100 protein-coding genes, 1 tRNA gene, 1 other RNA gene and 3 pseudogenes (1 of these 105 running past the window's edge) are annotated in these 115,343 nt (G+C 63.1%); 61 read left to right on the top strand and 44 right to left on the bottom strand.

Annotated elements, in window-relative coordinates; genetic code table 11:
* The 3 genes from JQ629_RS01960 to JQ629_RS01950 all read right to left on the bottom strand — a co-directional run.
* Positions 1 to 1,076: the 5' portion of a thiamine pyrophosphate-binding protein gene (locus JQ629_RS01960; protein WP_212410792.1), read on the bottom strand. 589 nt of this gene lie to the left of the window's left edge; only the first 1,076 of its 1,665 coding nucleotides appear in the window; its start codon is at positions 1,074 to 1,076; its stop codon lies off the left edge, out of view.
* Between the two features lie 114 nt (positions 1,077 to 1,190).
* Entirely contained in the window at positions 1,191 to 1,706 is a 516-nt protein-coding gene (locus JQ629_RS01955) for a GFA family protein (protein WP_249134762.1), read from the bottom strand.
* A 102-nt stretch (positions 1,707 to 1,808) separates the two neighbouring features.
* A complete protein-coding gene (locus tag JQ629_RS01950; protein ID WP_212410790.1) occupies positions 1,809 to 2,936 on the bottom strand; it encodes an alkene reductase in 1,128 nt (375 codons plus the stop codon).
* Positions 2,937 to 3,073: 137 nt separating this feature from the next.
* On the opposite strand from JQ629_RS01950, the gene JQ629_RS01945 reads away from it, so the two are divergent.
* Positions 3,074 to 3,451 (top strand): winged helix-turn-helix domain-containing protein, encoded by a 378-nt coding sequence (locus tag JQ629_RS01945; RefSeq protein ID WP_212262959.1) that lies wholly within the window; start codon positions 3,074 to 3,076, stop codon positions 3,449 to 3,451.
* Between the two features lie 152 nt (positions 3,452 to 3,603).
* Here the strand turns inward: JQ629_RS01945 and JQ629_RS01940 are convergent, their stop codons facing one another.
* On the bottom strand, positions 3,604 to 5,100 hold the full coding sequence (locus JQ629_RS01940; RefSeq protein WP_212410788.1) for an aldehyde dehydrogenase family protein: 1,497 nt from the start codon (positions 5,098 to 5,100) through the stop codon (positions 3,604 to 3,606).
* Positions 5,101 to 5,317: 217 nt separating this feature from the next.
* On the opposite strand from JQ629_RS01940, the gene JQ629_RS01935 reads away from it, so the two are divergent.
* The 3 genes from JQ629_RS01935 to JQ629_RS01925 all read left to right on the top strand — a co-directional run bounded on the left by JQ629_RS01935 (position 5,318) and on the right by JQ629_RS01925 (position 8,195).
* Complete coding sequence (locus tag JQ629_RS01935; RefSeq protein ID WP_212410786.1) at positions 5,318 to 6,169, top strand: SDR family NAD(P)-dependent oxidoreductase; 852 nt, start codon at positions 5,318 to 5,320, stop codon at positions 6,167 to 6,169.
* 995 nt (positions 6,170 to 7,164) lie between these two features.
* Entirely contained in the window at positions 7,165 to 7,887 is a 723-nt protein-coding gene (locus JQ629_RS01930) for a DNA-3-methyladenine glycosylase I (RefSeq protein ID WP_212410784.1), read from the top strand.
* A gap of 56 nt (positions 7,888 to 7,943) precedes the next feature.
* Complete coding sequence (locus tag JQ629_RS01925) at positions 7,944 to 8,195, top strand: DUF3551 domain-containing protein (RefSeq protein ID WP_212410782.1); 252 nt, start codon at positions 7,944 to 7,946, stop codon at positions 8,193 to 8,195.
* 239 nt (positions 8,196 to 8,434) lie between these two features.
* On the opposite strand, the gene JQ629_RS01920 is transcribed toward JQ629_RS01925, so the two are convergent.
* The 6 genes and pseudogenes from JQ629_RS01920 to JQ629_RS36940 form a co-directional block, all read right to left on the bottom strand.
* Positions 8,435 to 10,783: a mechanosensitive ion channel domain-containing protein gene (locus JQ629_RS01920; protein ID WP_212410780.1), complete on the bottom strand. Its 2,349-nt coding sequence runs from the start codon at positions 10,781 to 10,783 to the stop codon at positions 8,435 to 8,437.
* A gap of 189 nt (positions 10,784 to 10,972) precedes the next feature.
* The gene (locus tag JQ629_RS01915; protein WP_212390252.1) at positions 10,973 to 11,164 is read right to left on the bottom strand and encodes a hypothetical protein; all 192 of its coding nucleotides are present in this window, start codon (positions 11,162 to 11,164) and stop codon (positions 10,973 to 10,975) included.
* A 4-nt stretch (positions 11,165 to 11,168) separates the two neighbouring features.
* Entirely contained in the window at positions 11,169 to 12,344 is a 1,176-nt protein-coding gene (locus JQ629_RS01910) for a PepSY-associated TM helix domain-containing protein (RefSeq protein WP_212410778.1), read from the bottom strand.
* A 67-nt stretch (positions 12,345 to 12,411) separates the two neighbouring features.
* The gene (locus JQ629_RS01905) at positions 12,412 to 14,958 is read right to left on the bottom strand and encodes a TonB-dependent siderophore receptor (protein ID WP_249134760.1); all 2,547 of its coding nucleotides are present in this window, start codon (positions 14,956 to 14,958) and stop codon (positions 12,412 to 12,414) included.
* A gap of 65 nt (positions 14,959 to 15,023) precedes the next feature.
* Positions 15,024 to 15,956: a helix-turn-helix transcriptional regulator gene (locus JQ629_RS01900; protein ID WP_212410776.1), complete on the bottom strand. Its 933-nt coding sequence runs from the start codon at positions 15,954 to 15,956 to the stop codon at positions 15,024 to 15,026.
* A gap of 153 nt (positions 15,957 to 16,109) precedes the next feature.
* Positions 16,110 to 16,344, bottom strand: a pseudogene (locus tag JQ629_RS36940) (ABC transporter substrate-binding protein); the annotation flags it as partial.
* A 72-nt stretch (positions 16,345 to 16,416) separates the two neighbouring features.
* Here JQ629_RS36940 and JQ629_RS01890 point away from each other — a divergent pair.
* From JQ629_RS01890 to JQ629_RS01880, 3 genes are read left to right on the top strand one after another with little or no spacing between them, the layout of a single operon-like run.
* A complete protein-coding gene (locus JQ629_RS01890) occupies positions 16,417 to 17,082 on the top strand; it encodes a TetR/AcrR family transcriptional regulator (protein ID WP_212410772.1) in 666 nt (221 codons plus the stop codon).
* A gap of 15 nt (positions 17,083 to 17,097) precedes the next feature.
* Complete coding sequence (locus JQ629_RS01885) at positions 17,098 to 18,972, top strand: adenine deaminase (RefSeq protein ID WP_212410770.1); 1,875 nt, start codon at positions 17,098 to 17,100, stop codon at positions 18,970 to 18,972.
* Between the two features lie 23 nt (positions 18,973 to 18,995).
* On the top strand, positions 18,996 to 20,405 hold the full coding sequence (locus tag JQ629_RS01880; protein WP_212410768.1) for an NCS2 family permease: 1,410 nt from the start codon (positions 18,996 to 18,998) through the stop codon (positions 20,403 to 20,405).
* 38 nt (positions 20,406 to 20,443) lie between these two features.
* On the opposite strand, the gene JQ629_RS01875 is transcribed toward JQ629_RS01880, so the two are convergent.
* The gene (locus tag JQ629_RS01875; protein ID WP_212410767.1) at positions 20,444 to 21,082 is read right to left on the bottom strand and encodes a GntR family transcriptional regulator; all 639 of its coding nucleotides are present in this window, start codon (positions 21,080 to 21,082) and stop codon (positions 20,444 to 20,446) included.
* Positions 21,083 to 21,242: 160 nt separating this feature from the next.
* Between JQ629_RS01875 and JQ629_RS01870 the strand changes: the two genes are divergently transcribed.
* The 6 genes from JQ629_RS01870 (at position 21,243) to JQ629_RS01845 (ending at position 27,409) form a co-directional block, all read left to right on the top strand.
* The gene (locus JQ629_RS01870; protein WP_212410766.1) at positions 21,243 to 22,034 is read left to right on the top strand and encodes an enoyl-CoA hydratase/isomerase family protein; all 792 of its coding nucleotides are present in this window, start codon (positions 21,243 to 21,245) and stop codon (positions 22,032 to 22,034) included.
* Between the two features lie 39 nt (positions 22,035 to 22,073).
* On the top strand, positions 22,074 to 23,294 hold the full coding sequence (locus JQ629_RS01865) for a CaiB/BaiF CoA transferase family protein (RefSeq protein ID WP_212410765.1): 1,221 nt from the start codon (positions 22,074 to 22,076) through the stop codon (positions 23,292 to 23,294).
* Between the two features lie 61 nt (positions 23,295 to 23,355).
* Entirely contained in the window at positions 23,356 to 24,360 is a 1,005-nt protein-coding gene (locus JQ629_RS01860; RefSeq protein WP_212410764.1) for a Bug family tripartite tricarboxylate transporter substrate binding protein, read from the top strand.
* 10 nt (positions 24,361 to 24,370) lie between these two features.
* Positions 24,371 to 24,838: a tripartite tricarboxylate transporter TctB family protein gene (locus JQ629_RS01855; protein WP_212410763.1), complete on the top strand. Its 468-nt coding sequence runs from the start codon at positions 24,371 to 24,373 to the stop codon at positions 24,836 to 24,838.
* 12 nt (positions 24,839 to 24,850) lie between these two features.
* Positions 24,851 to 26,359, top strand: a complete 1,509-nt coding sequence (locus tag JQ629_RS01850; protein ID WP_212267924.1) for a tripartite tricarboxylate transporter permease — start codon at positions 24,851 to 24,853, stop codon at positions 26,357 to 26,359.
* Positions 26,360 to 26,407: 48 nt separating this feature from the next.
* Positions 26,408 to 27,409 carry a 4-hydroxythreonine-4-phosphate dehydrogenase PdxA gene (locus JQ629_RS01845; protein WP_212410762.1) on the top strand — a complete coding sequence of 334 codons (1,002 nt, stop codon included), beginning with the start codon at positions 26,408 to 26,410 and terminating at the stop codon, positions 27,407 to 27,409.
* A gap of 73 nt (positions 27,410 to 27,482) precedes the next feature.
* Here the strand turns inward: JQ629_RS01845 and JQ629_RS01840 are convergent, their stop codons facing one another.
* Positions 27,483 to 28,211: a GntR family transcriptional regulator gene (locus JQ629_RS01840; protein ID WP_349631198.1), complete on the bottom strand. Its 729-nt coding sequence runs from the start codon at positions 28,209 to 28,211 to the stop codon at positions 27,483 to 27,485.
* A 210-nt stretch (positions 28,212 to 28,421) separates the two neighbouring features.
* Between JQ629_RS01840 and JQ629_RS01835 the strand changes: the two genes are divergently transcribed.
* From JQ629_RS01835 to JQ629_RS01820, 4 genes are all read left to right on the top strand, one after another.
* On the top strand, positions 28,422 to 29,318 hold the full coding sequence (locus JQ629_RS01835; RefSeq protein WP_212410761.1) for a VOC family protein: 897 nt from the start codon (positions 28,422 to 28,424) through the stop codon (positions 29,316 to 29,318).
* Positions 29,319 to 29,361: 43 nt separating this feature from the next.
* A complete protein-coding gene (mhpA, locus tag JQ629_RS01830; RefSeq protein WP_212410760.1) occupies positions 29,362 to 30,948 on the top strand; it encodes a bifunctional 3-(3-hydroxy-phenyl)propionate/3-hydroxycinnamic acid hydroxylase MhpA in 1,587 nt (528 codons plus the stop codon).
* Between the two features lie 73 nt (positions 30,949 to 31,021).
* Positions 31,022 to 31,870 carry a fumarylacetoacetate hydrolase family protein gene (locus JQ629_RS01825; RefSeq protein WP_212410759.1) on the top strand — a complete coding sequence of 283 codons (849 nt, stop codon included), beginning with the start codon at positions 31,022 to 31,024 and terminating at the stop codon, positions 31,868 to 31,870.
* A gap of 91 nt (positions 31,871 to 31,961) precedes the next feature.
* The gene (locus JQ629_RS01820) at positions 31,962 to 32,939 is read left to right on the top strand and encodes a Bug family tripartite tricarboxylate transporter substrate binding protein (RefSeq protein WP_212410758.1); all 978 of its coding nucleotides are present in this window, start codon (positions 31,962 to 31,964) and stop codon (positions 32,937 to 32,939) included.
* A gap of 7 nt (positions 32,940 to 32,946) precedes the next feature.
* Here JQ629_RS01820 and JQ629_RS01815 read toward each other — a convergent pair.
* Positions 32,947 to 33,176, bottom strand: a pseudogene (locus JQ629_RS01815) (IS5/IS1182 family transposase); the annotation flags it as partial.
* 172 nt (positions 33,177 to 33,348) lie between these two features.
* Here JQ629_RS01815 and JQ629_RS01810 point away from each other — a divergent pair.
* A complete protein-coding gene (locus tag JQ629_RS01810) occupies positions 33,349 to 35,133 on the top strand; it encodes an adenylate/guanylate cyclase domain-containing protein (RefSeq protein ID WP_249134759.1) in 1,785 nt (594 codons plus the stop codon).
* A gap of 149 nt (positions 35,134 to 35,282) precedes the next feature.
* Here the strand turns inward: JQ629_RS01810 and JQ629_RS01805 are convergent, their stop codons facing one another.
* Complete coding sequence (locus tag JQ629_RS01805; RefSeq protein ID WP_212410752.1) at positions 35,283 to 35,522, bottom strand: hypothetical protein; 240 nt, start codon at positions 35,520 to 35,522, stop codon at positions 35,283 to 35,285.
* A gap of 146 nt (positions 35,523 to 35,668) precedes the next feature.
* Here JQ629_RS01805 and JQ629_RS01800 point away from each other — a divergent pair, with 146 nt between their 5' ends.
* From JQ629_RS01800 to JQ629_RS01775, 6 genes are all read left to right on the top strand, one after another.
* Positions 35,669 to 36,664 carry a hypothetical protein gene (locus JQ629_RS01800; RefSeq protein ID WP_249134758.1) on the top strand — a complete coding sequence of 332 codons (996 nt, stop codon included), beginning with the start codon at positions 35,669 to 35,671 and terminating at the stop codon, positions 36,662 to 36,664.
* A 219-nt stretch (positions 36,665 to 36,883) separates the two neighbouring features.
* On the top strand, positions 36,884 to 38,674 hold the full coding sequence (locus JQ629_RS01795) for a peptide ABC transporter substrate-binding protein (RefSeq protein WP_212410750.1): 1,791 nt from the start codon (positions 36,884 to 36,886) through the stop codon (positions 38,672 to 38,674).
* A 49-nt stretch (positions 38,675 to 38,723) separates the two neighbouring features.
* Positions 38,724 to 39,683 (top strand): ABC transporter permease, encoded by a 960-nt coding sequence (locus tag JQ629_RS01790; protein WP_212410748.1) that lies wholly within the window; start codon positions 38,724 to 38,726, stop codon positions 39,681 to 39,683.
* Entirely contained in the window at positions 39,649 to 40,590 is a 942-nt protein-coding gene (locus JQ629_RS01785) for an ABC transporter permease (protein ID WP_212267902.1), read from the top strand. The genes JQ629_RS01790 and JQ629_RS01785 overlap by 35 nt, the downstream gene beginning before the upstream one ends.
* 56 nt (positions 40,591 to 40,646) lie before the next feature.
* Positions 40,647 to 41,627 (top strand): ABC transporter ATP-binding protein, encoded by a 981-nt coding sequence (locus JQ629_RS01780; RefSeq protein WP_249134757.1) that lies wholly within the window; start codon positions 40,647 to 40,649, stop codon positions 41,625 to 41,627.
* Positions 41,624 to 42,595 (top strand): ABC transporter ATP-binding protein, encoded by a 972-nt coding sequence (locus JQ629_RS01775; RefSeq protein ID WP_212410743.1) that lies wholly within the window; start codon positions 41,624 to 41,626, stop codon positions 42,593 to 42,595. The genes JQ629_RS01780 and JQ629_RS01775 overlap by 4 nt, the downstream gene beginning before the upstream one ends.
* A gap of 81 nt (positions 42,596 to 42,676) precedes the next feature.
* On the opposite strand, the gene JQ629_RS01770 is transcribed toward JQ629_RS01775, so the two are convergent.
* Positions 42,677 to 43,936 (bottom strand): adenylate/guanylate cyclase domain-containing protein, encoded by a 1,260-nt coding sequence (locus JQ629_RS01770; RefSeq protein ID WP_212410741.1) that lies wholly within the window; start codon positions 43,934 to 43,936, stop codon positions 42,677 to 42,679.
* 353 nt (positions 43,937 to 44,289) lie between these two features.
* Between JQ629_RS01770 and JQ629_RS01765 the strand changes: the two genes are divergently transcribed.
* Positions 44,290 to 45,465, top strand: a complete 1,176-nt coding sequence (locus JQ629_RS01765) for a cupin domain-containing protein (RefSeq protein WP_212410739.1) — start codon at positions 44,290 to 44,292, stop codon at positions 45,463 to 45,465.
* A gap of 18 nt (positions 45,466 to 45,483) precedes the next feature.
* On the opposite strand, the gene JQ629_RS01760 is transcribed toward JQ629_RS01765, so the two are convergent.
* Genes JQ629_RS01760 through nirB form a run of 3 tightly spaced genes read right to left on the bottom strand, consistent with a single transcriptional unit; the run spans position 45,484 to position 50,963 of the window.
* Positions 45,484 to 48,144 (bottom strand): nitrate reductase, encoded by a 2,661-nt coding sequence (locus tag JQ629_RS01760; protein ID WP_212410737.1) that lies wholly within the window; start codon positions 48,142 to 48,144, stop codon positions 45,484 to 45,486.
* A gap of 12 nt (positions 48,145 to 48,156) precedes the next feature.
* Positions 48,157 to 48,492, bottom strand: a complete 336-nt coding sequence (nirD, locus tag JQ629_RS01755) for a nitrite reductase small subunit NirD (RefSeq protein WP_212410735.1) — start codon at positions 48,490 to 48,492, stop codon at positions 48,157 to 48,159.
* A gap of 11 nt (positions 48,493 to 48,503) precedes the next feature.
* A complete protein-coding gene (gene nirB, locus JQ629_RS01750; RefSeq protein ID WP_212410734.1) occupies positions 48,504 to 50,963 on the bottom strand; it encodes a nitrite reductase large subunit NirB in 2,460 nt (819 codons plus the stop codon).
* A gap of 512 nt (positions 50,964 to 51,475) precedes the next feature.
* Between nirB and JQ629_RS01745 the strand changes: the two genes are divergently transcribed.
* The 3 genes from JQ629_RS01745 (at position 51,476) to JQ629_RS01735 (ending at position 56,061) form a co-directional block, all read left to right on the top strand.
* The gene (locus JQ629_RS01745) at positions 51,476 to 52,735 is read left to right on the top strand and encodes a nitrate/nitrite transporter (RefSeq protein WP_212410732.1); all 1,260 of its coding nucleotides are present in this window, start codon (positions 51,476 to 51,478) and stop codon (positions 52,733 to 52,735) included.
* Positions 52,736 to 52,801: 66 nt separating this feature from the next.
* Positions 52,802 to 54,475, top strand: coding sequence for a bifunctional protein-serine/threonine kinase/phosphatase (locus tag JQ629_RS37670; RefSeq protein ID WP_212410730.1), 1,674 nt, complete (start codon positions 52,802 to 52,804; stop codon positions 54,473 to 54,475).
* A gap of 8 nt (positions 54,476 to 54,483) precedes the next feature.
* Positions 54,484 to 56,061, top strand: coding sequence for a DUF1186 domain-containing protein (locus JQ629_RS01735; protein ID WP_212410728.1), 1,578 nt, complete (start codon positions 54,484 to 54,486; stop codon positions 56,059 to 56,061).
* Between the two features lie 40 nt (positions 56,062 to 56,101).
* Here JQ629_RS01735 and JQ629_RS01730 read toward each other — a convergent pair whose 3' ends face one another.
* The 4 genes from JQ629_RS01730 to JQ629_RS37825 form a co-directional block, all read right to left on the bottom strand.
* Entirely contained in the window at positions 56,102 to 56,902 is an 801-nt protein-coding gene (locus JQ629_RS01730; protein ID WP_212209344.1) for an AMP nucleosidase, read from the bottom strand.
* Between the two features lie 99 nt (positions 56,903 to 57,001).
* Entirely contained in the window at positions 57,002 to 58,234 is a 1,233-nt protein-coding gene (locus JQ629_RS01725) for a rhodanese-like domain-containing protein (RefSeq protein WP_212410726.1), read from the bottom strand.
* A 98-nt stretch (positions 58,235 to 58,332) separates the two neighbouring features.
* On the bottom strand, positions 58,333 to 59,424 hold the full coding sequence (locus JQ629_RS01720; protein WP_349631197.1) for a patatin-like phospholipase family protein: 1,092 nt from the start codon (positions 59,422 to 59,424) through the stop codon (positions 58,333 to 58,335).
* A 219-nt stretch (positions 59,425 to 59,643) separates the two neighbouring features.
* A complete protein-coding gene (locus JQ629_RS37825) occupies positions 59,644 to 60,246 on the bottom strand; it encodes an isochorismatase family protein (protein ID WP_212410724.1) in 603 nt (200 codons plus the stop codon).
* Positions 60,247 to 60,487: 241 nt separating this feature from the next.
* Between JQ629_RS37825 and JQ629_RS01710 the strand changes: the two genes are divergently transcribed.
* Positions 60,488 to 61,654: an alpha/beta hydrolase family protein gene (locus JQ629_RS01710; protein ID WP_212410722.1), complete on the top strand. Its 1,167-nt coding sequence runs from the start codon at positions 60,488 to 60,490 to the stop codon at positions 61,652 to 61,654.
* Positions 61,655 to 61,763: 109 nt separating this feature from the next.
* On the opposite strand, the gene JQ629_RS01705 is transcribed toward JQ629_RS01710, so the two are convergent.
* Positions 61,764 to 62,768: a helix-turn-helix transcriptional regulator gene (locus JQ629_RS01705; protein WP_212410720.1), complete on the bottom strand. Its 1,005-nt coding sequence runs from the start codon at positions 62,766 to 62,768 to the stop codon at positions 61,764 to 61,766.
* Between the two features lie 166 nt (positions 62,769 to 62,934).
* Here JQ629_RS01705 and JQ629_RS01700 point away from each other — a divergent pair, with 166 nt between their 5' ends.
* Positions 62,935 to 63,270 carry a DUF1127 domain-containing protein gene (locus JQ629_RS01700; RefSeq protein ID WP_212410718.1) on the top strand — a complete coding sequence of 112 codons (336 nt, stop codon included), beginning with the start codon at positions 62,935 to 62,937 and terminating at the stop codon, positions 63,268 to 63,270.
* A 183-nt stretch (positions 63,271 to 63,453) separates the two neighbouring features.
* A complete protein-coding gene (locus tag JQ629_RS01695; protein WP_212410716.1) occupies positions 63,454 to 64,212 on the top strand; it encodes an SDR family oxidoreductase in 759 nt (252 codons plus the stop codon).
* Positions 64,213 to 64,321: 109 nt separating this feature from the next.
* Here the strand turns inward: JQ629_RS01695 and JQ629_RS01690 are convergent, their stop codons facing one another.
* The 4 genes from JQ629_RS01690 to JQ629_RS01675 form a co-directional block, all read right to left on the bottom strand.
* Positions 64,322 to 64,675, bottom strand: a complete 354-nt coding sequence (locus tag JQ629_RS01690; protein ID WP_212411014.1) for a DUF2200 domain-containing protein — start codon at positions 64,673 to 64,675, stop codon at positions 64,322 to 64,324.
* Positions 64,676 to 65,095: 420 nt separating this feature from the next.
* Entirely contained in the window at positions 65,096 to 65,395 is a 300-nt protein-coding gene (locus tag JQ629_RS01685; protein WP_249134755.1) for a hypothetical protein, read from the bottom strand.
* A 157-nt stretch (positions 65,396 to 65,552) separates the two neighbouring features.
* Positions 65,553 to 65,629 (bottom strand) — tRNA-Arg (locus JQ629_RS01680).
* Between the two features lie 187 nt (positions 65,630 to 65,816).
* Positions 65,817 to 67,295 (bottom strand): ATP-binding protein, encoded by a 1,479-nt coding sequence (locus JQ629_RS01675; protein ID WP_349631196.1) that lies wholly within the window; start codon positions 67,293 to 67,295, stop codon positions 65,817 to 65,819.
* Positions 67,296 to 67,733: 438 nt separating this feature from the next.
* On the opposite strand from JQ629_RS01675, the gene rpmH reads away from it, so the two are divergent.
* The 12 genes from rpmH (at position 67,734) to dapE (ending at position 78,005) form a co-directional block, all read left to right on the top strand.
* A complete protein-coding gene (gene rpmH, locus JQ629_RS01670; RefSeq protein WP_006609582.1) occupies positions 67,734 to 67,868 on the top strand; it encodes a 50S ribosomal protein L34 in 135 nt (44 codons plus the stop codon).
* 25 nt (positions 67,869 to 67,893) lie between these two features.
* On the top strand, positions 67,894 to 68,331 hold the full coding sequence (gene rnpA / locus JQ629_RS01665; RefSeq protein ID WP_212410714.1) for a ribonuclease P protein component: 438 nt from the start codon (positions 67,894 to 67,896) through the stop codon (positions 68,329 to 68,331).
* A gap of 19 nt (positions 68,332 to 68,350) precedes the next feature.
* Positions 68,351 to 70,231, top strand: coding sequence for a membrane protein insertase YidC (gene yidC, locus JQ629_RS01660; protein WP_212410711.1), 1,881 nt, complete (start codon positions 68,351 to 68,353; stop codon positions 70,229 to 70,231).
* A 196-nt stretch (positions 70,232 to 70,427) separates the two neighbouring features.
* On the top strand, positions 70,428 to 71,078 hold the full coding sequence (gene yihA, locus JQ629_RS01655) for a ribosome biogenesis GTP-binding protein YihA/YsxC (protein WP_211999595.1): 651 nt from the start codon (positions 70,428 to 70,430) through the stop codon (positions 71,076 to 71,078).
* A complete protein-coding gene (locus JQ629_RS01650; protein WP_212410709.1) occupies positions 71,078 to 71,449 on the top strand; it encodes a DUF423 domain-containing protein in 372 nt (123 codons plus the stop codon). Before yihA ends, JQ629_RS01650 begins: the two co-directional genes overlap by 1 nt.
* 243 nt (positions 71,450 to 71,692) lie before the next feature.
* A complete protein-coding gene (gene argB, locus JQ629_RS01645; protein WP_192739163.1) occupies positions 71,693 to 72,589 on the top strand; it encodes an acetylglutamate kinase in 897 nt (298 codons plus the stop codon).
* A gap of 77 nt (positions 72,590 to 72,666) precedes the next feature.
* Positions 72,667 to 73,653 carry a DUF1036 domain-containing protein gene (locus JQ629_RS01640; protein ID WP_212411011.1) on the top strand — a complete coding sequence of 329 codons (987 nt, stop codon included), beginning with the start codon at positions 72,667 to 72,669 and terminating at the stop codon, positions 73,651 to 73,653.
* Positions 73,654 to 73,822: 169 nt separating this feature from the next.
* Positions 73,823 to 74,515, top strand: a complete 693-nt coding sequence (locus JQ629_RS01635; protein WP_249134754.1) for a pyrimidine 5'-nucleotidase — start codon at positions 73,823 to 73,825, stop codon at positions 74,513 to 74,515.
* A 229-nt stretch (positions 74,516 to 74,744) separates the two neighbouring features.
* On the top strand, positions 74,745 to 75,590 hold the full coding sequence (dapD, locus tag JQ629_RS01630; protein WP_212410707.1) for a 2,3,4,5-tetrahydropyridine-2,6-dicarboxylate N-succinyltransferase: 846 nt from the start codon (positions 74,745 to 74,747) through the stop codon (positions 75,588 to 75,590).
* An 87-nt stretch (positions 75,591 to 75,677) separates the two neighbouring features.
* Entirely contained in the window at positions 75,678 to 76,205 is a 528-nt protein-coding gene (locus tag JQ629_RS01625; RefSeq protein ID WP_212410706.1) for a DUF805 domain-containing protein, read from the top strand.
* A 29-nt stretch (positions 76,206 to 76,234) separates the two neighbouring features.
* Entirely contained in the window at positions 76,235 to 76,846 is a 612-nt protein-coding gene (locus tag JQ629_RS01620) for a DUF805 domain-containing protein (RefSeq protein ID WP_212410704.1), read from the top strand.
* Positions 76,839 to 78,005 carry a succinyl-diaminopimelate desuccinylase gene (gene dapE, locus JQ629_RS01615; protein WP_212410702.1) on the top strand — a complete coding sequence of 389 codons (1,167 nt, stop codon included), beginning with the start codon at positions 76,839 to 76,841 and terminating at the stop codon, positions 78,003 to 78,005. Before JQ629_RS01620 ends, dapE begins: the two co-directional genes overlap by 8 nt.
* Positions 78,006 to 78,190: 185 nt before the next feature.
* On the opposite strand, the gene truA is transcribed toward dapE, so the two are convergent.
* The 3 genes from truA to def all read right to left on the bottom strand — a co-directional run bounded on the left by truA (position 78,191) and on the right by def (position 80,560).
* Positions 78,191 to 78,928, bottom strand: coding sequence for a tRNA pseudouridine(38-40) synthase TruA (truA, locus tag JQ629_RS01610; protein WP_212410700.1), 738 nt, complete (start codon positions 78,926 to 78,928; stop codon positions 78,191 to 78,193).
* Positions 78,928 to 79,860, bottom strand: coding sequence for a methionyl-tRNA formyltransferase (gene fmt / locus JQ629_RS01605; RefSeq protein WP_212410698.1), 933 nt, complete (start codon positions 79,858 to 79,860; stop codon positions 78,928 to 78,930). The genes truA and fmt overlap by 1 nt, the downstream gene beginning before the upstream one ends.
* A gap of 172 nt (positions 79,861 to 80,032) precedes the next feature.
* Positions 80,033 to 80,560, bottom strand: coding sequence for a peptide deformylase (gene def, locus JQ629_RS01600; protein WP_212270053.1), 528 nt, complete (start codon positions 80,558 to 80,560; stop codon positions 80,033 to 80,035).
* Between the two features lie 171 nt (positions 80,561 to 80,731).
* Between def and JQ629_RS01595 the strand changes: the two genes are divergently transcribed.
* Positions 80,732 to 81,940 carry a DNA recombination protein RmuC gene (locus JQ629_RS01595; RefSeq protein WP_212410696.1) on the top strand — a complete coding sequence of 403 codons (1,209 nt, stop codon included), beginning with the start codon at positions 80,732 to 80,734 and terminating at the stop codon, positions 81,938 to 81,940.
* Positions 81,941 to 82,111: 171 nt separating this feature from the next.
* Positions 82,112 to 83,476: an AmpG family muropeptide MFS transporter gene (locus JQ629_RS01590; RefSeq protein ID WP_212410694.1), complete on the top strand. Its 1,365-nt coding sequence runs from the start codon at positions 82,112 to 82,114 to the stop codon at positions 83,474 to 83,476.
* A gap of 91 nt (positions 83,477 to 83,567) precedes the next feature.
* On the opposite strand, the gene JQ629_RS01585 is transcribed toward JQ629_RS01590, so the two are convergent.
* The 5 genes from JQ629_RS01585 to ffs all read right to left on the bottom strand — a co-directional run bounded on the left by JQ629_RS01585 (position 83,568) and on the right by ffs (position 87,219).
* On the bottom strand, positions 83,568 to 84,011 hold the full coding sequence (locus tag JQ629_RS01585) for a hypothetical protein (RefSeq protein WP_212410692.1): 444 nt from the start codon (positions 84,009 to 84,011) through the stop codon (positions 83,568 to 83,570).
* A gap of 26 nt (positions 84,012 to 84,037) precedes the next feature.
* Positions 84,038 to 84,643, bottom strand: a complete 606-nt coding sequence (gene recR / locus JQ629_RS01580) for a recombination mediator RecR (RefSeq protein WP_212410690.1) — start codon at positions 84,641 to 84,643, stop codon at positions 84,038 to 84,040.
* 93 nt (positions 84,644 to 84,736) lie between these two features.
* Positions 84,737 to 85,057, bottom strand: coding sequence for a YbaB/EbfC family nucleoid-associated protein (locus JQ629_RS01575; RefSeq protein WP_192739178.1), 321 nt, complete (start codon positions 85,055 to 85,057; stop codon positions 84,737 to 84,739).
* A 48-nt stretch (positions 85,058 to 85,105) separates the two neighbouring features.
* Complete coding sequence (locus tag JQ629_RS01570) at positions 85,106 to 86,959, bottom strand: DNA polymerase III subunit gamma/tau (protein WP_212410688.1); 1,854 nt, start codon at positions 86,957 to 86,959, stop codon at positions 85,106 to 85,108.
* A 163-nt stretch (positions 86,960 to 87,122) separates the two neighbouring features.
* Positions 87,123 to 87,219: signal recognition particle sRNA small type (gene ffs, locus JQ629_RS01565), an RNA gene on the bottom strand.
* Between the two features lie 260 nt (positions 87,220 to 87,479).
* Between ffs and JQ629_RS01560 the strand changes: the two genes are divergently transcribed.
* The 6 genes from JQ629_RS01560 to JQ629_RS01535 all read left to right on the top strand — a co-directional run bounded on the left by JQ629_RS01560 (position 87,480) and on the right by JQ629_RS01535 (position 92,386).
* The gene (locus JQ629_RS01560) at positions 87,480 to 87,902 is read left to right on the top strand and encodes an HIT domain-containing protein (protein ID WP_212410687.1); all 423 of its coding nucleotides are present in this window, start codon (positions 87,480 to 87,482) and stop codon (positions 87,900 to 87,902) included.
* 4 nt (positions 87,903 to 87,906) lie between these two features.
* Positions 87,907 to 88,857, top strand: coding sequence for an NAD(+) diphosphatase (gene nudC / locus JQ629_RS01555; RefSeq protein ID WP_212410685.1), 951 nt, complete (start codon positions 87,907 to 87,909; stop codon positions 88,855 to 88,857).
* Between the two features lie 87 nt (positions 88,858 to 88,944).
* Positions 88,945 to 89,907: a sugar kinase gene (locus JQ629_RS01550; protein WP_212410683.1), complete on the top strand. Its 963-nt coding sequence runs from the start codon at positions 88,945 to 88,947 to the stop codon at positions 89,905 to 89,907.
* A 69-nt stretch (positions 89,908 to 89,976) separates the two neighbouring features.
* Positions 89,977 to 90,477, top strand: coding sequence for an Lrp/AsnC family transcriptional regulator (locus tag JQ629_RS01545; RefSeq protein ID WP_192739183.1), 501 nt, complete (start codon positions 89,977 to 89,979; stop codon positions 90,475 to 90,477).
* Positions 90,478 to 90,553: 76 nt separating this feature from the next.
* Positions 90,554 to 90,883: a hypothetical protein gene (locus JQ629_RS01540; protein WP_212410680.1), complete on the top strand. Its 330-nt coding sequence runs from the start codon at positions 90,554 to 90,556 to the stop codon at positions 90,881 to 90,883.
* Positions 90,884 to 90,919: 36 nt separating this feature from the next.
* Positions 90,920 to 92,386: a methyl-accepting chemotaxis protein gene (locus tag JQ629_RS01535; protein ID WP_212410678.1), complete on the top strand. Its 1,467-nt coding sequence runs from the start codon at positions 90,920 to 90,922 to the stop codon at positions 92,384 to 92,386.
* Positions 92,387 to 92,498: 112 nt separating this feature from the next.
* On the opposite strand, the gene JQ629_RS01530 is transcribed toward JQ629_RS01535, so the two are convergent.
* The 4 genes from JQ629_RS01530 to JQ629_RS01515 all read right to left on the bottom strand — a co-directional run bounded on the left by JQ629_RS01530 (position 92,499) and on the right by JQ629_RS01515 (position 98,981).
* The gene (locus tag JQ629_RS01530; protein WP_212410676.1) at positions 92,499 to 93,998 is read right to left on the bottom strand and encodes a phosphomannomutase/phosphoglucomutase; all 1,500 of its coding nucleotides are present in this window, start codon (positions 93,996 to 93,998) and stop codon (positions 92,499 to 92,501) included.
* Positions 93,999 to 94,221: 223 nt separating this feature from the next.
* A complete protein-coding gene (locus JQ629_RS01525) occupies positions 94,222 to 94,737 on the bottom strand; it encodes a TIGR02281 family clan AA aspartic protease (protein WP_212390305.1) in 516 nt (171 codons plus the stop codon).
* A 265-nt stretch (positions 94,738 to 95,002) separates the two neighbouring features.
* The gene (gene hrpB, locus JQ629_RS01520) at positions 95,003 to 97,486 is read right to left on the bottom strand and encodes an ATP-dependent helicase HrpB (RefSeq protein WP_212410674.1); all 2,484 of its coding nucleotides are present in this window, start codon (positions 97,484 to 97,486) and stop codon (positions 95,003 to 95,005) included.
* A gap of 175 nt (positions 97,487 to 97,661) precedes the next feature.
* Positions 97,662 to 98,981 (bottom strand): UDP-glucose dehydrogenase family protein, encoded by a 1,320-nt coding sequence (locus JQ629_RS01515; RefSeq protein WP_212410672.1) that lies wholly within the window; start codon positions 98,979 to 98,981, stop codon positions 97,662 to 97,664.
* A 214-nt stretch (positions 98,982 to 99,195) separates the two neighbouring features.
* Here JQ629_RS01515 and JQ629_RS01510 point away from each other — a divergent pair, with 214 nt between their 5' ends.
* The 3 genes from JQ629_RS01510 to JQ629_RS01500 all read left to right on the top strand — a co-directional run bounded on the left by JQ629_RS01510 (position 99,196) and on the right by JQ629_RS01500 (position 104,433).
* Positions 99,196 to 100,395, top strand: coding sequence for an acyltransferase family protein (locus JQ629_RS01510; protein WP_212410670.1), 1,200 nt, complete (start codon positions 99,196 to 99,198; stop codon positions 100,393 to 100,395).
* Between the two features lie 83 nt (positions 100,396 to 100,478).
* On the top strand, positions 100,479 to 103,520 hold the full coding sequence (gene polA / locus JQ629_RS01505; protein WP_212410668.1) for a DNA polymerase I: 3,042 nt from the start codon (positions 100,479 to 100,481) through the stop codon (positions 103,518 to 103,520).
* A gap of 277 nt (positions 103,521 to 103,797) precedes the next feature.
* Complete coding sequence (locus tag JQ629_RS01500) at positions 103,798 to 104,433, top strand: LysE family translocator (RefSeq protein WP_212410666.1); 636 nt, start codon at positions 103,798 to 103,800, stop codon at positions 104,431 to 104,433.
* A gap of 158 nt (positions 104,434 to 104,591) precedes the next feature.
* On the opposite strand, the gene JQ629_RS01495 is transcribed toward JQ629_RS01500, so the two are convergent.
* On the bottom strand, positions 104,592 to 105,218 hold the full coding sequence (locus tag JQ629_RS01495) for a glutathione S-transferase family protein (RefSeq protein WP_212410664.1): 627 nt from the start codon (positions 105,216 to 105,218) through the stop codon (positions 104,592 to 104,594).
* A gap of 200 nt (positions 105,219 to 105,418) precedes the next feature.
* Between JQ629_RS01495 and pyrE the strand changes: the two genes are divergently transcribed.
* Complete coding sequence (gene pyrE, locus JQ629_RS01490) at positions 105,419 to 105,982, top strand: orotate phosphoribosyltransferase (protein ID WP_212410662.1); 564 nt, start codon at positions 105,419 to 105,421, stop codon at positions 105,980 to 105,982.
* Positions 105,983 to 106,243: 261 nt separating this feature from the next.
* Positions 106,244 to 107,053: a DUF2865 domain-containing protein gene (locus JQ629_RS01485; protein ID WP_502752162.1), complete on the top strand. Its 810-nt coding sequence runs from the start codon at positions 106,244 to 106,246 to the stop codon at positions 107,051 to 107,053.
* A 139-nt stretch (positions 107,054 to 107,192) separates the two neighbouring features.
* Here the strand turns inward: JQ629_RS01485 and JQ629_RS01480 are convergent, their stop codons facing one another.
* Positions 107,193 to 107,624: a hypothetical protein gene (locus tag JQ629_RS01480; protein WP_212411004.1), complete on the bottom strand. Its 432-nt coding sequence runs from the start codon at positions 107,622 to 107,624 to the stop codon at positions 107,193 to 107,195.
* A 134-nt stretch (positions 107,625 to 107,758) separates the two neighbouring features.
* On the opposite strand from JQ629_RS01480, the gene JQ629_RS01475 reads away from it, so the two are divergent.
* Positions 107,759 to 108,250 (top strand): DUF3658 domain-containing protein, encoded by a 492-nt coding sequence (locus JQ629_RS01475; RefSeq protein WP_212410660.1) that lies wholly within the window; start codon positions 107,759 to 107,761, stop codon positions 108,248 to 108,250.
* A gap of 33 nt (positions 108,251 to 108,283) precedes the next feature.
* Here the strand turns inward: JQ629_RS01475 and JQ629_RS01470 are convergent, their stop codons facing one another.
* A complete protein-coding gene (locus JQ629_RS01470; protein ID WP_212411003.1) occupies positions 108,284 to 108,613 on the bottom strand; it encodes a DMT family transporter in 330 nt (109 codons plus the stop codon).
* A gap of 133 nt (positions 108,614 to 108,746) precedes the next feature.
* Here JQ629_RS01470 and JQ629_RS01465 point away from each other — a divergent pair.
* Positions 108,747 to 108,908: pseudogene (locus JQ629_RS01465) on the top strand (RNA polymerase sigma factor region1.1 domain-containing protein); the annotation flags it as partial.
* 64 nt (positions 108,909 to 108,972) lie between these two features.
* Here the strand turns inward: JQ629_RS01465 and JQ629_RS01460 are convergent.
* Positions 108,973 to 109,203 carry a hypothetical protein gene (locus tag JQ629_RS01460; RefSeq protein WP_212410655.1) on the bottom strand — a complete coding sequence of 77 codons (231 nt, stop codon included), beginning with the start codon at positions 109,201 to 109,203 and terminating at the stop codon, positions 108,973 to 108,975.
* Between the two features lie 202 nt (positions 109,204 to 109,405).
* Here JQ629_RS01460 and JQ629_RS01455 point away from each other — a divergent pair, with 202 nt between their 5' ends.
* The 3 genes from JQ629_RS01455 (at position 109,406) to rocF (ending at position 114,027) form a co-directional block, all read left to right on the top strand.
* Positions 109,406 to 111,928, top strand: coding sequence for a glycogen/starch/alpha-glucan phosphorylase (locus tag JQ629_RS01455; RefSeq protein WP_212410653.1), 2,523 nt, complete (start codon positions 109,406 to 109,408; stop codon positions 111,926 to 111,928).
* Between the two features lie 175 nt (positions 111,929 to 112,103).
* On the top strand, positions 112,104 to 112,919 hold the full coding sequence (locus JQ629_RS01450) for an acyl-CoA thioesterase (protein ID WP_212410652.1): 816 nt from the start codon (positions 112,104 to 112,106) through the stop codon (positions 112,917 to 112,919).
* 139 nt (positions 112,920 to 113,058) lie between these two features.
* The gene (rocF, locus tag JQ629_RS01445) at positions 113,059 to 114,027 is read left to right on the top strand and encodes an arginase (RefSeq protein WP_212410651.1); all 969 of its coding nucleotides are present in this window, start codon (positions 113,059 to 113,061) and stop codon (positions 114,025 to 114,027) included.
* A gap of 89 nt (positions 114,028 to 114,116) precedes the next feature.
* On the opposite strand, the gene JQ629_RS01440 is transcribed toward rocF, so the two are convergent.
* The coding region (locus tag JQ629_RS01440; RefSeq protein ID WP_212410650.1) for a phosphoenolpyruvate carboxykinase at positions 114,117 to 115,343 on the bottom strand (1,227 nt) is incomplete at its 5' end.

Here is a 115,343-nt window from a genome sequence, read left to right as displayed (position 1 = left end):
TTCGCGGTCCAGTTCTTTGAGGCCAGCGCGGCCACGCCCTGCTTGGCGCGCGTTTCGAGCGCGCCGCCACCGGCGGCCTTCAGCGCCGGCACCAACGCGCGCAGGGTTTCCTTCACATCGGCCTTGAGCGCGATCTCGGCGCTATAATTCTTGGCGAGGTCCCAGTCGACCAGACCGATCTGCACGATGCCAAGCCCATCGGGCAGCGGATCGACTTCGCTGTAGACCGACATCCGCAGCGGATCGGCGCCGAGCACGATCATCAGATCGTAGGGCGACAGCACCTCGCGAACCTGCTTTTGCAGGCGCGACAGCGCGCCCATGAAGCATGGGCTTTCGGACAGGAAGTGCGCGCCGTAGGGCGTCGAACACTGATAGGCCGGCGCGCCCAGCGCCTCCGCGAACTGCGCGGCTTCCTTGAGCGCGTCGCTCTTGACGATCTCGTCGCCGGTGATGATGACCGGCCGCTCGGCTTTGAGGATGCGCGCCACCAGCGCCCCGAGCGCTTCGTCCGATGGTTTGACGCGGGTGTCGACGCGGGTGGAGCGGCCGAGCTCAATGCCGGCTTCGGCGTTGAGGATGTCGCCGGGCAGCGAAATGAACACCGGCCCGGTCGGCGGCGTGGTTGCGATCTTGGCGGCGCGGCGCACGATGCGCGGCAGATCCTCCAGCCGCGTCACCTCGACCGCCCATTTCACCAAGGGCTCCGCCATCTGCACCAGTGGGCCATACAGCACCGGCTCCATCAGCCCGTGGCCCTGCTCCTGCTGGCCCGCGGTCAGGATCATCGGCGTGCCGGTGAAGGCCGCGTTGAACAGCGAGCCCATTGCATTGCCGAGGCCGGGCGCGACGTGGACGTTGCAGGCGACAAGCTTGCCCGAGGCGCGGCTGTAACCGTCGGCGATCGCGACCACCAGGCTCTCCTGCATCGCCATCACATAGGTGAGGTCAGGATGATCCTTCAGGGCGTGCATGATCGGCAGTTCGGTGGTGCCGGGATTGCCGAACAGATGCGTGATGCCCTCGTCCTTCAGCAGCGCGAGAAAGGCCGAGCGCCCGGTAATGCGATTCTTCATATTTCCTCCTGCCCGCGGCTCGTTGACCTTTCGGGATCAAGCCATCATGACGATCGGCAATGATGAGATCAAATGGAGCGCGGTCATGGCTGCATTGCGCGGGAGAGCGTGCGATCAGAACATCCCCTCGCGATCGCCGCGTTTCTTCTTTTTCGAGCGCTGCCAGACCACGCCGGGATAACCTTTCAGCGGCACCAGCGGCTCGCCGGTATAGGCCCATTCCTGCAGCTCCTCGATCGCGATGTGATAGAGCGGCTGGCGGCCGGTGCGGCCGGTGAACAGCGCGCGCGGGATGTTGACCATGTGCGGCGAACGCGGCCGCTCGTAGGCGATCGGCGTGCCGCAGCTGCTGCAGAAGCTGCGAGCGGTCTTGGTCGCCTCGTCTTCATAGCGCGTGATGGAGGTCTTGCCTTTGGTAATGCGGAAGCGCTTGCGCCAGCTTCCGACATAGGTCGCGTAGGCCGCGCCGTGCGCGCGGCGACTCGACGGCGTATGATCGTGCCAGGCCCAACGCGCCGGCACGTCGATCTCGAAGCAGACTTTTCCGCACAGGCATTGGCCGGCGGCGGGTTTGCCCACCGCCACCGGTTTTGTTTTCTTCTTTTCGGTTTCTTCGAGCTCGGGAAACATGCTCGGTCCTCACGTTTCGTCATTGCGAGCGGAGCGAAGCAATCCATTCTTTCTTTGTGGCTCCATGGATTGCTTCGCTTCGCTCGCAATGACGGTGAAGTGCTAAGCCTGCGCCAACTCGTCGTGCGCGGGGTAATCGGTGTAGCCGGCGACGTCGCCGCCATAGAAGGTCGCGCGGTTATAGGGCGTCAGCGGGAAGCCGCGTTGCAGGCGGCGCGGCAGATCCGGGTTGGAGATGAATATCCGCCCGAACGCGATCGCGTCGGCATGGCCGGCCGCGATCGCGGCGTCAGCGGTCTCGCCGCTGAAGCCGCCGGCCGTGATCAGCACGCCTTTCCAAATGGGGCGGAACAGCACCATCGCCGACGGCACGTTCTGATGGTTGACCTCGGCGCGGCCGGCGCCGCTGGAGCGCGGTTCGATGAAATGCAGATAGGCGAGCCCGAGCGGATTGAGCGATTGCACGACATGGCTATAGAGCGGCATCGGGTCGGGCTCGCCGCTGCCATTGGCGATGCCGTAGGGCGACAGCCGCAGGCCGACGCGGCTCGCGCCCCAGACCTCGACCACGGCCTCTGTCACTTCCATCAGGAAACGCGTGCGGTTTTCGATTCCGCCGCCATATTGATCGGTGCGCAGATTGGTATGCGACTGCAGGAACTGCTCGATCAGATAACCGTTGGCGCCATGGATCTCGACGCCGTCGAAGCCGGCGGCAAGCGCATTCTTCGCCGCCTGCCGGTAGGCATCGACCACATCAGGGATTTCGGATGACTCGAGCGCGCGCGGTGTCTCGTAGGTCACGGCCTTGCCGTCGGCCGTCCCGGTCTTCAGATCGGGCGGGATCGCAACCGCCGAGGGCGCCACCGGCAGCACGCCACCGGGTTGGAACGAGGAATGCGAAACGCGGCCGACATGCCAGAGCTGCAGGAAGATCACGCCACCCTTGGCGTGAACGGCATCGACGACCTTTCGCCAGCCGGCGATCTGCTGCTCGGTATAAATTCCGGGGACGCCGGGGCTGCCATACCCCGTCGCCATCACGGGCGAGGCCTCGGCAATCAGCAATCCGCCCGGCGTCGCGCGCTGGGCGTAATATTCCGCGTTCAGCGGCCGCGGCGCGAGGCTGGGCTTTTCCGCCCGCATCCGGGTCAGCGGCGCCAGGGCGAGACGATGTTTGAGCTGGTAGGGACCGATCTGCAGCGGGGAAAACAATGATGGGTAATTCATGCCGGTGTGGAACTCCAACTTCTCCGTATTCATACGAGTATGTAACCGGTTCCGCTTGCCCGTAAAAGACTGGAGCAGCTTTTGTTTTGAAAGCGAAGCGGTAGCCCGCTCGAACCGATGTAGTGAGCAAGCATTTCATGCCGAAATCGAGTGCCAAATCGCTTCCTTCGCTCAGCGTACGCATCGATCTGGATGCAAACGCTCGGATCGGGCCGGGCAAGATCCAGCTGCTGGAGAATATCCACACATGCGGCTCGATTTCGGCCGCCGGCCGCGCGATGGAGATGTCGTACAAGCGGGCATGGGATCTGGTCGACGAGATCAACCGCATCTGCCGGCAGGCCGCCGTCGAGCGGCAGACCGGCGGCAAGAACGGCGGCGGCGCGGTGCTGACGTCGTTCGGCATCTCGCTGGTCAAGCGCTACCGCAAGATCGAACGCAACGCCGCGAGCGCGGCGCGCAAGGAGTTGCAGGCGCTGCGCAGCGAGATCGGCCGGAAGAAGCGGGCGGGGTGAGCGACCGCCAGTTATTAAGTGGTCGTCCCGGCGAAGGCCGGGACCCATACGCCGTGACGCTCGTTGTTATAGAAGGCAACTAACGCCAGCACTCTCACCGATGGGCCGCGGAGTATGGGTCCCGGCCTTCGCCGGGACGACATAGACCTTCTTTAACCCGTCTTGATCCAGACCGCCTTGACGTTGAGATACTCCTCAAGGTGCTGCTTGCCTGACTCGCGGCCGTAGCCGCTCATCTTGTAGCCACCGAACGGCACCGCCGGATCCATCGCCTGGTAGCAATTGACCCAGACCGAGCCGGCGCGCAGCGATTTTGCAATTTGATGCGCCTTGCTGACATTGGTGGTCCAGACGCCGCTGCCCAATCCAAACGTGGTGGCGTTGGCGCGCGCGATCAGCTCGTCGGTGTCCTTGAAGGAGATCGCCGAAATCACCGGGCCGAAGATTTCCTCCTGCGCGATCCGCATATTGTCCTGCACATTGGCGAACACCGTCGGCGCCACGAAATAGCCCTTCGACAGCGCGCCTTCGGTCAGCGGCGTACCGCCGGTCAGCGCTTTGGCGCCCTCCTCCTGGCCGATCGAGAGATAGCTGGAGACGCGCTTCATCTGCTCCGCCGACACCAGCGGTCCGATCTGGGTATTGGGATCGAGGCCGTTGCCGACCTGCAGCTTCTTGCCGAATTCGGCGACGCGGCCGACGAACTCGTCATAGATCTTGTGCTCGACGAACAGCCGCGTGCCCGCGCTGCAGATCTGGCCGGAATTGGCGAACACCGCCATCGCCGCGCCCGGCACCGCCGCATCGAGATCAGCGTCGGCGAACACGATATCAGGCGACTTGCCGCCGAGCTCCAGCGACACGCGCTTGAGGTTGCCGGCGGAGGCCCTGACGATGGCTTGCCCTGTCACATGCGAGCCGGTGAAGGCGACCTTGTCGACGCCGGAATGCGAGGACAGTGCCGCGCCCGCGGTCTCGCCGTACCCAGGCACCACGTTGACGACGCCGGGCGGGATGCCGGCCTCCATGCAGAGTTCGGCCAGGCGCAGCGAGGTCAGCGGCGATTCCTCGGCCGGCTTCAGGATCACGGTGCAGCCGGTCGCGATCGCCGGACCGATCTTCCAGACGCTGGCGCTGAGCGGGCCGTTCCAGGGAATGATCGCGCCGACGACGCCGACCGGTTCCTTCAGCGTGTAGGAGAAGATGTCGCCGGGCAGCGAGTTCTCGATGGTCTCGCCATGCAGCGCGGTCGCCTGGCCCGCGTAATACCTGAGCATGCCGAGCACGCGCAGCCGGTTGCCGCGGGTGCGGCTGATCGGCGCGCCCATGTCGAGCGTATCGAGCTGCGACAGCTCCTCGAAATTCTTCTCGACGAGATCGGCGAGCTTCAGCAGCAGGTTCTGCCGCTCGAACGGCTTGACCTTGCTCCACGGACCCTCGAAGGCCCGCCGGGCCGCCGCCACCGCGCGATTGATGTCCTCGGCGTCGCCCTCGGCCACCGTGGCGAGCAGTTCGCCGGTCGCCGGGTTATGGGTCTCGAACTTCCTGCCGGAGGCCGCATCGACCCATTGGCCGTCGATCAGCATCTTCTTGTAGGAACCATCCGCATAGGGGTGGCGCGTGATCGGAATTGCCTGTGATACAGCCATGTATTTACTCCCTTGGATCGATAGCCGTTCTTGTGATGAAAATCGTTATATCCGGATAACTATAGCGTTGGGCACCGAACCGTAAAGCGGAACGAGCCTCCGGAAGCGGGACGGGAAATGAAGACCTGCCATGCCGGTTCGTACGTACCGATATTGTCCTGATGAAGATTTGCGCTGATAAGTAGTCTAACCCGATTTGTGTCCGGAGGAAGTCTGCATGCCCCACCCTGCCATGTCCACCAATCATGTCGCCGTGATCACCGGAGGCGCGTCCGGCATCGGGCTTGCGGCCGCGATGCGGTTCGCCGGCCTCGGCATGAAGGTTTGTATCGCCGATATCGGCGCCGCGCGGCTGGCGGAGGCTGCCACAAAACTGTCGTCTGTCGCCAAGGGTGGCGACGCCGATGTGATGACCGCCGAGGTCGATGTCAGCCGGTTTGAGGACGTCGCCAGGCTCGAAGCTGCGGTGCAGAAGCGGTTCGGCGGCACCGACATCCTGATGAACAATGCCGGCATCGGCCCCGACAGCAACAGCTTTGGGCCGCTGGAGAACTGGCAGCGCATTCTGAACGTCAACCTCTGGGGCATCATCCACGGCACCCAGGTTTTCGCGCCGCACATGATCGAACGCGGCCGGCCCGGGCTCATCATCAACACCGGCTCCAAGCAAGGTATTACGACGCCACCCGGCAATCCCGCTTACAATGTCTCCAAAGCCGGCGTGAAAGCGCTCACCGAGGCGCTGCAGCACGAGCTGCGTAACACCGATGGCTGCCAGATCAGCGCGCACCTGATGATCCCCGGTCACGTCTTCACCGCCCTCACCTCCCGCGGCCGCACCGAGAAACCTGATGGTGCCTGGACGCCCGAGCAAACCGTCGACTTCATGATTGAACGCATCGATGCCGGCGATTTCTACATCCTGTGCCCTGACAATGACGTGCCGCGGCAACTCGACGAACGGCGCATGCTGTGGGCCGCCGGCGACATCGTCGAAAACCGTCCGGCGCTGTCGCGCTGGCACAAGGATTATGCGGAAGCGTTTGCGCGGTTTGTGAAGGGGGAGTGATAGAACTCGGTGTCGTCCCGGCCTTGAGCCGGGACCCATACCGCGTGATCTCTCGATGAGGCTCGGTAACAGAGACCATTCGCAAAACTTCTTCCTGTGGTTATGGGTCCCGGCTCAAGGCCGGGACGACGGCGGTGTTTGTTGCTGCACCGTGGTCTAAACGCAGTTTCGCGATCTCGCGGCATGACTGCCCGAGCTTTGCCAGAAACTTCCCGCCCTCCAGTGAGAGGGCGCAGGGAAGACCGGGTGCGCGCTGCACCCGCGGTCCCGTGTGCGGTTTGCACTAAGTAGGCTGCACACGAGCATACAGGGCAGCGGAGAACACCCGGCCTTCCCTGCGCAATGGCTTTACGGCTTATGCCGTGCTCTCCCCGGAGACGAGTTCTTGGTTGACTCCGTCGCTGCCGTTTCCGCTTGCGCTTCTCCGACAGCTTGACGCCTGCAACGGGCGCCAGGACCACACGGTTTTGCCGTACGCTTAAATCCACGCCGTCGTCAGACGTGAACCAGCGTCCACCGCAACCCGTCCAACGTCCGTGACGACGGCCGACGCCCTTCTGAGTAGGACGGGATGGCGATAGATGCGCACTGATTTGGGTCGACCGACAACAGAAATATTTTTGATTTGCAGAATTTTTCTGCTTGACACGATTTCCGAAAACCGGAACTGATTTGCCCGTCGGGTTGTTTTGCCGCACCCCGCCGTCATTGCGAGCGCAGCGAAGCAATCCATTCCTCGGCTGGGCGCGCCATGGATTGCTTCGCTGCGCTCGCAATGACCAGGAGAGGACGGCATTCCAAATTTGGCTGTCATTCCGGGGCGATGCGTAGCATCGAGCCCGGAATCCATCGGGCGACAGAACGTACGGCTGGATGGATTCCGGGCTCGCGCTGCGCGCGCCCCGGAATGACGAAGGGTAGCACGGCGGACAGGTCGCTGTTTCGCGCTATAAGCAGGGAACGGCAGTTGAACCAGACAGCCGCAGGATTTCCGCATGACCATCCCGTTCAAGACCATTCGCGCGCGCGCCGAGAAGCGCAAGGGCGGACCGAAGGCGCTGCAGAAGCTGCTGCCGCCGAAGCCGGAGGCGAAGGCGCTCGCCAAAATGAGCGATGACCGCATTCTCGCCGAGATGACCAAGCGGGTGTTTTCGGCCGGCTTTGCCTGGAGCGTGATCGAGAACAAATGGCCCGGCTTCGAGAAGGCGTTTCTCGGCTTCAAGCCCGGGCCGCTGACGCTGCAGGCGGATGAATTCTGGGACGCGCTGATGAAGGACACGCGCATCGTGCGCAACGGAGCCAAGATCATGTCGGTGCGATCAAATGCGAGTTTCGTGCGCGAGATCGCCAAAGAACATGGCAGCTTCGGCAAATTTCTCTCGAACTGGCCCTCCTCCGACCAGATCGGACTGCTCGACCTGCTCGCCAAGCGCGGCAGCCGGCTCGGTGGCAACACCGGCCAGATGATGCTGCGCTTTCTCGGGTGGGACGGCTTCGTCACGTCAAAGGACATGGTGACGTGCCTGCGCGACGCCGGCCTCGATATCGCGGAGACGGTGACCTCGAAGCGCGACCTTGCCAAAGTGCAGGCGCAGTTCAACGCCTGGGCCGAGGAAACCGGGCTCGCTTACGTGCAGCTCTCACGCATCTGCGCGATGTCGGCGGGAGAGAATTACAGCAACGAGACGCTGGCGCGGTTTGTGGGTGGCGAGGAGTGAGGGCCTGATGTCGGGGCTCCCTCGATTGAGAACCGCGTGCAGAGAGGAACCCACCCGTGCGCATTCCAGCTATAATTGTCGTGGCCGTCGCAGCACTTTTGACCGCAGCGCCCGTTCGGGCGCAGACCTATGATCCGGCCTACCCGATCTGCATCCAGACCTACAGCCACAATGGCAGCGCCATCATATGCCGCTTTACCTCGCTGGCGCAGTGCGCCGCGACGGGCCGCGCCGCCCAGTGCATCACCAATCCTTATTATGGTGTGACGCAGGCGCCTGCGGGACGGCGACCGCGCGGGGCGTATTAGGGCGTCGATGGCTTTGGACTAAATCCGCGCAGACGTCATCCCCGGACGAACGCACTTGCGTTCGCTCGGGAGGTGCGAGCGCAGCGAGCCTCGAAGGATGGGACACGGGTTGTACTCATCCTTCGAGGCGCGCAAGAGCGCGCACCTACGGGTGAACGCAATTGCGTTCATCCCGGGGATGACGGCGACAGTGCAGGCGGATCGCTCTAACCTAAATACCCGAAATTTGATCGTCGCCATCAGCCCGCCGCGCGCCGCGGCATCTGCTCCGGCGCCACCTCGGAAGGCTGCGGGATCTGCATCAGGATGGTTTGTCCCGTGGAGGCGAGTTCGATTCCGGCGTCCTGGAATTTCTGTTTCATGCGCCGGTTGAACTCGCGCTGCACCGGCCAGCGCCCGCTGTCGGTGCAGCGGATCTGACCGACGATCGAGACCATCGAACCATCGACCTTGTCGATGCCCCACAATTCGAGATCGCCGCGGATCGCGTGGCGGTATGCGTCCTCGCGGCGCATTTCGCCGACGATGTCCTTGAGGATCTGTCCGGCACGGTCGGTGTCTTCCTTGTAGGATACATTGACACTGACGGACGCATTGCCGGCGCCGCGGCTCGAATTGGTGAGCGTCGTCACCGCGCTGAAGGGAACGATGTGCACCGAGCCGTCACCCGCCCGTAGCCTGATGGTGCGGATCGAGACATTCTCGACCGTCCCTGATAGCCCGGACACCGTGACGTTGTCGCCGACCTGGACGGTATTTTCCAGCAGCAGAAACAGCCCGGTGATGAGGTCCTGCACCAGCTTCTGCGAACCGAAGCCGATGGCGATGCCGACGATGCCGGCGCCGGCCAGCAGCGGCGCGACGTTGACGCCGATTTCGCTGAGCGTGGTCAGACCGACCACCGTGACGATCAGGCACAGCAGCGCCGTCCGCAACATCGGCTGGAACGTGCGCAGCCGCGCCGCGCGCGCGTAATGCCCCTCGCGCGACAGCGCATTGACCTGGCGATCCATCAGCGCGTTGGCGACCTCCCAGATCGCGGCGGCCGCAAGCGCGGCGATGCCGATCGTCACCACCGCCGACACCAGCCGGCTGCCGATTTGCCCGCCGTAGAACCATACGATGGCGTCGATGCCCCATACCTCGAGCAATGCGACGAAGCCCATAAAGGCGATGACCGAAGCGACGATCTTGCGCAACAGCGGCAGATAGCGATTGGCGCGGGTCTCCAGACCCGGAAAGCGCTGCAGAATTTCGGGGCGGATGCGGAAGCCGCGATCGATCAGGCTCAACACCACGATAATCGCGAGTCGTGCAATCAGGATGACGGCGATGCCGCCGACGAAATACTGCAACAACAGCGAATAGCCGTTGCGGATGTGCAGCGCCCACACCGTCCAGAGCGCAAGGTCGAGCGCGATTGCGGGATAGTGCCACACACCGGCAATGCGGTTGCGTATCTGGGCGGCCGCGCCCGTGCGACCGTTCGGCGCACGAATGGCGTCCGCGATCTGGCGGCGGCATTGCAGGATGATGACGACGATAAAGAGATGCACGACCAGCATCACGAGGCGCAGCAGTGCGGCATAGCCGCCGCGGCTCAGCCCGAGCAGCAGCGCCACGTTTGCAAAGGCGATGCCGGATACGCCGACGGCGACGATGCGCCGGACCCAGATCTCGATATAGGCTGCGGTCTCGGCACGGACCCGGAACAGGCCGTACGGCCCGGCCAGCGCGCGCGAGGCACAGATCAGCGCGCGCGACAGCGCATAGGCGTTGACGACCGCCTGGATGGCAAGCCGGACCGTCGGGCGGTCGCCGATCTCGGTACTCAGCAGCATTGTAGAAACGCCGACGAAGACCAGTACCGGCAGCAGTTCGAGCGCGAGCCGTCCCAGCACGAACGGCAACCTGATCAGCGACTGCCAGGCCCGCGCCAGGCTGAGACGCCGCCGGTGCAGCGCCGGCTCGACGGTGACGTCAGCGGCGGAGGATGGCGGATCGACCATTGCCAGCGTCTGCGCCGGCGCGCGCGCGGTTTGCGGCAGGCGCGCTTCCAACAGCGCCACCGGCCGCTTGATCAGGCGGAACACCAGCCATTCGGCGGCGAAAGCGCAGCCGAACACCAGCGCCAGTTTCCACGCGATGTCGAATATCTGGCCGTAAGCCGCGGGATCGTTGACGGTTCGCAGGAACCAATAATAGAACGCCGGAAAATGCGTTATCGAGCGCACCAGATGCGTAACTTCGCCCGATATCTCGCCGACCTGTTCGGAGACCGTCAGCAGCAGTTGCGCGCCAAGGCTGTCAGCGGTGAGCGGGATGGCCGGCTTCGCTTCGGGCGTGGGCTCGGCGGCCTGCGGCGATGAAGACGCACCCGCGATCGCCCGCAGCGTATCGATCATTTGCGCGCGCTTCTTGTCGTCCTGCAATGTCTCCAGCGCCCGCTTCGCCTGATCCGGCGTCAGTGCATTGGCGTTGTTGGTTGCCGGCGCAGCGGCGGCCGGCGCCGCATTGGTCTGCGCCAACGCGGGGAACGCAAACAGCGCACAAGCGAGCAGCAGCGAGGGCAGGAATTTGTGCGACATCGAGGCCCCTTTTAAAATGCACACGACGGCAAAACCGGAACCGGTTTGCCGCCGCGCCAGCGTCATGTCGGAGAGCCCCTTTTCGCCGCCATCATGTGTCGGAAGTTTGCCATGGAGACGACTTTCTCTTGGCAATTTGTCTTAGGCGGATTTCCTGGCAGTTGCGGCGTCACACAAATGTCGCAGCAATTAATCGCGCGACGTCGCCTGTCTGCGGATGGTGAAGAAAAAATACAGCAGGACCGGCAAGGACAGCGAACTCCACGACAGGCCGTCCCACCAGCCGTCACCGACGAGGGCAGCGACCAGGCCCACGGTGGAGAGGATGCCGATCAAAATCGGCAGCGCAAAGATTTGCCGCAGGTTGCGATGATTTCTCAAGCGATCACCGGGACAGCACGGGCGTATCGAGGGCGGACCCCTGCGCGATGGCCCGATCGACGCTGGCGCCGGTCTTGCGCCGGCGCAGCCAGAGATAGACGCCGGTTCCCAACACCATGATCGTCAGCACGTCGAGCAGCGCCCAGAGGATCTTCAGCGGCATGCCACCATAGTCGCCAAAATGCAGCGGCTGCGAAATGAACAGCGTCGTGACGTACCAGGGCATGTCGCGGCTGTCGGTCAGCTTGCCGGTTTCCGCATCGATCAAGGCCGGCTTGAGCAGGCGCGAGGTCACCGGCGTGTCGCCCTTCAGGAAGACGGCATAGTGGCTCTTGCTGCTGAACAGCGTTCCGGGGAAGGCGACAAAGCTCGGCGTCATGCCCGGCACCGCGTCCGTCGCGACGGTCACAGCCGATTGCAGCGAGGTCAGCCTGGTGGGCGGCGCGCGATCGCGGTATTGCGACGTCATCTCGGCGAGTTGGCCGTACTGCCACATCTTCAGGACAAGGTCGGCCCAGGTGTTGATCACGCCGGTGAAGCCGACCACCAGCGTCCACATCACAAGCAGAATGCCCGCCAGATTATGGATGTCGAGCCAGCGCACGATGCGCGGGCGCTGGCTGCGGTAGGTGCCGAAGTCCAGCTTCCGCATCGACGGCGCATAGACCACGATGCCCGAGATGATCGCGACACAGAACAGGATCCCCATCAGGCCAAGGAACAGCTTGCCCGGCAGACCCGCAAACATGTCGGTGTGCAGCTTCAGCATGATGTAGGTGAAGCGGCCGGTGACGTCGGGCGAATCGAGATAGGCGCCGGTGTGCGAATCCATCCGGACGAAGCGATTGTTGGTCGGGTCTGACGTAAGGGACTCGCCGACGCTGACGAACATCGCGTTGGGATCGTCGCGGTCCCAGATCAGGAAATGCGGCACCGGCATCGGTGGATTTTTGGGCGCATTCGCCATCGCGTTGGCGAGCAGCTTGTCCAGATCGGCGAACGGCGTGCCGGGCGCGACCTCGGCCGGCTTCACCTCGCTGTGCAGGAGCTCGTCGATCTCATGATGAAAGATCAGCGGCAGGCCGGTGATGCACAGCATCAGCATGAAAATCGTGCAGATAAGGCTCGTCCATTTATGGACGGCGCCCCATCTGCGAAGGGATCGTGTCGCCGGCGTCAATTGACTCTTCCTCCGTCCCGATAGGATGCCGGTGCCATTCACACCTCCGGCATCCCGACATCCGAGCTCAATACTTCGTCACAAGCGCCGGCGGCTTTGCGGTTTCGCCCCAGCGATAGGTCAGTGTCGCGAGGACGGTGCGGGGCTGACCCAGCGCGCAGAAAGCAAGGCCGGTGAAGCAATTCGTCACGTGATATTTGTCGGTGATGTTGATGGCGTTGACCCGCAGATGAAGACCACGCCAATCACGGTTCAGATAGCTGAAGTCGTACGTCAGCACCGCATCGAACAGTGTATAGCCGGGGACCCTGATCAGGTTGGCGTCGTCGCCGAACAAGCTCCCCGTGTATCGGACGCCCCCTCCCAAGCCAAGGCCGGCGACCGGTCCCCCGGTAAACTTGTAGAGACCCCACAGGAATGCGCTATCGCGATTCACGCTCGCAACATCTTTGCCGATGATGGCAGGATTCACGTGATCCTCCACGATCGGTATGAGATGGGAACCGCCGGCAATGATGTCGAAATTGTCAGTGACGCTCGCGCGGAAGTCGGCTTCCACCCCCTTGACGCGGATTCCGCCAACCTGGAACGGAACAAATGTCGGCGTGTTCACCACGACATTCTTCTGGGTCATGTCAAAGATCGCAGCCGTGAACAGCATGCTGGTGCCGGGTGGGGCGTACTTGATGCCCGCCTCTATACCCTCCCCCGTCGTGGGCTTGAAGGGTTGTCCCGTTGCCGAAACAAGCGACAACCCTGCGACCGGCTCGAACGACGTGGAATAGCTGATGTAGGGAGCCAGGCCGATATCGAACACGTAGTTGAGACCAACCCTTCCGGTGAACGCGGAATCATCCTGCGGGACAATCACGTTTGCCAGCCTGTTGGTTGTCTCGGCAGTCGCACGGTCATGCCGTCCCGTCAGCACCAGATTCCAGCGATCCAGCTTGATCTGGTCCTGAATGTAGATGCCCATCTGGTCCTTGCTTGTCGACGTGTTGATGAACGGGATCAGCCCGGCCTTGGTCGGCAGCGGCGTCGCGTTATAGACCGGATTGTAGACATCGATCGGGAAGCCGGGGAAGGTCCCGCGGTAGTCCGTATCGATCGAGGTTTTCTGGTAGTCCAGGCCGGCCAATACCTTGTGACGCAGCCAGCCCGTGTTGAAGTCCGCCTGCAGTTGGTTGTCGATCGCGAAATTCTTCGTGCTGCCGCCAACAAAATTCGCATCGCGCAACGTGATGCGTTGCGCCGGATCGAAAGCACCCGCGCAGGCGGGATGGCCGCCCGCCACAGGGCAAAGCGTCCCGGCATTGCGCATCGAAAACATATCAATATCGACCGACGCCACCCGCATGTTCTGGCGGAACTCGAGGGCCTCATTGAAGCGATGCTTGAACTCGTAGCCGATCATGGCCTGGTCGTACCCGATCCGGTCGAACGCCGGTTCGCCGGTGTACCTACTGACGGGAATTCGACCGTTGGGGTTGGCGAGGAGCGTACCATATGCCGGCAGGTATTGATGGACCTGGCCGTTAAGGCGGTCGCGCTGCGCGCTGGCCAGCACTGTGAGGCTGGTGTCGGTGGTCGGCTGCCACGTGAAGCTCGGCGCTATGAAATAGCGCTGCTCCTTGTTCATGTCGACAAACGTGTCGCTTTCGCGCGCCAGCCCGACGACGCGATAGAGAAATTCGCGATTCTTGTCGATCGGACCGGAGACATCGAAGGCCCCCTGAATCCGATTAAAGCTGCCTGTCTGTGCCTCTACCTCGCCGCGCTGCTCAGTGGTCGGGCGCTTGCTGACCATGTTGAGAATGCCGCCGGGAGACGCCTGGCCGTAAATGCCCGAGGCGGGTCCTTTGAGAATCTCGATTCGTTCGAGCCCGTACGGCTCTGTCCTCGGCTGAGCAAATTGAATTGTCGTATCGTAAGGCAGGCGTAGGCCGTCAAGATAACGCGGTGCGATAAAGCCACGGACCCTGACCTCGGTGTCGAACACGGACCCCGCGCCGTACAAACCGCCCTGCGTCCCCGACGTATACCGAATGGCCTCTGCGACGCTCTGCGCGCCCTGTTGCTCGATCTGCTGCCTGGGTATGACGTTGATCGATTGCGGCGTTTCGAGAATCGGCGTGTCGGTTTTGGTTCCGGTTGCGCTCTGCCGCGCGACAATCCCATTCACCGGGCCGTTGGCGCGTTCTCTCGCGGGGCCGCCACCGGCGTTCTGTTCCACCACCTGCTGCCGGGCGGGTGCCGCGACCTGCCTGGTCGCGCGTTGCGACCTTGCGGCCCTTCTCGCCGGCTGGGTTGGACGCGCCGCTTGCGGCTTCGGTGCATCGACGGTGACGGGCGGCAAGGTTTGGCCGGACTGCGCGTGAACCGGCCCGATCTGCATGGCCAACCCGAATACGGTTACACAGAAAAACGCCTTGGATGCCACGCCCCACACCGACGGCTTAACAGAATCACGCATGATCACATCCCCGTTATCCAATCCCCATTCACGAGAGATCAGATTTGATTTTTGGGCGCCTTTGCGTTTGCGCAAAAAACCTTTGATCGTGCGTCGACACTCTCCAAGTTCCACGCTGGAACACGCCGCCCGGTCACGCATCGGCGCAGCATGATGTCGCCCGCCGCCACGCAGGCGGCCGGCTCCCCACTTGGAATGCGGTGATGTCAGGACAATCCGTCGCGCTGGCAGCTGCTCGGCACGTAGCCAAAATGCCGGCGGAACGCCGTGGAAAAATTCGCCGGGTTGGCATAGCCCACGGCATAGGCCGCCTCGGTGACCGACAATCCCTGATGCAGCAAGGCTTCGCGCGCCGATTTCAGCCGGCTGGTTCGAAGATATTCCGATGCGCTGACGCCATAGACCCGATGAAATTGCGCGGTGAACGAGCGGCGGCTGACACCGGCGTGCCTTGCCAGCTCGGCAATCGTCCAGGGATGCCGCAGATCGGATTCGATCAGTTCCCTGACCGCCTGCAGGCGTAAACGCTTATGGTCGGATACGAGACTGACGCCCTCGTTGCCGCGCAGCGCCAGCATGGCTCGGGCCAGCATCTCGGTCGCATGCGCCGACAGCAGCAGCTCGGCGGTCCGGCCGTCGGCCACCGGGGAAATCATCTCCATGGCGATCGCCTTGATCCGGGGCGACGCCTTCAGCGAAGCGACGAAGACGTTTTGATCCCTTGTGTCGAACAGTCCGATGAATTCCTCCATCAACCCGAGCCGCTCCAGGGACGCGACGGGAAAGGCGACGCCGGCCGCCTGCATGTGCGCGCCGCGCGGCGCATCGCCGTCCCACAGGGTCGGCTCTCTGAGCGCCATGACCACGATGGAAGCATCCGAATAGTTGATCCGGGTGGCGCCCTTGCGCGCCCGGCCGCTCCCTGCCCCCTTGAGTATCACGGAGACAAAAAGCCCTGCCTTGATGACACCTTCAGTGCGAATTCGGGTGCCCAGCACCGTATTGTTGCGCTGGAAAAGGCAGCCCGGCGTCTCCAGCCATTGCGTGCGGCTGGCAAAATCTTCCACGATCGACCTGTCATTGTCATCGGGATCGACGATGCGGAACTGCTCGAAAATGTGGTCGTAGATATGCGACATCAACGCGGTTCGGAAGCGTTCATGCGGCCACTATGCAATCCACGCATTTCGCCCTCAAGGCCGATAGCGCCCATCCAGTTTAGAAGCGTTTGAAAATGGAATCGTTTTAATCAGCTTGCGATGATCGCGTGCACAGCCAGCGCGCGTCCGTCCCTCCGACTTGTCGACATTCCAGAACACCGGCGTCGCCGGGCCGTCGAGGACGCCGGACGGCGATTTGCGCCACGCAGCCGTCACGAGATACTGCCCGAGCGGAATATGGATCACCCGATCATAGACTTCGGTCTGGATCGCGGCCGCGATCTTCCTCAGCTCCTCGGGCGAGGACGTGCGCGCGAATGCCTCGGCATCGCCCTACCTTGTTGTTTTCCGGCCAGCCGAACCAGCCGCACACTGACGCGGCGTCAATGCCCAAAATCTGACCTTGCCGCGCCAAATCCGCTGATGTCATAGTTATGACATGAGTACAGTCAAGCGACAGAGCTCCGAATTGCGCGACGAGTACGCCGCGCTGACACGCCAGCGCATCGTGGTCGCCTTTGTCGAATCCCTCGCGGACGGAGCCGGCGACGATGTTTCCATGGCTGATGTCGCCAAGCGCGCCAAGGTCGCCGAGCGCACCATCTATCGGCATTTCAAGACACGCGCGGAGCTTCTCGCCGCGGCCGGCGAATGGATCGAGGACAATGTCTTCGGCTACGTTCCGTTCACCTCACCGGACGAGTTGCCCGACATCTTTCGCAAGCTGTGCAAGAGTTTCGATCGTCATCCGCATCTTGCGCGCGCCATCGCCCTGACCCGGGCCGGCCGCACCATGCGGGCCGGCTTCCGGCGCCGTCTGATCGAACATCATCGCAAGGCGATGGCACCACTGACGCGGCACCTGAAGCCGAAGGAGGTCCGCCAGGCCGAGGCGCTCGCGACCTATCTCAATAATGTGCTGGCCTGGAGCGCACTGCGCGAGGACTTCGGCATGTCCAGCGGCGAGATCGCCGATGCGATCGAGTGGGCGCTGACCACGCTGCTGAAGGACGTTCGCCGGCGGGATACCGCCGCCGCGCGACTGTCTTCCGACAAGGACAGTCGATCAAAGCGAAAACGGACGGCCGCGAAACCACCGGCGTAGGAACTGGACAGAGCCATGGCACCCCTGAACGCGATCCCGGACGATCTGCTGATCAATGCAAGCGACGAGATTCGCATCCGTCAGGACCTGGTGCTGACGGCCCTCGGCCGCCGCCCGGCCGACCGTGCCTTGCGGGTCGGGCGCCTGCTCGACGTGCACAGCCGGAGCTGGAGCGAGGACCAGGAGATCGTCTTCAAGGGCCGCCGCATCGCCTGGGTCGGACCGGCGGGCAGCTATCCCGGCGAGGTCCGCGAACGTGTGCATCGGCCAGATCTGGCGGCCGTTCCGGGCTTCGGCGAGGTCCACAAGCACATCGAAAGCTCGCATCTGACGCCGGAATGGGAGGCGGCGCTGGTGCTGCCGCGCGGCAATACCTGGACCTGCGAAGCCAGCCACGAGTTTTCCAACGTCAACGGCGAGCGCAATCTCGAATTCTGGTTCGAGGCGCGCCGGCGCGGGTCGCCACTGAAGATCTTTCCCCAGCCCGGATCGGCGGTGCCGCCCACCGCCTATGAGTGGGGCGGCGGCTGGTACGGCGGCAAGGAGCAGGCGCATTTCATGGGCCAGAGCCTGATGGTCACCGGGCTCGATGAAGTGATGGACTGGCCCGCGGTATGGAATCCGGAAAATCCGTCCTACGCGCGGATCTGGGGCATGATCGAGGCGACCTTCGCAGCGCGCGGCGTCGTCGAAGGGCATGCCGCAGGCTTGCGGGACCTGCCGTCCATCAACGCCTTTGCCGCGGCGGGGCTCGCTTCCGACCATGAAGTGCAGACGCCGGAGGAAACCTGGGACAAGCTGACGCGCGGCCTGTTCGTCGAACTGCGCGTCTACGCGATGGCCGAGATCGTCGCGTGGCTGCTGGCGCGGGGCCTGCAGGATTGGTCGCAGATCGCGTTCACGACAGACGACCGCAGCGCCAGCCACACGCTTGAAACCGGCGCCAGCGACCACAATGCGCGCGTCGCGATCGAGGCGGGCCTTGCACCTGAAATTGCGATCCAGTGCCTGACCATCAATCCGGCGCGCCACATGCGCCTCACCCCGTATGTCGGCAGCCTGTCGCCCGGCCGCTTCGGCGACGTCGTGCTGCTGTCGGATGTCGGCAAGCTCGATATCGCCGAAGTATGGGCCGACGGCGCCCAGGTGTCGGACGGCAAGCGTTACATCGGCCCGGTTCCGGAGATCAGATGGCCGGAATGGGCGACCAGGACGGTCAATATCAACCGCACGATCCAGCCGCAGGATTTCGCGCTCGCCGCCGAGCCCGGCCGCGCCACCATGAAGGCCGCCGTTATCCGGCCGTTCCACTGGCATCCTGATTTCTACACCCTCGAACTGCCGGTGCGCGACGGCGCCGTGCAGCGGGACGAAAGTCAGGCGATCACCAAATTCGCGATCGTCGACCGCTTTTCCGGCGACGGCCGCGTCTCAAAAATGTTCTGGCGCGGTTGCGGACCGCGCACGCCGGACACGGCGGTCGCCTGCTCGGTGGCGCACGACAAGCACAACATCTGGGTCGTCGGCTCCTCGGACGCCGCGATGGCCAAGGCCGTCAACGCCCTGGTCGAACTGCAGGGCGGCTGGGCTCTGGTGCGCGAGGGGGAACTCGCGGCCACCGTCCGGTTCGAGGTCGGCGGTTTGATGAGTTGCCGTCCCGCCGAAGCGCTCGATGCCGACATGCAGGCGCTCTACGCCGAGGGCCGCAAGGTGGACTGGATGTTCGAGCCGACCTACCGGCCGCGCTGGTATCCGGGATTTCCGGAGCGGCTGATGTTCGCGACCCTGACCTGCGCGCCGTGGAGTTGGGTGCTGGTCGCGCCATGCGAGCAGGCCCCGCTCGGTTTCATCAACGTGCAGACGGGCCAGCCGCATCCAGTGGTCTGGTGACGGCAACGATCGGAGGGGACACCATGAACGAGATGACACCGCCGCAACTGGCCTCCGGTCCGACCGCAGCAAATGCCGCCACTTCATCGGCTCCCGCTGCACGCTCGATCGACGGTTTCTTTCGCCTGACCGAACGCGGCACCAGCGTCGGGCGCGAAGTGATCGCCGGCGCGACCACCTTCGCGGCGATGGCCTATATCATTGCGGTGAACCCGGCGATCATGTCGGGCGCCGGAATGGATCGCGCCGATCTCGTCAGCGCCACCGCAATCGCGGCGATCTTCGGCTGCGTCATGATGGGGTTGACCGCCAATCTGCCGCTCGCGGTCGCGCCGGCGATGGGCTCGAACGTCATCTTCACCTATGTGATCGTGAAGCAGATGGGCATGCCCTGGCAGGGCGCGCTGGCCATGGTCGCGTTCACCGGCGTGCTGTTCCTGATCCTCAGCCTATCCAAGCTGCGCGAGCGGGTCGCTAGGGACGTTCCGGAGGTGCTGAAGATCGGCATCCAGGCCGCGGTCGGTACGCTGATCGTGTTCATTGCGCTGCGTGGCGCCGGATTCATCGTGCAAAATCCCTCGACCTTCATCGCCATGGGATCGTTGCGCAGCCCGGCGATGCTGCTGACGCTGGCCGGCCTCCTGCTGACCCCGGTTCTGGTCGCACGCCGCGTTCCCGGTGCGCTGATCCTGTCGATCGCAGCACTGACGTTGATCGGCCTCTTCGTTCCCGGCGCCAACGGCAAGATGGTGACCTCCGTGCCCTCGGCCATCCTGTCCTGGCCGCGCTGGCCGACCAGCACCTTCATGGCGATGGATGTCGGCTACCTCTTCACCCATTTCCTGGTGGCGTTGCCGCTGTTGTTCTATTTCCTGTGCGCCGAATTCTTCTCGACGCTCGGCACGCTGATCGGCGTAACGGGCGCCGCCAATCTGCGACGGCCCGATGGCTCGATCCCCAATGCCACCGCCGCCTTCGCCACCGACGCAACGGCCACGATCGTGGGTCCGCTGCTAGGCACCTCGGTGGTAACAGCCTATATCGAATCCATCACCGGCGTGCAGGCCGGCGGACGCACCGGCCTGACGTCGCTGACGGTCGCCGCCTTCTTCTGCCTCGCGCTGTTCTTCTGGCCGGTCTTCGTGATCATTCCGCCGCAGGCAACCGCGCCGGCGCTGGTGCTGGTCGGCATCCTGATGATGCAGGGCCTCGCACGCATCGACATGATGGACCTCGGCAATGCGGCGCCGATCGTGCTGACGCTGCTGGTGACGGTGTTGACCAACAATCTGATCAACGGAATGGCGCTGGGGACGCTGTGCTATCTCGCACTGGAAGTCACCATGGGCCGCCGGTCGCAGATTCCCGGGATGGTCTGGGGCCTGGGCGCGGTGTTCGTTCTCTATGGGATCGTGACGGCGCAGATCATGTAAGAGAGCGTGGTGCGGCTGCACCAGTTGGACGACAGCGATCATTCACCCTCGGCGAAGCCGGCCCGGACGACTTCCTCGCGCTTGCGCCGCAGATGGTTACGCAGAATATGGGCGAGCCCGCCGGCGTCGCGCCGCTGCAGCGCGTTCAGGATTCCTTCGTGCTCCTGGATGGCGAGCGTCCAATGCTCAGGCGACATCGGCGTGATGAACCGTGCCCGCCGTATCCTCGCGGCGATCGACTCATAGAAGCCGGCAAGCACCGCGTTATCGGCCGCGCGCACGATGGCCTCGTGGATCAACCGGTTGCACCGATAGTACGACAAGAGGTCCTGCGCGCGATAATGCTCGACCATGTTGGCCTGCAGCTCGGCAATTTCGCGCAGTTGCGCATCGGAAATGCGCGGACATGCCAGCTCACCGGCCGCGGCCTCGAGCGCCTCGCAGACTTCAAACAGCTCCTTGACGTCCTTTCGGGTGAGCTTGGCGGCGCGCGAGCCGCGATTGGGCAGCAGCACGACAAGCCCTTCGGCCGCGAGCACCTTGAGCGCCTCGCGCAACGGCGTACGCGATATCGCGAACGACGCGCACAGCTCGCGCTCCGGGATGCGCGCGCCCGGCGGGATTTCGCCCTCCGTCAAGACGTGCCTGAGGCGGGAGACCACCTCGTCATGCATCATATCGAGGTTCTCCTCAGCGACTCACGGAACCATTTTGAATGCAAAAATGATCTGCACCAAGCAAATTCGACCAGAATCCTGTTGCATTGGATATCTTTTGCATTCAAAAATGCCCTCTACAGCCAAACTGAGGTTCCATCCTGAGGGGTCTGTCAAGAAAATGAATGAAAACGTCACCCCCGACACAGACCTGCTTTACGAGGTCCGCGACGGCATCGGCCGGATCATCTTCAACCGGCCGCAGGCGAGAAACTCGCTGACCTTCGGCATGTATGAGCGGCTGGCCGCGATCTGCGAAGCCGCCGCCGGCGACCGCAGCCTCAAGGTGCTGATCCTGAGCGGCGCGGGCGACAAGGCGTTCGCGGCCGGCACCGACATCAATCAGTTTCGCGCGTTCAACACCCCGCAGGATGCCATCGACTACGAGGCCCGGATCGACCGCGTGCTGACCACACTCGAACAATGCGCCGTGCCGACCATTGCGGCGATCAACGGCGCTTGCACCGGCGGCGGCGCCGCGATCGCCGCATGCTGCGATCTGCGCATCGGCACCAGGACCGCGAAATTCGGGTTTCCGATCGCGCGCACGCTCGGCAACTGCCTGTCGGCATCCAGTATCGGCCGGCTCTCGGGCCTGATCGGGGCAACGCGGCTCAAGGAGATCATTTTTACCGCGCGCCTGATCGAAGCCGAAGAGGCCGCCGGCATCGCCCTGCTGCATGAAGTCGTTGAGGATCTATCCGCCCTCGAACGGCGGGCCGATGAACTGGCGCGGCTTGTCGCAGGTCACGCCCCGCTGACGCTGCGTGCCACCAAGCAGGCGCTGCTTCGCGCGCAGCCGAAGCCGGCCGAAGACGAGGACCTGATCCTGATGTGTTACCAAAGCCGGGATTTCCGCGAAGGCATGGATGCCTTCCTGGGTAAGCGCCAGCCGCAATGGACTGGTGACTAAGCAACAACAAGAACAACAACAAAGATTGCGGGAGAAACAATGGGTCCGCTGAGTGGATTGAAGGTTGTCGATCTGACGCACGTCATGGCGGGCCCGACCTGCACGCTGATGCTCGCCGACATGGGCGCCGAAGTCATCAAGATCGAAAAGATTCCGGCCGGCGACGACACCCGCTACATGGTCCCTCCCAGGATCGGCGACGTGGCGGCCTCATTCCTGATGATGAACCGCAACAAGAAGGGCATTGCGCTGGATCTGAAGACAGCGGGCGGCGCAAAGGTGCTGCGGCGCCTGATCGGATCGGCAGACGTGCTGGTTGAGAATTTCGGCCCCGGGGTGATGGACAAGCTCGGTTTCGGTTACGCCGATATCAAGAAGGCGCACCCTGCCCTGATCTACTGCTCGCTATCAGGCTTTGGCCGCACCGGCCCGTACAAGCATCGCCGCGGCTTCGATCTGGTGGCGCAGGCGATGAGCGGCATCATGAGCTTCACCGGCGAGCGGCCCGACGGACCACCGGTCAAATGCGGTGCGCCGCTTTCCGACATCACGGCTGGAATTCTCGCGGCCATGGGCATCCTCGCCGCCTATGCCCACCGTCTCAAAACCGGCGAGGGGCAATGGGTCGAAACCTCCCTGTTCGAGGCCGCCCTCGTTCAGACCTACTGGCAGGCAGCGATTGCGATGGCCACCGGCGTGGCGCCGCAGGCGATGGGTTCGGCCCATCCGCTCAACGCGCCCTACCAGGCGTTCGAAACATCAGACAAGTGGATCGTGGTCGGCGGCGCCAACCAGAAAAACTGGATGCGCACGCTCGAAGTGCTTGATGCAACCGAACTGTCGCGGGATCCGCGGTTTGCGACCGGCGCCGATCGAATGGGGCATCTGAAGGAACTGGAAGCCGTGCTCACGGCGCGCTTCAAGACCAAATCCGCCGAATACTGGCTGGCTGCGCTCGAGGAGGCCGGCGTCCCCTGCGGGCCTGTCAACGACATGCTGCAGGCCCTCGCCGACCCGCAGACCATCGCGCGTGAAATGGTGGTCGAGGTCGAGCATTCCACGCTCGGCCAAGTGAAGACGATTGGATTGCCGATCAAGTTCTCGCAGACGCCCGGCAAGGTGCGCTCGGGCGCGCCGCTCTACGGCGAGCATACAAGTGCAATCCTGAGCGCTTACGGCTTTGACGCCGACGAGATTGCCGCGCTTCACAAGGAGGGCGCGATTGCCGCGCCGGAGTTTGCCGGGGATGAAGTAGGCTGACGCAAAGCCCAGGAACGCCAAGACCAAGAAAACAAAAATCAGAGATACACGGGAGGACTAGATGTCTCAGAAGCCGACATTCGCTGCGATCGCCTTCGGCCTCGCCATTGGGCTCACGGGAGCGGCGAATGCCGCGTGGCAACCGGCCAAGCCGATCGAATTCATTGCAACGGCAGGCCCCGGCGGCGGCACGGACAATTTCGCGCGCGCTGTGCAGAACATCATTACCAAATACAAGCTGGTCGAGCAGCCGATTGTCGTCGTCAACAAGGCTGGCGGCAGCGGCGCCGAAGGCTACACCTACACCAAGGCGATGGCCGGCGATCCCTACAAGGTCGTGTTCGGCACATCGAACGCCTGGAACCAGCCGATGGTCTCCAAGGTCGCCTATAATTACACCGACCTGACGCCGATTGCCGCGATGGTGCAGGACGAATTCCTGCTCTGGGTGAAGCAGGACGCGCCCTACCAGAACGTGCAGGATTTTATCAAAGCCGTTGGCGCGAAGCCTCCGGGCGATGTCAAGATGGGGGGCGCCCAGTCAAAGGACACCGATGAAACCCTCACCCGCATGATCGACAAGGCGGCCAAGGTGAAATTCGTCTACATTCCCTTCAAGAGCGGCGCCGAGGCCGCGGTGCAACTGGCCGGCGGCCATATCGACGCCCACGTCAACAATCCCAGCGAAAGCATCGGACAGTGGAAGGGCAGCACGCAGCGTCCGCTGTGCGCCTTCAGCCCGCAGCGCCTGCCCGACGGACCCAAGGTCACGGCAACGCAGAACTGGCACGATATCCCGACCTGTGTTGAATCCGGCCTGGCCATTCCGCAATTCCAGCAACCGCGCACGGTGTGGCTGCCGGGAAAGGTAACCGCCGATCAGGCCGCCTTCTATGTCGATCTGATGAAGAAGGTGCAGGCCACGCCGGAATGGAAGGAATATATCGAGCGGACGTCGCAAACCGACACTTTCCTGATCGGCGACGCCTTCAACAAGTTCATCAAGGAAGATATCGAACGCACCCGCAAGGTTGCCGCCGATGAAGGCTGGCTGATCTCCAACTAGAGTTCGGACGATGGTCTCTGGACGCAGCCTGGAAGCGGCCACGGCGCTCATCACCGGGGCGTTCGGCGCCGCCGTGATCGTCTCCAGCCTCGACAACGGCATCGGTTGGTCCACAGCCGGCGTCGAGTCCGGCACCTTTCCGTTGATCGTCGGCGTCGTCATCCTGGCCGGCAGCCTGTTCAATCTCGTGCAGGGATGGCTGCACGCCCGCGCGGTCATCCTGGGTCCAAGCGAACTCCGGCGATTGGCGATCCTGTTCGTCCCGGCGGCGGTCTTTGTCGGGGTCATTCCGCTGATCGGGATGTATGTGGCTGCTGCCTTGTACATTTTTGGTGCGATCGCCTGGAACAAGCGCGGATCACTGCTGCTTGCGGCGGCCGCCGCGATCGGCGCGGCGCTGGCGCTCTATCTGATGTTCGAGAAGACATTCCAGATCTCGTTGCCGCGCGGCGCGCTCGGCACCTGGTTCGGCTTCTAGGGGAGCGCTTCGTTGGAAAATCTCGAAGCCCTGATGCACGGCTTTGGCATCGCGCTGTCAGGCAATCATATTTTCCTGATGGTGATCGGCGTGCTGCTCGGCATTCTCGTTGGCGTGTTGCCCGGCCTCGGCGCGCCCAACGGCGTTTCGCTGCTGCTGCCGCTCACCTTCGGAATGCAGCCGGTATCGGCCATCATCCTGCTCTCGTCGATGTATTGGGGCGCCTTGTTCGGCGGCTCGGTCACATCAATCCTGTTCAACATTCCCGGCGAGCCATCCTCGGTCGCGACCACGTTCGACGGCTATCCGATGGCGCGCGACGGCAGGCCGACCACCGCGCTGGCGACGGCGTTTGGCTCGGCTGCCTTTGGCGCGCTCGCCGGTGTCGTTCTGATTACGCTTGCGGCGTCATGGGTCGCACAAGTGGCGCTGGCCTTCGGGCCGCCGGAATATTTCGCGGTCTATTTTCTGGCGTTTGCGAGTTTCATCGGGATGGGCGGCTCGCCGCCGATCAAGACGCTGGTATCGCTCGCGATCGGCTTCGCCCTGGCGGCCGTCGGGATCGATACGGTCTCCGGCAGCGTGCGGCTCACCATGGGCATCGACGAGATGGTCAAGGGCGTCAGCTTCGTGGTCGCCGTCATGGGCCTGTTCGGGATCGGCGAGTTGATGATTGCCGTGGAAGAGGAATTTCACGTCAAGGCGATCTCCTCCAAGGTGGAGTGGCGCGAAGTCTTCCGTACGCTCGTGGGTCTTCCGAAACATGGCTGGGCACTGCTGCGCAGCGCGGCGATCGGCTGCTGGATGGGTATCACGCCGGGAGGCCCGACCGCGGCATCGTTCATGAGCTACGGCATTGCCAAGCGTCTTTCGCCCCGGCGCGCGAATTTCGGCAAGGGCGAGCCGGAAGGCATCGTCGCTCCGGAAGCCGCGGATCATGCCGCCGGCACCAGCGCCCTGCTTCCGATGCTGTCGCTGGGCATCCCGGGATCGGCGACCGCGGCCGTCATGATGGGCGGCCTGATGATCTGGGGACTCAATCCCGGACCGATGCTGTTCGTCGAGCAAAAGGACTTCGTCTGGGGACTGATCGCCTCGATGTATCTCGGCAACGTCGTGGCCGTGGTGCTGGTGCTGCTGACGGTGCCGATCTTCGCGGCGCTGATGCGCGTGCCGTTCTTCATCATTGCGCCTGTGATCGTCATCATCTGCACCGTCGGAGCCTATTCGGTTTCCAATTCCTATCTCGACGTCATGTTGATGATGGGGTTCGGCGTGCTCGGATATCTGTTCAAGAAGCTTCATTATCCGCTGGCGCCGCTGGTGCTCGCGATCGTGATTGGCGACAAGGCGGAAGACGCATTTCGCCAATCCATGCTGATGTCGAAGGGCTCGCTCGGAATATTTTTTGCCAAGCCGCTGGTGACAACGCTGATCCTGCTTGGCGCGGCCCTGCTGCTGATGCCGACAATCTGGCGAACGATCGGCCGGATGATGCCGCGGTCGGAGGTGAAGCCATGATCGTCGCACAGAACAATTTGACCCTAGATTAAGGCCCGGGAGATCCTGATGAGACCGATCATAGCGCTTGCGATGGGCGACCCCGCCGGCATCAGCCCGGAACTGACGGCCCGGCTCCTTGCTCTCGATGACGTCGCGGCCCGGGCCCGGATCGTCGTCATCGGCGACCGCCGCGTCCTCGATGACGGCGCGCGCGTTGCCGGCGTGAAGCTCGACCTGGTAACCGCATCGCCCGACGCCGATCTCTCGAAGGAAGAGCGGGCCCCGGTTTTCATCGATCTCGGCCATCTCGATCCGGCATCGGTCGTGCGAAGCACCGCGACAGCCGAAGGCGGCCGGTTTGCGCTGACGAATTATCGTCAAGCGCTGACGATGGCACGTGATGGCCGGACCGACGCCGTTTGCTTTACGCCCTTCAACAAGAAGGCCATGCGGCTTGCACATCCCGTCTATGACGACGAGATCAGCTTTTCGGCCGACGTGGTCGGATTAGACGGCCCGGCAAGCGAATTCAACGTGCTGGATGGGCTTTGGAATGCCCGCGTTACATCGCATATCCCGCTTGCAGAGGTCGCTTCGCACATCACCAGGGAACGCGTCCTGCGTGCGCTGCGGCTAACGGATGCCTCGATGCGGTCAGCCGGTTTCAAGCGTCCGCGTATCGCGGTCGCCGGCCTCAACCCCCATGCCGGCGATGGCGGGAATTTCGGGCGGGAAGAGATCGACGCGATCGGTCCCGCGGTAGAACAGGCTCGCGCTGACGGGATCGCGACCGAAGGCCCGTTTCCCGCGGATACCGTGTTCCTCCGCGCCAAAGGCGGCGCATTCGATGCGGTGCTGACGATGTATCATGACCAGGGCCAGATCGCGATGAAGCTGATGGGCTTCGATCGTGGCGTGACGCTGCTGGGCGGCTTTCCGTTTCCGATTTGTACGCCGGCCCACGGAACGGCCTACGACATCGCCGGGAAGGGAATCGCGGGGATCGGCGCCGCACATGCGGCGATCCTGCTTGCGGCGGAAATGGCGCAGAGAAAGCTGCAGGCTTGAATCGGTGTTGGGCAACCAACTCGTGCGGGAGAAGCCTCGCGCCAGCGGCTAGCGTCTGGGCACGACGCGCGGCCTATGCGCGTTCGCCGTCGTTCTGCAATTCCCGGAATATCTGCTGATCTTGCAGAATGACTTCAGCCGTTTGCCTGTAATGTGCCGAGAGCAGGGCCACGGCATCATCAGCCTCCTTGCTCAATACGGCCGCCATGATCGCCTGATGTTCGTCGCTCACGTGCCTCGATGGAAAGGCCCTTTGGATCGACAGGCGCCGATACCGGTACAGCTGGTCGGCAAGTTGTCCGCAAAATGCGATCAGTGACTGGGATCCACAATTTCCGATCAGGGTCCTGTGGAAGACGCGATGCAGTCTTTCCCACTCCGGATTGTCTTCGAAATGTTCTGACTTGAGCGAACGAGGCGTCCTGGCGAGACGATGCTCCGCGAGCAGCAGCAGCTCTTCCCATTGCGGCGTCGAGGCCGCCATGGATTCCCGCAGCGCAAGGCTTTCGACCCAGCACCGGGTCTTGGTCAGTTCAATCAATTCGTTCCGGCTGATGTCGGCGACGTAAAACCCGCGCTGTTCGCGGCATTCGACCAGGCCATCGGCGGTCAGGCGATTGAGCGCCTCGCGCAAAGGCGTCTGGCTGGTCTGATACGTCTCGGTCAGGAAGCGCATCTGCAACTTGCGGCCTGGCTCAAGCCTCCCGGAAAGCAGGTCTTCCCTCAGCCGATCATAGACCGTGCTCGCTTGCGTGGAGGATGGCGTAACCGACGCCAAGCGAAGCGCTGATGTGGTGACCACGCCCAAACTCTCCTTTCGGTTCTCAACTCGGTGACCGATTCCTCTTTATATACTTTCTCGTATTTGTACGAAATATATAAATTATGGTTGCCAAGGACATTTTCTATAGGTTAGGAGTCTCCGAGAACCGAGTAAACGACCAGCGGGACCGAAAGCCACGCTGTTTGCGACAACGCTCACCGTTTCCCGGATTTGGGAGCACGCTACGGAATGACCCATTTTCCCGTCACGGCATTGCGCAGCGTCGATCTCGAAACGCCTGACATCAGCCGATCGGAGCATTTCTACACGTCCGTCTGGGGGCTTGATCTGGTGACGCGGCACGAGGGCGTCACGTATCTGCGGGCCAGCGGCACCGATCACCATGTGGTCGCCTTGCGGCAGGGTGATCGCCCTGCGCTCAGGGCTGTCACCTTCCGACTCGATTCCGATGGGGAGTTCGACTCGATCGCTGCGGCATCACCGCAGCAGGGCGCGACGCTGCTCCACGGCCCCGTTCACAATCCGGGTCCCGATGGCGGGACGATCATGGCCATTCGGGCACCCGGCGGCGGCGTGCTGCGCTTCGTTTACGGAGACCTGCGGCACGGCGCATTTCTTCCGTCCGCGAACCGGCCGACCAGACTGGCTCACGTCAATCTCAACGCTCCAGATGTCGACGGCTTGGCCGCGTTCTTTCAGCGGGCGCTTGGCTTTCGCCTGACGGATCGCACCAAAGCCATGGCGTTCGTCCGCTGCAATGACGACCACCATGCGATCGTCATCGCCGATGCCGCCGTGAACGGACTCAATCACGTCGCCTTCATGATGCCGAACCTGGAAGCTGTCATGCGGGGCTCGGGCCGCATGATCGACGCCGGATTTCCAATCGCCTGGGGCGTCGGCCGCCACGGCCCGGGCGACAACGTCTTCGCCTACTTCATCGATCCGGTCGGGATCGTCATCGAATACACCGCCGAAGTTCTGCAGGTTGACGACAATTATGTGGTGCGCGGGCCGTCGGAATGGATCTGGCCGCCGGGCAGGACCGATCACTGGGGCATCGCTCCTCCCAAGGCCGATCACGTCAAAACGGCCCAGGCGGCCGTGCTCTACGCCGATGCTTAACCGCCCGATCCGCTTCGCTTTAGAATCTCGACTGGAGTCCTGAGTGACGCTTTCATCAGAGCAGCACCGGAGCGATTTCCAAGTGGTCGTGGTTGGTCACGGCCCGTCAGGCGCCATCGCGGCCAGCCTGCTCGGAGACAGGAATATCCGTACCCTGGCGATCGACCGTCAGCGCGACGTCTACGACAAGCCGCGTGCGATCGCGATCGATCATGAGATCCTTCGCCTGCTTGATAATCTCGGCGCCGCAGAGCGCGTGCTGCCCTACATCGCACCGTTTCCTGCCTCGCAGCATTTCGGCGCCAAGGGCCAGTTGATACGCCGGATCGATATGGTTCCCGAACCTTATCCGCTTGGATACACCCCCAGTATGGTGTTCACGCAGCCGCCGGTCGAGGCGGCGCTGCGCGCGCACGCGGCGGCCTATGACAGCGTCGACGTCGAACTCGGAACAGAGCTCACAGGCTTCGATCAATCGCCTGACCGAGTGACGCTGCATCTGCGCGACGACAAGGGAGCAACGCGTTCGGTCACCGCCGACTATATGATCGCGTGCGACGGCGCCTCGAGCGGAACGCGGCAAACGCTTGGCATAACCTTCGAAGACCTCGTATTCGACGAGCCCTGGCTTGTCGTCGATCTCCGGGTCAACGATGCCGCACTCGGCAAGCTGCCGGAGACGGCGGCGCAATTCTGCGATCCGTCCCGGCCGACGTCCTTCATCGTCGGCCCCGGCAATCATCGCCGTTTCGAGATCATGCTGCTGCCGGGGGAAGATCCCCGTGAGATGGAAGCGCCTGATCAAGTCTGGCGGCTGCTCAGCCGATGGATCGGGCCTGATGACGCCACGCTGTGGCGCGCGGCGAGCTACCGGTTTCATGCGCTCGTTGCGGAGGAGTGGCGGCGGGGCCGCATCTTCCTGGCCGGCGATGCCGCGCATCAGCAGCCGCCGTTTATCGGCCAGGGCATGTGCCAGGGCATTCGCGATGTCGGAAATCTCGTCTGGAAGCTTGATCGGGTCCTCAAAGGACAATCCGGCCCCACGCTCCTCGACACCTATGGCGAGGAGCGAAGCGAGCATGTTCGCCAACTCACCACCCGGATCAAGGCGATCGGGCACGTGATTTGCGAGCGCGATCCCGTCGCGGCCGAGGCGCGCGACGTACGCATCCTTGCCGAAGGCGGCGGACTTCCCCGCACCTTCACCCGCCAGGAGATTGTCCCGCCGCTTCAGAAAGGCCTGCTGGCGTTCCCGCTGCATCCGGCGCACGGCACGCTGTTTCCGCAGCCCTGGATCAGAACGGCAGAAGGGCGGCGACTTCTTGATAGCGTCACAGGAGTTGGGTGGCGGCTTGTGCTGGACCAGCGCAACGCGCCGGATCTGACCGCTGATGTGCGGGCGCATCTGACCGGGCTTGGCATGCGACTGATCCGAATCCGTCCTGCTGACGCGGCAGATCAGGCCGGGCACGACGCCGTCGCTGAAGAAGATGGCGTTCTCGCAGCCTGGTTCGACCGCCATGGCTGCCGGGCCGCGATCGTCCGGCCGGACCACTACGTCTTCGGCGTCGCCAACGACGAAGGCGCGCTCGGCAAGATGCTGTCAGAGCTTGCGGGACGGCTTCAATGATCCATCAGGGATTGCAGCTAGAAGGCACAAACACTCTTCATCATGACGCGGTTTCCAGAGCGAGGACATCACAATGAAATTGGCAAGTTTTACGATCGGCAACAGCCGCACCTGGGGCGTGATCGAGGGCGAGGAAGCGATTGACGTCGGCGCGCTGCTCAGGGATCGCTACCCCGATCTCAAATCGGCGATCGCCGCCGACGCATTGCCCGCGGTGCGCGACGCCATCCGCACGGCAAAGCGTTACCCCACGGCTGACATCACCTGGCTGCCGGTCATTCCCAATCCCGACAAGATTCTCTGCATCGGCCTGAACTACGAGATGCACCGCAAGGAAACCGGACGCGCGGAAGTCGAGAACCCCACCGTGTTCGGCCGGTTTGCCAACAGCCAGACCGGGCACCTCGCCAACATCATCCGGCCAAAACTCTCACACGATCTCGACTTCGAAGGCGAACTCGCGATCATCATCGGAAAGCCCGGACGCCATATCGCGCGTTCTGACGCATGGAACCACATCGCCGGCTATGCCTGCTACAACGAAGGCAGCGTGCGCGATTTTCAACGCCACACGCATCAGTTCACGCCCGGCAAGAACTTTCCGGAGACCGGTGCTTTCGGTCCCTGGATGATGACGCCGGACGAACTCGGCGACGTCGCGCCGCTGCGGCTGCAGACCCGCGTCAATGGTCAGATCGTCCAGGATGCGACGATCGACCAGATGATCTTCGATATCCCGCGGCAGATCGAATACTGCTCGTCCTTCACGCGCCTCGAGCCGGGCGATGTGATCGCAACGGGGACGCCCGGCGGTGTTGGCGCCAAGCGAACCCCGCCGCTCTGGTTGAAGCCGGGCGACATTGTCGAGGTCGAAATCGATCGCCTTGGCGTGCTGCGCAATGGCGTCGCCGACGAGATTTGATCGAAGCGGGTAGCCCGCGCCGACATTTGTCCGGGAGGACGTCGCCTCAAGCGATCAGAAATCGCAGGCGAATATTTCAGGGAGGATCACCATGCCAAAACTATCCCGCCGCGTGCTGTTGACCGGCATTGCGCTCTGCCTCTCGGGTCCGGCGTACGCACAATCATGGCCGCAAAGACCCGTGTCGGTCGTGGTGCCGCAGGCGGCGGGCAATAGTCCGGATGTGCTGTGTCGCCTGATCGCCGACAAACTCTCGCGGGCGCTCGGGCAGCAGTTCGTCGTCGAGAACCGTCCAGGCGCCGCGAACCTCGTCGGCACGCAGGCCGTCGCCCGCGCCGCCCCCGATGGATACACCTTCCTGTTTGCCACTTCGGCAGCCCTTGTCACCAACCCCTATACGTTCAAGAAGCTTCCCTACGATCCGATGAAGGATTTTGTGCCGGTCGCCATGGTGGCCCGAAGCAACCACGTCGTTCTCGTCAACCCCGAGGTCAAGGCCAAGACACTCGCGGAATTGATCGCGCTGGAAAAGTCGGCGCCGGGATCGCTGAGCATGGCGGTCGACGGTCCGCGCAACCTCTCGGGCCTGATCGCACAATCGATCAACAAGCAAGCCGGAACCGGCTTCGTTCTGGTCCCCTACAATACGACCACGAACGCGGTGCAGGACAGCATGACGGGACGGGTCCAGGTGACGATACAAGCCGCATCGATTGCAGAATCCTTCATCGCGGCGGGCACGCTTCGACCTGTTGCCGTTGCGGGCAGCAAGCGCATCGGCTCGTTGCCGGACGTGCCGGCGATCGCGGAAACGTTGAAGAGCGTCGACCTGCAAGGCTGGTTCATGTTGATGGCGCCGGCTGGCACGCCCACCGACATCATCCAGAAGCTCAGCTCCGAGATTGCGGGCGCATTAAAGTCCCCGGAGGTGCAGGAGCGCGCCCCCGTCCTCGGCTTTGATGTCGGCATTGGTGACGCGGTGACGCCTGCAGGCGCGAAGCGGTTTCTCGATGCCGAGCATGCGTCCGCAGGCAAGGTCATCCAGGAACTCGGTATCCAACCTGAATAGCAAGTAATTAGGGCGCGGACTCATTAACGCGCAGCCAATTGCGGATCGATGCGAGGTTCATGAACGCTAAGTTGTTGGCCGCGAGTTTGTCGTGTCGGGTCGCGACACACCGACATTGCTTGATCTTGTTGAAGAACCGATCGATCAAGTTTCGTGCGCGAGGAACGGGCTGAAGCAGATCGAGTCTTTGCGATTTCGTTTCGGCGGGATGTTTGCCCAGGCTCCTTGCTGGCGGGCAGGTCGCGCCAGGGAGCACCTGAGCGCACTTCCAAGACTAACCGCCAACCGGACATGCCCGACATGCAAAAAACGACGCGATTGACCCGTTTCGGACATGGGCATAGCCGGACGCCGGCCCACAATTCTGCTATACACCCAGTCAATCTTCCCCGAGCTTTGGGGGTGCGTCTTGAGCAGCGAGCACGTAGAGCGGCGGCTGGCAGCTATTCTGGCGGCGGATGTCGCGGGCTCTTGCCGCTTGATAGGGATAGACGAAGAGGGCACGCTGGCGCGACTGAAAGCGCTTAGAAGAACGATCTTCGATCCCAAAATCGCTGAGCATCACGGACGCGTCGTCAAGAATACCGGGGACGGCGCTATTGCCGAGTTCGCCAGCGTGGTCGACGCCGTCCGATGTGCCGACGAAATTCAACGCGGCATGGCCGAACAAAATATCGACGTGCCGCACGGCAAGCAGATCGAACTCCGCATCGGCATTCACGTCGGCGATATTATTATCGAAGAAAACGATATCTTTGGTGACGGGGTCAATATTGCAGTGCGTCTCGAAGGGACGGCAGAGCCGGGCGGCATCAGCATCTCGGACGACGCTCGTCGGCAAATTCGTGGCAAGGTAGATGTAAGTTTTGAGGATTTGGGTTCGCAATCCTTGAAGAATATCGCCGAGCCGATGCGGGTCTGGCGCGTCCCATACGGTCGCACCGTGCCAGCCGTGCCGAACCGCTGGCCTGTTGATGAGACCCTTGCTCTGCCCAATAAACCCTCGATCGCCGTTCTCCCCTTCACCAACCTGAGCTCCGATCCGGAACAGGAATATTTCGCGGACGGGATGGTAGATGACATCATCACAGCGCTATCTCATTTCAAGGCGCTGTTCGTCATCGCTCGCAACTCGAGCTTCACATACAAGGGGCGCGCCGTCGACGTGAAGCAGATCGGGCGCGAACTTGGCGTGCGCTACGTGTTGGAAGGCAGCGTTCGGAAGGCCGCAAACCGGGTGCGCATCACGGGACAGCTCGTCGATGCCGCCACTGGGGCACATCTTTGGGCAGAACGTTTTGATGGTGGTCTCGGCGACATCTTCAATCTGCAGGATCAGGTGACCGAGAGCGTTGTGGGGGCGATCGCGCCGGCGGTGGAAAAAGCCGAGATCGAGCGTGCCAAGCGCAAGCCGACCGAGAGTCTCGACGCCTATGCCCTCTATTTACGCGGGTTGCCCAGGTTTTATCAGGTTGCAAGCAGGCAAGCGAACGAAGAGGCATTACGCCTGTTCAACAGCGCGATCGAGCTCGACCCAGATTTTGCATCTGCCTACGGTCGTGCCGCCCATTGCTACGCCATAGCTAGGGCCAATGGCTGGATTTCAGTCACACCGAACGAGATTGCTGAGGTGACAAGGCTCGCTCAGCGGGCGGTTGAGTTGGGCAAGGATGACCCGATCGCGCTCGCCTCCGGCGGGTGGGCGCTAGCGTTTGTCGTTCGCGATCTCGAGGTGGGCGCTGGCTTGATCGATCGCGCGCTTGTGCTCAATTCCAATTGGGCCGAGGCATGGAGTTTCGGCGGCTGGGTAAAAATCTGGCTCGGCGAGCCGGAAGCGGCGATCGAGCGCTTCGCGCGTGCCATGCGCCTGAGCCCACTTGATCCGTCGCTGCTAAGAATGCCAAGCGGGACCGCGAATGCACATTTCTTCCTGGGCCGCTATGACGAAGCGGCATCGTGGGCGGCAATGGCATTGCAGGACAATCCGGACTATCAACCTGGATTACGGATCGCCGCCGCAAGCAATGCAATGGCCGGGCGGCCGGAGCAAGCACATAAGGCAGTGGCTCGGCTGCGGCGACTGAACCCCACGCTACGTGTTTCCACTCTCAAAGACGTGTTGGGCCCTTTTAGGCGGGCCGAAGACCTTTTGCGATACGAAGAAGGATTGCGGCAAGCCGGGCTGCCCGAATGACCCAAAGCAGCCAGGGACCGGTTGCAACGAAGTAATCGAATGCATGCGACTTCCGTTGTTGGCCACTTCTCGGAAGTGCCGTGATGTCCGACTTGAGTCCGAAACGCGCAGCAAAGCGGACGTCCGCCGACCACTCTGAATTTATGGGTTCACGTCCCAGTGCGATCGGACGGTCGGCTGCGTGAGAGCCTGCAAGGGCTTCCTTCCCGGCCGATCCAGCCACTTGCAGCATGATCAACCTGCAAAATTGCTCCCTTGATCTCTGCAAATTCATTATTGGCAAGAACGCGACTGCCGTATTCGGCTTGACGAATACAAGCGGCAATACTGATCGCGACCTGAACTTTTGATGACAGTTTTATGACAGCGGCGTCCATCGGCGCCGGCAAGACCGATTCCTCAAGCGCAGAGCGCCGACGCGCTCAGCATCGCCCCGCAAGACTCCTGCCGCACGCATATTTTTGTCGTGATTCGCTGCGATTCATGACAGAAGTAAAACAATCAGATGTCAGTTCGATTAAATGCGGAGCGGTGAATGAGCTTGGAATGGCGTGCGCAACCAGCCTCCCTGGCCTGGTCGAATCCGGTGATCCGGTGGTGGGGCATGCTGACGCTGGTCAGCGGCGCCAATATCGCGGTTTGGTTCGTGCTGTACCGCCAGCTCCACGGACAGCCGATTGGAAACCCAGCCAGCACGTCCGGCGTCGAGCTGATGCTTGCGCTCAGCGCGGCCTATGTGTTCGGCTGCGCCTTCCGCTCGATCCTGCCGCGCGCCGATGTGCAGCGGATCTGCCTGTTCGATACCTGGCTGTCGAGCGTGTTCGTCGGCCGCTCGGTTGCGACCGTGGCGGAGATCGCCTTCGCGGCACAATGGGCTGTTATCCTGCACCAGCTCGGCACCATCACGGGCGCGGACACCACCGTGAACGCCGCCTGGGTGATCGTGCCGCTGATCGTGATCGCGGAGTGCTACTCATGGCACGCGGTGCTGACCACCAAATATCTGAACAACGCGATCGAGAATTCGATCTGGGCCGTCGTCTTCTTCATCATCGGCGTCGGTCTCTGCCGCCTGCTGCCGGAGTTCGACGGCGCGGTGCGCGCGATCCTGATCGTCACGATCGTCGGGATCGCGTTCTATCTGGCGTTCCTGATGACCGTGGACGTGCCGATGTATCTGAACCGGTGGCGGGCCGATGTCGCCGACGGCAATCCGCTGCTGCACCCGCTCGAGGGTCTGCGCGACGTGCGCACGCGCTGGATCGTGACGCACGACATTGCCGAGTGGAAGGAAGAGATCGCCTGGATGTCGCTGTATTTCAGCCTGGCGGTCTGGTCGAGCCTGGCGCTGTGCGTGTTTTATTCGCTCGAGGATCATCTGCCCCGCTATCGCACCCCGGCGCCCGTCGCGAGCATTTCGTCGCAGGCGCCGTCGATCGTTGCCGGGCTTGAGCCGGTTCATGGTGCGCCACCGCAATTAGGCGCGGGCGCCGCTTTTCCCATCGAACTAGCGTGGCTGCAGTCCGGATAGCCGGTCTCGTGGCGAACCGGTCGTTTGTTCCGCCGGGTCAAGCCGGACTTTTGGTCAAGACGGTTTTGGCGAAGCGTGGCCCGGTTCCTGCTTTGACAGGCTGGTACTAACCTGATCCATTTCCTTGGTGGTCCGATCATTTGGTCCACGCCCCCTGCGGCGGCAGGGGCGCCAGGGGGCGTGAGTCAGGCATTTTGCACCAGCCGAGGAGCCAATCCGATGCAAGAACGGGAACTTCGAGATCTCATTGCAGACGTCAAGACCGGACGCTTGTCGCGGCGGTCTTTTGTCCAGCAGATGATCGCCGTCGGCCTGACGGCACCGATGGCCGGCATGATGCTGGCCCAGTCCGGGGTGGCGATGGCCCAGACCGCGATCCCCTACAAGCCGACCAAGGCCGGCGGCGGCGGGCTTTTGAAAATCCTTTACTGGCAGGCGGTCACCCTGCTCAACCCGCATTTCGCCGTCGGCACCAAGGACCAGGACGGCTCCCGCGTCTTTTACGAGCCGCTGGCCGGATGGGACCAGGAGGGCAATCTGGTCCCGGTGCTGGCCGCCGAAATCCCGAGCAAGGAAAACAACGGCCTCACCGAGGACGGCCTCTCGGTGGTCTGGAAGCTGAAAAAGGGCGTCAAATGGCATGACGGCATGCCGTTCACGGCCGATGACGTCGTGTTCAACTGGGAATATGCGCGCAATCCCGAGACCGCCGCGGTCTCGATCGCCAGCTACAAGGACGCCAAGGTCGAAAAGGTCGACGATTTCACCGTTCGCGTCACCTTCCAGAAGCCGACGCCGTTCTGGGCCGATGCCTTTGTCGGCACCTACGGCATGATCATTCCGAAGCATCTGTTTGCGGATTACATCGGCGGCAAGTCGCGCGACGCGCCGACCAACCTCAAGCCGGTGGGTACCGGTCCCTACCTTTTCGTCGACTTCAAGCCGGGCGACATCGTCCGCGGCAAGCTCAATCCGAACTACCACATGCCCAACCGTCCGTATTTCGACAACATCGAGATCAAGGGCGGCGGCGACGCGGTGTCGGCCGCGCGCGCGGTGCTGCAGACCGGGGAATATGACTATGCCTGGAACATGCAGGTGGAAGATGAAATCCTGACCAAGCTGGAAGGCGCCGGCAAGGGCAAGGTCAGCATCGTCGAGACCGGCAATATCGAATTCATCATGCTCAACTCGACCGATCCGGCCGCGGAGGTCGACGGCGAACGCGCCAGCGTCAAGACCAAGCATCCGCTGTTCAGCGACCCGGCGGTGCGCCAGGCCATCAATCTCCTGATCGATCGCGCCTCGATCGAGAAGTTCATCTATGGCCGAACGGCGAGCGCCACCGCAAACTTCCTCAACGCCCCGGAAAAGGTTCGCTCGAAGAACACCAAATTCGAGTTCAACATCGAGAAGGCCAACGCGATCCTGGAAGCCGCCGGCTGGAAAAAAGGCGGCGACGGCATTCGCGCCAAGGACGGCAAGCCGCTGCGGTTCGTCTACCAGACCTCGATCAACGCGCCCCGGCAGAAGACGCAGGCCATCATCAAGCAGGCGTGCCAGAAGGCGGGCATCGACGTCGAACTGAAGTCGGTGGTGGCATCGGTGTTTTTCTCCTCCGACGCCGCCAATCCCGACACCTACACGCATTTCTATTGCGATGCGCAGATGTACAACACCACCATGACGCAGCCCGACGCCGGGTTCTTCATGAACCAGTATCTGTCATGGCGCGCGGCGAACAAGGAAAACAAGTGGCAAGGCCGCAACGTCTCGCGCTGGCAGAACAAGGAATATGACGAGATTTACAAGCAGGCCGAGGGCGAACTCGATGCCGTGAAGCGGGCCGCGATGTTCATCAAGCTCAACGACCTCGTCGTGACAGACAACTACATCCAGCCCCTGCTCCGCCGGCCGAAGGTCTCGGCCGTCGCCGGCAATCTGACGGTGCCTCTCAGCGGCTGGGACAACGATCTGTGGCAGATCGCGAACTGGTACCGCGAGACCTGAGGTGAGCTTTGCGATGCGCAAGATCTGAACGGGCGGTGGCAGGACGACCATGGGAAAATACATCCTCCGGCGCCTGATCATCGCCCTGCCCAGCCTGCTCGGCATCAGCCTCATTCTCTTTGTGCTGCTGGCGCTGGCGCCGGGCGACCCGTTCGGCGAACTTGCGACCAACTCCAATGTGCCGCCCGAAGTCCGGGAGGCGCTGCGGGTGAAGTTCGGCATCGACGATCCGATTTTCATCCGCTATCTGCGCTGGCTCGCCGCGATGCTGCAGGGCGACTGGGGCTTTTCGTTCGCCAGCCGCATCAACGTCGACCAATTGATCCTGCAACGGGTTCCGACCACGCTGTTCGTGGTCGGCTCGTCGCAGATCCTGGCATTGGCGGTGGCGCTGCCGGTCGGCGTCTATGCGGCGATGCGGCCCTATTCGATCTTCGACCAGATCGCCAACACCTTTGCCTTCATCGGCTTCTCGCTGCCGACCTTCTTCACCGGGCTGCTGCTGATCCTGATCTTCAGCATCAATCTCGGCTGGCTGCCGTTCGTCTACCGGGTCGATATCCCGGCCACCGGCTGGGCCTGGGCTTTCGAATATTTCAAGCAGGCGATCATGCCGATTTCGGTGCTCGGGCTGTTTCAGGCCGCCTCCTATACCCGCTACGTCCGCTCGGCGGTGCTCGACGTCATCAGGCTCGACTATGTCACGACGGCACGCTCGAAGGGCCTCAACGAAGGCAAGGTCGTCATCAAGCACGTGGTGCGCAACGCCTTGATCCCCGTGGTGACGCTGGTCGCGCTGCAAATGCCGGCGGTGTTCGGCGGCGCCATCGTCACCGAACAGATCTTCCGCATCCCCGGCATTGGTTCACTGCTGATCAGCGCCATCCTCGCCAACGACACGCCGGTCATCATGGCGGTGACCTTCGTGTTCGCCTGTCTCGTCGTCGTATTCAACCTATTGGCCGATATCATCTATGGCTGGCTCGACCCACGCATCTCCTATCGCTGACGTCGTCGTTCCGCTCGAGGGACGCCCGCGCCACATTTCGCCCGGCTATGAGGTGTGGCGAAAATTTCGCCGCCATCGCATGGCGGTGGCGAGCATCGGCATTTTGACGTTGCTGACCGCGGCCGTTCTGTTCGGGCCGCTGATCTGGCGGATACCGATCAACGAAATCGATTTCACCGCGCGGCTCGCTCACCCGTCGTGGGACCACCCGTTCGGCACCGACGATCTCGGCCAGGACCTCTTGGCGCGCATGCTGTATGGCGGACGCATTTCGCTGGCGGTCGGCTTCGCGGCGATGGCGGTCGCCATCATCGTCGGCGTCCTGATCGGGGCGATCTCGGGCATCTCCCGCGGCAGCGTCGACGCCGCGCTGATGTGGATCACCGACCTCTTCCTGGCGTTGCCGCAACTGCCGCTGCTGCTATTGGTGATCTACCTGTTCCGGGATTTTCTCAAGAACTGGGTCGGCCCCGAGGGCGGCGTCTTCATCCTGATCGTGCTCGTGATCGGTGCGTTTCGCTGGATGCCGGTGGCGCGGCTGGTGCGCGCGCAGTTCCTGTCGCTGCGCGAAAAGGAATTCGTTGAAGCGGCGCGCGCGCTCGGCGCCACCACGCCGCGGCTGGTGATCAGGCACATCCTGCCGAACTCGCTCGGGCCTGTCATCGTGGCCGGCACCATCGACGTCGCGGCGGCAATCATCGCGGAATCGACGCTGTCGTTTCTCGGCCTCGGTTTTCCGCCTGACATCCCGACCTGGGGGCGGCTGTTGTTCGACGCCAAGGATTATCTCGACATCGCACCCCATTGGGCGCTGTTCGCGGGCGCCGCGATTTTCCTGACCGTGCTCACCATCAATTTCATTGGCGACGGATTGCGCGACGCGCTCGACCCCCGGAGAGTCATGTAATGTTGCGTCCGGAGGATACCGCGAGCGTGGGTGCGAAACCGACTGACGAAGCGCCCATGCTCGACATCAGGGGCTTGAAGACGCATTTCGCGACCGACGACGGCGTCGTGCAGGCGGTCGACGGCGTCGATATTGCCGTCCGGCGCGGGGAGACGGTCTGCGTGGTCGGCGAGTCCGGTTGCGGCAAGACGGTCACGGCGCTTTCCGTGCTCAAGCTGATCGCAATGCCCCCCGGGCGGATCGCCGGCGGGCAGATCCTGTGGCAGGGCCGCGACCTGGTGCCGATGGCGGCGGACGAGATGAACCGGATTCGCGCCAAGGAAATCGCCATCGTGTTCCAGGAGCCGATGACCTCGCTCAATCCGGTCTACACCATCGGCGACCAGATCGGCGAAGTAATCGCCCTGCATGAAGGCCTCGGACGCCGCGCCGTGCTGGAGCGAACCATCGACATGCTGGCGCTGGTCCAGATCCCGAACCCGGCGCGCCGCGTCAACGACTACCCGCACCAGTTTTCCGGCGGCATGCGGCAGCGCGTGATGATCGCGATGGCGCTGTCCTGCCATCCGAAGCTCCTGATCGCGGACGAGCCGACCACGGCGCTCGACGTCACGATCCAGGCGCAGATCCTCGATCTGCTGCAGGACATGAAATCGCGCCTCGGCATGTCGATCATGCTGATCACCCACGCCATGGGCGTCGTCGCCGAAGTCGCCCAGCGCGTGGTGGTGATGTATGCGGGCAAGGTGGTGGAGGAAGCCGCGGTCGATCAGCTGTTTGGAAATCCGCGCCATCCCTATACGCAGGGCCTGATCCGCTCGATCCCGCGCGTCGACCGGGGCGGCGGCCGCAAGGCCCGGCTGCAGACCATCGCCGGCACGGTGCCGAAGCTGATCAACCCGCCGCAGGGCTGCCGCTTCGCGCCGCGCTGCGGTTTTGCCACCGACGAATGCGTGCGCGCGCAGCCGGCGTTGCGCGAGCTCGAACCCGGCCACAAGGTGGCCTGCATCCACGCCGAAACGACGGTGGTTCAATGAGCGAGCCGCTGCTCAAAGTCGCAAAACTGACCAAGGAATTTCCGCTCAAGGGCGGGCTGTTCAGCGGTCAAATCGCCAGCGTTCATGCGGTCGACGGCGTCGATTTTCACGTCGACCGCGGCGAAACGCTGGGCCTGGTCGGGGAATCCGGCTGCGGCAAATCGACCACCGGCCGCTGCGTGCTTCGCCTGATCGAACCGAGTTCGGGCGAGATCCATTTCGACGGCAAGGATGTCCGCTCGCTCAAGGCCGACGACCTTCGCATCCTGCGCCGCGACATCCAGATCATCTTTCAGGACCCTTACGCGTCGCTCAATCCGCGCATGAATGTGGGCGCGATCGTCGGCGAAGCGCTGATCATCCACCAACTGACCAAGACCAAACAGCAGTTCGAAGAGCGCGTGGTGGATTTGCTGGAAACCGTCGGCCTGCGCGCGGACCATATGAGCCGCTATCCGAACGAATTCTCCGGCGGCCAGCGCCAGCGCATCGGCATCGCGCGGGCGCTTGCGGTCGAGCCCAAGCTGATCATCTGCGACGAGCCGGTGTCGGCGCTGGATGTCTCGATCCAGGCCCAGGTCATCAACCTGCTGGAAGATCTGCAGGAAAAGTTCGGGCTCGCCTATCTCTTCATCGCCCACGATCTTGCGGTGGTCGAGCATATCTCCAAGCGCATCGCGGTGATGTATCTCGGGCGCATTGTCGAGATGGCGTCGGCCCACGAACTCTATGCCTCGCCGCGGCATCCCTACACCGAAGCGCTGCTGTCGGCGGTGCCGATACCGGATCCGAAAGTGAAGCGACAGCGCGTCCGGCTGTCGGGCGAAGTGCCGAACCCGATTTCGCCGCCGACCGGCTGTCACTTTCACACCAGATGCCCGATCGCGCAGTTTCCGCTATGCAAGAGCGAGGCCCCGCCGCTCAAGCAAAGCGCCGACGGCCACTGGGTCGCCTGCCATTTCCGCTGAAGGCAAGTCTGCACGGCGCGCCGCTCCATCGAGATGATCCGGCGATGGCGCCCTTCCCGGGCGGCGGCGCAAAGCGCACGCTCATTCCTGTTTCCAGAACCGGTCGTTTGGCGTTATCCCGGCCGGATCAGAGGAAAATTCGGGCCGGATGCGGTTGAGGTAATACATATTCACCAAACCCTGATGCTTCACTTCGACGGCGCCACGAGCGTCGATCTCGAATCGCGTTTTAATGTGCTGCCAGGTCGATTCGGCGATGCTGATGCGTCCGGGAGCGCCGGCGGCTTCGACGCGCTGGGTTATATTCACGGTATTTCCCCAGATATCGTAGGTGAATTTGTGTTTCCCGACGACGCCGGCGATGACCGGTCCGGTATTGATTCCAATTCTCGCCTGCCACGCCGGCAGGTGCAGCTTCTCGCGTTGCCGATTGATCCTGGCCAGGTGATCGATGACCTGCAGCGCCGCCAATGCGGCATCGATGGCGTGCGAGCGGTTGGGCTCCGGCACGCCGCCAACGGCGAGATAGGCGTCTCCGATCGTCTTGAGTTTTTCGAGGCGATGCTTGGCCATGATGTCGTCGAACACGGTGAAGTGCTGGTCGAGCTGGTCAATGACGCTCGCCGGCTCCATGGTTTCGACCAGTCGGGTGAAGCCGGTGAAATCGATCAGCATCACCGTTGCAGAGTCGAAGAAGCGCGGCTGAACGCGGTCATTTGCCTTGAGCTCGGCTGCGATGGATGACGGCAGGATGTTCAGCAGCAGCTTGTCCGATTCGGCCTTCCCGGCGACGGCCTGGTCGCGTGCACGCTCCAATTCACGCAGCATCTCGTTGCGCACGAGCAATTGCCGGCGCAATTCGAGGTGAACCATCGTCTGGTGTGCCAGTCGTCTGAGCGCCTCCTGCTGCTCGAAGGTAAGTTCCCGCGGCTCGAAGGCGATCACGCACAAAGTGCCCAGCGCATAGCCGTCCTGCGTGATGAGGGGAACGCCGCAATAGAAGCGAATGTGCATATCGCCCGTCACCAGCGGGCTGGTATTGAATCGTTGATCCTTTATCAGGTCGGGAATGTAGAGGATGTCGTTGTTGCAGATCGTAGCCGTGCAAATCGAAATTTCCCGCGGGCATTCGGAAAGCTCTGCTGGAAGTGGACCATACTTCGCCTTGATCCACTGCCGCGACGCGTCGACGAAGCTGACCAGGGCGGCGGGGCAGCCGCAGATTTGCGCCGCGAGTTCGGTGATTTCGTCGAAACCGGCTTCTGGAAGCGTGTCGAGGATTGCGTAGTTTGTCAGCGCGACAAGGCGTCCGGGCTCATTGACTGGAATCGTCTGGTTCATGACAAGCCCTTCGCGTTAGCCGGATCATCAAATCCCGTCGCGATCCAAGAGCCGTCACATAGCATCACTGCATCTTTCCCTCGTCGGAGACGAGCATGCGGCCACGCGTCAGAAAGCTCCAAGAGCCTACCCTGATCAGTTCAAAATAGCCATTGGCGGCTGAAAGACGAGCGAGGCCGTGGGAACATGGTTGTCGGACATCGCCTTTTGCCAAGTCCGCGTTGCACTGCAAGCGGACCTGCGCAGGCTGGACGTGATGCCAGGCTGCCAGCATGATCCCGTGAGATCACTGGCCCGTGCCAGCGCCGGAGGCCGCATGGCCGCCCGCCGGAGGCCTTACCAGGGGGACCGACATGTCCGATCCGCAACGCCGGGAGTTTCTCGCTGCCGCTGCCATCGCCTCGCTGGCGACGCTGGCCGGATCGCAAGTGGCGGTCGCCGGCGATCCCAGCTTCATGAACAACGTCCCCGATCCCGCGGTGTCGGGAAAGGACCTGCCGACCTTCAAGTTCGCGCTGGAGAAATCGGGCGGCAAGGTGATCGGCAACAGCTACGGCAAGGAAGCCACCGTCACGCAGCTGCCGATCTCCAAGGGAATTGCCGGGGTTTCGATGCGGCTCGAGCCCGGCGCGATGCGCGAGATGCACTGGCACGCCACCGCGGCGGAATGGGCGTTCGTGTTTGAAGGCCGCGTTCGCACCACCGTCGTCGATCCCAACGGCCTTGCCGAGACCAACGATTTCGACCCGGGCGACGTCTGGTACTTTCCCCGTGGTCACGGCCACATGCTGCAGTGTCTTGGCGACAAGCCCTGCCGTTTCATCCTGATCTTCGACAACGGTTATTTTTCCGAGTTCGGCACCTTCAGCATCACCGACTGGATCGGGCACATCCCGAAAGCGCTGCTGGCGAAAAACTTCGGCGTGCCGGAATCGGCGTTCGACAGTTTTCCGAAGGACGAAGTGTATTTTTCCCGCGGCAAGCCGCCACCCGCGGAGCCTTCAGTGCCGCTGCAGGGCTGGAAGCTGCCGCCGCAAACGCACAAATACCGCCTGCTGGCGCAGCCGCCGCAAGGCATCTTTCAGGGCGGCCGGGAATGGCGCGTCGACTCAAGCCGCTTCCCGATCGCGAGAACCATTACCGGCGTCGTGCTCGATCTCGATCCCGGTGCGCTGCGAACACTGCACTGGCATCCGAACGCCGACGAGTGGCAATACGTGCTGGACGGCACCGTCAGCGTGACCCTGTTCGGCTCGCACGGGCGCACAAGGATAGAGCAACTGCAGGAAGGCGACGTCGGCTATATCCCGCAAGGCTACGGGCATTCCATTGAAAATATCGGCGACAAGCCTGCGCGCATCCTGATCGGCTTCAATTCCGGTATCTACGAGACCATCGACCTGTCGCAATGGATCGCGGCTAACCCGGCCGACGTGCTCGCCACCAATTTCAGCCAGCCGCCTGAACTGTTCGGGAAATTTCCCCATCGCGACGTGTTCGTCACGGGCAAGGATGGACCCGGCAAATAGGCCGGGAATCGGAAAAACTCACGCCGGCAGGGGTTTGGGTACGGGCGCGCCATTGAGCAGCTTGCCGATCTCCGGCTTGCATGCCCCGCAATTGGTGCCGGCTTTTAATCGTTGACCAATGGCTTCGACATTTCTCGCGCCTTTATTGATTTCGGCCGAGATTTGCCGCTGCCCGATGCCGAAGCACGAGCAGACGATCGGCCCGATATCTTCGCCGGCTTCCAGCGGCTGCCCTGTGAGCAGCGACATCCGCGCCTTTGGCGAGAGCGTGTTTTCCGCGAACAAATTGGTCAGCCATGAACGCGACACCAGTCTGTGGTCCGAGGCGATGAAGATGCATCCCTCCAACCGCCCGTCGCGAATGCTCGCGTAACGATACCGGCCGATGCTCGGATCGCGATAGGCGATCCATTCGATGTCCTCCTGCTCGGCGCGGAGCTGCGCGCGCGCCCAATCGCGCCAGCTCGCCGGCCGTTCCTCGATCGCCAGCTCCATGCGCCAGCACATGCCCGATCGTCCGGAAACCCAATACCCCTTCTCCGGGCGTTCGATCTCGTAACGGCTTAGAATGAAGGCATGCCATTTCGGCCGATAGGGCTCGGCCTTCACGGGCGTATGCTTGGATTCCGGCTGACCGGATATCGGGTCGGTCGCGGGATTGACCAGCGCGTTGATCAGGCCGTCGCCGGCATACTCGCCATTCCAGTGCATCGGCACGAACACGCAGCCGCGTCGCTGTTCGGCGGTGACGGTCACGCGCGCCACCATCTGGCCCCATGGACTGGTCAGCCGTGCCAGCGCGCCATCTTCGATACCCGCCTTGCGCGCATCCTCGGGGTGGAATTCCGCACAGGGCTCGAACATGTGCATCATCAGCCGCGGCGATTTCCCGGTCCGCGTCATGGTGTGCCACTGGTCGCGAATCCGGCCGGTGTTGAGAATCAGGGGATGCTCGCGGCTGGTCGGGTTCTTGGGTGGGCGCGGCACAACCGGAATAAAGCGCGCCTTGCGATCGGGGGTGAAGAAGCCTCCGGTCTCGAACAGCCGCGGCGTGCCGGTCGGATAATCCCGCGTCACCGGCCATTGTACCGGGGCCAGCGTCTCGTAAGCGCGATCATCGAGCGTGCTCAGGGCGGAGAGATCGAAATCCCGCGCGCCATTATTCTCAAAACCGGAGAGGCTGGCATGCTCCCGAAAGATCTCGGCCACGCTCGTATAGTCGAAGCCCGAAAATCCCATGCGGCGGGCGACATCGCAGACGGTCCGCCAATCGGCGCGCGCGGCGCCGGGCGCCGGCATGAACGGCCGTTGCCTGGAGATGCGGCGCTCGGAATTGGTGACGGTGCCGTCCTTTTCGCCCCACGCCGTCGCAGGCAGCAGCACATGGCCGTGACGCGTGGTGTCGGTGTGGCGCATGCAATCCGACACCACGACGAGGTCGCAGGCATGCAGCGCGGCGCGCGCGCGAGTGGCATCCGGCAGGCTGACCAGCGGATTGGTGGACATGATCCAGACCGCCTTGATACGCCCGTCGGCCATCGCGTCGAACATCTCGACCGCCTTGAGCCCGGACTTGTCCGCGATGACGGGCGAGCGCCAGAACCGCTGCACGAGTTCGCGATGGCGCGGATTCTCGATCTCCATATGGGCGGCGAGTTGGTTGGCGAGGCCACCGACTTCGCGTCCGCCCATCGCATTGGGCTGGCCGGTGAGCGAGAACGGCCCCATGCCGGGCTTTCCGATCCGGCCGGTCAGCAGATGGCAGTTGATGATCGCATTGACCTTGTCGACGCCGCTGCTCGACTGATTGATGCCCTGGGAATAGAGCGTGACGACGCGCTCGGTCCTGGCGAACCAGCTGAAAAACTGCTCGACTGCACCGCCCGTCAACCCGCAGACGTCAGCCGTGTGCGCCACGGTCTGGCCGGCGACTTGCGCCAGCGCCGCCTCGGCGCCGGTGGTGAAATCGCCGACGAACGCGCCATCGGCCGCCTTGTTCTTCGCAAGATACGCCAGCAATCCGTTGAACAAGACGGAGTCGCTGCCCGAACGAACCGGCAGATGCAGATCGGCGCCCTCGCAGGTCGCCGTCCGGCGCGGGTCGATGACGACGATGCGGCAAGCGGGATTTTTCGCTTTCGCCGCCAGCATGCGCTGATGGAGGATGGGATGGCACCAGGCCGCATTGGATCCGACCAGGACCAGCAGGTCGGCCAGTTCCAGATCTTCATAACAACCCGGAACGGTGTCGCTGCCGAAGGCACGCTTGTGACCCACCACGCTGGAGGCCATGCACAGCCGCGAATTGGTATCGATGTTGGCGGTGCCGACAAAGCCCTTCGCGAGCTTGTTGACGACGTAGTAGTCCTCGGTGAGAAGCTGGCCCGAGACGTAGAACGCCACCGCGTCAGGCCCGTGCTCCCGGATCGCCTTGCTGAATCCATCGGCGACATGGCCGAGCGCGGCATCCCAGGTCGTAGCGCGGCCGTTGATCATGGGCTCGAGCAGGCGTCCTTCCAGGTCGACGGTTTCAGCCAGCGCCGATCCTTTCGCGCACAGCCGCCCGAAATTTGCCGGATGCAGCGGATCACCCCGGACCGTGACCGCCCCCGCCGGATCCCTGTCGGCCACGACGCCGCAGCCGACGCCGCAATAGGGACATGTCGTCTTGACTGGCACGCGTCGTTACCCTCAATCGGCCGAAGCGGTGACTACCTCACGAACGGACAGCCAAACGGTGCCGTTCTCCACCTTGGCCGGATACGAGTGCGTGCATCCCTCGTCAGGAGCGACCGCCTCGCCGTTCGCAAGCTCGATGACGAAATTGTGCAAGGGACAGGTGACCCGCTTGTTGTGCACGATGCCTTGCGACAACGGTCCGCCTTTGTGTGGGCAACGGTCGTCGAGCGCGAACACCTCGTCGTCTTCGGTCCGGAATACCGCGATGTTTCCCGACGCCGTGCGCACCACGCGGGCGCCGAGGCGCGGAATCTGGTCCAGGGCTCCGATTTCAATCCACCGTGTCATGCGAGCTCCGGTCATGCGAGTTCCAGCTCCGCCATCGGCGCAAACTCGTTGCGATCGACACCGCGCTGGGCGCGTTCTGCCCATGGATCGCTTTGCGAGAACTGCTGCGAATACACGAAGCGGTCGTACAGCGCTTTCCGGTTGGTGAGATCATCGACCACCTGCTTGCGGATGGCATCGAGACCGACGCGATCGCACCATTTGTACATGCGCTCCAGATACCAGCCCTGCTCGCGATAGAGCTGCGTCAGTGCCGCGATCAACTCCAGCGTCTCCTCCTCGGTCGCCACCTTGGCGAGGAATTCGGTCCCCTTGATGTGAAGGCCGGCGGCGCCCGCGAAATGGATCTCATATCCGGAATCGACACAGATCACGCCGACATCCTTGCAGGTCGATTCGGCGCAGTTGCGCGGACAACCCGACACCGCCATCTTCACCTTGGCCGGGGCCCAGGACCCCCACATGAATCTTTCAATCTTGATGCCGAGGCCGGTCGAGTCCTGGGTGCCAAAGCGGCACCATTCCGAGCCGACGCAGGTCTTCACCGTGCGCAGCCCCTTGGCATAGGCATGCCCTGACACCATGCCGGCGTCGTTGAGGTCGGCCCACACCGCAGGCAGATCCTCTTTCTTGACGCCGAGCAGATCGATGCGCTGGCCGCCGGTGACCTTGACGGTCGGAATCTTGAACTTGTCGGCGACGTCGGCAATGGCCCGCAATTCGTTCGGCGTGGTCACGCCGCCCCACATCCGAGGCACCACCGAGTAGGTGCCGTCCTTCTGGATGTTGGCATGAACGCGTTCGTTGATATAACGCGACTGCTGGTCGTCGCGATATTCGCCGGGCCAGGTGGCGAGCAAATAATAGTTCAGCGCCGGCCGGCAGGAATGGCAACCGTTGGCAGTCTTCCAATCCATGAATTTCATGACATCGGGGATGGTCTTCAGCTGCTGCTCGACGATGACGCGGCGCGCGTCGTCATGGCTGTGATCGGTGCACTTGCACATCGGCTTGACCTTCGGCGCCGTCGAATAATCGCCACCGAGGGTGAACGCGAGCACTTGCTCGACGAGGCCGGTACATGATCCGCATGATGATGATGCCTTGGTGTGGGCGCGCACGTCATCGATCGTGAACAGCTTCTTTTCGGCGATCGCCTTGACGATGGTGCCCTTGCAGACGCCGTTGCAGCCGCAGATCTCGGCCTCGTCGCCCATCGCGGCAACCGAATTCTGGCCGGCGTGACCGCCGTCGCCGAGATTGGCCGCGCCGAACACCAGGCGCTCGCGCATCTGCGAGATGTCGGTGCCGTCGCGCAGATGCTGGAAATACCAGGGCCCGTCGACCGTATCGCCGTAAAGCACGGCACCGACGATCTTCTTGTCGCGCAGGACGATCCGCTTGTAGACGCCACGCGCGGCGTCCTGCATCACGACTTCTTCCTTGTCGGCGCCGGGCGCGAAATCGCCGGCGGAGAACAGGTCGATGCCCGTCACCTTCAGCTTGGTCGAAACCACCGATCCCGAATAGCTGGCAAAGCCCTTCATGGCGAGCTGATTGGCGCAGACCTTGGCCTGATCGAACAGCGGCGCGACCAAACCGTAGGTCTGGCGACGGTGCTGCACGCATTCTCCGACCGCGTAGATGCGCCCGTCATAGGTCTGCATGGTGTCGGAGACGACAATGCCACGCTCGCAATGGATGCCCGCCTTCTGCGCAAGCTCGATGTTCGGGCGGATACCGACGGCCATCACGACCAGGTCGGCCGGAAGCTCCACGCCATCGGCAAAGCGCACGCCTGTGACGCGGTCCTCGCCCAAAATCGCCTGCGTCTGCGCCGGCATCTTGAACACCATGCCGCGCTCTTCCAGAGACTTGCGCAGCATTCCGCTTGCGACGGGATCGAGCTGCCGCTCCATCAGGCAGTCGAGCAGATGCACGACGGTGACGTTCATGCCGCGCTTCATCAAACCGTTGGCGGCCTCGAGGCCGAGCAAGCCTCCACCGATGACGACGGCGTTCGGATGGCTCGTCGAGGCTTCAACCATGCGCTCGACGTCCTGGATATCCCGAAAGCCGATGACGCCGGGAAGATCCTTGCCCGGAAGCGGCAACATGATCGGGTTGGAGCCGGTCGCGATCAGCAGCCGGTCATAAGGAACGCGCGCGCCCGTGGCGGTGACGACTTCGCAGGTGCGCCGGTCGATCATCACGATCGTCTCGCCCTTGCGCAGCGTGATGCCGTTGTCGTCGTACCATTGCTCGGTGTTGAGCATGATGTCGTCGACGGACTTCTCGCCGGAGAGAACCGGCGACAGCAGGATACGATTGTAATTGCCGTAAGGCTCGGAACCGAACACCGTGATGTCGTAAAGATCAGGCGCACGCTCCAGCAGCGTTTCCACTGTGCGGATGCCGGCCATGCCGTTGCCGATCACCACCAGCTTCTGCCTGCTAACTTTCTCGAGCATGATCTGCCTTTCGCATTCCGACGACACCGCGCGTCGACGCGCCATGCGTCGTCGATCGGTGGAATAGAGATTGGGAGTTTTGAGGAGCCCATCCGCGGGCAGCTGACCATCATCAATGACGATCGATACCTCCTTGGATACAAAACGCGTGCCAACTCGGCAGCAGCGATTCCGCGAGCGATATCAATAGGTTTATCGACTGCCGCGAATTCGGGCGCTTGTGCGCACCGCACAAAAAAGCACCACCCTGCGCGTTTGAGTGGCGCGGTTTGCTGCCCGCTGCAGCAGATCGGGTTTTCTTCCCTGGCGGCGGAATAGCGGTCAACGCGTTGCGATTAAAGGCAAAGTGCCGCTCGCAATCGAATGGCACAGATATTGCTGCCTTTAGCGCCAATCGAGACCCGTCTCAATGACGAGAACGGCTCTCGCTTTCACCCATATTCCATCTGTCGTGCCGAGACCTGCCGCACCTGCGCGCACGCCATCGGCCGCATGATCGCGAGGCTGTCGCAATGAAGTTTGCTGAGTTTAAGAAGGCTGGCCATTGGCCGACGCTGCTGGCCGCGTTTCTTTACTTCGACATCAGTTTCATGGCCTGGGTCGCGCTCGGCCCGCTGATGGTCTACATCGCGCACGACATGAACCTCGCGGTCAGCGAGAAGTTTACCCTCGTGGCCATCCCGGTTCTGGCCGGCGCGCTGCTGCGCGTCCCGATGGGCATCCTGGCCGATATCATCGGCGCCAAGCGAACCGGAATTATCGCGCAGCTCATCGTCACCGCGGCGACGGCGTGGGTATGGCGGTACGGGCTCGACAGCAAGCTCGCGATCATCACCTTCGGCCTGGTGCTCGGCATTGGCGGCGCGTCCTTCGCCGTCGCTTTGCCGCAGGCGAGCCGCTGGTATCCGCCGCAATATCAGGGCGTGGTGATGGGCATCGCAGGCGCGGGCAATATGGGCGTCGTCATCGATACGATGCTCGCACCGACGATCGCCGAGCATTTCGGCTGGCAGGCCGTGTTCGGTTTCCTGCTGATTCCGATGGTGCTGGTGCTCGCCTATTACGTCTTCGCGGCCAAGGATGCGCCGGGCGAGCGCAAGCCGATCTCGCTGAAGGCCTATGCAACGCTGCTGCGCGACCCCGATAGCCGCTGGTTCATGTTCTTCTACTTCATCACTTTCGGCGGCTTCGTCGGCCTCGCCAACGCGCTGCCGCTGTATTTCACCGTGCAGTACCACGTCTCCGGCGTGGCGGCAGGTCTGCTGGTCTCGCTGATCGTCGCCTTTGGCTCCGGCTTCCGTCCGGTCGGCGGGCTGATTGCCGACCGCATCGGCGGCATCCGCTCGCTGTCGGTGCTGTTCGCGGTCGTCGTCGCCGCTTATCTCGTCATCGCCTTCATGCCGGAAGGGCCGGCGGCTCCATCAGCGGCGGGCTGGTCGCTGCTGCAGATGCCGCGCATTGCGTGGATGTCGGTGCTGCTGTTCTCGGTCGGCGTGCTGGCGCTCGGCATGGGCAACGGCGCGGTGTTTCAGCTCATCCCGCTCCGCTTCCGTCAGGACATCGGCCTGATGACCGGTCTGGTCGGGTGCGCCGGCGGCGTCGGCGGCTTTTTCCTGGCCCAGGCGCTCGGCACCGCCAAGGCCGCAACCGGCGGCTTCGGCGCCGGCTTCCTGTTTTTCGGGGCACTGGCATTGCTTGGCTTTATCGGACTTGCCATGGTCAAGGTCCGATGGCGCACGACATGGGGCGCTGCATCGGGAGCGCGGGTCTGACGACGCGCGCTTCCAAGGGCTCGGCGGGTCTCTGACGTGACGATCGGTTCGCAGAGAAATCTTCAGGTGCGCGTCGGTTTCGTCAGCGAGACCGGCAAGCGGGCGACCAACGAAGACTACGTCGCGGCCTGCCTCGGTCAGACCGGCGCATTCAACCGCGACATCGTTGCCGCGGTGGCGGATGGCGTCGGAGGCCACAAGGGCGGACGGGAAGCCGCCGAACTGACCGTGCGTTGTTTTCTCGACGCCTACTATTCGCTTCCGGAAACGCTGGGCGTTCGGCGCATCGCCTCGCGGGCGCTGGAGGCCGCCAACAGCTGGATCTATGCGCAGGGCCGCGTCGATTCCAGGCTCAGCGGCATGAGCTGCGCGTTCTCGTCAATGATCCTGTCGCGCCGCACCTGTCACATTGTTCACATCGGCGACACACGCGCCTACCGCTTGAGCGAAGGCCGTCTGGAGCGGCTGACCAAGGACCACGTCGCAGGACGCGGCGACCTCGCCCATTTGCTCAACCGCGCCATCGGCTTCGAGGATTTCGCGCGCGTCGACTATACCGCGGTCGGCCTGCGGCAACATGATCGACTGCTGATCTGCAGCGACGGCATTCACGGCGCCCTCGACGACGGCCGCCTGCAGGTCCTGCTCGACGAGCGCGCTTCGCCTGAGGAAACCGCGCGCAAGCTGGTGGACACGGCGCTGGCCGCCGGCAGCAGCGACAACATGACCGCACTGGTGCTCGACGTCATCGACCTGCCGCCCGCCGACCGCAACGAACTCACCCACGCCATCGAAACCCTTCCCATCCTGGAGCTACCGTCGTCCGGCGAGACCATCGACGATTTCGTGCTCCAGGAGGTACTTTCCGACGGCCGCTATAGCCGGCTGTTCGTCGCCATCGACAAGCGGCAGAACCGCAAACTGGTGCTGAAATTTCCTCACCCCCGCGTTGCCAGCGAAGGTTCATATCGTCTCGCCTTCGTACGCGAAGCATGGGTGGCGGCCCGCGTCAGAAGCCTGTGGATCGGCGAGATCATCGAGGTTCCCGCCGGACGCCAGACGCGGCTCTATTCGGTGATGCCGCTGTACGAGGGCGAAACGCTCGAGCAGCGCCTGAACCGCTCGCCGCAGCTCTCGCTCACCGAAGGCATCGGGATTGCGACCAAGCTGGCACGTGCGGTGGCGACCTTGCATCGCGCCGGCATCATCCATCGCGACATCAAACCTGACAACGTCATCCTGCTGGCGGCCGGCGGATTGCGGCTGGTCGATCTCGGCGTCGCCCGGGTTCCGCTGCTCGAGGATTTCCCGGCGCAGGATATTCCGGGCACGGCGAGCTACATGGCGCCCGAGTTGTTCAGCGGGCGCGCAGGAGACGAATTTTCCGATCTCTATGCGCTGGGCGTGACCGTCTACCGCATGTTCAGCATCGCCTACCCCTATGGCGAGATCGAACCGTTTTCGCGGCCACGCTTCGGCAAGCCGGCCTCGCTGTCGCGTTACCGTCCCGATCTGCCGGCCTGGCTCGATGCCGTGATCGGCAAGGCGCTCGCCGTCGACCCCACGCAACGCTTCGGCGATGTCATCGAGTTCGCCCACGAACTGGAAAACGGCGCCATGTGGGCCAAGCCCGCCGCCGAGAAGCGGCGGGCGCTTTATGAGCGCAACCCGCTGGTGTTCTGGAAAGTATTGTCGGCGAGCCTCGTCATCCTGGTCGCGATACTGCTGGCGTGGCGCTGAGATCAGCGATGGCATCCGTCGGAACCAGAGCGTTTTCCAGCGAAGTGGACACCGGTTCGCGTCAAGAAAACGCGTCAAACAAAAATCTGGAGCCCCGTTCCGATTCCATCGGAACGGAAAAGGCTCTGGCGTCCGAACCCCGACGAGTGGCAAATGCGTCGTTTGCTGCCGGTATCCCTGATCGCTATAATCAGAGGCTGCAAACTTGTCCTGATATTTGGATACACAGGCGAGACCGTTCCGTGCAAATCCTTGAGCAATTGGGTTCCAGCGAGGGTCTGCCCACCGAGGCGATCCGCGCCGCAACCACCGATCGGACGATCGTGGCGCCGCTGCTGCTGGACGCCATCGACAGATGCGAGCCCAAGAACGAGGTCGAGGAGAACGGCCTCTTCATCGCATTCCATCTTCTTGGCCAGTGGCGGGAGAAATCAGCGTATCGCACGATCGCGCGCTTTTTGCGCCGGCCGGACGTCGAATTGATTCTCAGCGACGCCACGACGGCGACCAGCCACAAGGTACTGGCAAGTGTTTTCGATGGCGATCCAGGTCCGATCTACGACATCATTCGAGATCCCAAGGCGGACGAGTTCGTGCGCTGGAGTGCCCTCGACGCCCTCGTGATACTCGTTTTTCGCGGCGAACTCGACCGGGCTGCGGTCGCCGATTTCTTGCGATCAGCCTTCGACGATTTGCAGCCTCGGGATGTGTGTGCCGTATGGGACGGCTGGCAGGGCACGATCGCAGTGCTGGGGTTGGTCGAGCTCGAGCCTCTGGTGCGCGAGATATTCCGGCTCGGCTTCAATGACCCGATGTTGAAGGATTTGAAGGATTTCGAGGATGATTTGAAGGAGGCCCACGCCGGCGGCCCGCTTCAGCCATGGCGGCGCAAGGAATACGAGCCGTTCGGTGATGTCATCGAGGAATTATCGGGCTGGGAGATGGTCAATCCGAGGGAGTATCAGGATCAGATCGCTGACGACCCGAACCTCGATCCGTGGCCCGCGATGCCAGCGCACAACCCGTTCCGCAACGTCGGCCGCAACGATCCCTGCCCCTGTGGCAGCGGCAAGAAATTCAAGAAGTGCTGTATCGACAAGGCGAAACTGCCGCAAATCGCATCGCCGAGCGATCCTTTCGACATAGATGAGGTGTATGAATTCGACGGCACCGGAGACCGGATCCCGGACTACGATCCGCTGGTCGAGCCTGATCCGGGCGACTGGCTCGCGACCGACGAGCAACGACGTCTTGACATGATCGAGCACTACCACCGGCACAAGGGTATCAAGGTGGAGCGCGCAGCAGCGCATGCGGCCATGCACGTGGTCGTCGAGAACCAGATCGCGGAAGGAGATCGATTGCCGGTCCGCCGCACCCTGTTGCGCCTGATGGCCGAAGGACTTGATCGTCACGACGCGATCCATGCGATCGCATCGATCCTTGCCGGGCACCTTAACGAGCAGCTGCGCGAGGTGGGTTCGCAGGCACGGCGGCCCGAGAAGCCGTCCGATCGCGATTTCACGGCCCGGTATTTTTCCGAACTTGAAGAGCTGACGGCCGAAAACTGGCTGCGCTCCGAATAAAATCAAACAGGTGTTTCGCGCTTGGATGGCGCCATGACCCTTACGTCTCGATGCCCCGGTCGAAATCGTCTTCGAAACGCAAATGCTTGACGCTGCGGCCTCGGCGGCGCACCAGCTTCAGGGCTTCGATCCCGATCCTGATGTGGATCTCGACATAGTTCTCGGTCACCGTCCGGTCCGACGCTTCGGTCTTCACACCCTCGGGTATCATCGGCTGATCGGACACCAGAAGCAGCGCGCCGGTCGAAATATGGTTGGCGAATCCTGCCGCAAAAATCGTCGCCGTCTCCATATCGATCGCCATGCTTCGCGTGCGGCGCAAGATTTCCTTGAAGCGATCATCATGTTCCCAGACGCGGCGATTGGTGGTGTACACGGTGCCGGTCCAATAGTCGCGACCGAGATCGCGGATCATCGTCGACACCGCGCGCTGCAACTCGAACGCGGGCAGCGCGGGGACCTCCGGCGGCAAATAATCATTCGACGTCCCCTCGCCCCGGATGGCCGCGATCGGCAGGATCAAATCGCCAATCTGGTTTTTGCGCTTCAATCCGCCGCACTTGCCGAGAAACAACACGGCCTTCGGCGCGATGGCGCTGAGCAGATCCATCACGGTCGCGGCGTTCGGGCTTCCCATGCCGAAATTGATCAGCGTGATGCCGTCGGCCGTGGCGTTGGGCATCGGCCGATCGATGCCGTTGACCAGAACGCCGTTTCCTGCGGCGAACCATTCGACGTAATTGTCGAAATTGGTCAGGAGAACATAGTCTCCGAATTCAGAAAGCTGTGTGCCGGTGTAACGCGGCAGCCAGTTTTCCACGATGTCCTTTTTGTCTCTCATTGCCTTTCGACTCACCTCGCGGCGCCCAGCAAGGCCAAGACTATCACGCCGACAAGGACCGTGCCGCCGCCTTTCGGCATCAAATTACGAGGTAGCCATTCAAATCACGAAGAAACCATGGCTGGCGTCACGCCGGAGTTGCTCGACCAGGCCATACTCCCAGTCGAGATAGGCCTGCATTGCAGCGGTCGAGACATCGGTGCCCTCATAGGGACGCCGGTAGCGGTGCGACGGATCGGGCTTTGGCAGGACCACGGGCGGGCCGACTTCCAGCGCACCGTCATGGCCGCCATCGAGCACATAGGTTTCCCATCCCATCTGCGCGAGCCAGGACGCGGTCATGTCGGCGCGGACGCCGAGATTATCTGACAGAAGAATCCGCGCGCCGCGCACCGGTGCTGCCATGTCGATCTCCTGCACCAGCTGCCCGCCGGCGTAATGGCGGAAGCCCTGGAGGTGACCGGCGGCATATTCCTCGCCGTCGCGGACGTCGAAACGATAGAGCGTGCGGCTGGTCTGCGCCGCCAGCGCCAGCGCCTCTTGTGGGCCGACACGCCGCACGCCGGCGCGATAGGCGACATCGCGCGCATTGGCTTTTGCATTCTCGGAAGCGCCGATGGCACCACGACGGCCAGAGCCGTGTTCCAGATCCTGCTTTGCCAATGTCCAGCCAATGGTGCCGTTGCGCAGCGCCACCACTTTGTTGGCGACGCCGGCATTGATCAGCGACTGGGTGCCGATGATCGAGCGGGTGCGGCCGGCGCAATTGACGATGATGGTGGTTTCGGGATCCGGCGCCGCCTCGCCGGCGCGCAGCACCAGTTCGCCGCCGGGCACGCTGATCGAGCCCGGGATGTTCATGGTCGAATATTCGTCGAAGCGGCGAACGTCGAGAATCCTGATATTGGCCTTGCGCGCAATCAGGCTTGCGACCTCTTCCGCCGCCAGCGACGGCGTGTGGCGGCGATGCTCCACCAGTTCGCCAAACGCCTTGGCGTAGGAATTGACGTCCTGGAACAGCTCATAGCCCGCCGCCTGCCAGCCCTGCAGCCCGCCGTCGAGCGCGCGGACATTGGCGTATCCCAGCGTTTTAAATCGATCGATCGCCTGCGGGACGAGGCCTTCGCCCGCGTCGTAAACCACGATCGGCACGTCCTTGCGCGGCAGCCGCGTCTCCGCTTCGAGCGCGATGCGGCCGGCCGCCATGTTGGCGGCAAACAGGGGATGGGCGGTGGCGAAAGCCGCCTCGTGCCGTAGATCGAGCAACGCGATTTCATCGCGCAGCAGAAGCGCGGTGCGGACTTGCGAGGGTGTGACGGTGAGTGGGGTCATGGCATGGCGGGTCTGGAGGTGGCGTTGCTGCCGTCATCGCACAACGCGGCGAATAATTCACCAGCAAATAACGGCGCGCCATCCTTCAGCATGCAGATCTAGAGATACACTTCGTCGATATTGACGGACGATTCGACGCCGAGCTTGACGAAATGGTTCGTCAGCCAGTCGTTCGCGCATTTCCGGCCCTGGTCGCGAAGAAAAACCAGAAAGTCCCAATCGGCGTTGTATTTGCTGGTCGGGCTGAGCGCCCCCATGAATTCGTCGTCGGCGACGCTATGGATGAAGATCTGCCGGACGTCTCCGCCGACGATATGGTTCTGCTTGACCAGCCTGGTAATGAAGCTGACCGCCCGCATCTCCCGCATCAGCGATGAATTGAAACTGATCTCATTGATGCGGTTCAGGATGTCGACTGCCGCATGCGGCAACTCCTTGCGGAACAGCGGATTGATATGAACGATGACGATATCTGAGCTCTTGCAGTTGTAGATGAGCGGGAACAGCGCCGGATTTCCCATGTAGCCGCCGTCCCAATAGGCCTCGCCGTCGATCTCGACGGCGTGAAACATGGTCGGAACACATGCCGAAGCCATCACGGCCGACGCTGAAATTTCAGCCCCCGAGAAGATCTTCACCTTGCCGGTGCGAACGTTGGTCGCAGACAGGAACAGCTTGACCGGACAGTCCGGGCGCTTCAGCACCTCGAAATCGATCGATTGCTCGACCACCTCGCGCAACGGATTATAGTCCGACGGGTTGAACTCATAGGGCGACAGCACGCGCGTCACGAAGCTGAGCAGCGAGAACACCGGCGACCAGGTCAGCTTGTGGTTCCCCAGCAGCCGGTCGATCGGGCTTGGTTGCAACGGTCCCAAGCTCGCCGCGTCGCTGACACGCTTCCAGTAGTCGGTCAGCGCCTTGCGCGCACCTTCGCGGCCGCCGACGGAAAGCCCGTAGGCAAAGACCGCCGCGTTCATCGCGCCGGCGCTGGTCGCACTCAATCCCTCGAAGGCAACGTCCTTTTCGTCGAGCAGCCGGTCGAGCACGCCCCAGGTAAAGGCGCCATGGGCGCCGCCACCCTGAAGGGCCAGATTGATTGTTCTGACCTGGTTGGAGAGTACCGGTCCGTCGCCGGCACTCCCTGCCTCAGGCGTTGCTGCCGAATAGCGCCCCGACGCCGCTTCCACCGCAGAACTCCAATTCTGATGGTGTTCGCAAGCATTCAGGAAGAAATGTGGCTCCCGAGTACAGGATCCGCAAGCAGACCTAAGTCAATAGATGTACTGAGGAAGGCGCCATGGAGCATCAGATGTAGCGGCGCGGTGCAAAGGCCGTGACGTCGTACGATGGTGGTACTCCCTTGATCATGGCGGCGCGGCGCCGTGCCTTGCGGGGACGCCTGCACATCAAGACATAGCTTCTTCCGGGAGATCGGAAGGAAATTGGCCGAATGCCGCGATCATCTTTTCTGCATGCGGCGCACCTGCCACGGCCTCGACCAGCTCGAAGAACAGCGTCTTGTAGGACAGGACGATCACTCCCTCGGACCTCAGCCTCACCAACGCCGCATCGACATTGCGCGCCGACGAAAACAGCAGCTCCTCGACCGCGAAAACCTCAAAACCCATTTCGAGAAGACCAAGGCAGGATTGCAGGACGCACACATCGGTCTCGCAGCCCGCAACGACGATTTGCGTCTTCTTCAGCCGTTTCAGATGGGCCCGGATCGGCTTCTCCTTGGTGAGGTCGAAGAAATCCTTCTCGAAAACCTTTGCGGCGCTGCCGAGCGGCGCCTTGATATCCTGCGGCACCGCGCCTTTTCGGTGGACCGGCCGCTCGAGTGTGACAACCGTTGGGATACGCATGTACGCCAGAAGGCGCGCGAAGTTGCGCATGTTTTTGCGCAGGCGAGAGCGGTTGCGCGGCTCGAGCTGCGCCAAAAAGAAATCCTGATAGTCGATGATCGCGCCGCAACACTGATCGGCGTGGACGCGCTTTGGAGCTGACATGCCGCGACGATAGTTGGTCCGCTGCCGTTTGGCCAGAGACGGGGCTGCGTGAATGCCGCAATCGGGCGCTCGCGCATAACGCGCCCATCCGCAGACGCAGCTCCCTGCCGGCTAGGTGAGATAGATCACGGTTCTATGTGGCATGAGTGAGGTTGATCATTCGACGACACAATCGACACGGGCCGAATGTGCTACTGCATTTTCAGGTCACACGGCACAGTGTGCCTGCGGAGGATCGGCGATGAAGTTCATTTCAACGATCGCGGCGGCGATGGCGCTGATCACGACCATGGCGGCTTCTACGCCCGGCCTGACGCAAGCCGGCCCTGCCGCGCCACCGGACCACCCGGCCCTGCTCGAAGAAATCACCTTCCTCGATATTCGCGCGCCGGGTGGAAACTACCGGCTGGAAGCCTTGATCGTACGGCTGGCTGCCGCGAAGGGACGGCTGCCGGTCGCTTTGCTCACGCATGGCAAGCCTCGGCTGCCGTCCGAACTCGTGAACATGCGCGCCCCGTTGATGGCGCCGCAGGCCCGCGACCTCGCCTATCGCGGCTATCTCGCTGTCGCCGTGGTGCGGCGAGGTTACGGGGTGTCGGGCGGGACAACGGGCCAACCCACCAATGCGGCCTATGCCAAATGCAATGATGCCGACCTGCGCCGCTACTTCTCGGTGGAGGCCGATGATCTCGAGCGCGCGTTGCGCGTCGTGGCCGGGCGCGCCGATGCCGACGCCACGCAGGTGATCGCGATCGGCGGCTCCGTGGGAGGCGGCGCCGCGCTCGCGCTTGCGGCGCGCAATACCCCGGGGCTGAAAGCGGTCGTGAATCTCGCCGGCGCGATGCGGATCACCGACGCCCAGGGGCAACTCGCCTGTCCGCAGGATATGCCGATCGCGGCGCTGGCGTCTTTCGGCAGCCAGACTAGGACGCCGACACTGTGGGTCTATTCGGAGAACGACGGCAATTTCGGGCCCGACGCCGCACGCAAGGTGCATGCGGCCTATGTCGCACAAGGCGGCGTCGCTACCTTGAAAATTGCTCCGTCGCTGCAACCGGCCGACGGTCACAACATCTTCGAACTTCCGGCAGGGCGGCAGCATTGGCTGGCGGCGCTCGATCCCTTCCTGCGCGCGCAGAACCTGCCGACCTGGAGTGCGCAACAGCTCGATGCCTTGATGCAGAAATACAATATGCCGGCGACCCGCCGGCCGTGGCTCGAGGGATATTTCTCGCTCTACACCCCCAAAGTGCTGGTCCGCGCGCCGAACGGCGTCCCGAGCTATTCCGCGAGTACCGGCGGGCTTGAACCCGCGCAGCGATCCGCCTTGGAAAGCTGCGAGAAGGCGGCCAAGATGGCCTGCAATCCGGCCATGAAGAATTTCGATATCGTGGCGACGCCGAACTGAAGGGCGTCGCCATCGCGGCATCAACACCGTCGCAACTTTGGCGTCGATAAAAGTTGACTCACAAGCAATTTTTAATGCAAGCGGTGGTCCGTCGGGCGTGGTGCGGCCTTCAGCGCTTGCGCTGTCGCGGACGGCGCTCCGCCAGTTGCATGGGCGCGTAGAGGCGGACCAGATCCTGCACCGTCTTGGCGAGCCGCGTACGCAGTTCGGGGGGTTCGACGACCTCGGCGTCGGCGCCGAGCGCGATCAGACCGGACGCGGCCCGCTCGACCGACTCGATCGGGATCGTAATGCGGATCCAGCCGTCGGCATCCACCGGCGTTGCCGTCGCGGCGGCCGCCTGAGCGACGAGTGAGCCGAGGACTTCGAGCTTGGCGAGGCCTCGCGCCGTCACGCGCAGCGTGGCGTTGGAATGGTAGACGCTGGTTTCGAACGCACGCGATGAGGTGACCCAGAAGCGCGACAAGTCGAAATCCTTGCGCCGTTCGAACGACTCCTCGGTCACTGTAAGATCGATGAAGTTGGAGACGCGATAGGTGCGCGGCTGATCGCCGACCTGCGCGACGAGATACCAGATGCCCGCCTTGAGCACGAGGCCGAGCGGCTGCAGCCGGCGCTCGACCGCGCCCTCGGCGCGCCGGTAGTGCACGTCGATGCACTTCTCGTTCCATACCGCGTTGGCGATTGCCGGCAGCAGCCTGGCGTCATCGGCATTGCGGAACCAGCCAACGGGATCGAGGTGGAATCGCGCGGCGACGCGGCCCGCATTCGCGCGCGACCGTTCGGGCAATGCCGCGCTCAATTTCAGTTGGGCCGCCGTGAGCACGTCGGCGAGCCCGAGTTGCGCCGCGGGTCCCGGCAGGCCCGCGAGCGACAACGTCTCGGCCTCGGCGGGCGAAAGGCCCGTGAGCTTGGTGCGGTAGCCGTCGAGCAACTGAAATCCGCCGCTCGGGCCGCGATCCGCATAGATCGGAACGTCTGCGGCGCTGAGCTGATCGACGTCGCGATAGATGGTGCGAACCGAAACCTCGAACTCGCTCGCCAGCTCTTCGGCCGTCATCCGGCCGCGGGCTTGCAGAAGCAACAGGATCGACAACAGCCGGCTCGCGCGCATTTTCGCAGCCTAGCAGAAATACCTGACACAGGCTGTCAGGTATGGCGGCGCATAATCAGAACAGCAATCGCCGACGCCGTCACTGATCGGCAAAACACGGACTAACACACTGAAATTACGACGATATTCCAGCGAATAGCCGCAACACAGAGAACAGGAGACGATCATGTCGACATTGGTGTCAGAACGCCGTCAGCCGATCATCGCGCCCAAACTTCTGGACCGGGTACCGGCGCAACGCTCGGCCCCGCGGACACCGGCCACGCAGGAGCCGGCAGCCGCTGTCCCCGCTCACGCGGTGGTGACGCCGCGCGCGACCTGGAGCCTGATCCTGGAATTGATCGTCGCGACGCTGCGCGTGTGGCGCCACCGCAGCGTGGCGCGCCGCGAACTCGCCAGCCTCGACGAGCGGATGCTCCGCGATATCGGCCTCGATGCCGGCACCGTCGACTACGAGGCAAGCCAGTCGTTCTGGCGGACCCCTCGCGATTGGCGAAACTGAGAGGCGCAACCTTTGCTCATTCGTGATGGGCTGGCTTCATCGGCAGATTGGCACGATCCATTTCTCTTGCGATGTCTCTCTTGCGATGTCGCCGACACCAGTTGTTTGAGGTCGGGAAACGGGTGGCTGCGCTGCGTACGCAACTGTTAGAGCGCCCTGACACAACCTTCTGGAGCGCTCGTTATGGAACTGAAAAACAAGTCGATCATCGTCACTGGCGCAAGCAGTGGGATAGGCGCAGCGGCGGCTTTGCTGTTCGCAGCCGAGGGCGCCAATGTGGTCCTTGGCGCGCGCCGATCGGCGGAGATGGAAACGCTTGCGGGGCAAATCAATCAAGGCAATGGCAAGGCTGTGTTTCTTTCCGGCGATGTAAGGGATGAAAACTACGCCAATGCTCTCGTCGATCTCGCCATAAGGGAGTTCGGTGGGCTCGATGGCGCATTCAACAATGCCGGAATCGTGGGAGAGATGGGACCGGTCGCCGATATGGGAATCGCCAATTGGAACGATGTCATGTTGGTCAATCTGACAAGCGCGTTCCTGGCCGCGAAGGCGCAGATACCGGTCATGAAGAAGCGAGGTCAAGGTTCGATTGTCTTCACGTCTTCCTTTGTCGGCTTCAGCAACGGGGGAATGCCGGGAATGGCGGCCTATGCGGCGTCCAAAGCCGGATTGATCGGCCTGGTGCGGTCGCTGGCATCCGACCACGCCGCAGATGGCGTCCGGGTCAATTCACTGTTGCCGGGCGGCACGATTACGCCAAGCGGCGGAGAGGGAAATCCCGCCGCTTTGGATTTCATCGCAAATCTGCATCCAATGAAGCGAATGGCGAATGCAAAGGAGGTGGCGCAGGCAGCCCTTTTCCTGCTTTCCGACCGCTCGACCTTCATGACGGGAAGCCCCATGATCGTGGATGGCGGCATCTCCGTTCGACTGACATAGGCCACACGTCCTCCGAATGGCCAGGACGGCCGAGACGCAGATTCGGCCCGCCCTACGACAACGAATTGCTGCCGTCATCGTCTGAAGCGGCCGCTCGCGAGCAAATCGATTACGGCTTCCGCAAAATCTTCTCCATCGCTTTCCCCTTTGCGAGTTCATCGATGAGTTTGTCCAGGTAGCGGATTTCCCGCATCGTCGGTTCGACAATTTCCTCGACGCGGACGCCGCAGACCGTGCCTGTGATCAGGGTTCGCGAAGGGTTCAGCCGAGGGGCCTTTGCAAAGAATGTTTCAAAGTCCGCTTGCTTTTCCAGTTGCGCTTTCAGCTCTGCACCACCATAGCCCGTCAGCCACGATATGATCTGATCGATTTCCGCTTTTGTACGTCCTTTTTTCTCTGCTTTGGCAATGTACAGCGGATAGACGCTTGCAAAGCTCGTTGAATAGATCCGGTGTTTCGCCATGTTGCCGTTTCCGCCTTCGTTCATGTCGCTGAGAGGCCGATCGAGAACCATCGACCGCGGTGCATTCATGTCCCCGAACTGCATTACGTGCGTGACGGTGACAATGCGCAAATTCGCCGAGTCGACGCGCCCTCGCATCCGGAAACCAGGTGCACTGTCACCGGAATCGGTGCCTGGCTCCCGGACTGACGCCCCTAAGTGGTGTTCGCTAACCAAACGACATCCGACGACGCATCGGACGGCACTGCAGCGGCACCGACATTCATAATTGCATGTGTACGATCTCAACAGGCTCGCCGCCGAGACCGTGAGAGAAATACCCTCGACCTATGCTTCGAAAGCCGCACTTCCGGTAGAAGCCTTCGGCATTGATCGTCGCCTCGAGCCTGATTGGCCCGGTGTGGCCCAAGCACGCCTGGGCTATACCGATCTCGAGCAGACGCCGGCGGCTTCCGGCAATATGAACAATCTGGTTACTTCGCCCGGCTCTGCGTCGACGAATCCGACCATGGCGCCGCCGCGCAGACAGACGGTCGTCCGCCCATTGGCGATGAGTTCCTCGTAAAATGCCGGCGTGCGCTCACCCATCCAGTTTTCGATTTGATTCGGAGAATAGGACGTACCGGCGAGGCCGCCGATCGACGCCTTCGTGATGTTGAAGACCGTCTCCGCATCTTCGCGGCGGGCGGGTCTGAAGAAAAAGTCGGCGGCGAGTGTCACGCGAGGTGAAATCCGAATGGTCTGTTATGCGTGCTCAATTTGCGAAACTGGCTGTGCCCGGTCAACGGCGAGTCGGCAGAACCAGCGGCATTTGCTTTGGTGCCGGCTGCGGAGGAGCGATGACGGTTTTGGAGTGTGGCCCGGTTTTGGAGCAAAATGGCGCGCCCGAAGAGATTCGAACTCCTGACCCCCAGATTCGTAGTCTGGTGCTCTATCCAGCTGAGCTACGGGCGCGTTTTTCGCTAGGGCCATCGTGGGCTAAGCGCCCCGATGCATCCGAGACTGGTTCGGAAACGTCGCGAAGAGCGCTTTAGCTACCCGCTCCGGCCCGGATTGGCAAGCGCCGGAACGCGGGTTCTGGCAAACGATTTGCCGGGGCAAACCGGCCAGATCGGTCACAAAATGCAGCAAATAGCGGGATTTACGCCCGTGCCCGCTCGTTGCGGACGGTTTGCAGTTCCACCGGGCGGTCCGGAATCGAGATCCGGAAGGTGGCGCCGATGGTGCCTTCGACCAGATGGATATCGCCGCCATGGGCGCGAACCAGTTCGGCGGCGATGGCGAGGCCAAGCCCGCTGCCGCCGGGCCGGCCGGAGGTCTGGAAAGCCTCGAACAAATGTTCGCGCGCTCGCGCCGGCACGCCGGGGCCGGTATCGGAAACCTCGATGATCGCGACCGCGCCTTCGCGGCGGCCGGTGATGCGAATCTGCAGCGCCGCCGCATCGCCCTTCGGGCGGCTTTCGAGCGCCTGCGCGGCGTTGCGCACCAAATTGAGCAGCACGCGAAACATCTGATCGGGATCGGCGTCCACAGTGAGCCCGCGCTCGATCGCGCTGACCCAGGCGATCGAGGCGTCGGCGGCAAGGCCTGCGGATTCGCGCACTTCGGCCACCACAGGTTCGACCAGCATCATGCGGCGGTCGGGGGCGGCTTCCTGCACGCGGCCGTAAGAGAGGGTCGACTGACAGAAGTCGATGGCGCGCTCCAGCGAGCGCATCAGTTTTGGCGCAAACCGCTGCACCCGCGGATCGGGCACGCTGGCGAGTTGGTCGGACAATAATTGCGACGATGCCAGCAGATTGCGCAAATCATGGTTGATCTTGGAGACGGCAAGCCCGAGTGCGGCGAGCCGGCTCTTCTGATGCAGCATCGACACCAGGTCGCGCTGCATGTCGGACAATTCGCGCTCCACGACCCCGATCTCGTCGCCGCGCTGGCTCGGCACGATGATGCGCGCCGAACTTTCCGGGTTTTCATGGAAACCGACCAGGTTCGCGGTCAGCCGCCGCATCGGCCGCACGAACAGATGATGCATGGCGAAATAGACCAGCGCCGCCGTCAGCATGGCGATAGCCAATGAGACCAGGAGCGTGTTGCGCGAGAAGCGGTACATCGCCTGCCGCAGCGGCGCCTCGTCGACGACGACCTCGATGAATTGCCCGCCGCCGGGCGCAGGTCCCACCACGCGGATCACATGATTGTCGGTTGCCAGCATGGTTTCGATGGAATCGACGATGGCGGACCATACCGTGATGGTCCGCATGTCGATGTCGTGGTCGATCGCCGTCGGCAAATCGGCGCTGGCGAGCAGACGGCGCTGCTGCCCCATCTTGATGGCGACAGCGCGGGCGCCGACGCTCTTCAAGATCTGCCGCGCCAGCGATTCCGGGACCATGCCCGAGGGGGCGGCGTCCAGCACCAACGCCGCGGTGCTCGCCGCGGCAATGCGGTCGTTCAGGCGGTTGATGCGGAAATTCGCGATCGCTGGCACATAGATCATCAGGCCGGCGATCATGACGAGAGGAATGGTGAGCAGCAGCAGCTTGCCGGACAGGCCGAGCCGGCGCGGCGGCGTTGGCCGCGGCGCTTCGATGGTCGGCTGGTCGTCGGTCGCTGACACGAAATATCCGCCTTGATAACCTTGTTTTACGCACAGGATCGGAGCTTAAGACCGGCTTCACTGCCGCCGCCCGCACGCTGATTTGCGAGGATGCGTTCCGGCCACGGACCGGTCAAATTACCGATCGCTAATGTCGGCCGGTTCCGATGTCAGGGGCGAGTTGCCGTCCCGTCCCTAAAAACCCCGCGAAAACAATAATATTCGCCCCAATTGTGCCATTTCAAAGAAGCCCGATTGCGGCTCCGCGCAACATTGACGAAAACAGGTCGCTCCCGTATAAGCCGCGCAATTGTCCGCTATGGCCCGGTCTGACCGGGGGCGGCTCATTTGGGGCCGTCGATGGCCCGTCTTGGGCCGGCCAGCATTACCGGACTTACCATCAATTCAGCGGCAGTTTGCAGTTCAGCGGCAGCTTGCCAGGTTAGCGGAGAACTACCCGTGAAGCGGACTTATCAACCCAGCAAACTGGTGCGCAAGCGCCGTCACGGCTTCCGCGCCCGTCTCGCCACGACCGGCGGCCGCAAGGTTCTCGCTGCGCGCCGTGCGCGTGGCCGCAAGCGTCTGAGCGCCTGAGCCGGACGTCTCCGGAGACCTTATTATGGATCGGCTAAGGCAGCGGGCGGACTTCCTCGCCGTTGCCAATGGCGCGCGAGCCAACAGCGCCGCCTTCGTGGTGCAGGGACGCTGCCGCGACGATGATGGCCCGATCCGGATCGGTTTTACCGTTACCAAAAAGAACGGTACCGCTACCGAGCGTAATCGTATCCGGCGCAGGCTTCGCGAACTGGTGAAGCGGCTGGACGTCATACCGATGCGACCGCACCATGATTATGTGCTAGTCGGGCGGCGCGCGGCGCTGCATCGCGACTTTACGACCATGCTCGACGACCTTCGCCAGGCGCTGCTTCGCCTCGACCGGCAGCCGGCAAAAGTGGCCAAAGCGCCTCTGAACGAAGCCGCGGCCGGTTCGCGTCAAGACAACGCGTCCAAAAGACACCGAATTAAAGACGACGGCGCGAGCCGGAACCCGAGTTGAATGACGAGACCTTGAAACGATGACCGACAATCGCAACACCATCCTCGCCGTCATTCTGTCCGGCCTCGTGCTGATCGCGTGGCAATATTTCTACAACGCGCCGCAGATGGAAAAGCAGCGCCTGCAGTCGCAGACCCAGGCCGAGCTCGCAAAATCCTCGCCGCAGACAGCGCCGGGCTCCACCACCACCACGCCGACGCCAGGTTCGACCCCGTCCGCCACCACGCCTGCCCAGCCGGGCGCGGCTGCGCCGGTCGTCAGCCGCGACGCCGCGATTGCCGCAACCCCGCGCGTCAAGATCGACACGCCGCGGGTAACGGGCAGCATCGCGCTGAAGGGCGCCCGCATCGACGATCTCGCGCTGGTGCAATATCGCGACACCGTCGATCCCAAATCGCCTGCGATCGTGCTGTTCTCTCCGTCGAACACCGCTCATCCCTATTATGCCGAGTTCGGCTGGGTCGGGGCCGCAGGCTCGACGGCGCGGCTTCCCGACCGCGAGACGGTATGGCAGCAGGAAGGCTCCGGCGCGCTGTCGCCGACCCACCCGGTGACGCTGAAATACGACAATGGCGAAGGCCTCACCTTCCGCCGCACCATTTCGATCGACGACCGCTATCTGTTCAGCGTCAAGGACGACGTCACCAATGTCGGCACCGCGCCGGTCACGCTCTATCCGTTCGCCCTCATCTCTCGTCACGGCACGCCTGAGGTCTCGGGCTACTACATCCTGCATGAAGGCCTGATCGGCTATCTCGGCGACAAGGGCCTGCAGGAACACGGCTACAAAGCCGTCGCCGAGGCGCCGGTTCTGGGCAGTGGCGGCCGAGGCTTCGAGTTCAATGTCACCAATGGCTGGCTCGGCATCACCGACAAGTACTGGGCTGCGGCGCTGTTGCCTGACACCTCGGCGCGCCTGAAGGCCCGCTTCCTCGCCGAACCGGGCGCCAAGGTCCGTTATCAGACCGACTACCTGCAGGATCCGCAGACCGTCGCGATCGGCGGCACCGGCAGCACCAATGCGCGGCTGTTCGCCGGCGCCAAGGAAGCCAACGTCGTCGGCATCAACTTTCCCTTCGCCGGCCACGGCGGCTACAACAAGCAGCTCGAGCTCAACCATTTCGACCTGTTGATCGACTGGGGCTGGTTCTACTTCATCACCAAGCCGATGTTCCTGGCGCTGGATTACTTCTTCCACCTGGTCGGCAATTTCGGCGTCTCGATCCTGCTGGTGACGGTGCTGGTGAAGCTGCTGTTCTTCCCGCTCGCCAACAAATCCTACGCCTCGATGGCCAAGATGAAATCGGTGCAGCCGCAACTGGCCGCACTGAAGGAGCGCTATCCCGACGACCGCCAGAAGCAGCAACAGGAGATGATGGAGATCTACAAGAAGGAGAAGATCAACCCGATCGCCGGTTGTCTTCCCGTGCTGTTGCAGATCCCGGTGTTCTTCTCGCTCTACAAGGTGCTGTTCGTCACCATCGAAATGCGCCACGCGCCGTTCTACGGCTGGATCAAGGACCTTTCGGCGCCCGATCCGACCACGATCTTCAACCTGTTCGGGCTCATCCCGTTCGATCCCATGGTGCTCGGGCCGCATGTCGGCCCGTACCTGATGCTCGGCGTCTGGCCGATCATCATGGGCATCACGATGTGGTTCCAGATGAAGCTCAACCCGACGCCGCCGGATCCGACCCAGAAGATGATCTTCGACTGGATGCCGCTGATCTTCACCTTCATGCTGGCCGGCTTCCCGGCAGGTCTCGTGATCTACTGGGCCTGGAACAACCTGCTGTCGGTGCTGCAGCAGAGCTTCATCATGCGCAAGAACGGCGTGAAGGTGGAGTTATTCGACAATCTCAAGGCGACGTTCGCCAAGAAGGCCGAGCAGAAAAGCTGACGACCACGCAAACTCCAATTCGTCATGCCCGGCCAGAAGCGCGAAGCGCGTCTTCGCGCTAGACGTGCCGGGCATCCACGTCTTTGGGACCCGCGAAAAGGGAAGACGTGGATGGCCGGGAGCGCAGACAAGTGTACGTAGTCTGCGCAAAGCAAACTACTGTGCCCGGCCATAACGAAGAACAGGAAACCTTCGCATGACCGCGGAAACCGATGCGAAGCTGATCGAAGAGGGGCGCAAACTGTTCGCCGGTGAATGGCAGTTCGTCTGGGCCTCGCCGTCGATCGAAACGCTGCCGCCAATGGCCAGCGTGGAGGTGGCGTTTGCCGGCCGTTCCAATGTCGGCAAATCGAGCCTCATCAACGCGCTGACCGGCCGCAACGCGCTGGCGCGCACCTCGCACACGCCCGGACGCACCCAGGAACTGATCTTCTTCGAAGGCCCTGAGAACGCCGGGCTGCGCCTGGTCGATATGCCCGGCTATGGCTACGCCTCGGCACCGAAGGCCAAGGTCGCGTCCTGGACCAAGCTGATCCATCAATTCCTGCAGGGCCGCGCCACGCTGGCGCGGGTCTATGTGCTGATCGATGCCCGCCACGGCATCAAGGACGTCGACCAGGACGTGCTGAAGACGCTGGATAAATCCGCCGTGAGCTATCAGGTGGTGCTGACCAAGGCCGATCAGGTCAAGCGCACAGAGCTCGAAAAGCACATCGAAGAGACCACAACCGCACTCGCTAAACATCCCGCCGCGTTTCCGGACGTGCTGGTGACCTCCTCGCGCGATGGCAGCGGCATGCCGGAATTGCGCGCGGCGATGGTGCGTCTGCTCGGAGAGCGCAGCTGATGTCACGCGCCTGTCGCATCCTGATCGTGCTGGCCGCCATCATGGGCGCCGATGGCGTGATGCTGGCGGCGGCGTCCGCGCATCAGGCCGACGCGTCGCGGCTGGCGTCGGCGTCATCGATGCTGCTGTTCCATGCCACTGCCGTTCTCGCTGCGGTGGCGTTGGCCGAACGTGGCCTCATCCACCCCCGCATCGGCATCGTGGCCGCCTTCGGCTTCGTCATCGCGGCCGGCCTGTTCGCCGGCGACCTGACGCTGCGGCAATATGCCGGACACGGCCTGTTTCCGATGGCAGCGCCCACGGGTGGGACGCTACTGATTCTGAGCTGGCTGGCGGTGGCTGTGGCTGCGGCGTGGCCAAGGCGCGGATGAGACGCTTTTTCTTCCTTCTCCCCTTGTGGGAGAAGGTGGCGCGAAGCGCCGGATGAGGGGTCTCTATCCACATCTCGAATCATACCGTGAGGAAACAACCCCTCACCCATCTTCGCTTCGCGAAGCCACCCTCTCCCACAAGGGGAGAGGGGAAGAAGCGGCGGCAAGAAATCCCCACTTTGCGCCCTGCCCGCCAATCAGCTAGAACCCGGCCCGACATCTGGAAATGACGAGAGCCGCTTCATGACCGACTCGCAACATATCAGCCCGCTCGATCAGGCCCGCATCCTGTCCGAGGCGCTGCCGCACATGCAGCAATATGACGAAGAAACCATCGTCATTAAATATGGCGGCCATGCCATGGGCGCCGAAGATCTCGCCAAGGCTTTCGCCCGCGACATCGTGCTTTTGGAGCAGACCGCGATCAATCCGGTGGTCGTGCATGGCGGCGGGCCGCAGATTGCGACCATGTTGAAGCGGCTCGGCATCCAGTCCGAATTCGCCGCGGGCCTCCGCATCACCGACGCGGCGACTATCGAAATCGTCGAGATGGTGCTGGCCGGTTCGGTCAACAAGCAACTGGTCGGCTACATCAACGAAGCCGGCGGCAAGGCCGTCGGCCTCAGCGGCAAGGACGGCAACATGGTGAAGGCGTCGAAGACGACGCGCACCATGGTCGATCCGGATTCCAACATCGAAAAGGCTGTCGACCTCGGCTTCGTCGGCGACCCCGACAAGGTTGACCTGACCTTGCTGAACCAGCTGATCGGCTATGAGCTGATCCCGGTGCTGGCGCCGCTGGCGACTTCGCATGACGGGCAGACACTGAACGTCAACGCCGACACCTTTGCCGGCGCGGTGGCCGGCGCGCTGAAGGCGAAACGCCTGCTGCTGCTGACCGACGTTCCCGGCGTGCTCGACAAGTCCAAGAAGCTGATTCCGGAACTGTCGGTGAAGGATGCGCGCAAGCTGATCGCCGACGGCACGATTTCCGGCGGCATGATCCCCAAGGTCGAGACCTGCATCTATGCGCTCGAACAGGGCGTGCAGGGCGTCGTCATCATCGACGGCAAGACACAGCACGCCGTGCTGCTCGAATTGTTCACCAATCAAGGCACCGGCACGCTGATCCACAAGTGACAAGCGCGATCTCCCCGCCCGCGAAGTTCACGCGCCGCTTCCGCGCCAGAATGCGGCGGTATGGGAGGCGCACGGTCCTGGCGCTGCCGGCGGCCACGATCTCGCTGTTCGTCTCGTCGTTGCCGGCGCTGGCCGATCTGAAGCTCTGCAACCGCATGAGCTATGTGGTCGAGGCCGCGATCGGCATCGACGACAAATCGGCGACCGCCACCCGGGGCTGGTTTCGCATCGATCCCGCCGCCTGCCGCGTGGTGCTGCAGGGCGCGCTGACCGCGGATCGCATCCTCCTCAATGCGCGCGCGCTCGGCGTCTATGGCGCCTCGCCGATCCCGCAGGGCGGCAACGACACGCTGTGCATCGCGCCGGAGAATTTCGTCATCGCCGCGGCGCGCCAGTGCCGCACCGGACAGACCCCGGCGCCCTTCACCCAGGTCACGCCGACGCAGACCGACGACGGCCATCTGGTGGCCTATCTCGCCGAGGGCAGCGAGTATGACGACGAACAGGCGCGCCTTGCCGGCATCCAGCGGCTGCTGGTGATCGCGGGCTATGACGCCGCTCCCATCGACGGCGTCGATGGCCCGAAGACACAAGCCGCGCTGAGCGCATTCCTGAAGAATCGAGGGCTTAGCCCCGACATCGTGCAGTCGCCGAACTTCTTCACCACCATGATCGATGCGGTGCAGTCGCCGTCCGCGACGGGGCTCACCTGGTGCAACGACACGCCGCACAAGATCATGGCCGCGGTCGCCACCGACGACGGCAAGGCCGTGACCAGCCGCGGCTGGTATCGGATCGATCCCGGCAAATGCCTGCATCCCGACGTGACCGGCCAGCCGAAGCAGGTGTTCAGTTTCGCCGAGGCCGTCGACGGCGAGAACCGCACGGTCAAGCTCAAGGACAAGCCGCTGAACTGGGGCGGCACCAAGGAACTCTGCACCCGCGAGAGCAAATTCGAAATCAACGAACAGGGCGATTGCGGCAGCCGCGGCCTCAGCCCGATCGGCTTTGCCGTCGTCGACATGACGGGCGGCGGCAAGACGGTAAGGTTCGCGATGCCATGATGGGAACGCCCTCTATCGTCGTCCCGGCGAACGCCGGGACCCATAACCACCGATCTGAATTTTGCTCACTGTCGGCTCCACCAGCAAAGGCAACTCAAATCGTGCTCAACAAAAACCTGCACGGCATATGGGTCCCGGCGTTCGCCGGGACGACGGTGGAGAGCGAATCATGAAGTCACCCCGCGCATTCACCCACATCGAAACCTGGGTGTTCGACCTCGACAACACGCTGTACCCGCATCACGTCAATCTGTGGCAACAGGTCGACGCCCGCATCGGCGAGTTCATCGCCACCTACTTGAAAATATCTGCGGAAGAAGCGCGGGTGCTGCAGAAGGATTATTACCGCCGCTATGGCACCAGCATGCGCGGCATGATGACCGAGCACGGCGTGCACGCCGACGATTACCTGGCTTACGTGCACAAGATTGATCATTCGCCGCTGGAGCCGAATCCCGCGATGGGAGCTGCGATCGCCAGGCTGCCGGGGCGCAAGCTGATCCTGACCAACGGCTCGACCGACCATGCCGGCGCCGTGCTGGAGCGGCTCGGCCTGGCTGCGCATTTCGAGGCGGTGTTCGACATCATCGCCGCCGAACTGGAGCCGAAGCCGGCGCCGCAGACCTACCAGAAATTCCTCAGCCTGCACGGCGTCGATCCCACGAAATCCGCAATGTTCGAGGATCTCGCCCGCAACCTCGTGGTGCCGCACGAACTCGGCATGACGACGGTGCTGGTGGTGCCTGACGGCGCCAAGGAAGTGGTCCGCGAGGACTGGGAACTGGAAGGCCGCGACGCCGCCTATGTCGATCATGTCACGGATGATTTGACGGGGTTTTTGCAGGGGTTGTCACGGGACTAGGGCAAGGTGTGTCCCCACGTCGTCCCGGCGAACGCCGGGACCCATACGCCGCGGCGGATATATGAGGCGCTGCGGGTAGATACCTTCTTCAAATCATAGCTCCCTGTGGTTATGGGTCCCGGCTCAAGGCCGGGACGACGGGAGCGCAAGCCTTGACTCTCTCCCGCCAAATCCCGAAAAAGCCTCCCAATTCACGTCACAACTGGCCCGATATCCCGAGGAAATCCCGATGTCCCTGTCCGCGCTGGAATCCACCGTCAACACCGCGTTCGATGCCCGCGACGGCATCTCGACGTCGACCAGGGGTGAAGTTCGCGAAGCCGTCGATCATTCGCTCGAGCTGCTCGACAAGGGCGAAGTGCGCGTCGCCGAACGCGCGGCCGACGGCAAGTGGAAAGTCAATCAATGGCTGAAGAAGGCGGTGCTGCTGTCGTTCCGCCTCAACGACATGAGCGCGATCCCTGGCGGCCCGGGCAACGGCTCGTCGTGGGACAAGGTACCTATGAAGTTCGAAGGCTGGGGCGAGAACCGTTTTCGCGATGCCGGCTTCCGCGCGGTGCCCGGCGCGATCGTGCGCCGCTCGGCCTTCATCGCCCGCAACGTCGTGCTGATGCCGTCCTTCGTCAATCTCGGCGCCTATGTCGATGAAGCCACCATGATCGACACCTGGTCCACCGTTGGCTCCTGCGCGCAGATCGGCAAGCGCGTGCACATTTCCGGCGGCGTCGGTATCGGCGGCGTGCTGGAACCGCTGCAGGCCGAGCCCGTGATCATCGAAGACGATTGCTTCATCGGCGCGCGCTCGGAAGTCGCCGAAGGCGTGATCGTGCGCAAGGGCGCGGTGCTGGCGATGGGCGTGTTCCTCGGCGCCTCCACCAAGATCGTCGACCGCGACACCGGCGAGACCTTCATCGGCGAAGTTCCGGAATATGCCGTTGTGGTACCCGGAACCCTGCCGGCGCGTCCCCTGAAGAACGGCCAGCCCGGCCCGTCCACTGCCTGCGCTGTCATCGTCAAGCGCGTCGACGAGCGCACCCGCGCCAAGACCAGCATTAACGAACTGCTGCGGGACTGATTTCGAGCCCAAAGCTCGAACCCCGCGGCCGTCTGACGCGACCAATATTCCGGAACCGCGGGGTTTTTCCGCCGTCCGGAGGTTGCGATGGACTACGCTCGCTTACTATTCAGCTTTAATGGCCGCATCAACCGCGCCAGATATCTCGCGGTCCAGCTCGCCCTCCTGACTTGCTGGCTCGTGCTTTGGCTGAAATCCCCGTTCGGGCAATGGGAGGTTTTGCAGGCCGGCGCCGTCATCGCGATGCTCTGGATCAATGCCGCCACGACGGCCAAGCGGCTTCACGACCGCAACAGGAGCGGTTGGTGGGCGATTGCGGTGCTGATCGTTAACCCGCTCTCCTACGTATATTATGCTCTGTTTTTCGGGCTCTATTTCGGCGTTGATGTTTCGGCCGCGCGGGAGATGCTGCTCGTGATGGGTGCTGTGGCCCTCTCGGTTCTGCAAACCTGGATTGTCATCGAGCTGTTTTTCCTGATCGGAACCGATGGTCGCAACCGGTTCGGGGCAGATCCGACGCGCAGCCCTCCCAAATCTCCTGTTGTTTCGCACGCGCAGTCGTTCGGCGTTCCGGATTTTCTCCTGCAGCGTGCCGGCCCGGTCGCACGTGGTTGATACCTGGCTGGTAGCCCGGAGTTACGCGCATGGACTACGCCTGGTACCTGTTCAGATTTGAGGGTCGCCTCAACCGCGCCAGATATTGGCAGGCGCTGCTGATCAGCATTTGCTGGATGATATTCCTCGCCATCCTGACGGCAGGCGTTGTCCTCCTCCTTGGTGGTACCGGACCTTCCAATTTCAGCCTCGGCATCGAGGAAATCCTCAAGCTATTCGATCCCGCTTCTTATCGATCGCTGTCATGGGTCAACGCGCCGGTCCTGTTTTTCCAGGCCGCAGGCTCGGTACTGTTGCTGTGGGTCTTTTTCGCCACCTCGGTCAAGCGCTTGCACGATCGCGGCAGAAGCGGCTGGTGGATGGCCACGCTTCTGATCTTTTGCCGTCCCTTCGACCAGCTCACCGACTGGCTTCCCGACGTACTCGGCTTGTTGTTGGCCATCTGCATTCTCGTTTTGTGGGTCTGGGGAATTATCGAGCTGTTCTTCCTCAAGGGCTCGCGAGGGCCCAACCGGTTCGGCGTCGACCCGCTGGCGCCGGTCGATACGCGGCCTGCATGGGACCAGCAAAGCGAGATCGAAATGGTGCCGCTCAAAGCTAGCCCGCCGCCGGTTTGGCGTGTTAAGCCGGGGTATGAATGACGCTGTTTCCATTACCCGCGACCTCGTCCGCTGCCCTTCCGTCACCCCGGCCGATGCCGGCGCGCTCGGTGTTCTCGAAAACCTCCTGAAGGCCGCCGGCTTCGAGGTGCATCGCGTTACATTTGGCGAGCCCGGCACGTCAGACATCGACAATCTCTATGCCCGCATCGGCGACCGTGCCCCGCACATCACCTTCGCCGGCCATACCGACGTGGTGCCGGCCGGCGATGAAGCCGCATGGAGTCATGGCGCTTTCTCGGGCGACATCAAGGACGGCTTTCTCTATGGCCGCGGCGCGGTCGACATGAAGGGCGGCATCGCCTGCAGCGTCGCGGCGGTGTTGCAATATCTCGCTGACCATGACGGCAAGCCGCGGCAAGATGGCAAAGGGTCGATCTCGTTCCTGATCACCGGCGACGAGGAAGACATTTCAGTCAACGGCACCATCAAGCTGCTGAAGTGGTGCGCCGAGCGCGGCGAGAAATTCGACCATTGCGTGCTCGGCGAACCCTCGAATGTCGAAGTGTTAGGGGATTGCATCAAGGTCGGCCGCCGCGGCTCGCAATCCGGCACGCTGTTCGTCGATGGCGTGCAGGGCCACGTCGCCTATCCGCATCGCGCGGCCAACCCGGTGCCGGATATTTCGCGGCTGATCGTGGCGCTCTCCGACGAGCCGCTCGACCACGGCAGCGCCCAATTCCAGGCCTCCAACCTCGAATTCACCTCCGTCGATGTCGGCAACACCGCCAGCAACGTCATCCCCGGACAGGCGCGCGCGAAATTCAACATCCGCTTCAACGACAACCACACGCAGGAAACGCTGCGGGCGCTGGTCGATGAGCGGCTGGCGAAGGCCTGCGGCAACCGCATCCGCGCGCACATCAAGTGGGAGCCGTCGAACTCCAACGTGTTCGTAACAAAGCCCGGCGCGTTCACCGATCTCGCCGTCAGCGCGATCGAAGAGGTGACGGGACGCAAGCCGGAACTGTCGACCTCCGGCGGCACGTCCGACGCGCGCTTCATCTCGAGCTATTGCCCGGTGATCGAATTCGGCCTGGTCGGCCAGACCATGCACCAGGTCGACGAGCGCACGCCGGTCTCGGATTTGGAAAAGCTGACGAAGGTGTATCGCGGCGTGCTGGATCGGTATTTCGCGTGAACTCCCTCGCCCCGCTCTTGCGGGGAGAAGGCTGGGGTGAGGGGCTCTATCCGCGAGTTCTGTGCGCGTTGTTAAACCGGCACCCCTCAACCGGATTGCTTTGCAATCCGACCTCTCCCCGCAAGCGGGGCGAGGTTAAGAAAAAACATCGAAAACAACCCCATGCACAGTAGGGATTGCGGCTGCTAGTAGTCCACGCGTACCAGATATAGCCCGTCCGGCGGCGCGACGGGGCCGCAGGCGGCGCGGTTGCGGGCGGCAAGCGCAGCGGCGAGATCGTCGGCGCTCCAGCGGCCTTCGCCGACCCAGACCAGTGAACCCACCATCGAGCGCACCTGGCTGTGCAGGAACGAGCGCGCCGAGGTCAGGATCGAAACCGCGTCGCTGTCCCTGATGACGTCGAGCTGGTCGAGCGTCTTCTCCGGCGATTTGGCCTGGCATTCGGTATCGCGGAATGTCGTGAAATCATGCTTGCCGAGCAGCCGCTGGGCGGCGGCATGCATCGCATCGGTATCGAGATGTCGCGGCACCCGCCAGGTGCGGCCGATGTCGAGCGCAAGATTGGCGCGGTGGTTGGTGATGCGATAGCGGTAGTGGCGCTTCATGGCTGAAAATCGCGCCTCGAAATCGTCGGCCACGATCTCGGCGCTGATCACGCCGATCGGATGCGGCCGCAGATGCGCATTCAGCCCGTCGCGCAGCCGCCCCGGTGGAAACGGCTTCTCAATGTCGCAATGCGCAACCTGGCCCAGCGCGTGCACGCCCGCATCCGTGCGTCCTGCGCCATGGACGCGGACTTGTTCGCCGCAGATCGCCTTGACCGCGATTTCCAGCGCGCCCTGCACCGTTGGCGCGTTGTCCTGGATCTGCCAGCCCGAAAACGGCGTGCCGTCATATTCGATGATGAGCTTGTAGCGGGGCATCAGCCGAGCCGCGCCGGCGGCTTGAGCGGCGTGCCGCGCAGAAAATCCGGAGCTTTCATCGGCGCCTTGCCGGCGCGCTGCAATTCCAGAATCCGGATCGCACCGTCGCCGCAGGCAATCGTGAGCTGCTCGTCGAGCACCTCACCCGGCGCCCCCGCGCCTTTCGCCGGCTCGCAGCGCAGGATCTTGATACGCGCCGCTTCACCGTCGAGTGCGGCCTCGCACCAGGCGCCGGGAAACGGCGACAGCCCGTGAATATGCCGCAGCACCTCACGCGCCGGCCGGCTCCAGTCGATCCGCGCCTCGGCCTTCTCGATCTTGGCGGCGTAGGTAACGCCCTGCTCGCTTTGCTTGCGCAATTGCAGGCCGCCGCGTTCCAGCCCGCCCATCGCGCGCACCATCAGATCAGCGCCCAATGGGGCCAGCGCGTCATGCAGATCGGCAGCCGTCATGGTGTCCGAAATGGGGAGGCGCTCGGCCATCGCGACGTCGCCGGTATCGAGACCGACGTCCATCTTCATCACCATCACGCCGGTCTCCGCGTCGCCTGCCATGATGGCGCGGTTGATCGGGGCGGCGCCGCGCCAGCGCGGCAGCAGCGAGCCGTGCAGGTTGAAACAGCCGAGCGGCGGCGCATCCAGGATCGCCTGCGGCAGGATCATGCCATAGGCGACGACAACGGCGGCATCCGCGTTGTGCGCACGAAACGTCTCGAGCGCGTCCGGCGTTTTCAATGTGGTCGGCGTCAACACGGATATGCCGAGCTGCCGGGCTTCCTGCTCGACCGGCGTTACCTGCAGCTTCATGCCGCGCCCGGCCGGCTTCGGCGCGCGGGTATAGACCGCCGCGATCTCATGGCCATGGGCCACGAGTTCCAGCAGCGTCGGCACCGCGAAATCGGGCGTGCCCATGAAGATCAAGCGGAGTGGCATCTCGGCAGCGCTTCCCTAGTCTGGCATCTAGATAACGAACGTCATCCTGAGGTGCGAGCCCTTGCGAGCCTCGAAGGATGCGCAGGAAAGAAAGAATGTCGTCTGCGGCTGCCGTCGCCCTTCGAGGCTCGCAAGAGCTCGCACCTCAGGGTGACGGCAGAGAGAGTTGTAGCTACTCCGCCGCCCTCTTCGCGGCTTTTGTGAATTTCTTCAGCACGCGGTCGCGCTTCAGCTTGGACAGATAGTCCACGAACAGCACGCCGTTGAGGTGATCGATTTCGTGCTGGATGCAGGTGGCGAACAGGCCGTCGGCGTCTTCCTCGTGCACCTTGCCGTCCAGATCGGTGAAGCGCACGCGCACCTGCGCCGGCCGCTCCACCGCCTCGTAATATTCGGGGATCGACAGGCAGCCTTCCTCATACACCGACAGTTCCTCGGACGAGGAGATGATCTCCGGATTGATGAAGACCCGCGGCTGCGGCTTGGTCTCGCCGTCCTCGGTCTTCTTGGCCAGATCCATGGTGATCAACCGCAGCGGCTGGGCGACCTGGATCGCGGCGAGGCCAATGCCGGGCGCGTCGTACATGGTCTCGAACATGTCGTCGGCGAGCTTGCGGATCTCCGCCGTCACCTTCTCGACGGGTTTGGAGACGAGCCGCAACTGTTTGTCCGGCAGGATGATGATTTCTCTTAATGCCATGATGGGGCGATTTAAGCTGCTGGTTTGCCGGGGTCAATGCGCGGCGGAACCGGTTAAGGCGGCCTTAACCATGATTTTTAAGGCCGCGTTAACCACGAAAATTAAGGGGTCATTCACCATAAATGTTCCCTCTTCGTTCGCGCTAACCAACGAATCGGCTACAAGCAGCCCATGAACGAGATTCTTTTTGTCTTCGGCGACCTGTCGATACGCGCCTTCGACGCGATACTCGGCCTTGGTACGCTCGCGCTGGTGTTGCTGCTCACCATTGCCATCGTCATTGCCCGATCCGGCCGGCGCGGCGCGGAACTCGCGATGGCGCAGGCAATCCGCGCCGACGAGCTCGAAGAGCGGCTGAGCGAGGTGCTGCGCGCGCAGAACGAATCCACCGGCCGGGTCGATGCGATGGGACAGGCCCTGGCCGGCCGTCAGGCCGAGATGGCCCGTGCGGTCAACGAGCGGCTGGATTCGGTGACCCACCGGGTCGGCCAGTCGATGGAAGCGACCACGCGCAACACCATGGACAGTTTGCGCGCGTTGCATGAGCGGCTCGGCATCATCGACAATGCGCATAAAAATCTCACCGACCTGACCTCGCAGGTCACCACGCTGCGCGACGTACTCGCCAACAAGCAGTCGCGCGGCGCGTTCGGCCAGGCGCGGATGGAGGCGATCGTCCAGGACGGCATGCCGAAGGGCGCCTACGAGTTCCAGTACACGCTCTCGACCGGCAAGCGGCCGGACTGCGTGGTGTTCCTGCCCGACCAGCGCCCGCTCTGCATCGACGCGAAATTTCCGCTGGAAGCGATGACCGCGCTGCACGACGCGCGCACCGACGAGGAAAAGAAATACGCGACCCAGCGGCTGCGCGCCGACGTGATGAAACATGTCAACGATATCGCCGAGAAGTATCTGATATCAGGCGAGACCCAGGACACCGCGCTGATGTTCGTGCCGTCGGAATCGGTCTACGCAGAAATTCACGACGGGTTCGACGACGTGATCCAGAAGGCCTACCGCGCCCGCGTGGTTCTGGTGTCCCCGTCGCTCTTGATGCTGGCGATCCAGGTGATGCAGCAGATCCTGAAAGACGCGCGGATGCGCGACGCCGCCGACCAGATCCGCACGGAAGTTCTCAATCTCGGCGACGATCTCAACCGGCTGCGCGACCGCGTCGTGAAGTTGCAGAAGCATTTTGGCGATGTGAACGAGGACGTCCGCCAGATCCTGATTTCCGCCGACAAGATCGAAAAGCGCGCCGGACGGATCGAGGAGCTGGATTTCAGCAAGACCGAGGCCCCGCCCGAAGCCCCGCGCATCGTCAAGCCAGCCGCGCCGGAGCTGTTTCCCCTGCAACGCAAGCTGCAGGCGGGGGAGTAGTATCTTCCCTTCTCCCCTTGTGGGAGAAGGTGCCTTCCCGAAGGGAAGGCGGATGAGGGGTCTGTCTCCGCGGATAGAGACCCCTCACCCGTCTCGAATGAGCTGCGCTCATTCGATCCACCCTCTCCCACAAGAGGAGAGGGGAAGAGCCGAATCTGCTAACAACCCTCCATGACCATTCCTGAAGCCCCCTCAACATCGGCAGCACCCTCGTCTGCGCCGACCTGGCGCGAAGCGTTTGCCGTCTATCTGCAACCGCGCGTGCTGATCGTGATGATGCTCGGCTTCTCGTCCGGGCTGCCGCTGGCGCTGTCGGGATCGACGCTATTGGTTTGGGTCAGCGAGAACGGTGTCAGCCTCGGCACCATCGGGCTGTTCACCCTGGTCGGCACGCCCTACACGCTCAAGTTCCTGTGGGCGCCGCTGGTGGATGGCCTTAACATTCCGCTGCTAACGCGCTGGCTCGGGCGGCGGCGCGGCTGGCTGGTCTTCACCCAATTGCTGCTGATGGCGGCGATCCTCGGACTGGCGCTGACCGATCCCGCGCGCTCGCCGTTCTTCGTGGCGCTCGGCGCCCTGCTGGTCGCAACGACGTCGGCAACGCAGGACATCGTGGTCGATGCTTTCAGGGTCGAAAGCCTTGCGGAGAACGAACAGGCCGCCGGTATGGCGTCCTATGTGGCGGCCTATCGCGTCGGCATGGTGGCGTCCACGGCCGGTGCGCTGTTTCTCGTCACCGGCTTCGAGTATGCCGGGCTGACCCGGCTCGATGCCTGGATGGCGAGTTTCGCGGCAATGGCGGCGCTGGTGCTGATCGGCATCGTCACGGTGCTGTGCGCGCGGGAGCCGGAGCAGTCCCGCATTGCTGACGCCGCAGCAGGCGGAAAGCCTTCGGTCAGCCGCATCGCCGAGGCCGCGATGGGCGCTTTCAGCGAGTTCCTGACCCAGCGCTATGCCATCGTCGTGCTGGTGTTCGTGATGCTGTTCAAGTTCACCGACGCCTTCGCCGGCGCGATGACGGTTCCGTTCATCATCGACATCGGCTTTACGCGCAACGACTACGCCATCATCGTCAAGGGCGTCGGCCTGGCCGCGACCCTGATCGGCGGTTTCGCCGGCGGCTTCCTCGCGCGCGGCACCTCGCTGGTGACCTGCCTGTGGATCGGCGGCCTGCTGCAGGCGGTGTCCAACCTCACCTTCACCTGGCTGGCGCTGGTCGGGCCGCAGCAATGGGCGCTGACCGTCGCCGTCTCGGTGGAAGCGTTTACCGGCGCGATCGGCACGGTGATCTTCGTCGCCTATCTCTCTGCGCTGTGCAAAAACCCGCTGCACACCGCCACGCAATACGCGCTGCTCACCGCGCTGGCGTCAGTCGGCCGCATCTACCTGTCTTCTGGCTCGGGCTATGTGGCCGCGGCGACGGGCTGGCCGCTGTTTTTCGTGGTCTCCGTACTGGTCGCGGTGCCGAGCCTGATCCTGCTGGTGTGGCTGCAGCGACGCGGGCATTTCGACGAACTGGGGCCGGTGAAGGTTTGATGCGTAGGATGGGTGGAGCGAAGCGATACCCATCACAAACAGCGTCGATGGGTATCGCTTCGCTCCACCCATCCTACGATTTGCAGCACCTCTAATTCTTCGTCACGACGCTCCACTTGGTGATCACGGCTTCGCTCATTTGTCCGGCGGCCTCGGCACAGGCGACTTCATCGACCTTCACCGAAATTTCCTTTCCGACCTTGCCCTTCAACTGCGCGGCCTGCGCGTCGCTGGTGATGACGAGTTGGAAAGTCTCCGGCCCGGTCTCGAGGTTGCACAGGCCACTCGGTGGCGGCAGGCGACGCGGCTCGGACGTAATCTGGTAGGTCGCGACCTTCGCGCCACGCTTGCCGCCGCGCGTCTTCATGGCGTTGAGCTCGCCCGAGAGGACGTCTCCAACATTGATCAACTTGCCTGCCTTGGCCGGTGCAGGTTCCTCCTGCTGAGCCGCCTGCGCGGAAGCAGCAGGCGCCGCAAACGCCGTGACCATTACCAACACAACAGCCGAGCGTGTGGCGAATCGTCGTTTCGTCATTTCCGATAGTTCCATGATAAAGAGAATCAGAACAGAGTTCGCTGTCGCATCGCTGCGGATAGCGTACCTTCATCGAGATAATCAAGCTCGCCGCCGACTGGAACGCCATGGGCCAGCCGTGTCACCTTGACGTTGGCTTCCTGCAACAGATCGGTGATGTAATGCGCCGTGGTCTGGCCATCAACCGTTGCATTCAGCGCCAGGATGATCTCGCCGACTTGCGAATCATGTGCGCGCGCCACCAGCGCGTCGATGGTGAGATCCTGCGGGCCGACGCCGTCGAGCGGCGACAGCGTGGCGCCCAGCACGTGATAGCGGCCGTTGGTCGCATTGGCGCGCTCCAGCGCCCACAAATCCGAGACGTCGGCGACCACGACGATGGTGGTGGGATCGCGCCGCGGATCGGTACAGACAGTGCAGGGATTTTGCGTATCGATATTGCCGCAGGTCTTGCAGACCTGGATCTTCTCGATCGCCACCTGCAGCGCGCCGGCGAGCGGCGTCATCAGCGCTTCGCGCTTCTTGATCAGATGCAGCGCCGCGCGCCGCGCCGAACGCGGCCCAAGCCCCGGCAGCCGCGCCAACAGCTGGATCAGACGTTCGATTTCGGGGCCGGCAACCGCGGTAGCCATTTCAGATGAGACCAGGCATTTCAGATACGACCAAGTACTTCAGGTAAGACCAAGACTTCAGGTAAGACCAAGACTTCAGGTAAGACCAAGACTTCAGGTAAGACCAAGCCCTGGTGGCAGGCCGAGCCCGCCGGTCAGCGCCTGCATCTTTTCCTGCATCGCGGTTTCTGCCTTGCGCCGGGCGTCGTTATGCGCGGTCACCAGCAGGTCTTCGAGGATCTCGCGGTCTTCCGCCTTCATCAGCGACGGATCGATCTTGACACCCTTCACTTCCATCTTCGCGGTCATGCGCACGGCGACCATGCCGCCGCCGGAAATGCCTTCGACTTCGACATTGCCGAGTTCTTCCTGCATCGCCTGCATCTTCGATTGCAGCTGCGCCGCCTGCTTCATCATGCCGAGAAAATCAGCCATTGGGTTTTCCTCGCAGTTTTCCTGGGGTGCGTCTTCTCAAGATATCGATCAATCGTCGTCGCTGTCCGAACGCTCGGCCGGGTCTTCGGCGATCGCGTCGGTTTCCGGCAGTTCGGCGGCAAGCTTGCGCACCTCGACGACCTTGGCGCCCGGGAACCGCGCCAGCACTTCCTGCACGCGCGGATCGGCTTCCGCGGCCCGCGCATGTTCGTTCTTCGCGTGCTCGTTCTGCGAACGAACCGTCGGCTGGCCGGTCTCGTTGGAGACGATCACGGTCCAGCGCCGGCCGGTCCATTGTTCCAGCTTGCGGGAGAGATCACTGACCAGCGCCCGCGCCGCGTGGCGCTCGAGCGCGACTTCAAGCCGCCCATCCTCCAGGCGCACGAGCCGCATGTCGGCCTCAAGTGCCGCCTTGATCAGCAGATCGCGTTTCTCGCCGGCCAGCGCGACGAGCTGCGCAAAGCTGGTGATTCGCAAAGCGGGCGCGGACTGCGACTCCGGCGCGGGCGCCGCCATTTGCGGGCGCGCGGACGCTTCAGCGCCGGACCGTTGCGCCGTGGGCGCGCGCATCGGCGCTGACGACATGGCGGACACGGTGGACGCCGGCGCCGCGCGCGAGGGCGCAGCACTTGCCGAAACGACCGGCGAGCCGCCGCCATTTTGTTCAAGCATCCTGATCGCTTCGTCCGGCGTCGGCATGTCGGCGACATAGGCAATGCGCACCAGCACCATTTCAGCGGCCGCGGCCGGCCGCGTCGCGGTCTGCACCTCGGTGATGCCTTTGAGCAGCATCTGCCACATCCGCGACAGCACCCGCATCGACAATTTTGTCGCAAAATCGCGGGCACGCACGCGTTCGGTCTCGCCATAGGCGACGTTGTCGGCGGTGGCCGGCACGACCTTCACGCGGGTGACGAAATTGACGAATTCGGCGAGATCGGACAGCACCACCACGGGATCGGCGCCGACGTCGTACTGCTCGCGGAACTCCTTGAAGGCGCTGGCGATGTCGCCGCGCGCCAGCGATTCAAACAAATCGATCACGCGCGTGCGGTCCGCGAGCCCAAGCATCTGCCGCACAGCATCGGCGCGCACGGTGCCGGCCGCATGCGCGATCGCCTGGTCGAACAGCGACAGCGAATCGCGAACCGAGCCTTCGGCGGCGCGCGCGATGATGCCGAGCGCCTCGGGCTCGACCTCGACGCCTTCTTTCGCGGCGATGTTTGACAGATGCCCCATCAGCACGTCGGCCTCGACGCGGCGGAGGTCAAAACGCTGGCAGCGCGACAGCACCGTGACCGGCACTTTGCGGATTTCGGTGGTCGCGAACACGAATTTGGCGTGCTCCGGCGGCTCCTCCAGCGTTTTCAGGAACGCGTTGAAGGCCGCGGTCGACAGCATGTGGACTTCGTCGATGATGTAGACCTTGTAGCGCGCAGAGGCCGGTGCATAGCGCACGCTGTCATTGATCTGGCGGACATCGTCGACGCCGGTATGGGACGCGGCGTCCATTTCCAGCACGTCCATGTGCCGGCTTTCCATGATCGCCTGGCAATGCACGCCGAGAACAGGCATCTGGATCGCAGGCCCCTTCGCCGAGCCGTCAGCCATTTCGTAATTGAGCGCGCGGGCGAGAATCCGCGCCGTGGTGGTTTTGCCGACCCCGCGCACGCCGGTCAGAATCCAGGCCTGCGGGATTCGCCCCGTTTCGAACGCATTCGAAACGGTTCGGACCATGGCCTCCTGGCCGATCAAATCGTCGAAACTGGAGGGGCGGTATTTACGCGCCAGCACACGATAGGGCTTTCCAGCCTCGGGTGCGCCACCGAGAGCGAAGCCGCCCTGATTGGCGCCATCTGTTTGATCTTCAGGCTTTTCTTGGGGAGGGCCAGCATCACTCATCGGTCGATCCGCAATTGATTGTCTCTCAAGGCCGGCTTGCGGAACGGAGTTTTATTTGCGCGTATTCTGATCGCAAAACCGGTGCCCACTTTTGCGGAATACGCGTGTATCAAGCGCCAAAGGCGGCCCTCGCCGCTTTCAGCGCGATTCGCTCGAAAAACAGGTAGGAGACTGACGAGCGACCCGATCCGGACCTCGTTAGGGCTGCTTCCTTCCGGACCTGACCCGGTTGGCGAGTGGCTCGTCCACCGCCAATCTCCCGGTCCTTATTTGGGGCCAAAAGGGCCGGAAAGCAAGCGGGGTGTCGGCTGTCATACCCCGCCACCGGGTCTCGCCTTTTGGCGAGATGACAGGCTCCAGCCGGGGTATCCAGCAGACGCCAGCCTATCGATCAGCCGAGAAGCCGCGGGGTACTGGATCATCCGCTTTCGCGGATGATGACACCTTGATAAGAAGCCAGACCGGTGCCCAAAGAAGGCGCTTTCTAGGCCCGACACGTATCGGGTATTCGGGAACTCACATGTCTACCGACGCCGCCTGGTCGCTGCACTCCCAGCTCAAGAAAGACACCATCGACATCGGCGACCTGCCGCTGTGCCGGGTGCTGGTGATCAAGGACGCGCATTATCCATGGCTGCTGCTGGTGCCGCGCCGCGAGGGGGCGGTGGAGATCATCGATCTCGACGAGGTAGCCCAGGCACAGTTGATGACGGAAGTCTCGCGCGTCGCCCGCGCCCTCAAAGAGATCACCAAATGCGACAAGCTCAATATCGCGGCACTGGGCAATCTGGTGCCACAGCTCCATGTTCACGTCATCGCGCGCCGCACCAGCGACGCCGCCTGGCCGCGGCCGGTCTGGGGCGTGATGCCGCCACTGGCGCATGACGCCGAGGAAGTCCAGAATTTCATCAGCGCACTCCGCCGCAAGATCTGGCTAGGTTGAATTCATGTCAATTTTCGATTCGTTTCCGCTCGGCAAGCCCGCTTTCGTCACCGACATTCTCGACCGCGCCGCGCATCTGCGCAGCAATGACGAGAAATTGTTCGCGCTGGAAAGTCACCGCGACGCCCGCGCCTATGTGATCTACCGCGACTCGCTGGTGGTGCGGCAGGAGGCCGGAGGATCGCGCGTCCTGCTCAGCGTCGACGAGGCCGTGAAACTGGGCGCCAATCCGGGCACGATCTTCTTGGGCCTGCGCGACGGTGCGCCTGTTTTCGGCATGGGCATCGCGGCGGCGGCGGTGGAAAAGCTGCTGACGCGCGACGACGTCGCCGTCACCGAACTGCGCGGCATGGTGATGCAGGGCGCGGTGCCGACCGAACAGCTCTCGGCGATCGCGATGGCCAAATCGATGGTGACCTGGCACCAGCGCCATGGCTATTGCGCCAATTGCGGCACCCGCACCGCGATGAAGGAGGGCGGCTGGAAGCGCGACTGCCCGAACTGCAAGGTCGAGCATTTTCCGCGCACCGATCCGGTCGTGATCATGCTGGTCACTCATGGCGACAGATGCCTGCTGGGACGGCAGAAACAGTTTTTGCCGGGGATGTGGTCGTGCCTGGCGGGCTTCGTCGAGGCCGCCGAAACCATCGAGGACGCGGTCCGGCGCGAGATTTTCGAGGAATCCGGGATTCACTGCACCGACGTGACCTATTACATGACGCAGCCGTGGCCCTACCCGTCGTCGCTGATGATCGGATGCGCCGCGCGCGCGACCTCGGACGAAATCGTGGTCGACAAGGCCGAACTGGAGGATGCACGCTGGTTCACCCGCGACGAGGTGGCCCTGATGCACAGCCGCACACACCCCGACGGCATGTTTGCCGCGCATCCGTTCGCGATCGCTCACCATTTGATCGGCCGCTGGGTGCATGGGGGAACCGATTCGAGCGCATAGCGGGAACTCTCCCATGGACCAAATCATTATCCCCGGACTCTCTTCCGGGTTCCGGCACATGGCGGAACCGGCATGACGGATTCCGGTATGAACTTTCACGATAAGGCGCCCAAAACCCCGCCGCGCATCCTGTGCATCGGTATGCCGGTGCGCGACCTGACCTTTCACACGCCAGGTGTTCCTGGGCGCGGCTCCAAGGAGAACGCCACCGCATTCGACGAAATCTGCGGCGGCAACGCGCTCAATGGCGCGATCGGCATCGTGCGGCTCGGTGGCCGCGCCTCGATCTGCGGGCCGATGGGCGATGCCAGGGAAACATCGAGTCGCTTCATCTTCGATCAGATGGCGCATGAGGGCATCGAGACGAAACATCTCATCCATATGCCCGGCCTGGTGACGCCGATCTCGGCGGTGATGATCGATCCTTCCGGCGAGCGCACCATCGTGACCTTCCGCGATCCAGAGCTGTGGCATGTGAAATTGCCCGACTTCGACACGCTGCTGGACGATTGTGCCGCCATTCTCATCGAGAGCCGTTGCGCTGAATTCTGCACGGATCTGTGCGCCGAGGCGCAAAGGCGCGGCATTCCTGTGATCGTCGACGTCGACCGCGCGATGTCGCTGCGGGAGGGGCTGCTCAATGCGTCTTCGCATCTGGTGTTCTCGAGCGAGCCGCTGCAGGAGACCGCTGATGTCGCCGACGACGCCCAAGCGCTGAAGAAGATCGCCAAACTGACCAAGTCGTTCCTGGCGGGGACCCGCGGTGCGCGCGGCACCATCTGGCTCGACGAGAATCAGGCCATCCAGGAAACCCCGGCCTTCCCGGTCCACACGGTGGACACCCTGGGCGCCGGCGACGTGTTCCACGGCGCCTTCGCGCTCGCGATCACCGAGGGGCAGGAATTGCGGCAGGCGCTTCGGTTTGCCTCGGCTGCCGCAGCCCTGAAATGCACCCGCTTTGGCGGCGCCTTCGCTGCTCCGCAACGTATTGAAGTTGAAGAGCTTTTGAGCCACGGCCAGAGTGCGAGCCCGGCCTCGACCGGCCAATAAGATAGGCTTGCTATAGAAGATTTTTCTATATATGAGGAATGAAAGCCTTATTCATGGAACATTCTTCTCATGACCGACATCGCAGTCCAGCTTCACGAAGCCAATCGCCGTCTTGACGCCATTGACCGCAAAATCCTGACGGTGCTGCAGGAGGACGCCTCGCTGTCGGTAGCCGAGATCGGTGACCGGGTCGGGCTGTCCTCGACGCCATGCTGGAAGCGCATCCAACGGCTCGAAGCCGACGGGGTGATCCTGCGCCGGGTCGCGCTGGTCGATCAGAACAAGATCGGGCTCGGCATCTCCGTGTTCGTCTCGGTCGAGAGCTCCGACCATTCCGAAGCTTGGCTGAAGACCTTCGCCAGCGCCGTCAGCGCCATGCCCGAGGTGATGGAGTTCTACCGGATGGCCGGCGACGTCGACTACATGCTGCGCGTCGTGGTCGCCGACATGGCGAGCTATGACGTGTTCTACAAAAAGCTGATCAGCGCCGTGCCGCTGAAGAACGTCACCTCGCGCTTTGCGATGGAGAAGATCAAGTCGGTCACCGCCCTGCCGGTGCCGGCGGCCTAACAGCCGGACATCCCCCTAACGCTACCTTACGCCGAAGGTTTACGCGCCGTTAGCTTCGTCACGATATTGTTTTGTGATGGAGCGGGGGGAAATCATTCCAACGCGACGGCCTGTCTGGCTGAACGCTGCCGCGCTCCTGATCGCGAGCTGGATCGGAGTAGCAGCACTGTCGTTGCAGGTCAGGACCGGCGCCGAGGTCGTGGCGGTGGCCTTCCCGCCATGGTGGAGCGACCAGCAAGCGTTCCTTGCTACCGCGTCCGCCAACGCCGCCATCGTCAGGACGACCGCCGTTCCGGCCCTTCTGATCGTGCGACCGGACGACAATGACGGGCTGACACAACTGCGCAAAGCCGGCGCCTGGCTGACCATGGACCCGCAGGCGATCGCGGCCTGCTTCACGAAATAGACGCGTACCTCACGACCTACATTTTGGGAGCTGGGAATGACCTTCGAAAGCGAAGACCTGGTAATCCTGCGCGAAACAGCCAGCAAGATATTGCTCGCGGTGCTCTGGCTGCATGTCCCCATCGCTCTCGTCATCGGCATGGCGCGCGACGCCGACTGGCTGGTACCGGCCGCATTCATGGCCGCAATGGCGCTGGCCGCGACCTTGTCGTGGCGCATGTCGGGGAACGGACCTTCCACCCGCCTGATCGTTGCCGTCGCGTTGATGGCCGATGTCGCCATGTTTGTCTTCCAGCTCGCGGGACATCGCTGGCAGGTCGACATGCACATGTACTTCTTCGCCGCATTGGCCTGTCTGGTCGCCTATTGCGACTACCGGCCGATCGTCGTCGGTACGGCGGCTGTCGCGCTACACCACCTGACGCTGAATTTCCTGCTACCGGCCGCGGTCTATCCCGGCGGCTCCGACTTTGGCCGCGTCGTTCTCCACGCCGTCATCCTCCTTATCGAGGCAGGCGTGTTGATCTGGCTCACGACCACGGTCACCCATTTGTTCGAAATGGCGGCACGGAAGACCGCGGAGGCCGATAGGGCAAGCGCTGCCGAAGCGCGCGCCACTGCCGACAGCAACATGGCCGAACAAGCCAAGCGCGACCGTGATGCGGCAAGGCGCGAACTGTCCGCCGGCTTCGAGCGCAGGATCAGTGGCGTCGTCGAGGCCGTCGCCGTGGCAGCCAGCGAGATGCAGGGACTGTCGGCTTCGATGAGCGAAAGCAACGCTGAAACTTCGCGGCAGACCGCAACGGTCGCCGCCGCATCGACGCAGGCCTCGGCGAACGTGGAAACGGTGGCATCGGCAACCGAAGAGCTCGCGGCTTCGATCAACAGCATTGCCCAGCAGGTGACGCGCTCCGCCGAGATCGCCAACAAGGCCGCCGAAGAGGCGCGTCGCACCAACTCCGTGGTCGAGGGACTTGCCGCCGGCACCCAGAAGATCGGCGAAGTGGTGACGCTGATCCAGAGCATCGCCAGCCAGACCAATTTGCTGGCGCTGAACGCCACGATCGAAGCCGCCCGCGCCGGCGAACATGGCAGGGGATTTGCGGTGGTGGCGAGCGAAGTCAAGGCGCTGGCCAATCAGACCGCGAACGCGACGGAGGAAATTTCCGCGCAGATTCAAGCCATCCAGGCCGCCACCGGCGAGGCCGTCAACGCCATCCAGGTGATCAGCGGCACCATCGCCGAGATCGATGAGATCTCAAGCGGAATCGCCGCGGCCGTCGATCAGCAGGGCGCCGCGACGCGCGCAATCGCCGGTAACGTGCAGCAAGCCGCGAATAGCACAAGGGATGTCAACGACAGCATCCTCAGCGTCAGCCGGGCTTCCGATGACGCCGGCCGCGGGACGGCACGGTTGCTCGACGCCGCGAATGGCCTGTCGTCGCAATCGGGGCGGCTGAAATCCGAGGTCGACAGCTTCCTCGGCTCGCTTCACGCGGCGTAGGCACCACGTGCACAAATGTCATACGCGGGCTTGACCCGCGTATCCATCCATCTTCAAGAGAGCGCTTTCACAAGGAGATGGATTGCCGGGTCAAGCCCGGCAATGACGAGGCTCAAATCGTCTGATTATATTCGCCGACTTCGGGATGGGTGCGCAGCACCACATTCATGGCCTCGAACATGTCGTGCATCCGTTGCTCGGCGACCGGGCTCTCGACCACCACCACCAGCTCCGGCTTGTTGGAAGACGCCCGCACCAGGCCCCAGCTGCCATCTTCGACGGTGACGCGCACGCCATTGACGGTGACGAGATCGCGGATCTTTTGGCCCGCGACCTTCTCGCCCTTGCTCTGCAGCGCCTCGAAATGCTTCACCACGGCGTCGACGACGCCGTACTTGGTCTCGTCGGCGCAATGCGGCGACATCGTCGGCGACGACCAGGTTTTCGGCAGCGCGTCCTTCAAATCCGCCATCGACTTGCCGGTGGCGCGGTCGAGCATCTCGCAGATCGCGATCGCCGAAACCAGGCCGTCGTCATAGCCGCGGCCAAACGGCTTGTTGAAGAAGAAATGCCCGGACTTTTCGAAGCCTGCCAGCGCGCCAAGCTCGTTGGTGCGGCGCTTCATGTAGGAATGGCCGGTCTTCCAATACTCGGTTTTGGCGCCCTGCTTCTGCAGCACGGGATCGGTGACGAAAAGTCCGGTCGACTTCACGTCGACCACGAACAACGCATCCTTGTGGATCGCCGACATGTCGCGCGCCAGCATCACGCCGACCTTGTCGGCAAAGATCTCTTCCCCGGTATTGTCGACCACGCCGCAACGGTCGCCGTCGCCGTCGAAGCCGAGGCCGACATCGGCCTTGTGCTTCAGCACTTCGTCGCGGATCGCATGCAGCATCTCCATGTCTTCGGGGTTCGGATTGTATTTCGGAAAGGTGTGATCAAGCTCGGTATCGAGCGGGATCACCTCGCAGCCGATCGCTTCCATCACCTGCGGCGCGAACGCGCCCGCGGTGCCGTTGCCGCAGGCGACCACGACCTTCAGCTTGCGCTTCAGCTTCGGGCGCCCCGTGAGATCGGCGATATAGCGCGCCGGAAAATTCTCGTGGAATTGATAGGAGCCCCCGGCCTTGTTCTTGAAATCGGCGTTGAGCACGATTTCCTTCAGCCGCGTCATCTCATCGGGGCCGAAGGTCAGCGGCCGGTTGGCGCCCATCTTGACGCCGGTCCAGCCATTGTCGTTATGCGATGCGGTGACCATGGCGACGCAGGGCACGTCGAGGTCGAACTGCGCGAAATAGGCCATCGGCGTCACCGCGAGCCCGATATCGTGCACCTTGCAGCCCGCCGCCATCAGGCCCGAAATCAGCGCGTATTTGATCGAGGCCGAATAGCCGCGGAAATCGTGCCCGGTGACGATTTCCTGTTGGACGCCGCGTTCCGCGATCAGCGCGCCGAGCCCCATGCCCAGCGCCTGAATGCCCATCAGGTTGATTTCCTTGCCGAACAGCCAGCGCGCGTCATATTCGCGAAAACCCGTCGCCTTCACCATCGGCTCGGATTCATAGGCATAGGTATTCGGAACCAGCATGGATTTCGGCTTCGGAAACATGGGGGATGGCCTCTTGAGATACAGAAGGGCAGCGCCGCAGGCTTAGCGAAAGCCTGACTGCAGCGGAAGGCGGGATTAGCGGCTTTTGGCGATTAATTGCGGCGGATTTGAAGGCAGAACTGCCTAGAGCTTCAGCTCTGATTGCATCAGAACTGAAGCTCTAAATTCCTGTTTTGACGCGCTTTCTTCACGCGAACCGGCATCCACTTCGCTCGAAAACGCTTTATTGCTCCAGCACCAGTCGGCCATTGGCGTACTCGAAACGCTTCAGCTTCGACAGGAACGACAGACCAAGCAGATTTTCCGAAAGGGCTTCGTCGGGCAGCACCATGGCGTCGACGTCGCGCACCACGATTCCGCCGAGGTCAATCATGGCAATCCGCGAGCGCGCGGCCTTGATTGTGCCGTTGGCGGTGGTGACGGTCGCGTTGTAGTCGCCTCGCGAGGGACGCAGGCCGAACCGCGCCGCGGACTTCTCGTTCAGCGCCACCAGCGAAGCGCCGGTGTCGACCATGAAGTCGACGCGCTGGCCATCGATCCGGCCATCGGTCTGGAAATGGCCGCGCGCGTCTCTGGGAATGCTGAGGCTGCGGCCGCTGGCTTGCGCGACCGTCGCCGTTTCTACCTTCTGTGGCTTGGCATTGGCGGATGCCAGCGTCGGCGCGATCTTGTCCGCGATCTGTCCCATGAAGCCGCCGAGGCCGACCAGAATGGCGGCAAAGATCATCAGGTTACGCATGACGCACACTCGATACGCTACATTTGGGCCAGACCGCCGATAACACCACGGCGCCGGCCAAGCCGCGACTAACAACGCCGGCCGAGGCTGCCATTTTGGCGAAAAGGATGAGTGAAGTGTTAACGCCCAAGCCTGTCATGCGCGGGCTTGACCCGCGCATCCATCAATCTTCGTAAAATGCCTTCATTATGCGATGGATTGCCGGGGGCGCAGACAAGTTTACGTAGTCTGCTCAAGGCAGACCACTATGCCCGGCAATGACAGCCTAGGTGCCGCGCGGCTTGACCCGCCGCGTCGGCATGGCATTGGCCGGGTCTTCCGGCCAGGGATGGCGGGGATAGCGGCCGCGCAGGTCGGAACGCACGGCTGCGTAACTGCCACGCCAGAACCCCGGCAAATCGCGCGTCACCTGCACCGGCCGCTGCGCCGGCGACAGCAGTTCCAGCACCAGCGGCACCGCGCCCTTGGCGATCGAGGGATGGCTGTTGAGCCCGAACAATTCCTGCAGCCGCACGGCAATCGTCGGCCCCTGCTCGGCTTCATAGTCGATCGCCAGCATGGTGCCGGTCGGGGCCTCGAAATGGGTCGGCGCCTCGCGCTCCAGCCGCGCGCGCAAATCCCATGGCAATAGCGACATCAGCGCGTCCGAGAGATCGCCGGGCGCCAGGTCCTTCAGCGAAGTCTTGTCGTAGAGAACGGGCTCCAGCCACGCCTCGCTTGTGACAGCGAGCGCGTCGTCCGACAGATCTGGCCAGCTGTCGCCTTCCGCCTTGCGCAGGAACATGACGCGGTCGCGCCACTGCTTTAACGCCTTTGACCACGGCAGTCTGTCGAGCCCGGCCGCGACCAGTCCGGCGGCGAAGATTTTTGCGGTCTCCGCAGAAGGTGACAGCGCCATTGGCGCTTCCGACAGCGTGATCGCATGCAGGCTCTTCTTGCGCCTTGCCCGCAACGCCATCGCGCCGCGCTCGAACGAAATTTCTTCGGTGTTCTCGATCTGATCGGCAAAGCGCAACTCGATCTCTTCCTGCGCGATCGGCGCCGCCAGCAGAATGCGGCCCTGCGCGGCGGTGCCGGTCAGTTCGGCGACCGCGATATAGGGCGCGCGCGCCAGCGACGAGGTCTGTTCCACGGCCGCACCCCTGCCGTTGACGAGCACAAAACTGCCGTTTCCCCGGTTGCGCGCGACCCGGTCGGGGAAGGCAAAGGCCAGCATGACGCCGGTGCTCAGATCGCCGTCCGCTTGCGGCGAAGAAGGCGGCGCTTCGGCCGCCACTTGTGAGGCCCAGCGCTGCGCCAGGCTGCGCGCGCTCGACGCACGCTGTGAGCGGTCGCGGCGGAATTGATCCAGCCTGTAATCGAGATCGATGCTGTCGCCGCCGAGGCCGCGCTCGGTCAGAACAGCGGCGATCTCGGCGGCCTCCTTGCCCGCGCCGGCGCGATGCGAGTCCACGATCATGCGCGCCAGCCGCGGCGGCAACGCCAGCGCACGCAGGCTCTTGCCCTCCGCGGTGATCCGACCGTCACCATCGAGCGCGCCGAGTTCGGCAAGCAGACTGTTGGCCTCCTTCAACGCAGGCGCCGGCGGTGGATCGAGGAACGCCAATGTCGCGGGATCGCGCACGCCCCATTGCGCGAGGTCGAGCACCAGCGAGGACAGATCGGCCGAGAGAATTTCGGGCTGCGTATAGGCGGCGAGCGATGCCGTCTGCGGCTCGTCCCACAGCCGGTAACACACGCCGGGTTCGGTGCGGCCGGCGCGGCCGCGGCGCTGATCGACCGCGGCGCGCGAGGCGCGCACGGTTTCCAGCCGGGTCAGGCCGATATCCGGCTCATAGCGCGGCACCCGCGCCATGCCGGAATCGACGACAATCCGAACGCCCTCGATGGTCAGCGAGGTCTCGGCAATCGAGGTCGCCAGCACCACCTTGCGCTGTCCCTTGGGCGCCGGCTGAATGGCGCGGTCCTGCACCGCGGCATCGAGCGCGCCATACAGCGGCACGATCTCGACGCTTGCGTCATGGACCCGCTCGCCGAGAAAATTCTGCGTGCGGCGGATTTCGGCGGCGCCCGGCAGGAACGCCAGCACCGAGCCGGGATCGGCGCGCAGCGCGGTTGCGATCGCGTCCGCCATCTGCCGCTCCAGCGGCGCGTCTGACTTGCGGCCGAGATAGCGCGTCTCGACCGGAAAGGCACGGCCTTCGCTGGCGACGACAGGCGCGTCGCCCAGGAGTTTGCCGACCCGCGCACCGTCGAGCGTTGCCGACATCACCAGAATGCGCAGATCCTCGCGCAGACCGGTCTGCGCATCGCGCGCCAGCGCCAGCCCCAGATCGGCATCGAGCGAGCGTTCGTGGAATTCGTCGAACAGCACGGCAGCAACGCCGTTCAGTTCGGGATCATCGAGAATCTGCCGCGAAAAAATCCCTTCGGTGACGACCTCGATCCGGGTCGCGCGCGAGATCTTGGAGCCGAAACGGACCCGGTAGCCGACGGTCTCGCCGGCGCGCTCGCCGAGCGTCCGCGCCATCCGCTCCGCACTGGCACGCGCCGCGATCCGCCGCGGCTCCAGCATGATGATCTTCTTGCCCTTGAGCCAGGGCGCGTCCAGCAGCGCCAGCGGCACCCGCGTCGTCTTGCCCGCGCCCGGCGGGGCCACCAGCACCGCGGAGTTGTGGTCCGCCAGCGTGCGCGTCAGCTCAGGGAGTGCCGCGTCGATCGGAAGGGGCGTGTCGAAAGTCAGGGGCAACTATGGCTCGCACTCGGTTCTTCCCCTCTCCCCTTGTGGGAGAGGGTGGCTTCACGAAGTGAAGACGGGTGAGGGGTTCTCTCCTCACGGTAAGATTTCGAGATGCGGATACAGACCCCTCATCCGGCGCTTCGCGCCACCTTCTCCCACAAGGGGAGAAGGGAAGAAAGCGCCATCAAACTCCGGTCCCAGATCCCCGTCCGACGCTGTCATAGGTGAACCCGTGGGCCGCCATGTCCTCGGGGCGATAGATGTTGCGCAGGTCCACCACGACCGGCTTGGCCATCTCGCGCTTCACGCGCTCCAGGTCGAGGGTGCGGTATTGCACCCATTCGGTCACGACAACCATGGCGTCCGCGCCGCGCAGGCAGTCATAGGGATCGTCGCAATATTCGATATCGGGCAATTCCTTGCGCGCCTGCTCGATGCCGACCGGATCGTGGGCGCGTACCTTGGCGCCCATGTCGAGCAGCCCGGTGATGAGCGGAAGCGATGGCGCCTCGCGCATGTCGTCGGTGTCGGGCTTGAAGGTGAGGCCGAGCACCGCGACCGTCTTGCCGCGCAGGCTGCCACCGGCCGCGTTCGACACCTTGCGGGCCATCGCGCGTTTGCGGTTGTCGTTGACGCCGAGCACGGCTTCGACAATGCGCAGCTGCACGTCGTGATCGAGCGCGATCTTCACCAGCGCGCGGGTATCCTTGGGAAAGCACGAGCCGCCGAAGCCGGGGCCGGCATGCAGAAACTTCGCGCCGATGCGGTTGTCGAGCCCGATGCCGCGTGCGACTTCCTGCACGTCGGCGCCGACCTTTTCGGAAAGGTCCGCGATCTCGTTGATGAAGGTGATCTTGGTGGCGAGGAACGCATTGGCCGCGTATTTGATCAGCTCCGCGGTGCGCCGCGCCGTGAACATCAGCGGCGCCTGGTTGAGCGACAGCGGCCGGTAGATGTCGCCAAGCACCTTGCGCCCGCGTTCGTCCGAGGTGCCGACCACGATACGGTCCGGGAATTTGAAATCGCGGATCGCGGCGCCCTCGCGCAGGAATTCCGGATTGGAGGCCACCACGACATCGGCTGACGGATTGACCTCGCGGATCAGGCGCTCGACCTCGTCGCCGGTGCCGACCGGCACCGTCGATTTGGTGACGACCACCGTAAAACCCTTGAGCACCGCGGCGATCTCGCGCGCGGCGGCGTGCACGTAGCTCAAATCCGCGTGACCATCGCCGCGCCGCGACGGCGTGCCGACCGCGATGAACACGGCGTCGGCGTCCGCGACCGGCCCGGAGAGGTCGGTGGTGAAATCCAGCCGCTTGGCCTTCACATTGGAAGCCACCAGCGCGTCGAGCCCGGGCTCGAAAATCGGGATCTCGCCGCGCAGGAGGGCCGCGATCTTGTCGCCGTCCTTGTCCACGCAGGTAACCTGGTGGCCGAAATCGGCAAAACAGGCGCCGGATACCAGCCCCACATAGCCCGTTCCAATCATGGCAATGCGCATGAAAACAGCCTGTTTTTGATGGTTAATTTCGCTTCCGATTCTGCCCGCCTCTTAAAGCATTTGGCGGCAAAGAGGAAACCGGAAAAGCGCCGGAGAACGGCAAGAAACCGGCAAAGGAACCGACAAGAAAACCGGCATGTCATTTGTATGAATAAAGGAGAAAGCAACGGATCGGGCCGATGATGCGGCGCCAACGGGCCAAAACAGGACATCCATGACACCAAACGGCACATTGCCTGTCGCCGAACGCGCCACGTCTTTCGTGGCCGGACGCGTGGACTGGGTCGACTATGCCAAGGGCATCTGCATCGTCATGGTCGTGATGATGCATTCGGTGCTGGGGGTCGAGGCCGCAGCGGGCCAGACCGGCTTCATGCATTGGCTCGTCATGTTCGCCAAACCGTTCCGGATGCCGGATTTCTTCCTGATTTCAGGCCTGTTCCTGGCGGTCGTGATCGACCGCGACTGGCGCACATATCTCGACCGCAAGGTGGTGCATTTCGTCTATTTCTACGTGCTGTGGGTAACGATCCAGTTCGGCTTCAAGGCGCCGTCCTTCGCCGCCGGGACCGGTTGGGCACATGTCGGCTATCTGTATCTGGAATCCTTCATCGAGCCGTTCGGTACGCTGTGGTTCATCTATCTGCTGCCGATCTTCTTCGTCGTCACAAAACTGACACGCAGCGCACCGCCGCTGGCGATCTTTGCCGCCGCCGCGTTGCTGGAAATGGCGCATGTCGCGACCGGCTGGACCGTGATCGACGAATTCTGCGCGCGCTTCGTCTATTTCTATGCGGGTTATTGGCTGGCTTCCTACGTCTTCGCCGTGTCGGATCGCGCGCGGGCGCAGCCCGCACTCGCGCTCGCGGGTCTGGCACTGTGGGCCTTGATCAATGGCGGCCTGGTCATCAAGGGCTACAGCGACTGGCCGCTGATCTCGCTCGCGCTGGGATTTGCCGGCGCCGGCGCCATCATCGTGATGGGCACGCTTTTGGCGCGAATGCGCTGGCTCAATTTCCTGCGGTTTTGCGGCGAGCATTCGATCGTGATCTATCTCGCCTTCTTCCTGCCGATGGCGGCGACAAGGGCGCTGCTGCTGCGCAGCGGGTTATCCATCGACATCGGCACGATCTCGCTGATCGTCACCGTCGCAGGCGTCGTCGGCGCGCTGGGGATCTGGCGGCTGGCACTGGCGCTGCATGCCAACTTCCTGTTCGACCGCCCCGATGCGTTCTGGATCGCGCCCAAAAAGGCGGCCCCGGTGTTGCAGGCGCGGAGTAGTTCTACCGTCGTCCCGGCGAAGGCCGGGACCCATAGCCACCGGCCTTCGTTTGGCGGAAGCGTCAGCCAGATTTTCTCAATCGATAGATCACGCGGTATGGGTCCCGGCCTTCGCCGGGACGACGAAAATTAGCAGCCTGAATGGCAGCTGATGACAGCGTGGAAAATCGCCCGCCGAGGCTGTCAATCCTTGCCAAAAATCCCTAAATTTCGGCCATGCCGAAAACAGCCCCCAAAGCCGACAAACCCGCCCCCGCCAAGTCCGAGACCAAGTCTCAGACCAAGGCTGAAACCAAGGCGCCTGCCAAAGTTCCGGGCAAGGGCGACCATGTCTTTCTGGTCGACGGTTCCTCCTACATCTTCCGCGCCTATCACGCGCTGCCGCCGCTGAACCGCAAATCCGACGGGCTACAGGTCAATGCCGTGCTCGGCTTCTGCAACATGCTGTGGAAGCTGCTCCGCGACATGCCCGAGGACAACCGGCCGACCCATCTGGCGATTATCTTCGACAAGTCCGAGATCACGTTCCGCAACAAGCTTTACCCCGATTACAAGGCGCACCGGCCGCCGGCGCCGGACGATCTGATCCCGCAATTCTCGCTGATCCGCGACGCCGTGCGCGCGTTCGACCTGCCCTGCCTCGAGCAGGGCGGCTTCGAGGCCGACGATCTGATCGCCACCTATGCCCGGATCGCGGGCGAGCGCGGCGCCACCACCACCATCGTTTCCTCCGACAAGGATTTGATGCAGCTCGTGACCGACAAGGTCGTGATGTACGACACCATGAAGGACCGCCGCATCGGCATTGCCGAGGTGATCGAGAAGTTCGGCGTGCCGCCGGAGAAGGTGGTCGAGGTACAGGCGCTGGCGGGCGATTCCACCGACAACGTACCGGGCGTACCCGGCATCGGCATCAAGACCGCGGCGCAATTGATCGTCGAGTATGGCGACCTCGAGCAATTGTTGTTCCGCGCCGGCGAGATCAAGCAGCCGAAGCGGCGCGAGGCGCTGATCGAGAACGCCGAGAAGGCGCGGATTTCGCGCCAGCTGGTGCTGCTCGACGACAAGGTCGCGCTCGACGTGCCGCTCGACGACCTCGCGGTGCACGAGCCCGATGCACGAAAACTGGTCGCGTTCCTGAAGGCGATGGAGTTCTCCACCCTCACCCGCCGCGTTGCCGATTATTCGCAGATCGATCCGTCCGACGTGGAAGCCGCGGCCGGCAACAAGAGTGCTGCCGCGCCCGCCACGGCCAGAGCGGCCGGCGGCGCTACCGGCGACCTCTTTGCCAGCCCGCCCGCTACGGCAAAGCCGGGCGCCGACAAGCAGGACAAGGCCGCAAGCCCGAAGGGCACGCCGATTTCGCTCGCCGCGGCGCGCGCGGAAGCCGCGCGAAAAATTCCGGTCGATCGCACCAAGTATCAGACCATCCGAAGCCTCGATCAACTCAGGGCCTGGCTCGCGCGTGCGCATGATGTCGGTCACTTCGCGATCGATGCGCAGGCCAATATTGATGATCCGATGCAGGCTGATATCTGCGGCATTGCGCTGGCGCTGGGACCAAACGACGCCGCCTACATTCCGCTCGCCCACAAGCAATCCGGCGGAGGCTCCGGGCTGTTCGACGCCGGCCTTGCGCCCGACCAGATCAAGCCAGGCGACGCGCTCGCCGCGCTGAAGCCGCTGCTGGAATCAGCGGGCATTCTCAAGATCGGGTTCAATATCAAGTTCAACGCCGTGATGCTGGCGCAGCATGGCATCACCCTGCGCAATGTCGAAGACGCGCAATTGATGTCGTACGCGCTGGATGCCGGCCGCAACGCGCATGGGCTCGAAGGGCTGGCGGAGCGCTGGCTCGGTCATGCCGTGCTCAGCCATGGCGATCTCGTCGGCAGCGGCAAGAACAAGCTCACCTTCGACCAGGTCGAGATCGACAGGGCGACTGCCTATTCAGCCGAATATGCCGATGTGATCTTAAGACTGTGGCGCGTGACGAAGCCGCGCCTCGTCGCCGAGCGCATGAACGTGGTCTATGAGACGCTGGAGCGGCCGCTGGTCAGCGTGCTGGCGCGGATGGAACGCCGCGGCATTTCGATCGATAGACAAGTGTTATCGCGGCTGTCGGGCGAATTCGCCCAGACCGCCGCACGGGTCGAAGCCGAACTGCAGGAGATCGCGGGCGAGCCGATCAATGTCGGCAGCCCCAAGCAGATCGGCGATATCATCTTCGGCAAGATGGGCATCACCGGCGGCACCAAGACCAAGACCGGCGCATGGTCGACCTCGGCGCAGATCCTCGATGAACTCGCCGAACAGGGCCACGAATTCCCGAAGAAGATTCTGGAATGGCGGCAGGTCTCGAAACTGAAATCGACCTATACCGACGCGCTGCCGGAATATGTCCATCCGCAGACTCACCGCGTTCACACCACCTACGCGCTGGCCGCTACCACCACCGGGCGGCTGTCGTCCAACGAGCCGAACCTGCAGAACATCCCGGTTCGTACCGAGGACGGCCGCAAGATCCGCCGCGCCTTCATTGCGACGCCCGGCCACAAGCTGGTGTCGGCTGACTATTCGCAGATCGAGCTGCGACTGCTGGCCGAGATCGCCGACATCCCCGTGCTGAAGCAGGCGTTCCGCGACGGCCTCGACATTCACGCCATGACGGCCTCTGAAATGTTCGGCGTGCCGATCAAGGGCATGCCGAGTGAAATACGCCGCCGGGCGAAGGCGATCAATTTCGGCATCATCTACGGCATCTCGGCGTTCGGCCTTGCCAACCAGCTCGGCATCGCGCGCGAGGAGGCCTCCGCCTACATCAAGAAGTACTTCGAGCGCTTTCCGGGCATCCGCGCCTACATGGATGCGACGCGGGATTTCTGCCGCGCCAACGGCTATGTCGAAACGCTGTTCGGCCGAAAATGCCACTACCCCGACATCAAGGCGAGCAACGCCTCGGTCCGTTCCTTCAACGAGCGCGCCGCGATCAACGCCCGTCTGCAAGGCTCCGCCGCCGACATCATCCGCCGCGCCATGATCCGGATGGAGGATGCGCTGGCCGAAAAGAAACTCTCGGCGCAGATGCTGCTGCAGGTTCACGACGAACTGATCTTCGAAGTGCCCGAGAACGAGGTGGCCGCAACGTTGCCGGTGGTGCAGCACGTGATGCAGGACGCACCCTTCCCGGCCGTGCTGCTCTCGGTGCCGCTGCAGGTCGATGCGAGAGCCGCGAATAATTGGGACGAGGCGCATTGATTCTTACCTCTCCCGCACTTGCGGGGGTCGAGACGAGCGAAGCTCGCTCTCGACGCGCTCGGCAGCGCACTTGCGCGCCAGAGCGCGACGGGTGCTGGCTCTCGCGCCAAACTTTGACGCCCGTTGCTGTGCGAGACCCCCACCCCAGCCCTCCCCCGCAAGTGCGGGAGAGGGAGCGCACTGTGCTCGCCGCTGAATTGCTCTCCGTACAATTTCCGAAATGACATCGCGGCGTGTCGCGCGCTAGAACCTGCGCGCACCCCTCGCGAGTCTGGTCATGCCCCACACGTCAGCCCTGCTCGGTTTTGCCCTCGTCTCGCTCGGCATGGTGCTGACGCCCGGGCCGAACATGATCTACCTGATCTCGCGCTCGATCACGCAAGGGGCGGCGGCGGGGATCGTGTCGCTTGGCGGCGTGGCGCTCGGGTTTGTGTTCTATATGCTGTGCGCGGCGTTCGGCATCACCGCGCTGTTGTTCGCCATTCCTTACGCCTACGACGCGCTGCGCTTTGCGGGCGCGGCCTATTTGCTGTGGCTGGCATGGCAGGCGCTCAAGCCGGGCGGCCGCTCGCCGTTTCAGGTGAAGAAGCTGCAGGTCGATGGCCCGCGAAAATTGTTCGCGATGGGCTTTGTCACCAATTTGCTCAATCCGAAGATCGCGATGCTCTATCTGGCATTGCTGCCGCAGTTCATCGATCCCGCCGCCGGCAGCGTGCTGACGCAGTCGCTGGCGCTGGGCGCGATCCAGATCGCGATCAGCGTCAGCGTCAACGCCATGATCGCGCTCGCGGCCGGATCGATCGCGCTGTTTCTCGGCACGCGGCCGAGCTGGCTGCTGCTGCAGCGCTGGCTGATGGGCACCGTGCTGGCGGTGCTGGCGGTGAAAATGGCATTCGAGGCGAAGCGAGTGTGATCCCTTCCTTCTCCCCTTGTGGGAGAAGGTGGATCGACGGCGCGAAGCGACGGCGAGCCGGATGAGGGGTCTGTCTCCACGGATAGAGACCCCTCATCCGGCGCTTCGCGCCACCTTCTCCCACAAGGGGAGAAGGAAGAAGGGAGCACGGCGCTCTGTTAATCCAGCTTTGCTTCCATGCCGCGCTTCGTCGCCGGGCGCGCCATCAGCGCGTTGTACCAGCGCTCGACATTCGGAAAATCCTTCAGTTCCACCTTGTGGCGCGGGTGGCGCCAGGCCCAGCCGAGGATGGCAAAATCGGCGACCGACAGCGCGTCCGCAACGAACTCGCGGCCGTCGAGCCGGCGGTCCAGCACGCCATAGAGCCGGCGGGTCTCGTCCATGTAGCGCTTCAGGCCATAGGCGCGGTTGGTTTCGTTCTCGAGCGCGATGAAGTGGTGCACCTGGCCGGGCATCGGCCCAAAGCCGCCCATCTGCCACATCAGCCATTCATAGACCGGGATGCGGTCGCTAAGCGGCTTGGGCAGGAACTTGCCGGTCTTCTCGCCGAGATAAAGCAGGATCGCGCCGGACTCGAAAATGCTGACCGGCTTGCCCTCCGGGCCATCGGGATCGACGATCGCGGGAATCTTGTTGTTCGGGCTGAGCTTGAGGAAAGCGGGCGCCATTTGCTCGCCCTTGCTGATGTTCACCGGGATCACCTTGTAGGGCAGTCCCATTTCCTCCAGCGCGACCGAGATCTTGCGGCCGTTCGGCGTGTTCCAGGTGTGCAGTTCGATGGTCATCTACGGTTTCCCCCAATAAAGCTTGGACTTCCCGTAGCGCGGAAGCTTGCGGCCTTACAACCGCCGTTTCCGAGGGGGCCCCTGCGCCCGGCGGGGGCCCGGCACATTGCCGCGCCCTGTTGATTGGGCCAGATCGGGTCTGGAATGTGACTGTAAGCACCGATAGATTGCCGCCCGCCTCAAACCTTTGGGAATACGCCTTGTCCAAGTCAGCCTCCCGCGCCCGCCTCGCCGAGATCATCCGCAAGCGATCGTTCGGCCGCGGCGAGATCACGCTGGCCTCGGGCCGCAAGAGCGACTTCTACTTCAACCTCAAGCCGACCATGCTCGACCCCGAGGGTGCGGCCCTGCTGGCGGAATTGACCTACGAGGCGCTGAAGGACGATCAGCTCGACTACGTGGGCGGGCTGGAAATGGGCGCGGTGCCGCTGGCCGGCGCGATCGCGCAGCTCTCCTGGCTCAAGGGCCATCCGATCGCGGCCTTCTTCGTGCGCAAGAAGCCGAAGGAGCACGGCGCCCGCCTTGCGGTCGAGGGCCTCGCCAAGGGCGAGAGCCTGCAAGGCAAACGCATCGTGATCGTCGAGGACGTCACCACGACCGGCGGCTCGGCACTGAAGGCGGCCGAGGCCGTGCGCGAAGCCGGCGGCGAGATCGTGCTGGTATTCACCATGGTCGACCGCGAAGAGGGCGCGACGGAAGCCTTTGCCGATGCGGGCATACCGTTTCGTTCGCTCTACAAGGCCGGTGAATTTTTGAAGGGCTGATTTCTTTTACCTCTCCGGCTTGCGGGGGAGGTCGGCGCGAAGCGCCGGGTGGGGGAAATCTCTCACCGAACTCTAGCATCCGTTACGTGGCAACACCCCCACCCCAACCCTCCCCCGCAAGCGCGGGAGAGGGAGAAGAGAAGCAATTCTTTCGCGCCGCGCAGCGCTTGCTCATAGCTCGTTTACCATCCCGGATTATGGTGAATCCACTGACGCCTGTCGCGCGTCGGTGCGTAAGTGTTGCGTTGGGTGGAGTTAGCGTTGCGTACAGAGTTGGCTTTTTCGCGCATGCGGCGCCGCGCGACCTCTATTGCCGCCGCCACGCTTGCAGCATCTTTCATGCTGGTGCCCGGCAGCGTATCGGCCGAAGGCCTGTTCGACATGTTCTTTGGCGGCGGCCAGAAACAGCAGGCGCGGCAAGCCCCGCCACAGGCGAATTTCTTTGCCGATCCGTTCGGCCTCAATCAGCCGCCAGCGCAACCCGCACCGGCGCCGCGCGTCGCCGGCTCCGGACCCGCCTTCTGCGTCCGCAGCTGCGACGGCAAGTATTTTCCGCTGACCACGCGCGGCAACGCCACGCCGGTTCAGATGTGCCAGGCGTTCTGTCCCGCCAGCACCACCAAGGTGTTCTATGGCAGCAATATCGACAGCGCGTCGGCCAGCAATGGCGAGCGCTACGCCGACAGTGAAAACGCCTTCGCCTACCGCAAGGCGCTGCGCGCCGATTGCACCTGCAACGGCAGAAGCCCGTCGGGCCTCGCGCCGGTCGACCTCGCGCTCGACACCTCGCTGCGCTCGGGTGACGTCGTCGCCACCGCCGACGGCCTCGTCGCCTATACCGGCGTCCGCCTCGGCGCCGAGCAGGCCGCCGAATTCACGCCCGTCGCCTCCTATCCCGGCCTCACCGCCAGCGTCCGCGCCCGGCTCGGTGAAATGAAGGTCGCACCTGTCAGCGCGGAAATGGTCAGTGAAACCGTGATGCCCGAGACGCGAAACGAGATCGCGATGCCGGCGACGGTGGTGCCGAAGAGCACAGCGCCGAAGGCGGCGAAGCGGGCGGAAGTGAACTGACGGCCGATCGCACGAGTCAACGATAGCAACAGTACATCTTAGGGCCGTCATTCCGGGGCGATGCAAAGCATCGAACCCGGAATCTCGAGATTCCGGGTCTGGTCCTTACGGACCATCCCGGAATGACAAAACACAATCATCACCGCCCGACGATCACCCCGATCACGTTCGGCGCCGACAGATATTTTTCCTCGATCGCCGCACGTGCCGCAGCGCGGTTTTCCGGCGTCAGCAGGCCGCGCTTTTCGGCGAGGATCATCCAGCAATAGCCCCACCAGTCCGACAGCATGCCCTGGTCGTCGACAAGGTCATAACCCTGCTCGGCGGCAAAGATCCGCGCATGGGCCTCATCGAGCGCATCGAGCCAGGCGTGATCGGCGATCGAGAACAGATCGTCGCTGAAATCGTCGGTCGTGTAACCCCACACCGACATGCAGACGGCGTTGAACTCACGGTCGATGGCGTCGTCGTCGACCGGCTGGCGGCGCGAGGCCTGATGCAGCCGCGACAGCGAGCGCGCGAAATCGGCGATACGGGTGAGCGCGAATTGATCGAAGGCGATGGTGGACATGGACATGTAGTCCTCGATACCAGTGATAGACCATAGATATTGTGTCGGCACGGCGCCGAATCACAATGATATATCAAGTACTTGCTAAAGTGTTCTTAATTTGTTCCAATGAGTTGAGTTTGTGGGATCTCGACATGGACCGGACGCAGGCTACCGACATTGCCAGGCACTTGCACGATGCTGCCGCGGCCATGGACCGAGCAAGCACCATCATAGCTGACCTTGATCAACAGGATCGGGCAGCACTCGCCGATCCCCTTGGAGAGATCGTTTCCGCGCTGCATTTCGGACTTTTGCGAGCTATTTACGATCGCTATCCGGATTTGCGACCGCCATCGGACGATGAGTCCTCGATCGATTCGACCCTGCAATGGGCGGATGTCGTGCTCCCCAAGTCCGTGTCCCAGGCCGATCTCGACGAACTGATCTTTTCCGCTCTGGAACCGAATTGGCAGAAGACCGCCCCGGTTATCGGCGACATTGCTATTCGCTGCAAAGCCCTTGCATGGCCCATCGACTCGGAAATGCTGGCTGCGCGCATCCAGGCATTGGCCGAAGCCGGAAATATCGAGAGCGCGGGCGACGTTCGCGCATGGCGGCATAGCGAGATACGATTGGCAGGTTGATGAGTGCTGCGATGCTTCAGTACCGCGGCCCCTTCACTGCGACGAAGCGCTGGAAAACAGATTGATGACGACGACCCCGGAGACGATCAGGCCCATGCCGCAGAGCGTCGCGGTATCCAGCTTCTGGCTCTGGAACACCCAGGCGATGGTGGCGATGAGGACGACGCCAACGCCTGACCAGACGGCATAGACCACGCCGGTCGGCAGGCTTCGCAAGGTCAGCGACAGAAAATAGAACGCCACCGCGTAACCCGCGACCGTTACCAGCGATGGCAGCGGCTTGCTGAAACCATCAGACAGTTTCAGGAAGGTTGTCGCCACGACTTCCGAGAGAATCGCGATGCCCAAATAGAGATAGGTCATGCCGCCTGCTAGCAGAGGCATGTGATGTTTTGACGACTCTGGCGGCCCCGTATCCGTGGCTACGACGACGGCGGATCCGATGCCTGTTTCTCCCTCCTATTAGTAGAGGGGCAAGATTCAGGAGGATTGAGAGATGGAACCGGGCTTCATCCAGCGAATCATCGGACTTTATGGCGCGAGGGGATTTGTGACGTTCGATCAACTCAATGAACTGCTGCCGTCGGCAACGACCAAGGCGGAAGATATCGAAGCGATTATGCAGGCGTTGAGCGACGCAGGAATAAACGTTGTCGAGGACAACTCGTAGCCAGCGTGCATCGGCGGAGCCATTCTCTCTGGAGGGCTGGCTTCGTTGTCGCTCACATCGCCGACAGCATCTTGCCGCCGCAATAATTGGCGTAGAATTTTCCGCCGCATTGCCGCTTCATCGCCGCACACCGGGCGGCGGGCGACGCATTCTTCGCGACGCTGAACGAACAGCCCAATCCATCGGCGGTTTTGCCCGCCTTGCCGGCGGCGAGCGCGGCGCTGGTGGCGCTGATGCAGAACAGCAGGAGCGTCGCGGCGGCGATCTCGATGATCAATCTCATGGCGCGTCCTCCCCTGAACCGGCGTGATATCATCGCTTTCAAATGCCATTCTAGCACCGAAATCGGCACGCGGAGGCCACCAAATCGGCCCGGTCCTTGCATAAAAACATATCAGCGCGGTGCACAACAAACGTCTGGATGGTTTCGGTTGTGGTGCAAGGCGCGTATCCTTTTGTAAGTCTCAGCTGCAGGGATTGACGCGTTGCAAGAACAAGCATTCGCAGGGAGTTTTCCGGTGCCGGGCCAACCGATCGACGAACTGGCGCTTTCCGAAATCAAGGGCGCGATCCTCGCCAAGCTGCGGCTTGCCATCGGCAAGGACACCGGCATGGCGACCAAGCGCGACTGGTACAAGGCCGCGGCATTGGCGCTGCGCGACCGCATCGTGCACCGCTGGCTGACGGCCGAGAAGGATAATTACGACGCCGGCCGCAAGCGGGTCTATTACCTCTCGCTCGAATTCCTGATCGGGCGCCTGTTTACCGACGCGCTGAACAATATGGGCCTGCTGCCGCTGTTCGAGGCGGCGCTGGGCGATCTCGGCGTCGATTTGTCGGACCTGCGCAATTGCGAGCCGGATGCGGCGCTCGGCAATGGCGGCCTCGGGCGGCTGGCGGCCTGCTTCATGGAAAGCATGGCCACCCTCGCCATTCCCGCGATCGGCTACGGCATCCGCTACGATTTCGGCCTGTTCCGCCAGATCATCGCGCAGGGCTGGCAGCAGGAATATCCCGACGAGTGGCTCGGCTTCGGCAACCCCTGGGAATTCCAGCGCTCCGAGGTGGTCTATCAGGTGCATTTCGGCGGCCACGTCACCCATGTCGAGGACCGCGGCCGCGAACGCGCGAGCTGGCATCCCGGCGAAACCGTGCAGGCCGTCGCCTACGATACCCCGATCGTCGGCTGGCGCGGCCAGCATGTGAATGCGCTGCGGCTGTGGTCGGCGCGCTCGCCCGATCCGCTGCGGCTCGACGCCTTCCATGCCGGCGACTATCTCGGCGCGGTGGCCGAAGAAGCGCGCGCGGAATCGATCTGCAAATTCCTCTATCCGAACGACGAGAGCGCAGCGGGCCGCGAATTGCGGCTGCGCCAGGAATATTTCTTCGTCTCCGCCTCGCTGCAGGATCTGGTCAAGCGGCACCTTGCCGCCGACGGGCAGCTGCGCAGCCTCGCGCAAAAAGCCGCGGTACAGCTCAATGACACCCATCCGAGCCTTGCCGTCACCGAGCTGATGCGGCTTCTGGTCGACCTGCACAATTTCCGCTGGGACGAAGCCTGGAAGATCACGGTCGCGACGCTGTCCTACACCAACCACACGCTGCTGCCGGAAGCGCTCGAGACCTGGCCGGTCGAATTGTTCGAGCGGCTGCTGCCGCGGCATCTGGAGATCATCTACCGCATCAACGCCGCGCATCTGGCGCTGGCCGAGGCGCGCTGCCCCGGCGACGTCGATTTCCGCGCCTCGGTGTCGCTGATCGACGAGCGGTCCGGCCGCAGGGTCCGGATGGGACAACTGGCCTTTGTCGGCTCGCACCGCATCAACGGCGTCTCGGCGATGCATTCCGACCTGATGAAGGAGACCGTGTTCCACGATCTCAACCATCTCTATCCCCAGCGCATCACCAACAAGACCAACGGCATCACCTTCCGGCGCTGGCTGATGCTGGCCAATCCGAAACTGACCAGCCTGTTGCGCGAGACCTGCGGCGAAGCCGTGCTCGACGATTTCTCGCAGCTGCAGCGCCTCGAAGACCATTGCGGCGACAATTCGTTCCAGCAACAGTTCCGCGACGTCAAGCTGCAAAACAAGCTGGCGCTGGCGCGGGTGATTGGCGAGCGCCTCAGCATCAAGGTCGATCCGTCGGCGCTGTTCGACGTCCAGATCAAGCGCATCCACGAATACAAGCGGCAGCTGCTCAACATCCTCGAAGCGGTTGCGCTGTATCAGGCGATCAAGGATGAACCCCAGCGCGACTGGGTGCCGCGGGTGAAAATCTTCGCCGGCAAGGCGGCGGCGAGCTATCGCACCGCCAAGCTGATCATCAAGCTGATCAACGACGTCGCCGAGATCGTCAACAACGATCCCGTGGTCGCGGGCCGGCTGAAGATCGTGTTCCTCGCCAACTACAATGTCAGCCTGGCCGAAGTGATCATCCCGGCGGCAGACCTGTCCGAACAGATCTCCACCGCCGGCATGGAGGCCTCCGGCACCGGCAACATGAAGCTCGCGCTCAACGGCGCCTTGACCATCGGCACGCTCGATGGCGCCAACATCGAGATTCGCGACCATGTCGGCGCGGAAAACATCGCGATCTTCGGCATGGAGGCCGGCGACGTCATGGTCCGGCGCCGCCAGGGACTGGATGCCTCCGACGTGATCCGCCGCTCGCCACGGCTGTCGCGGGCGATCAGCGCGATCGAGAGCGGCGACTTCTCGCCGGGCGACCCCGCGCGGTTCGAGGCGATCGGTCACACGCTGCGCCAGTTCGACCACTATATGTGCGCCGCCGATTTCGATTCCTATTACGAGGCGCAGCGCGGCATCGATGCGCGCTGGCAGGTGATGCCGGCGTGGACGCGGGCCTCGATCCTCAACGTGGCACGGATGCCGTGGTTCTCCTCCGACCGCACCATCCGCGAATATGCCGAGGATATCTGGCACGTGCCGGTGCTGCCGACCGCGCCGGTGCAGGAGCAGGATGCCCAACGCGGCGTGTCGGGTTGAATTCCGACCGGCGAAAATCCATTACCTCCGGCGTCATTGAATCCGGCAAGATTGCCGTGATACTGCCGGCCTGACTAAAGAGCGTCATTGCGAGGAGCGATAGCGACGAAGCAATCCAGTCTTGCTTTGTCGCCTCTGGATTGCTTCGCTATCGCTCGCAATGACGGAAGTATCCATGCTCACCAAGGCACCGCATCTGTTCGACGACGCCACGCAGGTCACCGCCGGCGACAGCCGCTGGCAGGGCAAGACCAGCGAGGATTACTGGGCCTTTGTCGGCCCGTTCGGCGGCGCCACCGCCGCCACCATCCTGCGGGCGCTGATCGATCATCCGCAACGGTCGGGCGATCCGTTGTCGCTCACCGTCAATTTCTGCGCGCCGGTCGCGCAAGGCGCCTTCGATCTCGACGTACGCCTGGTCAAGGCCAACCGCTCGACGCAGCATTGGTGCGTGGAGATGACGCAAGATGGCGGCGAGGTCGCGACGCTGGCCACCGCCGTGTTCGCCGAGCGGCGTCCGTCCTGGTCGCACCCGCAGGCGCCGTTCCCGTCGTCAAAACCCTACGAGCAGACGCTGCCTTACGGGAAGGTCGCCGCCCCCTGGGTCAAGCAGTATGATTTCCGCTTCGTCGAGGGCGAGCCGGGCTGGGGATCGGCGTCTTCGGCCGAGCCGAATTCGTTCTCGAAACTGTGGATCGGCGACCGGGTGCCGCGGAAGATCGACGCGCTGTCGCTGATGTCGATGTCGGACGCGTTTTTTGGCCGCATCTTCCACGCCAGGCGCGAACTGGTGCCGTTCGGCACGGTGTCGATCACGACCTACTTCCACGCCGACGCCGCCGATCTCGCGGCGGAAGACATCACGCGCGTGCTGGCGGTGGCCGACGCCAAGATTTTCCACAAGTCTTATGGCGATCAGAACGGTGAATTGTGGTCGCCGAACGGACGGCTGCTCGCAACGACGACGCAAATCGCGTATTTCAAGGCGTAAGGGAACAATTCCGTTCGAGTCTGCGTAGGGTGGGCAAAGGCCGTTTGCGCCGTGCCCACCATTCATCCACAGTGACGTCTTGAATGGTGGGCACGCTGCGCTTTGCCCACCCTACGCATTCTGAATATGAGGGCGGCTCATGTCCGAACCCGACGTCAAAAAGCCCGATATCGCCCTCCTCGGCATCCCCATCGAAATCGGCGCTTCGCAAGCCGGCACGCTAATGGGGCCAGATGCACTGCGGACCGCGGGCATTGCGCGTGTGCTCGACCAGTTGGGATTTGCCGTCGCGGACCACGGCAATCTTTCGATATCGACGGTCACGTCCGACCGACCGCCGCCAGCCAACGCCAAATTCTACGATGAGGTGAAAACCTGGATTCGGCTGCTCAGCGAGCGCGCTTACGGGCTGGCGCGTTCCGGCGCGGTGCCGATCTTCATGGGCGGCGATCATTCACTCTCGATGGGATCGGTCAATGGCGTCGCGCGCTATTGGAAAGAACAGGGCCGGCCGCTGTTCGTGCTGTGGCTCGATGCGCATGCCGACTACAACACGCCCGACACCACCATCACCGGCAACATGCACGGCATGTCCTCGGCGTTCCTGTGCGGCGAAGGCGGGCTTGACGATTTGCTCGGCGATCAACCGCGCGCGTCGATTACGCCGGATCAGCTCGATTTGTTCGGCATCAGGTCGATCGATCCCCTGGAAAAGCAGCTGGTCCAGGACCGCCACGTCGCCATCGCCGACATGCGCGCGCTCGACGAATTCGGCGTCGGCGTACTGATCCGCCGCGTCATCGAGCGCGTGAAGGCGAAAAATGGCGTGCTGCATCTCAGCTTCGACGTCGATTTTCTCGATCCGGCGGTCGCGCCGGGTGTCGGCACCACCGTGCCCGGCGGCGCCACCTACCGCGAGGCGCATCTGATCATGGAGCTGCTGCATGATTCGGAACTGGTGCGCTCGGTCGACATCGTCGAACTCAACCCATTCCTCGACGAGCGCGGTCGCACCGCGCGCGTTGCGGTCGAACTGATCGGCAGCCTGTTCGGCCTGCAGATCACCGACCGCCGGACGCCCACAAACGCGATGCTGCAAGGACGATAGCCAGAGCGGCCGCATCGAGAGCCGTGTCGTTCAAAAAAGAAGGGCGACCTTGCGGTCGCCCTTCTTCATTTCCGGGAATGACGTTCGGATCACTCCGCCGCGAGCTTCACTTCCGGCGCAGCAGCACGGACGTCGGCATCGACCTGGGCTTCGAACTTGGCGAAGTTCTTCTGGAACATGCCGACCAGCGCACGCGCGGTCTTGTCGAACTCGGCCTTGTCCTTCCAGGTGTTGACGGGGTTGAGGATGTCGCTGGGCACATCGGGCAGCGCGGTCGGGACTGCGAAACCGAAATATTTGTCGGTGCGGAATTCGACATTGCGCAGCGAACCGTTGAGGGCCGCGGTGAGCAGCGCGCGCGTCACCTTGATCGGCATCCGGCTTCCCGTGCCGTATTTGCCGCCGGTCCAGCCGGTGTTGACCAGCCAGCAATCGACATTGTGCTTGGCGATCAGCTCACGCAGCATGTTGCCGTACACCGACGGATCAAGCGGCAGGAACGGCGAGCCGAAGCAGGTGGAAAATTCCGGCTGCGGCTCGTTGCCGAGACCGCGCTCGGTGCCGGCGACCTTGGCGGTATAGCCAGACAGGAAGTGATACATCGCCTGCGCCGGGGTCAGCTTTGCAATCGGCGGCAGCACGCCGAAGGCGTCGGCGGCCAGCATCACCACATTCTTCGGCTGGCCGGCACGTCCGGTGCGCGAGGCGTTCGGGATGAAATCGAGCGGATAGGCCGAACGGGTGTTTTCGGTCTTCGAACCATCGTCGAAATCGGGCACGCGGGTGCGCTCGCCGAGCACGACGTTTTCCAGCACCGCGCCGAAGCGGTTGGAGGCCGCGAAAATCTCGGGCTCGGCTTCCGGGGACAGCTTGATGCACTTGGCGTAGCAGCCGCCTTCGAAATTGAAGACGCCGTCCTTGCCCCAGCCATGCTCGTCATCGCCGATCAGCGTACGCTTGGGATCGGCCGACAAGGTCGTCTTGCCGGTGCCGGACAGGCCGAAGAAGATCGCGGTGTCGCCGTCGGGGCCGACATTGGCCGAACAGTGCATCGGCAGCACGCCCTTGGCGGGCAGATAATAGTTCAGCGTGGTGAACACGCTCTTCTTCATCTCACCGGCATAATAGGACCCGCCGATCAGGACGATCTTGCGGGCGAAATCGATCGCGACGACGTTCTCGGACTTGCAGCCGTGGCGTTTGGGATCGGCGCGGAAGCTCGGCAGATCGATAATGGTGAGCTCCGGCACGAAGCTGGCGAGATCCGACGCGTCGGGGCGGATCAGCAGCGTGCGGATGAACAGCGAATGCCAGGC

The sequence above is a fragment of the Bradyrhizobium sp. AUGA SZCCT0222 genome (genome assembly GCF_018130205.1).
GTDB lineage: Bacteria > Pseudomonadota > Alphaproteobacteria > Rhizobiales > Xanthobacteraceae > Bradyrhizobium.
This window is presented reverse-complemented; position numbering and strand designations above follow the sequence as displayed.

Bases quoted from the DNA above. Each gene is read 5' to 3' on its own strand.
- JQ629_RS01820 (WP_212410758.1), top strand. From the start codon at position 31,962: ATGCCAAAACTATCCCGCCGCGTGCTGTTGACCGGCATTGCGCTCTGC.
- JQ629_RS01650 (WP_212410709.1), top strand. From the start codon at position 71,078: ATGTCACGCGCCTGTCGCATCCTGATCGTGCTGGCCGCCATCATGGGC.
- JQ629_RS01945 (WP_212262959.1), top strand. From the start codon at position 3,074: ATGCCGAAATCGAGTGCCAAATCGCTTCCTTCGCTCAGCGTACGCATC.
- JQ629_RS01535 (WP_212410678.1), top strand. From the start codon at position 90,920: ATGACCTTCGAAAGCGAAGACCTGGTAATCCTGCGCGAAACAGCCAGC.
- JQ629_RS01545 (WP_192739183.1), top strand. From the start codon at position 89,977: ATGACCGACATCGCAGTCCAGCTTCACGAAGCCAATCGCCGTCTTGAC.
- truA (WP_212410700.1), bottom strand. From the start codon at position 78,928: ATGCCCCGCTACAAGCTCATCATCGAATATGACGGCACGCCGTTTTCG.
- def (WP_212270053.1), bottom strand. From the start codon at position 80,560: ATGGCATTAAGAGAAATCATCATCCTGCCGGACAAACAGTTGCGGCTC.
- JQ629_RS01845 (WP_212410762.1), top strand. From the start codon at position 26,408: ATGAGACCGATCATAGCGCTTGCGATGGGCGACCCCGCCGGCATCAGC.
- JQ629_RS01735 (WP_212410728.1), top strand. From the start codon at position 54,484: ATGGCATCCGTCGGAACCAGAGCGTTTTCCAGCGAAGTGGACACCGGT.
- recR (WP_212410690.1), bottom strand. From the start codon at position 84,643: ATGGCTACCGCGGTTGCCGGCCCCGAAATCGAACGTCTGATCCAGCTG.
- JQ629_RS01460 (WP_212410655.1), bottom strand. From the start codon at position 109,203: ATGAGATTGATCATCGAGATCGCCGCCGCGACGCTCCTGCTGTTCTGC.
- yihA (WP_211999595.1), top strand. From the start codon at position 70,428: ATGACCGCGGAAACCGATGCGAAGCTGATCGAAGAGGGGCGCAAACTG.
- JQ629_RS01935 (WP_212410786.1), top strand. From the start codon at position 5,318: ATGCCCCACCCTGCCATGTCCACCAATCATGTCGCCGTGATCACCGGA.
- nudC (WP_212410685.1), top strand. From the start codon at position 87,907: ATGTCAATTTTCGATTCGTTTCCGCTCGGCAAGCCCGCTTTCGTCACC.
- JQ629_RS01540 (WP_212410680.1), top strand. From the start codon at position 90,554: ATGGAGCGGGGGGAAATCATTCCAACGCGACGGCCTGTCTGGCTGAAC.
- JQ629_RS01790 (WP_212410748.1), top strand. From the start codon at position 38,724: ATGGGAAAATACATCCTCCGGCGCCTGATCATCGCCCTGCCCAGCCTG.
- JQ629_RS01575 (WP_192739178.1), bottom strand. From the start codon at position 85,057: ATGGCTGATTTTCTCGGCATGATGAAGCAGGCGGCGCAGCTGCAATCG.
- JQ629_RS01700 (WP_212410718.1), top strand. From the start codon at position 62,935: ATGTCGACATTGGTGTCAGAACGCCGTCAGCCGATCATCGCGCCCAAA.
- JQ629_RS01870 (WP_212410766.1), top strand. From the start codon at position 21,243: ATGAATGAAAACGTCACCCCCGACACAGACCTGCTTTACGAGGTCCGC.
- JQ629_RS01920 (WP_212410780.1), bottom strand. From the start codon at position 10,783: ATGTCGCACAAATTCCTGCCCTCGCTGCTGCTCGCTTGTGCGCTGTTT.
- JQ629_RS01855 (WP_212410763.1), top strand. From the start codon at position 24,371: ATGGTCTCTGGACGCAGCCTGGAAGCGGCCACGGCGCTCATCACCGGG.
- JQ629_RS01860 (WP_212410764.1), top strand. From the start codon at position 23,356: ATGTCTCAGAAGCCGACATTCGCTGCGATCGCCTTCGGCCTCGCCATT.
- rocF (WP_212410651.1), top strand. From the start codon at position 113,059: ATGTCCGAACCCGACGTCAAAAAGCCCGATATCGCCCTCCTCGGCATC.
- JQ629_RS01880 (WP_212410768.1), top strand. From the start codon at position 18,996: ATGAACGAGATGACACCGCCGCAACTGGCCTCCGGTCCGACCGCAGCA.
- JQ629_RS01765 (WP_212410739.1), top strand. From the start codon at position 44,290: ATGTCCGATCCGCAACGCCGGGAGTTTCTCGCTGCCGCTGCCATCGCC.
- JQ629_RS01785 (WP_212267902.1), top strand. From the start codon at position 39,649: ATGGCTGGCTCGACCCACGCATCTCCTATCGCTGACGTCGTCGTTCCG.
- dapD (WP_212410707.1), top strand. From the start codon at position 74,745: ATGTCCCTGTCCGCGCTGGAATCCACCGTCAACACCGCGTTCGATGCC.
- nirD (WP_212410735.1), bottom strand. From the start codon at position 48,492: ATGACACGGTGGATTGAAATCGGAGCCCTGGACCAGATTCCGCGCCTC.
- JQ629_RS01890 (WP_212410772.1), top strand. From the start codon at position 16,417: ATGAGTACAGTCAAGCGACAGAGCTCCGAATTGCGCGACGAGTACGCC.
- JQ629_RS37825 (WP_212410724.1), bottom strand. From the start codon at position 60,246: ATGTCAGCTCCAAAGCGCGTCCACGCCGATCAGTGTTGCGGCGCGATC.
- polA (WP_212410668.1), top strand. From the start codon at position 100,479: ATGCCGAAAACAGCCCCCAAAGCCGACAAACCCGCCCCCGCCAAGTCC.
- JQ629_RS01835 (WP_212410761.1), top strand. From the start codon at position 28,422: ATGACCCATTTTCCCGTCACGGCATTGCGCAGCGTCGATCTCGAAACG.
- JQ629_RS01515 (WP_212410672.1), bottom strand. From the start codon at position 98,981: ATGCGCATTGCCATGATTGGAACGGGCTATGTGGGGCTGGTATCCGGC.
- JQ629_RS01795 (WP_212410750.1), top strand. From the start codon at position 36,884: ATGCAAGAACGGGAACTTCGAGATCTCATTGCAGACGTCAAGACCGGA.
- JQ629_RS01800 (WP_249134758.1), top strand. From the start codon at position 35,669: ATGAGCTTGGAATGGCGTGCGCAACCAGCCTCCCTGGCCTGGTCGAAT.
- JQ629_RS01560 (WP_212410687.1), top strand. From the start codon at position 87,480: ATGTCTACCGACGCCGCCTGGTCGCTGCACTCCCAGCTCAAGAAAGAC.
- JQ629_RS01865 (WP_212410765.1), top strand. From the start codon at position 22,074: ATGGGTCCGCTGAGTGGATTGAAGGTTGTCGATCTGACGCACGTCATG.
- JQ629_RS01595 (WP_212410696.1), top strand. From the start codon at position 80,732: ATGAACGAGATTCTTTTTGTCTTCGGCGACCTGTCGATACGCGCCTTC.
- JQ629_RS01775 (WP_212410743.1), top strand. From the start codon at position 41,624: ATGAGCGAGCCGCTGCTCAAAGTCGCAAAACTGACCAAGGAATTTCCG.
- JQ629_RS01710 (WP_212410722.1), top strand. From the start codon at position 60,488: ATGAAGTTCATTTCAACGATCGCGGCGGCGATGGCGCTGATCACGACC.
- JQ629_RS01525 (WP_212390305.1), bottom strand. From the start codon at position 94,737: ATGCGTAACCTGATGATCTTTGCCGCCATTCTGGTCGGCCTCGGCGGC.
- JQ629_RS01590 (WP_212410694.1), top strand. From the start codon at position 82,112: ATGACCATTCCTGAAGCCCCCTCAACATCGGCAGCACCCTCGTCTGCG.
- JQ629_RS01450 (WP_212410652.1), top strand. From the start codon at position 112,104: ATGCTCACCAAGGCACCGCATCTGTTCGACGACGCCACGCAGGTCACC.
- JQ629_RS01900 (WP_212410776.1), bottom strand. From the start codon at position 15,956: ATGTCGCATATCTACGACCACATTTTCGAGCAGTTCCGCATCGTCGAT.
- JQ629_RS01635 (WP_249134754.1), top strand. From the start codon at position 73,823: ATGAAGTCACCCCGCGCATTCACCCACATCGAAACCTGGGTGTTCGAC.
- JQ629_RS01745 (WP_212410732.1), top strand. From the start codon at position 51,476: ATGAAGTTTGCTGAGTTTAAGAAGGCTGGCCATTGGCCGACGCTGCTG.
- JQ629_RS01550 (WP_212410683.1), top strand. From the start codon at position 88,945: ATGAACTTTCACGATAAGGCGCCCAAAACCCCGCCGCGCATCCTGTGC.
- JQ629_RS01725 (WP_212410726.1), bottom strand. From the start codon at position 58,234: ATGACCCCACTCACCGTCACACCCTCGCAAGTCCGCACCGCGCTTCTG.
- JQ629_RS01510 (WP_212410670.1), top strand. From the start codon at position 99,196: ATGACACCAAACGGCACATTGCCTGTCGCCGAACGCGCCACGTCTTTC.
- JQ629_RS01470 (WP_212411003.1), bottom strand. From the start codon at position 108,613: ATGACCTATCTCTATTTGGGCATCGCGATTCTCTCGGAAGTCGTGGCG.
- yidC (WP_212410711.1), top strand. From the start codon at position 68,351: ATGACCGACAATCGCAACACCATCCTCGCCGTCATTCTGTCCGGCCTC.
- JQ629_RS01480 (WP_212411004.1), bottom strand. From the start codon at position 107,624: ATGTCCACCATCGCCTTCGATCAATTCGCGCTCACCCGTATCGCCGAT.
- JQ629_RS01705 (WP_212410720.1), bottom strand. From the start codon at position 62,768: ATGCGCGCGAGCCGGCTGTTGTCGATCCTGTTGCTTCTGCAAGCCCGC.
- JQ629_RS01940 (WP_212410788.1), bottom strand. From the start codon at position 5,100: ATGGCTGTATCACAGGCAATTCCGATCACGCGCCACCCCTATGCGGAT.
- JQ629_RS01475 (WP_212410660.1), top strand. From the start codon at position 107,759: ATGGACCGGACGCAGGCTACCGACATTGCCAGGCACTTGCACGATGCT.
- JQ629_RS01620 (WP_212410704.1), top strand. From the start codon at position 76,235: ATGGACTACGCCTGGTACCTGTTCAGATTTGAGGGTCGCCTCAACCGC.
- rnpA (WP_212410714.1), top strand. From the start codon at position 67,894: ATGGATCGGCTAAGGCAGCGGGCGGACTTCCTCGCCGTTGCCAATGGC.
- JQ629_RS01695 (WP_212410716.1), top strand. From the start codon at position 63,454: ATGGAACTGAAAAACAAGTCGATCATCGTCACTGGCGCAAGCAGTGGG.
- JQ629_RS01585 (WP_212410692.1), bottom strand. From the start codon at position 84,011: ATGACGAAACGACGATTCGCCACACGCTCGGCTGTTGTGTTGGTAATG.
- JQ629_RS01500 (WP_212410666.1), top strand. From the start codon at position 103,798: ATGCCCCACACGTCAGCCCTGCTCGGTTTTGCCCTCGTCTCGCTCGGC.
- JQ629_RS01955 (WP_249134762.1), bottom strand. From the start codon at position 1,706: ATGTTTCCCGAGCTCGAAGAAACCGAAAAGAAGAAAACAAAACCGGTG.
- dapE (WP_212410702.1), top strand. From the start codon at position 76,839: ATGAATGACGCTGTTTCCATTACCCGCGACCTCGTCCGCTGCCCTTCC.
- JQ629_RS01885 (WP_212410770.1), top strand. From the start codon at position 17,098: ATGGCACCCCTGAACGCGATCCCGGACGATCTGCTGATCAATGCAAGC.
- JQ629_RS01875 (WP_212410767.1), bottom strand. From the start codon at position 21,082: ATGATGCATGACGAGGTGGTCTCCCGCCTCAGGCACGTCTTGACGGAG.
- nirB (WP_212410734.1), bottom strand. From the start codon at position 50,963: ATGCTCGAGAAAGTTAGCAGGCAGAAGCTGGTGGTGATCGGCAACGGC.
- JQ629_RS01530 (WP_212410676.1), bottom strand. From the start codon at position 93,998: ATGTTTCCGAAGCCGAAATCCATGCTGGTTCCGAATACCTATGCCTAT.
- JQ629_RS01825 (WP_212410759.1), top strand. From the start codon at position 31,022: ATGAAATTGGCAAGTTTTACGATCGGCAACAGCCGCACCTGGGGCGTG.
- JQ629_RS01770 (WP_212410741.1), bottom strand. From the start codon at position 43,936: ATGAACCAGACGATTCCAGTCAATGAGCCCGGACGCCTTGTCGCGCTG.
- fmt (WP_212410698.1), bottom strand. From the start codon at position 79,860: ATGCCACTCCGCTTGATCTTCATGGGCACGCCCGATTTCGCGGTGCCG.
- JQ629_RS01905 (WP_249134760.1), bottom strand. From the start codon at position 14,958: ATGCGTGACCGGGCGGCGTGTTCCAGCGTGGAACTTGGAGAGTGTCGA.
- JQ629_RS01780 (WP_249134757.1), top strand. From the start codon at position 40,647: ATGCTCGACATCAGGGGCTTGAAGACGCATTTCGCGACCGACGACGGC.
- argB (WP_192739163.1), top strand. From the start codon at position 71,693: ATGACCGACTCGCAACATATCAGCCCGCTCGATCAGGCCCGCATCCTG.
- JQ629_RS01930 (WP_212410784.1), top strand. From the start codon at position 7,165: ATGACCATCCCGTTCAAGACCATTCGCGCGCGCGCCGAGAAGCGCAAG.
- JQ629_RS01690 (WP_212411014.1), bottom strand. From the start codon at position 64,675: ATGGCGAAACACCGGATCTATTCAACGAGCTTTGCAAGCGTCTATCCG.
- JQ629_RS01950 (WP_212410790.1), bottom strand. From the start codon at position 2,936: ATGAATTACCCATCATTGTTTTCCCCGCTGCAGATCGGTCCCTACCAG.
- JQ629_RS01495 (WP_212410664.1), bottom strand. From the start codon at position 105,218: ATGACCATCGAACTGCACACCTGGAACACGCCGAACGGCCGCAAGATC.
- JQ629_RS01625 (WP_212410706.1), top strand. From the start codon at position 75,678: ATGGACTACGCTCGCTTACTATTCAGCTTTAATGGCCGCATCAACCGC.
- JQ629_RS01730 (WP_212209344.1), bottom strand. From the start codon at position 56,902: ATGAGAGACAAAAAGGACATCGTGGAAAACTGGCTGCCGCGTTACACC.
- JQ629_RS01570 (WP_212410688.1), bottom strand. From the start codon at position 86,959: ATGAGTGATGCTGGCCCTCCCCAAGAAAAGCCTGAAGATCAAACAGAT.